Consider the following 115,343-nt stretch of genomic DNA (forward strand, 5'->3'; position numbering starts at 1 on the left):
CGGAATCGAATGGTGGTTTGTGACAGATTCTAAAGAAGAAAAAAAATAAATTAGCGTGTGAAAGTTGCTCCTAGCGTATTGATATGTCATACGTAGGAGTTTTTTATTTATATTTTTCATCCTTGGTTTTTAGCATAAAAGTCTAAAATATTGGAAAAATCTTGCTTCTCCTGAAAGAAAGCTATATGCTTTGGGCATGGAACGAAAGAGTATCCTTCGAAAGAAAGGGAGAGGAACATGTATCCAGAAACAAAACAATTGATTTTAAAAAAATTAGAAGAAGGCTATTATCCTGGTGTCGTTGGCGCATTCATCCGAAAAAATGAAGTTGAACGTTTCTTTGCTGGAAACGCTCAGGTTGTCCCGGAGATCCAGCCTATGGAAGAAGACTTGCTTTTTGATGCAGCATCTTTGACAAAAGTGATTGCGACAACTAGTTTGGTCTTGCGTTTGTGGGAAGATGGAAAAATTGAGTTGGATCGTCCGCTTGCAGATTATTTACCAGCTTTTGACAATCAAACGATCACGATCCGGCACTTATTGACCCATACGTCTGATATCCAAACGTGGATTCCTGATCGTGATCAACTTTCACAAGAAGAGTTGATTGCTGCTTACCTTAAACTTCAACCAGGAGATCAGTTAGGAAAGGCTGTGAAATACACTGATGCAGGCACGATCTTGTTAGGGTTCATGTTGGAAGAGATTTTTCAAGAACCAGCAACAGAATTGTTCCAAGAACAAGTGTTGGAACCATTAGGGATGATGAATAGCCTCTTTTTACCCTATCCATCCAAACGAATCGTACCAACGCAACAATTGGCATCAGGAGAAGTCTTGCGGGGGATCACACATGATCCAAAAGCAAGGGTCTTAGCAGAACATGCAGGCAATGCGGGTTTATTTATCGATTTAGAAGATAGCATCAAATTTGTCAAAATGTATCTGGATAAAGGGAAAACTGCGAATGGTCAGTTTTTAGAAGAAAGAACGATCCAAGAGCTTTTGCAAGATCAAACACCACTTCAAAATGGAAATCGATCATTGGGATGGGATTTGAAAAGAGATGTGACCGATTATCATCCAATTCTCTTTCATACTGGTTATACGGGTACATTTTTATTGATTGACTTGATCAATCAAACAGCGTTCATCTTTTTATCCAATCGTGTCCATCCAGAAGACCATCGTGAGGCGTATATTGAATGTCGCGATGAGATCGTTGAAAATTTTTTGAAAGAGAAAGCGTTATTAAACAAATAATGCTATAATAATCATGAAAATCGAGAGGAGTTATAATGATGCAAGAACCTATGTTTTTAAAACCAGTCTTTCAAGAAAAAATCTGGGGAGGTAGCCGGCTGAAATCCGTATTTGGTTTTGATATCCCTAATGACAAAATCGGGGAAGATTGGGCAATCAGCGCACATCCACATGGCGTTAGCGTTGTAGAAAATGGCGAATTCAAAGGTCAAAAATTAGATGATCTATGGAAAGAACATAAGGAGTTATTTGGTCATCCAACGGAACCAGTTTTCCCATTGTTAATCAAAATATTGGATGCTGAAGATGAACTTTCTGTACAAGTCCATCCAGATGATGCCTATGGAATGAAACATGAAGGAGAACTAGGAAAAACAGAATGCTGGTACATCATAGATGCTGAGCCAGGTGCTGAGATCATTTATGGGCATCATGCGAAGACCAGAGAAGAATTGGCTGAAATGATCAAAGAAGGCCGCTGGGACGATTTGTTGAAAAAAGTTCCCGTCAAAAAAGGTGACTTTTTCTATGTTCCTAGTGGAACGATCCATGCAATCGGCAAAGGAATCATGATTTTAGAAACACAACAAAGTTCAGACACGACTTATCGTGTGTATGACTATGATAGAAAAGATGCAAGCGGTCAGAAACGGGAGCTACACATCCAACAATCGATCGATGTGACTACTGTACCTGCAAAAACACCAGAATTACAAATCAAAGAAGTTCGAAAAGGACAATCTTCTATTGTTACTTACTTAGAAACTGAGTTTTTCAATGTGTATGAATGGGATATCAAAGGGATCACTTCCTTCAAAAAACAAGCACCTTATACATTGGCGACAGTAATCGATGGCGCTGGGGAATTGATCGTGGATAATCAGACATACCTGTTAGAAAAAGGAACAAGCTTCATTCTACCGAACGAGATCAACGAATGGACTGTTCAAGGAGAACTAACAATCATTGCCTCTGAACCAGGGAAATAATTCGTGCAAAAGTAACAGTGATAAAAATGTTCTTTTCTTTGAAAAAACCGTATAGAAGCAAGTAGTCGGACCAGAGATATTTCACTCCGAGAAATCAGTAGAGATTCACAGGCTTTCAACTTTTTGTGAATTTCAGTTTATTTCTCGTAAGTGTTGTTTCTGCGCCACTGTTTATTCTTGTTAGAGCGTGAAGCAAAAGTATTCCCTACTTTTGCCTCACGCTCTTTTCATCGTATGTTTATGTCAGAAAATTACGAAAAATCACACTTAGTAGCAGAGTTCTTGAAATCACTTTCAATCTGTGGTATATTCTTTTTGTAAAGTTAAAACGTTTTAATTGTTGTTAAAAGAGTGTTTGAACTAATTTATAATGTAAATGGAGTGGTGAAAATGAACACTGTAACAGTTATCGGTAGTATCAATCTAGACCGTACGATTCGAGTAAAACATATGCCTAAACCTGGAGAAACGATCCATACAAGAGAAACTTTTTCAGCAGGTGGAGGAAAAGGAGCAAATCAAGCTGTAGCCGCTAGACGTTCTGAAGCAGATACTTATTTTATTGGAGCAGTGGGAACGGATGAAGCTGGAAAAACAATGAGTGAGCTATTAAGCCAAGAAGAAATCGATTTAACTGGTGTGGCTACATTAGAAAACCAAGCGACTGGTCAAGCCTATATCATCGTTGACGATCAAGGTGAAAATAGTATCATGATTCATGCAGGCGCAAACAACGCGTTTACCCCAGAACAAGTTAGAAAAAGCCAAGCAATCATCGAAAAGAGCGATTTTATCATTGCTCAATTTGAAAGCGCTATAGAAAGTACGATTGAAGCTTTCAAGATTGCGAAGAAGGCAGGAGTCAAAACGATTTTGAATCCAGCACCGGCATTAGAAAATGTACCAGAAGAATTACTAAAAGTAACAGATATGATCATACCGAATGAAACAGAAACAGAGATTTTAACTGGTGTGACGATCAGCGACGAAGCAAGTCTACAAGAAGCAGCATCCAAACTTCATGCGTTAGGAATAGAAGTCGTGATCATCACGATTGGAAGCAAAGGAGCTTTTTACGCGCTAAAAGATGGAAAAAATGGTATCGTTAAAGCGTTTAAAGTAAACGCCGTAGATACAACGGCAGCTGGTGATACATTCATTGGTGCAATGAGTAGTCTATTGGCAAAAGATTTTAGTAATTTGGAAGAGGCAATTCGTTATGGAAATAAAGCTTCTTCACTTACTGTTCAACGTTTTGGCGCACAACCATCGATTCCTTATAAAAATGAATTGGATTAAAGAAAGGATGTTTTTAGTATGAAAAAGTCAAAAGTAATCAATTCAGATATTTCTCGAGTTGTCGCACAAATGGGTCATTTTGATAAGTTGAGTATTGGCGATGCAGGAATGCCTGTACCAATGACTACTGAAAAGATCGATCTAGCTGTGGATAATGGTATTCCAAGTTTTATGCAAGTACTGAATAATGTTTTAGAAGAATTAGAAGTTCAGCGCATTTACTTGGCAGAAGAAATCAAATCAGAAAACCCTCAAGTATTATCAGAAATCAAAGAACGATTACCAGAAACGCCGATTACGTTTATTCCGCATAGTGAAATGAAGGCAGATCTAAATAATTGCCATGCATTTATTCGCACAGGGGAAATGACACCGTATGCGAATATCATTCTTGAAAGCGGCGTTGTATTTTAAAACAAATAAGGAGGATATAGAATGAATGCGACAGCACTTTTAATTGGATTAGGACCTCTGTTAGGTTGGGGGTTATACCCGACGATTGCTTCTAAGCTTGGCGGTCGTCCAGTCAACCAAATTTTAGGCTCTACTATAGGAACACTGATTTTTGCAATCGTTTTTGCAGTAATAAAAGGAATCGGCTTACCTACAGGAATGGATTTAGTCTTTTCGATCTTATCAGGTGTCGGCTGGGCAACGGCACAAATCATCACCTTCCAGTCATTCACATTGATTGGTTCTTCTCGTGCAATGCCGATCACAACCGCCTTTCAATTGCTAGGTGCATCTTTATGGGGTGTGTTTGCGTTAGGTAACTGGCCAGGAACTACAGCAAAATTACTTGGTGCATTTGCTTTAGTATTGATCATTTTAGGTGCTTGGATGACAGTATGGTCAGAAAAGAAAGATAAAGAAAACAGCAATTTGTTGAAAAAAGCAGTTCTATTGTTAGCTGTAGGGGAAATTGGTTATTGGGCTTACTCAGCTGCGCCTCAAGCAACTTCGATTGACGGGATGCATGCCTTCTTACCACAAGCAATCGGAATGGTGCTAGTCGCAGTAGTCTATACAGCAGTTTTAAGTTTCAAAGGGAACGAAAAATCAGCGTTTACCGAAGTAGTTTCTTATAAACATATCTTTTCTGGTTTCTTCTTTGCCTTTGCTGCATTGACTTATCTTATCTCTGCACAACCTGATATGAATGGTTTAGCTACTGGCTTTATTCTATCCCAAACATCTGTTGTATTAGCTACTTTAACGGGTATTTGGTTCTTAGGACAAAAGAAAACGAAAAAAGAAATGACAATTACAGTTATTGGTCTCGTGTTGATTTTAGCAGCAGCTACTATTACTGTATTGATTTGATCGAAGAAAGAAATTCACATTAAAAAGAAGGAAAAGTGCACGTTGCTTGTTCAAAGCGATGTGTACTCTTTCTTTTTTTTTTGGAAGAATCTCAATTAATTCGTAACTATAGAGTGAGGAGGGATATATGTGTTAAGGATCTGTTCGAAAAAAGCCATTCGAAGTAAAGCGTTAACTGTCCGTTTATTTAATGGTTCTACTTGGGCCAATTTAGGTAATGGTTACTTTATTGATCGTGAAACAAAACAGGAGCTGCCTGATTATAAACTTTATCGGCACATCAAAACAGCCGTGTCTTCAGGAGGGATGATTTTTGCCAAAAGAATGAATCCGACACAAGCATTGCAGTACACAGAGAGACCGCTTAAAGTGAAATCTTGGTGATTCCTAGTCTGTTCTTTGAAAATTGCATAAAAAGAGCATCATTCGTATTGGATACGATGAGATGTGGATGATTGACTGTCAATCCATGTTGGTGCTCACTAAAAAGGCAGTACTGTCAGTGATGGTAAACTGGCAGATCATGTGTCCTTATAAATGTTTGGTGAAAATGGAGCAAATAATTGCTAGTGATAGCTATTTGTTTGAAGAAGGATTTCTTACGTTTGTTTTTCTCAAGGTTTATTCGTGTCACAGGTTGTCTATTCCCTAAAATAGTCAGGTTGGCATTTATCCAAAAAGTGTCTATGCCAAAATGCTGAAAAGGAAGTTGAATATGACTGAAATACAACAGTTGATAGCATTCATGCGTAGTGGTAAAAGAAAGACCATCAGTTTATCTGAGTATGAACGATCTGTTCATAAAGAAGGTTGGTCAACGGGTAGTAAAGCAAAGCTGATCAATCAAGTCCAAAAAAGTGGGATCTTACGCTATGAACGGTGTAAAAAAGGCTATGTGATCCGACTAGTTCGTTAAGTGAGAGTGCAATTTCACAAGTTAAAGGAACCTAATTTATAAAACAAACTTATCAATCAATGATAACGGGAGTGATTCAATGAAGAAAAATAGACAGTTTTGTTTCCGATTGCTTATTCTGATTAGTTTACTGATTCCTTCCATTCTCGGAAGTTCCTCAATTATAGCGTTAGAAAAAATGACAGATGAAAAAGAACAGCAAACAACTTTTTTGCTGGAAAACCAATTGATGCAACAAGAAAACGGTAAACTGTATACGACAGTTCCTTCCAACTATATCCACTCTTCGATTCACGATAAGTTCGGAAGAATAGACACTCGGGATAATCAAATCATACATGTAGATCCCAATGCACACATTGCAAATATCGATATTTACTTATCCAATGGCGGTCGCGAGTATGGCTGGTATGGGAAACGAGTAAATGGCGAGATTGCACTATGCATCGAGCAAGGAGCAGCACTTAGCATAGGAAATAATGGGGGATACACAGTATCCCCGCAAAATACTGAACAACTGAAGAAAATCTCCTTGATCACCTATTATGGGATCATCGTCACTGGACATACACTCCAAAAAGAATTGATGACTCAAATTTTAGCTTGGGAACAGCAAGGAATTTATCCGACCAGTATTTCGGGAGTATTTACGATGGCAGACTATCAAACATTTAAAGCAAGTGTGATGACAAACGTCAATAAATTTTTTGTCAAACCAAGTTTTGATCGCCAAATAGTTGAATTGAAAGTCGGCGAAAGCAAGACGATTTTAGATACGACGGGGTCTTTTAGTAATTATGAATCCTCTCCTTCTGCTATAGCCCCAGGACTTATGGTAAACAAGCAAGGAAATCAATTGACGGTCACAGCGACCAAGGAAGCAAACAAATCCGGAAATATCGATTTTCACTATGCCATTGCTAGTAGTTACCGTGGAATACCACTGATTTACCAGCATCCTTATACGCAAAATATGATGGTAGGAAGAATAAATGATTTAACGAAGACAAGTTTAACTGTAAATGTCATGAAAAACGGCAATGCCCGTGTTCGCAAAGTAGATGAAACTACGAAGCAACCACTGGCAGGTGCCGTTTTTCGTTTTGCGACTTCAACTGGTCAAGTACAAGAAATCATGACCAATGCCGATGGCTACGCTACTTGGAATGAGTTGTTAGTAGATACAAAAGTGACGATCCAAGAAATCAAAGCGCCAGATGGGTACATTTTGGATACGACACCACACACAATGACGATCAAAGCAAATGAAACAACGACTATCATCAAGGATAACCAAGAGCAACTAGCAAATCTACGAGTGATCAAAGAAGATGAAGAAACTGGCAATACCCCACAAGGAGCGGCACAGCTTATTGGCGCTGTTTATGAATTAACAAATGGCCAAGGAGAAACTGTGGGGCAAATAACAATGGAAGAAACGGAAGGAATCGTCCAAGGGCAAATAAAAGCGTTGAAACTAGGTATGTATACACTACAAGAAATCGAAGCTCCTAAAGGCTATACTCTTGATCCCACAAAGTATACCGTACACCTCACGTATGCTGGGCAAAATGAAACAGTCGCTATCCATAGCAAAACGGTGAAAAATCGTGTCATCAAAGGGCATATCGAAGGCTATAAATTTGGATCTCGTCCGTTGATACCACGTACGGTTCTGGAAAATTTACATCAATTGTTGACAGAAGATCGTGGGATCAAGCCACCACTGGCAGGTGTGGAATTAACCGCAACGTCCCAAACAACAGGAAAGAAGTATGTGGAAACGACGCAAGAAAATGGGTATTTTAAGTTTGAGGCTCTCCCTTACGATCGCTATATCGTCGAAGAAACAAAGGGGGTAGATGGTTATTTGTTGATTGAACCATTTGAGGTAGTTGTTACAGAAGATGGCTATACACATTTTTTCTTTTTAGAAGATAAAATCATTGAATCCCGGTTACATATCATCAAAGTAGATGAGGATACAGGAGAAGCGATTCCGTATGCAGGTGCGCAATTTAAAATCTTCGATACTTGGGCAGATGATGGTAAAGGGGCATTTGTCTCTATGCAAAAACCAAATGATACTGAAAGTACAACCATTTTTGAAACGAATATAAAAGGAGAAGTTCTGACAACTGACAGTTTACCATGGGGAAATGAACGTTACGAACTTCATGAAATCAAGGCACCAGAAGGATATCTACCATTAGAGAACCCCATCATTTTCAGTATCACTGAAAATGAGACGAATCCACTCATTCGATTAGAGGTACCGAATCGACTAGCACGTCAACCTATCATAGTGATCAAACGTGACCGATTAAATGACCGCCCCTTAAAAAATGTCCTATTTGAATTGTATAAAATCGAGCAGGATGAGGAAACGAAAGAAATATTGATGGGTGAGTATGCCACAGATAAAGATGGAAAAATAGAAGTAGAATCATTGCCTTATGGAAAGTATAAATTTATAGAATCAGAACCCCTTGAAGGGTATCTCCCCTTAGAAGCGGCATTAGATTTTTCGATCACTGTAGAAAAAGATGGCGAATGGATCGTTCTAGAAGCCTATAATGAGCGTGAAGAATTAGTGATTTCTTCCTTATTTACTGATGCGTATGGCAAAAAGGAAATCGATCCAACAGTAACCAATCGTTTGAAAGATATGGTCTGGATAAAAGGAGAAGGGCTTGAGATCGGTCATATGTATACAGTGGTCACACGATATAAAAATACTAAAAATGGTCAAGTCATCAGTGAAAATGTATCTACCTACACAGCGCAAAGTAAAGAAGATACCTTTAAAGTACTTCTTGAATTAAAAGCAAATGCATTGAAGGATGGGGAGCAGCTGACAGCGACCCACATCTTTTACTATGAAGAGGAAAAAAAGAATGAGGTGGCTCGTGAAGATGATTTGACAAACAAAGAGCAAACAATCCAAATGAAAAAAGTAAAAGAGCCTAAAAAAGAACAACCGATGTTACCTAAAACTGGTGATACTAGATCATTGATAGTCACATTCATAGGAGTTGGACTCGTTGCTTTGGTTAGTAGTCGAATCTATGGTCAACGAAAGAAAAGTAATTAATTGCTCAAGAGACCAAGAAAGGGTGTTAGACAATAAATGAAAAAGTTGCTCTTAGCTAGTCGATCTGAAAAAACAACAAGAAAGAACTATTATATTTTTATCAGTACACTGTGTGGATGGTTAATCGGATTAGGAAGCTGTCACATGATCAATGCAAAGCACCACCAAGAACAATCTGTTGAAAAGCAAATTACTGGTGTTTTAACAACGACAAAAAAAGAGACAACGGAAAACGAAACGATAGAAGAAAAACAGGATCCTGTTTCTTCAGTAATCGAACACTTTGCATCAATCGATCAAGTAACAGAGCAAAGTAAGCCTGATATTCGACAATTAGAGCATACAACTGAGCATTTGACCACGATGCTTGTAAAAGAAAAAAAGAAAGTTGTTCAATCAGAAAGTACTATTAATGAGCGATCAAATCCGCTATCTCAGCCACTCGAATCTAGAGTCAATAACAAAGATGACTCTGTCACCACAATGTGGCAAGCAGCTAAACTAAACCTCCATTCGCCCTACCTCGTTGTCGAACAGCATAGTTTCTTTGAGCCTTCTAACCATTTCACGATCATTCATGGGAGCGATCTGTTTCCTAACGTCAGTTACACCGATGTGGATACATCCATACCTGGAGAACAACAGGTGTGTATTCAAGTCACCGATTCTAAAGGACTTGTAACGACAAGTGAATTCACTATCATGATCAATAGCCTACCAAAAATAATGGTTGAACAGCCGCTTTTGTTTCAACGAATAGGTCAACCACTGGATTTAAGAAAAGGGGTCTTCGCATCTGATAACGAAGAAGGAGATCTAACTTCCGCTATTCACGTTGAAACAAATCTAGATACAACTGTTGAAGGCGAGTACGAAGTGATCTATACGGTGAAAGATCGACATGGTGCACAACATGTGGTCCATGCAGAAATACGGGTAGTCAATGATGCGCCAATCATTTCAGCACCTGTCGTAATCGAGCAGGTGATCAATGAGTCATTCAACATCTTCAATTATGTGGAAGTAACGGATGCGGAAGATGGAAACATCCCATTGAATGAAACCAATATTGTTGAAACTAATTTCATCCCAAATAAAGAAGGCATCTATTATTTTAAAATCGGCAACGTAAAGGATCAATATGGAAAGCTAGCAGTGGAAAAAATAGTTGAAGTCACCATAACAAATGAGGCACCTGAGATCATCCAAGCAGATATGAAAGTGAATGTTTTTTCACAACTATCGAAAGAAGCTTATTTGGCACAGGTGATTGTTTCAGATCGTGAAGACTCCGAAAAAAAACTAACTGTTGAGGTAGATGAAGATTCATGGAGTCAAGTCAAGACCAGTGAACTAGGTGAATACCGTGTTTTACTTCAGGTGACGGATACGAATGGAAAATCTTCGAAAGCATACGGAGTGATCACTGTAATTAATGAACCACCTGTTTTTTTAGGTGTAAAGGACCGAGAAATGGTTGTAGGTGAAGCATTTGATCCATTAGCAGGGATCACAGTTCATGACAAAGAAGAAAAGCTACTTCCAGAAATAGAAGTAAGCGGGACATTCAATAGTACTTTACCTGGCACGTATCTCGTGTATTTAAGTGTCAGAGACTCTTTTGAACGTGTAACGACCAGTTATCAATTAAAGGTTCTTGCAACAGAAGAAAATATGGAAACGGGGGAGTGAGATGGACTATTTTGAACAGGCAATGGCATTGTTTTCCAAAGGAATACTTGCTTCTGGAAGTTTACTTACTGTGTGGGGAATCATCCAACTAGGCATATCGATCAAAGAACATAACGGCCCAGCAATGCAACAAGCTATCTTTCAAATTGTTGGCGGTGCAGTGATTCTCGCAGCAGGTTCTTGGATAGCAACGATTTCGATATAAGGGGAGGAGCAACGCATTATTCATGGATAGAGCCATCGAGTTTGTTTTAAAGACGATTGCAGAACAGTTGAATTTTTCAAATGATCCCCAAAGTGTATTAGTACAAAATCTAGAGACCTACTTACCAGATATTTATCACTATAGTTTGCTGATCATGGATATTGTGGTGAAGCCTATTGCCTATTCGGTCTTAGGCTTTTTATTGCTTTTAGAATTCCATCAGATTGCTCAAAAAATTTATAGTAATTATTCGGCATTCGGAGGATTCGAATTATTCCTACCACTTTTTTTAAAATTAGGGCTCAGTTTATTGGTGATGCGGAATTTAACCGTGTTTATCCATGCGATTGTTGGTATTAGTACAATCATCAATGTTGGGATCGGTGAGCTAGGCATACAAGCTGAGATGGACCAAGTAGTTGATTTCTCCTTGATCATGGAGCAAGAACAAGCAATGAATTTTTTTGAGAAACTAATGCTTTTACTACTGTTATTCATTCCCTTAGTCTTATCTCTACTGACAAATATCATGACAAAAATCGTTGTATTTTTGCGTTTTTTTGAGCTGTATTTCTACTTTAGTCTTTCTCCTATAATTTTAGTGACGTTTATCCATGAAGAAATCAATCGGATCGGTAAAAATTTTTTTCGAATGATCTGTGCCGCTTCGTTACAAGGTGTCTTATTGTTCATGGTACTGAGTTTTTATCCACTGTTGGTACAAACCCTTTTTTCAATTCAGGAACGCCAAGGATTGATCACTGTCATCTGTATCATCTCGGGGAATTGTTTGACTTTATGCATCAGTTTATTCTATACGAACAAGTGGGCGAAGGCGATAATGGCTGTCGCTTGATAGACTGCAGTAGGAGGTGAGAATGATAGCAATTGAGGTCCCGGTTAGAAAAGAAATTTTGCTATACAAAGAAAAGCTGTTTTTTGGATTTTCATTAAGACAATTTATATCAATGATGATAACCTTGAGTATTACGCTAATCGTCGGCCTTTTGAATCATTTTACTTGGCAATTTTCTATTGATGATCTCGGTATCGTTTTGATGGCAATTAGTTCACCCATCTTATCTTTTGGTTGGATCAAACCTAATGATCTGCCTATGGAAAAATATCTACAGATTCGTTGGCGTTATGTTAAACTCGACAGCTATTATACTTATCCATCTATCATGGAGGTGAGATTGGATGAGACCTTGGCAAAAAAGGAAACAAAAAGAAGCAAGAAATATACAGAATACAGCAATTAAGAATTCTAAATTTTTACGCGTACTAAAAAAGCAAAAGCAACAGCGTGGAAAAAGACAGAAAAAGCAGGCACCTAAACGTAATGTCCAATCAATGCTACGTTACGAAAAGATGTTTGAGAGTGGGATTTGTGAACTGAGTACAAATTACTATTCCAAGAGTATCCAATTTTCTGATATCAATTATCAAATCGCCTCTAAGGAAGAACAACAAGGTATTTTTACTAAATACTGCGCATTGCTGAACAGTTGCGAAGAGACGATGCACTTGAATGTTACACTCGTAAAAAAGAAAATCAGAAAGGAAAAATTAAAGAAGGAGCTTTTCTATAAAAAAATAGGCAATGCGCATGATAAGTATCGCGAAGAATTGAATGATCTATTGAGTAAAAAAATCCATGGAGGCGAGAACAACTTCATCAAAGAAAATTATTTAACATTCACCATGCCTGCAAAGGAACTGGATCAAGCAAAACAGCTATTAGCTAGAGCCGAACAGACATTGAGCGATAGTTTAACAGAAATCGGTTCGAAATGTCAAAAAATGGACGGATTGAGTCGATTACGGCTGATACATCATTTATTACACTCAACTGCTTCTTTTGATTTCAACTATTCTGATCTCATCTATAACGGATTATCTACAAAAGCAAGCATTGCACCTATGAGTCTAAATGTTAAAAAGAAGAATTATTTTGAAATAGAAGAGTCGTATGGGCAAATACTATATTTAAAAGACTATCCTGCTAATTTAACAGATAAAGTTATTTCAGGATTGCTGGAGATTCCTGAAGAAATGACATTGTCTATTCATATTGATCCCATCGCCTCTGATCAAGCGAATCATCTTATACAAAGAAAACAAGCCTATATGGAAGGAGATAAAGTTGCTTCCCAAAGAAAAGCGCTGCAAAAAGGATATGATCCATATTCTAGTGTTCCCTATGAGCTGACAACCAGTATTGATGAAGCAAAATTATTACTCGATGATTTGAGAAAAGCAGGACAAAATTTATTTTTTGTTTCTATTTTCGTTTATTTTAAAACAGACAAAAAAGAGCTGCTAGTGGATATTGCAAAGCAGGTGCTACGCATAGGTAGAAAGTATGGTTGCGGCTTTAATCATTTAGATTATTTACAGATGGAAGGCTTGAATTCTGTTCTTCCTTTTGGCAAAAATTGGGTCATGACTCAGCGGACCCTCACAACTACAAGTACCGCAATCTTTCTTCCTTTTACAGCACAAGATCTTAGTCATGAAAATGGAAAATATTATGGAAGAAACGAATTAACAAAAAATGCTATTCAAATTGATCGTAAGCGATTGAATACACCTAGCGGGATGATTTTAGGAAGTTCAGGATCAGGAAAAGGTGTAGCAAAAAAATATGAAGAAATCACTACGCTATTAAAAAATCCAGAAGACGAAATCATTTCAATCGATCCAGAAGATGAAGATACGCGGATCGGAAAAGCTTTCGATGCACAAATCATCAAAATTGCACCAAATACAGATACTTTCATAAATCTATTAGATATTTCAGGTGATTTTCAAGGTGAAACAGATCCAATAAAATTGAAATCAGATTTCATTCTGACTGCTTTTGAAGCACTGATTGGGGGTACTGTGGGCTTGAATTCTGCACAACGTTCGATCATTGATCGAGTGACTCGGCTGACTTATGTCCAGTATTATCATTCAGCGAGAAAAAGCATGCCGACACTGGGAAATGAATGGTTTTCCTTATTAAAAGAACAGCCAGAAGAAGAGGCACAGGCGCTTGTCTTAGACTTAGAATTGTATATTGAAGGATCATTAGCTATTTTTTCTCGTCCAACCAATATCCAGTTGAATAAGCGATTTATTATCTACAATACCAAACAATTAGGTAGCCAATTAAAGACTTTTGGCATGATGGTTGTATTAGAACAAGTGTGGAATCGAGTGGTTCGTAATCGGGAAAAAGGGATTACAACTTGGATTTATATCGATGAGATGCAATTGATGCTGAGCGATCCTTATTGTGAAAACTATTTTTTTGAATTGTGGAGTCGTATTCGAAAATGGGGAGCTATTCCGACAGGGATTACGCAAAATGTAGAAACTTTACTACTTTCAGACAAAGCACGCCGAATGTTGAGCAATACTGAATTCATCATTATGCTAAAACAAGCAAAAAGTGATTTAGATGAACTTGCGTCACTTTTTCACTTATCTGCTGAACAGCAAAAGCAATTGATCCATCCTGCGAAGGGCGCTGGGCTGATACGAGCAGGTCAGGTGATACTACCATTTTCCAATATCGTAGAATCACCTTCCAAACTGTATGAATTGATGACGACAGATCCAGAGGAAAGGATAAAAGCAAAACAAGATGCAGCTCAAGAAAAGAGAAGTGAGGGACAAGATCAAGCAGATAGAGGAAGTACGGAATAGAATTTTTTTCAGGAAAATAAGTAAATCACGTGTAGAAAGAACAGTAAATTTTTTCTTTTTTCAGGGAAGACGAAGTAACAAAAAAAGAGAATGGAAGAAATCATCGACACAAAGTTTTTTATTAAAGTTTGCAGCAGTTCTTACACTTTCATCGATAGTTATGATGGTGGGGATCTTCAGCATGGTTTCTTCAATGGTGACCCAGGCGGATGAATTAGAGTTGACAAAGGTTTGGACATATTTAACAGAATTAGATGCAGACAAGACACTGATTCTCAAAAAACATTCAGGCACTAAAATCAATCACGAGCGTACCGAGCATGTAGCAAAGACAATCAAAAGTGATATTGATAGCATTCTTTCCTATTTAGATATACAAGCAGATGAATTCCAGCTAGCAAATCAAGCATTCAAAAGTAAATTGAACTTGTTACATGATCAATTGTGGGAACTTGATCCAGATACCAAGAACAGCCAACTAAGAACTCGGTATTTGAGCCAAATCATCGAGTGGTCAGAGGAATTGAAACAACGGCTGCATCTTAAAATGGAAGTTGGACCATACACCCATCTAGTTGAATTGCATTCGCCCTTCAAAGAAGGAAACATACAGATCAATCAGCGCTATGGCTATTACGTGAAAGATCAGGTAAAGGCGTGTTTCAACGGAATCAAGCTACAAGCAAAGGAGAATGAAGAAGTTTTTTCTCCTTTAGCTGGTAAAGTAATCATTGCCGATGGTGCGATTCACGTCGAATCACATGATCGGAAACTACGGTTGACAAATGTTTCACCACTGGTCAACAATACCTCGGAAATCAAAGCAGGTGAACTTATCGGGAATGTGATAAAAGAAAATGAGTTGACGATTGAATATTCAAAAAAAGCAAACATGGTAAATCCTAGCTTTTATTTTCCACAAGTAGAATATGTGGAAAAACCGGATGAAATGCTAGATTTTCAAAATCATTCATTTGATGAAGGACGCTTTCGTCAAACCATTGCCCTACATTGTCATGCTTTTAGTGACAAAGCAGACAAAATCATCACAGAAGCAAAGAAAAATGGTCTTTCACCTGTCATTTTTGCTGCGATCATGATCCATGAAAGTGCTTGGGGAACAAGTCAGGGAATTATTGAAAACAATAATCCAGCCGGTTTGATGTCTGAAAATGGGCTTGTTAGCTATCCAAGTTTAGATGAAGGGATTGAAGCAACGGGAAGAACGCTAAAAAATTTGATTGTGGAGCGACAGCTTACAACGGTGGAACGACTTGGCAGTGTGTATTGCCCAGTAGGTGCAGACAACGATCCAACAGGACTGAATCATTACTGGGTGCCAGCTATCAAGCAACTGCTAGTTCAGTTAGGAGGAAGTACAGATATGAGTTTGCTCTGGAACTCTGGCTCGTCTTTCGCTCAACAGCTTTTAGTGAAAGCAAAAAGTCTGCATCAAACAAATGTCCAATATTCACAAGGAAGCAATCGAGGAACATGGCCATATCATGACTGTTCTTCTTTCGTGATATGGGCAATGAATGAGCTAGGGAGCAACATACCTTTTGGAAATACAGAAACTCTATATGGTTTGGAAGGAACAGTTTTGAAAGCAATCACTCGCAATGAGATTAGAGTGGGTGATTTATTTATTTGGGGAGAAAAGGGAGGTTCAGCCGGTTATTATGGTCATACAGGCTTTTTTTTAGACAATGAAGGGCAAACAATCTTACATTGTACACCTGCAACGAAAAAAGGGTTTGGTCAGAAAGGAGATATTGTGATCACGCCATTTGAAGGCTACTATGGAGATGCACAGGCAGCCCCAGTTTATTTTTACCGGATCGTAGAAAGGAACGACTAATGATGCGTCATAAAAAAGCTTTTGTTTTGGCTGGGTTATTTTTTTGTTTAAGTACAAGCGTGATGATCAGTATAGGAAGATCACTTGAAAAGCGGGCATATTTGCAAGAAAAAGCACATGATCCATCGGTAGAAGCGCTGAAAGATACACAAGTAAATAAATTTTTACTCTCATTTTTTTCATTTAAAACAAGTGGAGAAAATTATTCAAACTATGAGATTTTTTTGACAGAAAAGGCAAAAGAAAATGAAAAATCAAAAATTGACCAAGGAAAATCAAATCCGCATTTTTTTAGTCACTCTGTATTTCTTGACAGTAAAAATTATATTCGAAAAGAAAATGATCGGCGTTTCGAAGTTATAAGTGAAATAAAGAGAAAAATTGATTTAGTCAATCAAGAAGGAAACGTAGTGACAAGAAATCTTGAAAAAATAGTAACGTTAAAGATTACTTATTTGTATGATGAAGTAAAAGCTGATTTTTTGGTAGACGACTATGAATATTTGGAATTCTCAAAGCCTTGATAGCAGACAATAAAGTGAAGCGTGGTCCAATGAAAAAGGGTGTTTTTAGTGGCAAAAGAAATCGTACTGATTGATCGGATACAAAGACTAGGGATAGAAGAAGACCGATTACCAATTTTTGAGGCACTAACGCTATTAGAAAACATAAATAAGCAAACAGTGAATCATTCAGGCAGTTGTCGAATACGGATCTATAATCGAAGAAATCGACTGCTGTATACGTTAGAATTGCAGTTTCCTTTCAAAGATCCCATCGAAGAGATCATCGCAGCACATGTCAATACAGTAGAAATGGATGAAACTACTGTAAAGAAAGGGAGATTTAAGGAGGGTAATAATCCGTTAAAAATGCGAAATGATACAAAGACTGGTAGATTCAATACATTTGCTAAACGATGCATTCTTTTGAGTATCGGTATAGCGACTTTCATTATTTTGGGAAAACTCACCTTAGACTATTTTTTTGTTCCTTCTGAAAAAACAGCAAGCAAAACGCTGGTAAAGCAAGATAGCTGGGAACAATTACTACAAAAAAAAGCCTACTTTGAAGCAGTAGAAGCTTATCCGCAACAGCATGATGAATTGGTCGACTATCTAGTTGAGGAAAAGGAATATGTCTGGTTAAAAAAAATAAATGATCGATTTCCATCGGAAAATGCTCAGTTTGATCTAGCATTTGTGGCGAAAGAATGGCAAAAGGTGATCGGACATTATCCTAAAACGTTGTCAGAAAGACGACAAGTAATGCTGGCATTGGCCTACCTTGAATTAGAGATGTTGGCAGAAGCAGAAGTATTGAATAAACGTTTGAAAAGCGATGAATTATCCAGAAAATTAGATGAAGGCTATCAACGGCAAGCACTAGCCTTTCTGAAAGAAAGAAAAATCTCAGAAGCCCAACAAGCGCTTGGATTGATTAATCAGGAAGAGGAAAAACAAATTTTACGTGCATATATCGATCAAGCAATGATCATCAATGATTTCATTGAGCTTTATGAGAAAAAAGAGGACCATAAAAACAGTTCTCTATGGCAAGAGAGATTAGAAAAAATAGGGGAGGGGGCTGTGGAGACAGAGTGAAGGCTTAGTGTTCAACTTAGGTGATAGCACAAAAAATGGACAAAAAAGAGACAAGGGAACCATTCATTCGAACGAGGCTGGGACAGAGGTGTTTAAATCCGAGAAATAAGAAGAAATTAACGAAATTGCTTTTCAAATTTTTGTGAATTTCGGCTTATTTCTTAGAGTTGATTCTGCTCCCACCGTTTATTCGTTTTTAAAGAATGGGACAAAAGTGCTTTTTACTTTTGTCCCATGCTCGTGTGTCAGAATCGATTCTCTGTCTCTTATTTATTATGCAAGTGCTTCTTGCAACGTTGGTAAATCTAAATCTTTTTCGTATCGTTGTTCCAAGGATAAGCGAATCAGACGTTCTGCCAGATGTTCGTTTCTAGCAAGGATCGGACCATGGAAATAAGAACCGTAGACATTCTTATAGATCACACCTTCGGATTTATCTTCTCCGTTATTCCCTTGGCCTTGAACGACTTTACCTAAGGGACGTTCACCCTCACCTAAAAAAGTTCGCCCATTGTGATTTTCGAAACCATAATACGTTTCATCGAATTCTTCATTATGGATCACGATGTCCCCGATAAAACGATTGTTCTCTTGACTTAGTGTGTAGTGATCCAGCGCACTGATTCCTTGGATCTTTTCGCCATTTGCGCCCATATAGTAATGGCCTAAAAGCTGATAGCCACCGCAAATAGCCAACATTACGCCATTATTCTCGATATAGTTTGTCAATGCTTCTTTCTTCTCTTGGATATCTTTTGAGATGATCAATTGCTCAAAATCTTGTCCTCCGCCAAAGAAGACTAAATCGTATTTGTCAGGATCAAAAGGTTCATGGATGCTGACGATTTCAGTATGGCAGGTAATCCCTAACTTCTTTGCTACATATTTGAGCATCAATAGATTTCCGTTATCACCATAAGTATTCATGAGATTTCCATAAAGATGAGCAATAGTCAATTCATAATTAGCCACGATTCATCCCTCCTTTAATAAATCCTTGGTTTGCTAGTTCTTTACGCAACTGTAAGACAGCTGTATAAGTAGCTAAAATATAAACATGGTCAGTCGGTAGTTTTTTGATTGCTTCAATCGTTTCCGCAATTTCTTTCGTTTCCGTGATTTTTTCCTCTGGTACACCCGCAACTTTTAGACGTAATGTCATATCCGTATGACGGTCACCACCTGAAACGACAGCAGGGATATCCATAGTTGCAAAATCTTCGAAGTTCCCATCCCAAATCCAACTAACGTCGATTCCGTCTGCATAATTAGCATTTAATAATGCAACAAGTGAGAACGGATAAGGTGCCAAACCGATCATGTCGATCACCTGATTGATCCCGACAGGATTTTTTACAAGGACCAAGGTGCATTTTTTCCCTGCGATATCGATGATTTCTTGTCGCCCAAAGACTTTTTCATCATAGCCAAGTCCTTGCTTGATCTTTTCAGGAGTAACGCCGTAATATTCTGCAACAGCGGTAGCTGCTAATGCATTGTAAACATTGTACATTCCGCCGACTTCGATGCTGTATTCATGGTCATCGATGACGAAATCAGCAGATACATTATCCATTCTTACCATGTCAGTCAAGCGATAATCTAATTCAGGTCGCTTAAAATCGCAGTTTGGACAGTAGTATTTCCCCAAATTAGCATAAGTGATCATTTTATAATGTAAGAGATGATGGCAATTCGGACACAAAACACCATCTGTATTGTAGTGAGCCAGTTGTTCACGGTCTTCTTCATGATCAAATCCGTAATACTTGCGTGGATTAACTGTGTCAACAGAATTGAAGATCGGTGAGTCACCATTGCTGATGATCGTAGCTTCTGGAGACTTTGCCGCACCATCAACGATCATTTTATAGGTCGTATAGATTTCCCCATAACGATCCATTTGATCACGGAAGATGTTTGTGAATAAGAATAATTCTGGTTTGATGTACTCTGTCACTTTACTTAAACTTGCTTCGTCGATTTCTAGTACAGCGAATTTCTTTTGACCCTTTTTTTGTTTTGCTTGTAAAAAGGTGGAGACGATTCCTTGGACCATGTTAGCTCCTGTCGGATTCGTTAAGACTTCGTCGTATTGCTGACGTAATATATTTACAGTTAAGGCTGTAGTGAGTGTTTTTCCGTTTGTACCGGTTACTACGACTACTTGATAATCCTTAGCTAAGGTATCTAAAAGATGTGGATCGATCTTAAGTGCAAGTTGACCAGGTAAACTTGAACCTCCTTTTAAGAAGGTTTTTAATGCCCATTGTGATGTCTTTCCGACAGCAATCGCAAATTGGCTGCGTATTCCCATTATGTAACCTCCAAAAACGTCTTAGCGACGAGTAAATTCAACTAATAATACCATATGTTCAAAAAAAGGTTAAATTGCTTTTCTTTTTTTTAAGAAATGATTACGATACCAAGGAAGAAAAACGAAAAAGAAACGCGATCGTGCCATGTTTCACTCCGAAAAATGAGAGATCACGGAATTTGTTTTCAAATTTTTGCAGATTTTGACTTACTTCTGAAGGAGTTGTTTTTGATCCACTGCTTTTTCGTATTTAGAAGAGGTCGAGACGAAAGTCGTTTAGGTTTGAGAAATTGGATGAAAAAAAGGCTGGGACAAAAGTGTTTCTTACTTTTGCCCCACGCTCGTTTTTTTGAAATTTCCGTAAAACCTGACTTTTGGACGTCGTTTATTTAAGAAGGAGTTGCTTCTGCTCCCGCCGTTTATTCGAGAGTCTGTAGCAAACCTGATTGTTAGATTTGTCCCACATTCCACGCTACTTATTCGAACAGAGTGAAGAGATCAACCGATAATGATTTTTTCAGTTGGGTATTCGTAACCTAAATCTCGTGTTTCTTTAGGGACAAAGAGCATCAGCGTATAAAGCATGCCGATGCGGCCGATGAACATCAGGGCCGCAATCGTAATTTTGCCAACAATCGATAAGTCTCCAGTGATCCCTAAAGAAAGACCAGTGGTTCCAAAAGCAGAAGTGACTTCAACGATGATTGAAATCAAGGTCTGATTTTCAGTTGCGGATAAGAAAACGATGCAAAAAAAGCACATTCCCAAAGATAACATGAAGACAACAACAGATTTTCGCACATCATCTTCGTCGATTTTTCGACCGAATATATTGATGTTATCTTCACTTTTAAGGAACGAATAAAGATAAAGGCCAATGATCGCAACAGTTGTTGTACGGATACCACCACCAACTGAACTAGGGCTACAACCGATAAACATGAGTAAGGAGAAAACAATCAATGTAGTGATTTGGAAATTTCCTAAATCATGGATCTGCAGACCAGCATTTCTTGTGGTCATAGAATAAAACATCGAATTGATCCACTGGACACTTAAACTAGCATCTTGAAATAGATGATCTTTCTCAAGAAGATAGATCAAGATGGTTCCTCCAATGAACAAGATGACAAAGGCTAGTACGGCTAACTTTGTAAAAAGGGAAAAACGAAATGGTAGCTTGGCTTTCGATCGTTTGTAAAGCAACCATTCACGAAATTCCATCAAGACAGGGAAGCCGATCCCTCCGATAAAAATCAAAAACATGATAAGGATCAAGAAAAGATAATCATGTGCAAAGGGTTTGATGGACTGGCCTGTCACATCAAAACCAGAGTTAGTCACAGCAGATATGGATTGATAAAATCCATAAAAAATGGCATCACGCCAATGGTCAAAATAGCCTCGATAATAAAAATAAATCGAGAAGAATGTACCAAAAATGATTTGGAACCACAGCAAGATCGTAAATGTGATCCGAATCAGACGAACGATTCCTGATAAACGTGGTTGGTTCATGTCTGTCATGATCAATTGTCTTTGTCTCAAAGTAATTCTCCGTTTAGAAAAGATGATGAACGCAGTAGAGATCATCATGATACCCAAACCACCGACTTGAAACAAAACTTCAAGTAAAATGACGCCATTATCATTAAATACGGAACTGATATCAAAAGTCGTCAGTCCAGTAACACTAACTGTACTGATAGCCATGAACAACATATCAACAAATGGAACATGACTATCTGGTTGACGAAAAATAGGAATATAGAAGAGCCCTAAAGAAACAATCGTCATCAATACATAATAAAAAACAATGATCTGGATGGATGAAAAATGGGTTGTAGCATAACGCTGACTTCGCCGTTTTAATTTTCGATAGAAAAGGTTCAATTGCAAGATGCGACCCTCCTTTATAGGTTATTTCTTCTAGTATACCGAGGTTGAAAAAAATACTCAAAGAAATTCTAAACAAATACGACGTTATCTTTCGATTTAAGAGTAAATAGCCTATAATAAGAGATATTTGAGTAGAGTGGGGATCTGGACTATGATTGATGCAGAGTTGATTGTTGAAAAAATGAAAAACCAAAAGATAAATTATGATATGGTTTTGAAAAAAATGATTCAGCAATGGGAGAAAGAAGGAACGAAACCTAAATTATTGATTCACACTTGTTGTGCGCCTTGTAGTACACATACATTAGAATTTATGTGTCAGCATGCGGAGGTCACTTTATTTTTCTCAAATTCAAATATCCAACCTAAAAGTGAGTATTTAAGACGACTCCATGAGCAAAAGCGTTTTGTCGATGCATTTAATGAACAAACGAATAATCATGTAGAGTTGATCGTTGATGAATATCGACCAAGTGTATTCAATAAAATGGTTTTAGAAAATAAGTTAGCAGATGAAAGAGAAGGCGGAGCAAGATGTAGCGCTTGTTTCAATATGCGCCTCGATCTAGTGGCGCAAAAAGCCCAAGAACTTGGTTACGATTATTTTGGGAGCGCACTAACGATTTCCCCTAAAAAGAATGCAGCATTGATCAATCAAATCGGCATGGATATCCAAAAAATCTACGGTACCCATTATCTTCCCAGCGATTTTAAGAAAAATAAGGGATATGAACGTTCCATCCAGATGTGCAAAGAGTATGATATCTATCGTCAATGCTATTGTGGCTGTGTGTTTGCCGCGAAACAACAACGATGTGACTTGAAACAAGTGAATCGTGAAGCAAAGGCATACCTAGCAGAGTCAACAGTCACTTTTGACTAAAGCTATAATAAAACTTTCAAACAAACGTAAGAAAAAAATAATAAATTTATGGTAAATATAAGATATAATAACTATTCTGTGGCACGTAAGATTTGGCACATAAACTGGATAGAAAAATGAAAAAGCTATAAATAAAAACAAAGGATGAGATATGATGCGAAAAGTAGCACCTATTTTGAAACCAATAGCGGTTTTGACTATTTCAACAATTGTGGCTACTGCAACCGGTGTGGTCAATAGTTCGAGTTATCGTGCCCCATCAAGTTCTACTACGACAGAGGAGACAACGCCCGCTTCGACTACAGGGGATACAACAACGCAAACAACTGAAACGAGTGATGAGTCTACGACTTTATCAAGTGTTTCGCAAGATACGACAGACACAACAAGTACAACCACATATTCTACTGTTCCTTCAAGTAGTACAGATGAGGATAACAACCAAGAAAATAGTAGCTCAGAAGATACGGCGACAGATGATTTTAACGGTGGAAGCAGTACGGATACAAGTACAACCACTACGCCAAGCAGCACAACACCAAGTTCGTCTATACAAAACAACGGAGATGCGACAGCAAAAAATGCTGCGCTGACTCAAAACTCAAAGACACAGACGAATAACCAGCAAGCAGGTGACTCACAATGACGTTTTTATTAGATATTATCAATAGTGTGCATAAATTTTTAGGCTACCTAGATATTAGTCCGAAATATTTGAATCGCGGTTACACGATTTTAAGTGTGATCCCAACGCTCTATCTTTTGCGTATCGTTTATGGACTATGGCAAAATCAAAATTATTTACAATTTTTCCTATATGGAATCGCCTTTTTGATTCTTGTTTATTTTATCATTTTAAATGTTTTCTACTATTTTCTTGATAAAAATGTGAAGGCAGATGTTACGCAATTATTTGTGAAGTATCTGCCAGATGAAGTATTTAATATCCAAGATGAAGAAAATACAATGGCAAATAATGGAACGATCGACAAAGTAAATACACAGGAAGCTGTAGTTTCTTACGATGAAGACTATCAATTGAAATTAGCCGAGAACATGCGCTATCTGATCGGTAACGGTGAGATCAAGGTCAACGATCTTGGAAGAATGGATGGCTTTTTAGTAGATCGCAATACGTTATATCCCTATTATTATGTAAAAAAAGTTTCTGACAAAGAATACATTTTAAATATTGGGCGTAGTTATTCTGAGATGGAGCCAGTTGGTCGAATGACTGTGGCATCTGCCGAAGATACGATCGAACCAGTGGGACTATTTATCGTCGGTGGTGATTTTGTCAAAGATGGTTTAAGATACCATGAACCTTATCGTTTGAAACTGATTGTCAAAAAAGAACAACCAGAGGAAGCAGAAGAACCAATGATTTACAGTAGGAGTCAACGAAGAAAACATTCCCGTAACTGATAAAAAACGGATAAAGGCTGGAACTAAAAAAGCTGTTCCAGTCTTTTGCTACACTTAAAAAAACATCTGATAGTATAAACTGAATGTGCACTTATTCTTTCCTTTAGTTTCTAAAAAAGGTAAAATAAAGTGGAACACGAATAAAAGGTTAAAAATAAAAATACGGGAGGTATTTTGTGAAAGAATTTTTGAAAAATTGGGGTATTCTGATCCTAGTACTAGCAGCCCTTCTATTAGCGCGTGTTTACGTATTCACACCAGTCACTGTCAATGGACATTCAATGGATCCAACTTTGAATGATGGACAGCGATTGATTTCATCAAAAATTTCAAAATATGAGCGTTTTGACATCATCACAACCAAAGAACCTGGAGATGAAGATCGGATGATCGTGAAGCGTATCATCGGCTTACCAGGAGATACAGTAAAAATGGAAAATGATCAGTTGACGATCAATGGAAAAAAATATGATGAGCCTTACTTAGATGAATTCAAAAAAGAATTTGCTGATGATAAGCTACAAGATGAATATTCCTATAGCCAAGCTTTTCAGGCACAAGCAGAAAATGCACAAAAATTTACAAGTGATTTTGACTATACGGTGCCTAAAGGAGAGTATCTGGTTCTGGGAGACAACCGTCTGATTTCTAAAGATAGTCGGATGTTTGGATTTGTCGATAAAGATATGATCCAAGGAAAAGTTGTTTTCCGTTACTGGCCACTTAATGAAATCAACGTCATCTGATAGAGAGTAAAAATGAGACAATCACTGGTAGAAGTGACTGTCTCTTTTTTTCTGTCTTTTCTGACCTCGGGGATAGTGATAGAAACTAGTGAAAATATCCCTTTTAATCAGTTATAAAACTCTATGCACTTGGTTTTTGGTAACGAACCAATCAGGACTGAAAATTCTCACTGTAAAAAATGATGAAAATCAAGTATAATACCATAGGAACAAACTGGAAGGTGAACGAGGGAATGGCACAACTATTTTTTAAGTATGGCGCAATGAATAGCGGCAAGACAATCGAGATTTTAAAAGTAGCACATAATTATGAAGAACAAAATAAACCAGTTGTGTTGATGACAAGTGGTATCGATACAAGAGACGGCGTAGGAGTTGTTTCTAGTCGAATCGGCTTAAAACGAGAAGCAATGCCGATTTTTGAAGAAACAGATGTCTATGATGTCATTTTAAAAATGGAAAACAAACCGTATTGTATATTGATTGACGAGGCGCAATTCTTAAAAAAAGAGCATGTTATTGCGTTCACGAAAATTGTTGATGAATTAAACATTCCGGTGATGGCGTTTGGCTTGAAAAATGATTTTCGAAATGAATTATTTGAAGGATCAAAATATTTATTGCTTTATGCAGACAAAATCGAAGAGATGAAGACCATTTGCTGGTTTTGTCATAAAAAAGCAATTATGAATTTACATTATATTGATGGGAAACCTGTATATGAGGGGGACCAAGTCCAAATTGGTGGCAATGAAGCCTATTACCCGGTTTGCCGGAAACATTATTTCCACCCATCGATTATTACAGAAGGAGAATAAGCATGTACGATCAATTACAATCAATTGAAGACCGTTATGAAGAGCTTGGTGAGTTACTAAGCGATCCAGAAGTGATCACGGATACAAAACGATTTATGCAATTGTCAAAAGAAGAAGCAAATACTCGTGAAACAGTTGAAGTCTATCGTCGCTACAAGGAAGTCGTTCAAGGAATCAAAGATACCGAAGAGTTGCTTGGTGAAAAATTAGACGATGATATGGCTGAAATGGCAAAAGAAGAACTTTCTGAATTGAAAAAGGAAAAGGAAGAATTAGAGGAAAAAATCAAGATTCTACTACTTCCTAAAGATCCTAATGACGATAAAAATATTATCATGGAAATTCGTGGAGCCGCAGGTGGGGATGAAGCAGCCTTATTTGCTGGAGACCTATTCAATATGTACCAAAAATATGCAGAATCACAAGGCTGGAAAACAGAAGTCATGGAAGCAAGCATCACGGGTATTGGCGGATACAAAGAAGTGATCATGATGATTACAGGGGATAATGTCTACTCTAAATTGAAATACGAAAGTGGTGCTCACCGTGTACAACGTGTACCATCAACAGAATCCCAAGGTCGGATCCATACATCAACAGCAACAGTCGTTGTGATGCCCGAAGCAGAAGAAGTCGAAATCGATATCGAAGACAAAGATATCCGTACAGATATTTATCATGCATCTGGAGCTGGTGGACAGCACGTCAATAAGACAGCTTCAGCGGTTCGTTTAACACACTTGCCTACAGGAATCGTCGTTGCGATGCAAGATGAACGTTCTCAATTGAAAAACCGAGAAAAAGCAATGAAGATCTTACGTGCACGCGTGTACGATAAAATCCAACAAGAAGCACAAAGCGAATACGATGCAAATCGTAAATCTGCTGTAGGTACAGGAGACCGTTCCGAACGAATCCGTACGTACAATTTCCCACAGAATCGTGTGACAGACCACCGTATTGGATTAACCATCCAAAAACTCGATCAAATACTTGCCGGAAAACTTGATGAAATCGTTGATGCACTTATCATGTACGATCAAACATCGAAATTGGAAGCAATGCAAAATGGGTAAGACCACATATCGAGAAGTCCTCTCACGGGCTTCTTCTTTTTTAGAATCCAAAACGATCGAAGGATACAGTATCCAATTTCTGTTTCTTGAAAGAAAAAAATGGAGTAAAACAGATTGGTTGATCCATATGAATGACCCAATATCAACAAAAGATCAAGAAATGATCGATCAAGATATGGCACTGCTTTTGAAACACTTGCCCCCGCAATACATCTTAGGATATGCGGATTTTTATGGTCATCGTTTAAAAGTAACAAAAGACACATTGATCCCTCGACCAGAGACCGAAGAATTAGTCCAACTGTGTTTAGACGAGACTTCTGATGAACGATTAGACGTTGTTGATGTCGGTACGGGTACTGGTGCGATAGCAATCAGTTTAAAAGCGAAAAGATCTTCTTGGAATGTCTCGGCTGTTGATCTATCAGAGCAAGCATTAGCAGTAGCAAAGGAAAATGCGAACCAGGAGTCTGTCGATATTTGTTTTTATCATGGGGATACCTTGGCTCCCGTGAGTGCGCAAAAATTTGATATCATCATTTCAAATCCGCCATACATCAGTATCGCTGAATGGAATCTGATGGATGAAAGTGTTCGGACATATGAACCGAAAATGGCATTATTTGCAGAAGACCAAGGATTAGCAATCTATAAAAAAATTGCTAAAGAAGCAAAAGATTTATTGAAATCAAAAGGCAAGATTTTTTTGGAGATAGGGTTTACGCAAGGCGCTGCTGTAAAAAGAATTTTTGAAGATGTTTTTCCTGATAAAAAAGTGCGTATCAGAAAAGATCTATTCGGAAATGAACGGATGATCATCGTAACAGATTAGTTGTGGATGAAAATATTTTTTTCTGTTTTTTTATTATAAAAAAACATTGATTTAACAAGGATGTAACCGACTTTTTAACTTATCAACAGACTTATCCACTATTGACAAAATAGTTATCAACAATCTGTTGATAAGAAGTGGATAAAGTGGAATAAATCAAGTATTCAATAAAAATGGGGTGTGGATAGACTGTGGAAACAAAATATTATAACGAAGAACAATTAAAAGAAGCTGCTCAAGCATTGAAGTCGGGTGATCTGGTGGCATTTCCAACAGAAACTGTGTACGGGTTAGGTGCGAATGCTCTTTTGCCAGATGCTGTCAAGCAAGTGTTTTCAGTAAAAGGACGTCCACAAGACAATCCATTGATCGTCCATGTGTCATCATTTGAACAGGTGAAAACGTATGTGGATAACTTTCATCCAGCGACGGCAAAAATTGTTGAGAACTTTTGGCCTGGGCCACTTACTTTGATTTTTGAGATTAAAAAAGGCAGTCTTCCTTCAATAGTGACTGGTGGTTTATCCACAGCAGCTTTTCGCATGCCAGATAACAAAAAAACTTTGACTACGATTGAGCTAGCTGGAGTTCCTCTGGTCGGTCCGAGTGCCAATACATCTGGAAAACCTAGCCCTACGACTGCAGCTCACGTTTTTCATGATCTACAAGGAAAGATTACAGGGATCATCGACGATGGGGCTACTAGAATCGGTGTAGAATCCACTGTGATTGATCTCAGTGATCCAGCAGCTGATCCTATGATATTACGTCCTGGCGCTGTGACTAAAGAACAATTGGAAGCAGTAATTGGCGGTAACGTAACGATCGATCGCCATTTAGTGCAAAGTTCTGAAACACCGAAATCTCCTGGAATGAAGTATAAACATTATGCACCAGATACCCAAGTGATGATGGTTCGTCCAGAGGATTGGCAGGAGGCAGTCCATTGGGCAAAAGAAAAGGCATTACGTGTTGGTGTGATTGCAGGCCCAACGATTGCGGAAGCTGTTCGCTTTGATGTAGCGGCTGTATATATGTATTTCAATGATTCTGTTGAAGCGGCAACTAAAGGATTATTTGCTGGATTAAGAGGGCTGGATGAGGAAAACTTGGCGCTTGATCTGATTTTGGTAGAAACTTTTCCTGAAGATGGTCTAGGCAATGCGTATATGAATCGCCTCAAAAAATCGGCGAACCAAAAATATTTTGAAAAATGATCTTACGTATCTTGTTCCCAGCTTTTATTATGATACAATGCAATAAAGTAAACTCAATTGAAAAAAAGATGAGAGTTTACAGGTTGAACTGATTTTTGTTTGCTAGAAAATCTGTTTGATACACAATATAGAGGAGCTGTTGTTTGTGGTAGACTACAAAACGTTTGACCCTGATTTATGGGCTGCAATCGCAAAAGAAGAACAAAGACAAGAAAATAATCTGGAGCTTATTGCTTCCGAAAATTTTGTTTCTGAAGCAGTGATGGCAGCTCAAGGAAGTATATTGACGAATAAATACGCAGAAGGTTATCCTGGACATCGATATTATGGTGGCTGTGAATTTGTTGATATCGTTGAAAATTTGGCAATTGACCGTGCAAAAGAATTATTTGGCGCAAAATTTGTAAATGTTCAACCTCATTCCGGATCCCAAGCAAATACGGCGGCATATCTTGCCTTAGTAGAACCTGGCGACACGATTTTAGGAATGGATCTTTCAGCAGGAGGCCATTTGACACATGGGTCCCCAGTTAATTTTAGTGGTAAAACGTATCATTTTGTTGCCTATGGAGTAGACCCAACAACAGAAGTCATCGACTATAATGTGGTTCGGATCTTAGCAAGAAAACATCAGCCAAAGTTGATCGTTGCTGGCGCGAGTGCATATGGTAGAACGATCGATTTTGCCAAATTTAGAGAAATCGCGGATGAAGTCGGTGCAAAATTAATGGTCGACATGGCGCACATCGCTGGATTAGTAGCAACTGGCATGCATCCAAGCCCAATTCCTTATGCAGATATCACAACAACAACGACACATAAGACGTTACGTGGACCTCGTGGTGGAATGATTTTGACCAATGATGAAGCATTAGCTAAAAAAATCAATAGTGCTGTCTTCCCAGGGATTCAAGGTGGACCATTAGAACATGTGATCGCGGGTAAAGCAGCGGCATTCAAAGAAGCATTGATGCCTGAGTTCAAAGAATATAGTGAACAGATCATTGCTAATGCAAAAGCCATGACAAAAGTGTTCAATCAAGCAATCGGTACCCGAGTAGTATCTGGCGCAACAGACAATCACTTAGTCTTGATCGATGTGCGTGGGTTGGAATTAAATGGAAAAGAAGCAGAAAGTATCTTAGATAGTGTCAATATCACTGTCAATAAAAATTCAATTCCATTTGAAACGCTAAGTCCGTTCAAAACCAGTGGTATCCGTATCGGCACACCAGCAATCACTACACGTGGATTTAAAGAAGCAGATGCCACTAGAGTAGCAGAACTTGTCGTGAAGGCTCTACAAGTAAAAGATAATGAAGCACAACTAGATGAAGTGCGAACAGGCGTACGTGAATTAACGGAAAAGTATCCTTTATATAATAAATAAAACATATGGTTGAAGATGAGCAGTGTTGTACCGCAAGAAATAAGCAGAAACGTACGGAATTTATTTTTCAAATTTTACGAATTTCGCTTTATTTTGCGAAAAGCTGCTTTTGGAACAATGTTTACTCAAAAAAGAGGGGTGTGGACAAGCATTTTGTCACGTCCTTCTTTTTTTCGAAGCCAATTCGAAGTACAGACTGATTTTTTGACTTTTTCCCCTTAGCTATCTAGTATATGAGGTGTAATTTGGCTCTTTATCAAAACAAGGGGGAATCACGATGACCGAACGAATTTCATTAGAAAAAGAAGCAGTTGAATTTAGCGATGCCAATGCACCTCACCCCAGAATTTATGAATTACCGCCAGAAGAAGGGCGTGCGCTTTTAGAAAAAGTACAAGATTCATCAGTTGATAAATTACCAGTAGATGTTGAAGATCTGATCGTAGATACAAAGGATTGGGGAAAAATCAATGTTCGGTTCGTGCGACCAGAAGGAAATGTCGATAAGCTACCAGTCATCTTCTATATCCATGGTGCAGGTTGGGTATTTGGTAGCGCTCAGACCCACGATAAATTAATTCGGGAGTTAGCTGTCCGAACAAATTCAGTGGTAGTATTTCCTGAATACAGCCGTTCACCTGAAGCAAAATATCCAGTAGCTATCGAACAAAATTATTTTGTTTTACAAAAATTAAGAGAATTAGCAGAATCAAAAGGATTAGATCTTACGAAATTGAGTGTAGCAGGTGATTCAGTTGGCGGTAATATGGCCACTGTTATGACTCTTTTGACGAAACAGCGTCAAGGTCTGCCTATCCATAAACAATTGTTGTATTATCCAGTGACAGATGCCAATTTCGATACAGATTCTTATCAAGAATTTGAAGAAAATTACTTTTTGACTAAAGAAGGTATGAAATGGTTTTGGGATCAGTATACAATAGATGAAAAAGAGCGTGCAGAAATCACAGCCTCCCCATTGCGTGCTTCTTTAGACGAATTGAGGGATCTGCCACCAGCAATGATTTTAACTGGGGAAGCAGATGTGTTACGCGATGAAGGAGAAGCATACGCTCGAAAACTTAGAGCAGCAGGGGTTCCCATTACACAAGCTCGTTTCCAAGGAATCATCCATGACTTCGTGATGGTCAATGCGATGGATCAAACCAAAGCGGCCCGAGCAGCAATGGCTCTATCCACACAATGGCTAAAGGAAGACTAGAATGATACTTTCTGTGTATCGTATCTTGTAATATTTTATAGTAACCAGAAACAGTAAAAATAACAAATAATAAGTGATTAGTTAACTTTTTTGTTATTTTTTACTGTTTTTTTTAGTGTGATCGATTTGTTTTTTTATTTGGGCTATTTTCTTTAGAAAATTCATGAGTTATACTAGTCAATTGACGTAATTTGTTTTACAATTAAAAAGAAACGACAGAACAAAGGAGACCAGAAAAATGGGCAAATTTCAAGTGATCGACCATCCATTGATCCAACACAAACTAACTATTATTCGAGACAAAGATTGCGGGACAAAAGTCTTTCGTGAGGTTGTTGACGAGATTGCTATGTTGATGGCATATGAAGTATCACGTGATATGCCGTTGGAAGATGTTGTCATTGAAACACCAATCACAAAATCAACACAAAAAACGTTATCTGGTAAAAAAGTAGCAATCATCCCAATCCTTCGAGCAGGTATCGGAATGGTTGATGGTATCTTAGAATTGATCCCAGCTGCAAAAGTAGGTCATATCGGATTGTACCGTGATGAAGAAACACTTGAACCACATGAATATTTCGTTAAATTACCGGAAGATATCGATGCACGTCAATTATTTGTTGTTGACCCAATGTTGGCAACAGGTGGTTCAGCGATCATGGCGATCGATGCATTAAAAGAACGTGGAGCATCAAACATCAAATTTGTATGTTTAGTTGCTGCTCCAGAAGGTGTGAAAGCTTTACAAGAAGCACATCCAGATATTGATATCTATACTGCTGCATTAGATGAAAAACTAAATGAACATGGATATATCGTACCAGGATTAGGCGATGCTGGTGACCGTTTATTCGGTACGAAATAAGGTTTTTCCACGGATCAACCTAAAAAAATCAAAATAAAATACGCAAGACGAGGTTCAGAACTCATTTCGTCTTGCGTAATTTTTTATATAATAAAAAACCATCCCAAAGCATAGAGATGGTCAGTGTCAAATCTTCTTCAATTCCTTGTAGTTGATAATTACTACACCCTTGCTTTGCGTCATCAAATTGGCATTTTCGTCAGTTTCATCAATCTCAACAACAGCGGAATTTTTAAGTTGTTTTGAAATCGTTCCAGTTTGCGGTTTTCCATGAATCGTGAAGGTCACATGTGTATCAATCGTAAATTTTTCCCCAAATTCTGATGGTACGATGGTTGTATCAAATTTTCCAAAAGTTGCCATTTTCATAAAACCTGCCTTTCATATCAATTATACCACGTTTTATGAAAAAAATCATGAAATAAGTAAAAGTTTACAGTTTTGGCTTTACATTCAATCCAATTCCGTTTATAATTTCATATGGAAACGCCAGCTTAGCTCAGTTGGTAGAGCAACGCACTCGTAACGCGTAGGTCGTAGGTTCGACTCCTATAGCTGGCATCATATATAGAAGCTGTCATATCAAGGTTTTACCTTGAGTATGATGGCTTTTTTTGTTTGCATTTTTTAGCTCCGTGGGCAGAGATATGGGCAAGAATATGAAAATTGAACAAGAGAAAAATACATTATTGAGAAGAAAAAAATGACAAACAAATAGAAAACTGGAAGTTACTGTGAAACCTTGTGATTTCTTTATAGATATATCAGAACAAATAAATATACTAAGTAGTATTTATAAAAGAAATACTCCAGACCATGCGTATTATATTTGTGAAAATAGACCAAGGATTGGAGAAATTATTGGATAAGAAAAGTTGGAAAGTGAATGAAGAGTATCTTCTGAAAATACTAGTGATTCATCTAGTTTTTATAGGAGAAACGAGGAATAAAATTATTTATACTTTTGTACGATTTAATGTAGATTTTACATAATAGTTAGAGTAATATTTAGAAAATGAAAAATCGATCAAAAACAAGAAAAGAGGCGATTGAATGAACAAAGTATATAAACGAATCCAATATAAAATTCCAAAATTGAATCAAGTTGAAAAGAACGTTCTTGATTATTGTTTGTGTACGTCTGAAAACATTTTTTCAATGACGGCCGCCGAATTAGCAAGCAAAACATTTACCAGTCAACCGACAATTACTCGAATGGCGAAAAAATTAGGCTTTCAAGGTTATCAAGAATTTAAATTTGCCATCAAAAATAATCTTCATTTTGAACAAGAAGATGTCCATGAAAATGAGCAAACCTCCTTGAGTCCATTGATCAATGAACTTTTCCAACAAATACTCACTACTTTTGAAGAACTTGACTTGGTACAAATCGATCGCGCGGTAGAAATGCTCAAAGAAGCGAATCGAATTGAGATTTTTGCTTTAGGGCAAAGTATCCCTGTGGCAGTTTCAGTGAATCGTAAGTTGCATTTTTTAGGGAAAAACGTAGGACATTCGACTGATTGGGATGAACTGACTGCAATCAGTAAACAATTGACCGAGCAAGATCTAGCGATTTTTATTAGTCATAGCGGCGAAACGATGGGAATGATTAACTATGCGGAATTATTAAACAAACGAAATGTACCCATTCTTTCTTTTCTAGGACAAAAAAGAAGTACTTTAGAAGCTGCCTCGACAGCTGCATTTATTGCAGAAATAATGACGATCTACCACCACGATATTGACTTAAGCCCAAGAGCTTCATTAGATATCCTTCTTGATATTGTGATGATCCAATATGCGAAACAAATGAAAACAGAATAGCCATTCCGATTTATGAATATTCATTCTTCTTTCTTATATAGACTTGTAACAATCTTAGGAATCGCTTACATTTATTTTAGAAAAAAGAAGAGGAGGATGAATGATGCAAAAGGGGAAAAAAGCTAGTTACATGGAGATTTTTCAAGGATTAGGAAAAACATTTATGTTGCCAGTAGCCCTATTAGCTTTTATGGGGTTGTTTCTGGGAATAGGAAGTGCATTTTCAGCAGAATCTGCGATCGATGCTTTTCCTTTTTTAGGGGCAGAATGGTTACAAGTTATTTTTCGGTTTATGTCGACGATTGGAGGTTTCGCATTTAGTTATTTGCCAGTCATGTTTGCGATGGCTATTCCTCTAGGTTTGGCACGAAAAGAAAAAGGAGTAGCGGCTTTTTCTGGATTTGTTGGGTATGTCGTGATGCAATTATCGATTAATTTTTATTTACAACAGACGAACCAATTAGCGGAGAGTGCCCAATTACGAGAATCAGGACAAGAAATGGTGTTTGGTATCCAGACACTATCGATGGGGGTCCTTGGCGGGATCATTGCAGGTTTGATCGTTTATCAGCTACACACAAGATTCTATCAGTTTCAATTACCAGATAGTTTTGCCTTTTTCTCAGGAACGCGTTTTGTACCGATCATTACTTCGGTCACGCTAGCAATCGTAGGGGTGATGATCCCTATCATTTGGCCAATATTTGCGATGGTCATCACTGGGATCGGTCATCTGATTCAACGATCAGGTCCATTTGGTCCGTTCTTGTTCGGTGCAGGGGAACGTTTATTACTTCCTTTCGGGTTGCATCATATCTTGGTTTCGATGATTCGCTTTACAGAAGCGGGTGGAAGCCAACTGATCGATGGGCAACAAGTATTTGGCGCATTGAACATCTTTTATAGCGAATTGCAACATGGACTATCTATCTCACCAAATGCTACAGCCTTTTTATCTCAAGGAAAAATGCCTACATTCATGTTTGGCTTACCTGCGGCTGCTTTGGCGATGTATCGAACGGCAAAGCCTTCGAATCGACCTATGATCAAAGGATTATTGATTTCAGGTGTGATTGCGACTTTTGTAACGGGTATCACTGAACCCATTGAGTTTTTATTCCTATTTTTGAGTCCGTTACTATGGATTTTCCACGTGATCATGACAGGTGCTGGTTTTATGCTCATGAGCTTGTTAGGTGTGACGATTGGAAATACAGATGGTGGGATACTGGACTTTATCATTTTCGGTGTGATGCAAGGTTCTTACACAAAATGGTGGATGGTGCTGCTTGTTGGTGTTGTGTGGTTTGCAGTGTATTACTTTGTCTTCAAAACAGTGATTTTACGTAAAAATTTGAAAACACCTGGTCGCGAGGATCTAACGGCTGAGGCAGAATACACAGAAACGGAAATGGCGCACAGAGTCAAAGGTGGATTTGACGCAGAGGAAATATTGCGTGCACTAGGAGGAACAGCAAATATTACTTCACTTGACAATTGCATCACACGTCTACGGTTAGTTGTGAATGATGGTTCCCTTGTGGATGACGATCGGTTGAAAAAACTGGGGGCTTTAGGTGTCATTCATTTGGATAAAACCAATGTCCAGGTGATCATTGGTACGAAAGTCACCACGGTCAGAAACCAATTAGATGCAATTTTATAAGAAGGCAGGAGTGAAAAAAATGTTTTTCGATGAACAAATCAATCGTAGAGGTACCCATTGCACACAGTGGGATTATATCGAAGATCGTTTTGGAAAGAGCGACTTGTTGCCCTTCACTATCTCAGATACCGATTTTAAAGTTCCGCCGGCAGTCGAACATGCTTTGAAAGAACGGATGGAACACCCGATTTTTGGTTATACAAGATGGAATCATGACGATTTCAAGGAAGCTATAACAAATTGGTATGTTCATCGTTTTGATACTGTTATAGAAAAAGAGTGGCTTGGGTATAGTCCGTCTGTGATTTATAGTGTCAAGCAGCTTATTACGTTGTTGAGTGATCAAGGGGATGGGGTAATCATCCAGACTCCAGCGTATGATGCATTTTATAAGACGATCATCGGAAACAAACGAAGAGTTGTTGCCAACGATTTGATTTATGATAAAGGAAAATACCATCTTGATCTAGAGGATCTAGCTTTGCAAATGGCTAAAAAAGAAAACAAGATCTTATTGCTTTGTAGTCCACATAACCCAACGGGAAGGGTGTGGGAAAAACAGGAATTAATAGCGATAATCGAACTGGCCAAAGCATATGACGTCTTCATTATTTCAGATGAGATACACATGGATATTTTGAGAAAAGGGCATAAGCATACTCCTTTAATTGATTTAGTTCAGGAAAGGGTGGCTGTTGTTACCTCTGGGAGTAAGACGTTTAATTTTCCGGGTTTGATTTTCTCCTATGTACTGATTCCAGATGAAGGATTACGCCAACGATTTTTTGATCAACTAAAAGGGGCAGATGGATTAAGTTCTACAAGTATTTTTGGTTTAGTGGCAACGATCGCTGCTTATAAAAAAGAAGCGCAATGGGTAGATGAGCTGAATCATTATATTGATGAGAATATCGCGTTTGTGACGAGTTATTTAAAAGAGCAGCATCCTGAGGTCATCGTTACGCCAAGTGAAGCGACTTATTTGATGTGGTTGGATTGTGGTGCGTTACCTTACAGTATGGACGAGTTGCAAACAAGACTAGTCGATGAAGGGAAAGTCGCTATTATGTCAGGAGCTACTTATGGTCCATCTGGTAAACAATTTTTACGTTTGAATGTTGGGTGTCCTAGACAAAAATTGGAAGAAGGCTTACGTCGATTGACTAAAAGCCTTCAAAAGGACTTCATGTATGATGTATCGTCATTTAGCGAAAGAAGTGATGATCAAATCATTCAGCGGATGGACTAAAGATCAGCAAAAAAACTGTCTCGAATAATTCGAGACAGTTTTTTTAGTTTTCTTTTTCAATTCGAGGTGTTTTTTTCTTTTCTGTTTCTCGAATGATATAAACTGGCCGTTGTTTGGTTTCTAAGAAAATTTTACCAATATATTTTCCGATGATCCCTAGACAGAGCAATTGGATTCCGCCGATAAATAAGAGGATGGATACCATAGAAGGCCAACCAGCAGTTGGATCTCCAAATAATAGCGCACGAAAAATAATAAATATTATTGCGATTCCTGAACCAACGCAAGATAAGGCTCCTACAAAGGAGGCGATTGTTAGTGGAGCATCAGAGAAATTGATGATCCCATCGATCGAATAATTGAATAGTTTCCAAAATGACCATGATGTTTCACCAGCAACACGTTCACGATTTTCAAAGGAGATGTATTCTGTTTTGAAACCCACCCAGCTAAAGAGGCCTTTTGAGAAGCGATTGTATTCAGTCAATTCTAATACGGCGTCGACCATTTGGCGAGTCATCAAGCGAAAGTCTCTTGCGCCATCCACCATTTCTGTATCACTGATTTTGTTGATCAATCGATAAAATGTTCGGGCAAAGAAACTGCGAAGTACTGGTTCGCCTTCGCGTGTCGAGCGTCGAGTTCCTACACAGTCGATATCTGTAGTAGTTATTTTTTCAATCATGACTGGCAGTAGTTCGGGTGGATCTTGTAAGTCCACATCCATCACTGTGATCAGTTCGCCAGTTGAAGCTTGTAAGCCGGCATAAAGAGCAGCTTCTTTACCAAAATTTCGGGAAAAAGAAATGAATCTGACGTAGGGATATTTTCCCGCTAGCTGTTTGATAGCTTGTAACGTACCATCTTTCGAACCATCATCAATAAACAAGTATTCAAATTCATGAGCCCCTTTAAATTTTTCTACTTCATCGAAAAAAAGCGGTATCGTTTTTTCTTCATTAAAGCAAGGGACAACAATTGATATTTTCATCGTTTTGATCCTTTCACGTAGAGATTACTTTTGTACTATTATGATTAGTAAACTTACCCTTAAATAACATACACAGATAAGAATAGTTATTTTGAGAAGACATCAGTTTTAGTTTACCATCTGTAGGAAATTTAATAAACTTTTAAATTGCAAATTTCATAAAAATAAAGGAAGATAAATGAAAATATGTAAAAGTGGGGGAAGTCTAGGTCGATGAAGATCATTAGACGATGAGATGAAAATAAAAACAACAATCGGCGATGTATGGTTGGCTGCGGACAATAGCGGGTTGACAGCTGTTTCGTTTCAACCAATTGCTGAAGGACAACAAGCCAATCAAGAAATTTTGCTGCTGGGAAAAAATCAAATCCAAGAGTATTTTGGAGGGCAACGACAATCATTTGATGTGCCACTATCAATAAATAAAGGAACAATTTTTCAAAAGAAAGTCTGGCAAGCACTACAAGCTATTCCGTATGGTGAAATACGGACTTATAAGGAGATTGCGATAGCTGTAGGTAGCCCTAAGGCAGTACGAGCCATTGGACAAGCCGATCGTACGAATCCTTTGCCAATCGTGATTCCTTGCCATCGAGTTATTGGTCAAAATGGTCAATTAACAGGATATATGGGAAATACAGAAGAAGGGATTGCGATCAAACATCAATTGTTAGTATTAGAAGGATATTTTTCGGAGAATGAAGAAGGTGTTTCTAAATAGAAAATAGCTGTAGGCAAGAATGAGGTGCGCTCCAAAAGTTGTATGTGTAAAGGACAATTTTGGAGGCGCACTTTAAAAGTAGTTGCCTCACGCTTAAAAAATGAATAAACGAGCAGAAATAGTTCCTTCGAATATTCCAAAATTCTTTTTATAAATTTTATTTTTAGTATCCCCTTTCATTTCCGTAAAAATCGTTATGTATGTTAAATGGATAGATTATTCAGAAGCTTTAAGCGATTGAATCATTAGTTCAGTACTTGTTTATATCCTAAAACTTATTTGAGGTTGGGACAGAAGTGTTTATTTCCGAAGGAGTTGCTTCTGCTCCCACCGTTTATTCGTTTTTAAAGAATGAAACAAAAGTGTTTTTTACTTTTGTCCCACGCTCAAATGAAGAACAGCATTCTTATTTTTACCTTAATAAAAGTAAAAGAACAACTATGGGAAAAATGATGGTGTAAATATTCTCTTTCTCTTTTACATACGAACAATAAATATAAAAATAATTTATTATTCCAAATAAACTGAATACAAGTAGAGTGATCCAAGTGATGATTCCGTGTGTTAGGATTGAGATGAGAATAGGACAAAAATCAGGTTTTTTCTGATTTTTGTCCTATTCTCGTCCCAATTATTCTAAGATTTTTATCAACATCATTTGACAATGAGCCAATTTTTTATATTGCTTTAATACTAGAAAAATGCAAGAGCAACTAATAAAGCTGTGTGGTGATGGTTATTTGTTCGATGATCTGTTCTCCAGTTTTTGAGCAAAATCCCTCTTTTCAGAACTTTCTCATCACAATTTCGTTAACCAGATGAAGAGCAATGCCATCGTTGTCTGCAATAAACCAACAGATAGACCATAGGATAGGAAACGAGGGCCTTCTTTCATGAATTTAGCAAAATCCAAACGTAAGCCGATGGCAGCTAAGGCAGTGATCTCAAACCAGTTACTAACAAAATGGGCGGTATGATCGATAAATGCTGGTAGAGTAAACAAGCTATTGATCAAACAAAAAATGACAAACCCTAAAACATACCAAGGTAAGGGCAACTTTCTTTTCGTTTGTTTGGTATGAGACACATCAGTAGTAGCAACTGTTTTTTTCTGCATAAATTTTTCAAATAGATAGACGACAACGACCAACATCATGATGCGTAGTATTTTAAAGAGCATCGCAAATTGGACGACTGAAGCATCAAGCAAGCTGGCACCTGCCACGACTTGACCAACGGATTGCAGTGTTCCGCCTAACAATGCGCTTTTTTCGATCAGATTGTCGCCGAAGAGATGCAAACCTAAAAAGGGTAAGGTCAACATCATAACGGTTCCTAGTAAGTTGACCAGGGTGATGATCTGGCCTTTTTCTTCTTCATCTGCGTGGATGACGGGTGCAATAGAAGCAATCGCTGAAGAACCACAAACGGCATTTCCCCCTGCCATCATCAAAGAAGAAGTGTCACTGAAGCGTAGTTTTTTTCCGATCCAATAAACGCCTACAATCGTTACGCTCATCTGTAACAAAACGAATAGGATTCCTTTGATGCCGATTTGAGCAATCGTCTGTGCTGTGACGGTGGCACCTAGCAAAAAGACGGAGCATTCCAGCAACTTGCTTTCAGCAAATTTTGTACCGGTAGCAAGGGAAGCTTGTTTGAAAAAAGTATTTCCTAATAGGATACCTAGCAAGATAGCAATGGTGGCAGCGCCTAGTTGAGGGACTAGCAGTGCCAATAATTTGCTGGCGATAGCCACCAAGAAGGCGAGTAATAACCCCGGCAAGATTTTCCGTATGTTCAATTGTTTGAAGCGATTAATGGGTGAGTGTACATTCATTTCATAAATTCCTTTCATGATCGTTACGCAAAAAAAAAAGAGAAGCGTAAATGATATCTTGATAATAGTAGCATTGTTCCGATTTTTTGACAAAATGTTGAAAACGCAAAAATTCTTCTGCCCTTTCCATTTTTTGAAAAAGACAGAAGTTGTGTAGATGTATTAAATTTTTTTAGGGAACAAGTGGCGATTTCCCCCATGTTCCTTTAATAGGAAGAGTAGGTAATGACCTAGCACATAAAGGACCATCACTGTAGCGATCCCACATTCGATCACTTTCAAAATGTTTAAAACACTTATGTTCATTCCCAATGAATCAAAGTAATGGACGGCTGTGAATAGAGCAGTTGCCGAGATTACCAATGGGAAAGTAAAGGCTGCGTAACTTGGGTAGAAATGTAATTTCAATAGGTGCGGTAACATTGAAAGAACGATAAAATACAAAATTTGAGACAGGATAAACAGTCCAAGAACTAAGTAAAGGTTTGGCTGTGCAAAGTTTTTCAAGTATCCTGTTAAACACAGTGATCCTGGTGCCGCAACGATCGTGATCAGTGGCAAGGTTGGCTGTGCCATATTTTTAACAAAAAAGACACGCTTGATAATGATCGGTAGTAAAAATGCGTAACAGGCAAGGGAAATCCAAAAGAAGATTTTACCGATAAGTGGGAAGAAATTTCCAGCTGTTACAGTAATTACACCAAAGCCCACATAAATGATGAACCAACTTGGGTAAATGGCTTCAATCGATATATCTGCTTTTACGACATGATGATACGTAAAGTAAAGGACCAACACGATTTGGAAGACCACTGCACTCAACCAAATCGCCTTCACGAGAGGCGCAATACTCGTAAATGAAACGAAGTAAGTACAGATGACCATCAATGACATAGTGAATGTTGGTGAAACAGAACCGATAATTGGGTCGTGTAACATTTGTCTTGTATGTTCAAATAGAATGAATAATTTAATAAACATCAAAACCATCAATACCATACTTATACCACCGACAAGATTACCTAATGAAACCAAATGATATTCTTTGAATAGATTTCCTAAAGAAGCTAAACCAAGAATTAGTCCGCAAATAGGAATTGGAATAATCTTCAAAAAATTCTTCATTTACATTCTCCTTCTATAAATTTTTTGTGTCAGAAACTGAATCAAGAAACTCAAGGTGTAGCGATAAGTAATTTGGAAAGGGTTGATAGTAATTCGAACAAATTTATACTGTTCAGTGGGAAATAAACAAATATGTTAAGAGTTTTTTACTTATCGCTACGAGCGTGGGACAAAAGTAAGAAACACTTTTGTCTCATTCGTTAAAAACGAATAGATGGTGGGAGTAGAAGTAACTCCTTCTTAAATAAGCTGAAATTCACAAAAATTTGAAAAGCAATTTTCATTAATTTCTTCTTGTTTCTCGGAGTTGAACACTTCTGTCCCAGCCTCCTTCCTTGAGCAACTATTGGAAAAAGAAATTATTCTCTTTCCAATTTCAAGCGATGTGCTTTACACTTACTATTATAGTCATATTCTGTTATATTTAAATCAAATAGTTATTATAGTAATTATAATAAAAAGTTATGGAAGTGAGCTTATGTTGAAATTATTGACAACTTTTCGTGTGGTTTACGAAACGAGAAACTTTTCACGTACTGCAGAACTATTGTTTTTATCCCAACCAGCTGTTTCCAACCAAGTGAAACAGTTAGAAAGAGAGCTAGGCGTCATTCTTTTTGAAAGGAATGGCAGAAAAGAAATGAGACCGACAAAACAAGCGGATCTTCTCTATGAACGAGCGTTGATCCTGTTGGAAGAATGGCAAGTAACACAACAGCAACTATTAGATGAACAAAATGAAGAAGAAGTATGCCGGATCGTTGCTTCGCATACATTTGCAGTATATTTGTTGCCGAAACTTTTGCGTTATCTGATCCCAAAATTCCCAAAAGTAAATTTTGTTGTAGCTTTTGCCAATTCCCATGACTCGTTGGATCAAATTGCGAAGCATGACGCTGATTTTGGTTTTATTGAAAAGCCCTTGGAAACGTCAGGAGTACAGCGGTTTTCTTTGATGGAAGATGAATTGGTGATTGCTGGTGATCCAGAAAGTAAACTTTGGCTAGTCAGAGAATCGACTTCTGGTGTTTTTCACTACACCCAACGCTATTTTGAAGAAAAAAATATTCATGGAAAGAAGATGCTCGTTAAAAGTAATGAGGTGATTGCTGCCTTACTAAAAGAAGGAGTCGGACGATCGATTTTATCGAAACGTGCGGTACCAGAAGGCGTGAAGTTTGAATCTTTGGAGTATAAACGGAAATTTTACCTCGTTCAACGAACCAATCTAGTTTCAGAAGTTCTCCAGTCGATTGCCAAAGAAATACTTGTTTACAATGAAATCTATCAAAGAAAAGAAAAAGACCATCGAGAATAAAGTCGCTTTTCTTTGGGATTTCTGCAAAGAAACAGCTTGAAAGTGAGACAGATATGCTTAAATGAGGGAGAGTTTAAAATTTCTCAAATGTCCTTGCTTTAACTTTCTTTTATTTAGGGAGACCGCTATAATAAAGAACAGTATGGTTTTTAAGAAAAGGGATGAAACATGGAAAAAAAAGTAAAAGCTTCTAACGATAACCGGATCGATTATGGCGTGATTTTACCGGTCTTTTTATTATGTTTGATTGGTTTACTGTCTTTATACGTTGCGCTTAGTCATGATCCCAACAATCCGTCAGTAATAAAGGGCGTAGGCATGCAACTTCTTTGGTACTTAGTCGGATCGGTTGCTATTATAGTGATTATGCATTTGAATTCAAAATGGATCTGGAAACTGACTCCCTATCTATACGGACTAGGATTAGTAGTCATGGCGCTCTTATTGAAATTTTATGATCGTAATTTAGAAGCGTCTACAGGTTCGAAAAACTGGTTTAGTTTTGGTTCCTTCACTTTTCAGCCCGCTGAATTGATGAAAATCGCGTATATATTGATGATGGCACTGATCGTCACGAAACATAACACGCAACTAAAAGAACGGACAGCAAAATCAGATTTTTGGCTGATAGGGAAAATGTTGATCGTGACACTCCCTGTTTTAGCACTGATCATGGCCCAAGATGATTTTGGGACGATGCTTGTCTTTTTAGCTATTTTTGGAGGAATATTCCTCATGTCAGGAATTTCTTGGCGAATCATTGTGCCTGTGATTGCTTTAGCTGTTCTTGTTGGCGCAGGAACGATTTTTTTAGTTACTACAGACGGCGGAAGAGAATTGCTCTATAAAGTGGGCTTTAAATCATATCAGTTTGCCCGCATCGATTCCTGGCTCGATCCGTTTCACGATACCTCGGGCATGAGCTATCAGCCTGCTCAAGGGTTATTAGCCATCGGAACTGGTGGTTTGTTTGGAAAAGGATTCAACGTAAGTAATATCTATGTGCCCGTGCGTGAGTCAGATATGATCTTTACAGTCATTGGTGAGAATTTTGGCTTTATTGGCGGCGCCTTTGTCATTTTCTTGTATTTTATCTTGATTTATCGTATGATACGGGTCTGCTTTGATACGAATAATGAATTTTATGCGTATATCGCAAGTGGCTTGATCATGATGCTCTTGTTCCATGTCTTCGAAAACATTGGTGCAAACATTGGCTTATTACCATTGACCGGGATTCCTCTTCCTTTTATCAGCCAAGGGGGATCATCCATTTTAGGAAATATGATCGGTATCGGTTTGATCTTATCAATGAGATACCAAAATGAGGCACCTGCAAAAACTTCTAGGAGGTAACAACAGTTGTATCGTTTTTATTGGTACCCTAAATGTTCAACTTGCAAAAAAGCAAAAGCTTGGTTAGATGCACATCACATTGACTATCAAGTCGTTGATATGATTGCAGATACACCATCAGCAGAAACTATCGAAGAATGGCTCACCCATAATGAAATACCGATGCGCCGTTTGTTCAACACAAGCGGAATGAAGTATCGGGAGTTAGGGCTGAAAGACCAAATCGCTGATTTTTCAGTAAAAAAAGCTAGTGCTGTTCTTTCTACTGATGGAATGCTCATCAAACGTCCGTTGATCGTCAAAGACAAACAACTCGTCGCAATTGGCTTTAATGAAAAAACATACGAAGGAGTATTGATATAAAATGGCTGGGAAACACTTGAAGAAAAAGAATAATCTTTGGATATTGTTCAATGGCAAAGAATATTGTGTTGGCTTAACGAATGAAGCGCAAGAAGAACTTGGGGATATCACTTTTGCGAATTTACCAAAAGAAGGACAAACATTTAAAAGCGGTGAACCGTTGATCGAAGTGGAAGCAGAAAAAGCAGTCAATGAATTTGCTAGTCCATTGTCAGGAACCATTTCTTCTGTGAATGAAAAAATCAATGAAGACATCAACATCTTGAATGATGAAGATGAAATGAATGCATGGATCTTGAGTTTCAAAGAGGTCGATCCAAAAGAATTTGAAGAAATATAAAACAAGAACTTTCAGAAAATAGTAAAAAGCTTTGGGTAAAATATTGACACGTAATTTTACAACTGCTATAATCAGAACAATCATAGATAAAGCTTTGAAAAGAAGAGTACATGTCATAGACGTTTGAAGAGAGCCCTGTCTGCTGAAAATGGGTAACGAACATGAGATGGAAGATGGTCTTAGAGCAGAGTAAGTGAGCCATGGCAAACTTACTACGGGAGTGCCCGTTAAAGCACAGCGGTATGCGGAACTGTTTTTGAAGAATTCTATCCAAGTACTGTTTAAGGTTGTTATTGTGAAATAGCAGCGAATCAAGGTGGTAACACGGAAGTTTAAGCTTTCGTCCTTTTGCTCAAAGCAAGGGGACGAAGGCTTTTTTGTTTCTAAGTAAAAAATAAAAGGAAGATGTGAGCGATATGTCATTGATCCAATTAACGAATGTCAAAAAAACATTCGGCGGAAAAAATGGAACGATCCAAGCAGTAGATGATGTTTCATTAAACGTTGAAAAAGGTGATATTTATGGAATCGTCGGTTATTCCGGAGCAGGTAAAAGTACGTTAGTTCGACTACTGAATGGATTAGAACTACCCACTAGCGGAGAAGTCATCGTCAACGGTCAAGAAATCACTAAATTGAAAAATAAAGACTTAAGAAGTTTTCGTAAAAAAATCGGGATGATTTTCCAACATTTCAACTTGTTATGGTCACGAACAGTGTTAGAAAATATTCAGCTTCCTTTAGAATTGGCTGGAGTCCCTAAAGCAAAGCGCAAAGCACGTGCGGAAGAATTACTCGGTCTGGTTGGTTTAGAAGGACGAGGAAACGCATATCCTTCTCAATTATCTGGTGGCCAAAAACAACGTGTCGGGATTGCCAGAGCGTTAGCCAATGACCCAGAAATCCTGCTTTGTGATGAAGCAACTAGTGCATTGGACCCACAGACGACAGAAGAAGTACTAGATCTCTTGTTAGCAATCAATAAAAAATTGAATTTGACGATCGTCTTAATCACACATGAAATGAACGTCATTCGTAAAATCTGTAATAAAGTAGCAGTCATGGAACGTGGGAAAGTCGTTGAAGAAGGCGATGTCTTGACGGTCTTTAGAAATCCAAGACAAGAAGTCACAAAACGGTTTGTACAACAAGATATCGAACCTGAGGCAGATTCGAGTGAATTGTTAGCGACATTGATCAAAGAAAACCCTAAAGGACGCTTAGTCACTTTGACATTTAATGAAAAGAATGCCAATGAACCAGTGATTTCACAGGCAATCCGTAAATACAATGTGGATATCAATGTGGTCTACGGAAAAATCAAACAAGCAAAAGAAGGCTCTTTTGGTTCTTTGACCACTCTGATGACAGGAGAGGAAAAAGAATTGGATCAAGCAGAATTATTTATTAAAGAACAAGGTGTTGGGGTGGAGGTGATCCACCGTGGATAAAAGTTTTGCAGAAACGTACCTAGATTTTAGTAAAATCAATCCAGAAACAATGCAACAGGCGATCATCGATACTCTCTACATGACTTTGATCTCCATGGTATTAGTCACGATTATCGGGCTGATCTTAGGCTTGATCTTGTACTCTATCGGGCGGAAAAATAAGCCATATGCACGAATCATTTATGGGATTGTTTCGATCATCAGTAATATTTTCCGTTCAACGCCGTTCATGATCTTGATGGTCTTGATCATTCCATTTACAAAAGCGATCGTGGGAACGATGTTGGGTGCTGAAGCAGCAATCCCAGCGCTGGTTCTATCAGCAGCTCCTTTTTACGCACGATTAGTTGAAATTGCTTTTCGTGAAGTCAGCCCAGGTGTAGTGGAAGCAGCTGATGCAATGGGTGCCAGTTATTGGGAAATCATCTGGAAAGTCTTGATTCCTGAAAGTGTACCTGCACTGATTTCTGGATTAACAGTTACAACGATTTCGATGATTGGGTTTACTGCCATGGCGGGTGCAATCGGTGCTGGTGGACTAGGTGGCCTTGCTTGGCAAGAAGGCTACCAACGTGGTAATCTGACCGTGACATTTGTTGCGACTTTAATTATATTAGTCATTGTTTTTATTGTTCAAGGAATCGGTGATTTCTTAACGAAGAAAACAGATAAAAGATAGTAAGATATAGGGGGATATAGGATATGAAAAAGAAAATTTTTGGATTTGCAGCAGCATTATTGCTGACTGTGGGATTAGCTGCTTGTGGCAACAGTGGCGACACGAAAGACTCAGCATCAAGTAGTAAAAAAGATGATACAACTTTGAAAATCGGTGCTTCACCAACACCTCACGCAGAGATTTTGGAACATGTCAAACCATTGTTAAAAGATGAAGGAATCAAACTGGACATCGTCAAATTCGACGATTATGTCTTACCGAACCAATCATTGGAAGAAGGAGATATCGATGCTAACTACTTCCAACATATTCCTTACTTAAACAAAGAAATCAAAGACAAAGGATATGATTTTGTCAATGCTGGTGCTGTCCACATCGAACCAATGGGCTTGTACTCAAAGAAAATCAAAGATATCTCTGAATTAAAAGATGGTGCAACAGTGATCACTTCAAATTCAGAATCTGACTGGGGAAGAATCATCACGATCCTCAAAGACGCTGGCTTAGTGAAAGTCAAAGACGGTGTTGATTTGGAAACAGCGACATTCGATGATATTTCTGAAAATCCTAAAAACTTGAAATTCAATCACACGATTGATCCATCATTATTGGCTTCAACGTATCAAAATGATGAAGGCGATCTAGTGGCAATCAATGCAAACTTTGCTTATGGTGCCGGTTTGAATCCTCTAAAAGATGCAGTGTTGCTTGAAAAAGACAATTCACCTTATGTGAATATCATCGCTACACGTAAAGGCGACGAAAATAGCGACAAAATCAAGAAATTGATCGAAGTCCTACACCGTGAAGATGTGCAAAAATGGATCGAAGACAAATGGGGCGGTTCTGTTAAACCTGTAGATGCAGACGCAAAATAAAAACGTTGAAAAATGATGAGGTCGAGAAAAAAACGAACAATACGCTTTTCGTATTGCTCGTTTTTTTTTTTGAAATTTCCGAAAAAACTGACTTTTAGACGCCATTTATTTGAGAGAGGCTGGGACAGAAGTGTTTAACTCCGAGAAATAAGAAGAAATGAACGAAAATTGCTTTTCAAATTTTTGTGAATTTCGACTTATTTCCGAAGGAGTTGCTTTTTGCTCCCGCCGTTTATTCGAGAGTCTGTAGCAAACCTAATTTTTAGTTTTATCCCACACTCATCCAAAGAGTGAGATAAAAGAGAGTTTTAACTTTTATCTTGCTCTTTTTTTCGTTTTACTTTATATATATTATTATTTAGAAATCATAATTTAATGATAATGCGTGAAAAAACATTTGATTTTAAGCACTTATAACGTTGCGATTCATTCTCAATTAGTCTAAAATGAGTGAGAACGAAACAGAATTTGGAGGTAATTTGGCATGTCTGTCTTAGAAATAAAAAATTTACATGTGTCGATTGAGGAAAAAGAAATCCTTAAAGGCGTCAATTTAACAATGAAAACAGGAGAAATCCACGCAATCATGGGACCTAACGGAACTGGGAAGTCTACGTTATCTGCTGCAATCATGGGTAACCCAAACTACGAGGTAACAGAAGGCGAAATCTTGTTTGATGGGAAAAATGTATTAGACTTGGAAGTCGATGAACGTGCACGACTAGGTCTGTTTTTAGCCATGCAATACCCAAGTGAGATACCAGGAATCACCAATGCCGAATTCATGCGAGCAGCAATCAATGCCAAACGTGAAGAAGACAACAAGATGTCTGTGATGACATTTTTGAAAAAATTAGATGAAAAAATGGCTCTTTTGAATATGCCAGAAGAAATGGCTGAACGTTATCTAAATGAAGGCTTTTCTGGTGGGGAAAAGAAACGAAATGAAATCCTACAACTATTGATGCTCGAACCAACTTTTGCCATCCTAGATGAAATCGATTCTGGACTAGATATCGATGCATTGAAAGTCGTTGCAAAAGGTGTCAATGAAATGCGTAACAATGAGTTTGGTGCATTGATCATCACCCATTATCAACGCTTATTGAACTACATCACACCAGATGTGGTGCATATCATGATGGAAGGCCGAGTAGTGATGACTGGTAATGCGGATCTTGCGAAACGTCTCGAAGCCGAAGGATATGCGGGAATCAGTAGAGAATTAGGAATCGACTACAAAGAAGAAGAAGCGTAAGGAGGAGCAGACATGAAAGAGAAGAAATGGCTCGAACAACTTAACGCTGTCACAAATTTTTCTTTAAGCAAAGGCGAACCTGAATGGATGACGACATTTCGCCAAGAGGCCTTAGCTAAAGCCGATGAACTACCACTTCCCCATATCGATCGTGTAAAATTCCATCGTTGGCCACTATTCGATATCGAAGACATGGCAGATCAATACAGTGAAGCAGGCAACGTCGCTGCATTTGATGAGATGAAAGATAATCCAGTGCTCGTCCAACAAGGTACATGGACAACATTTGAACAATTATCAACTGAATTAGCTGAAAAAGGCGTCATTTTTACCGATCTGTTCACTGCACTGCAAGAACATCCTGACTTGGTCAAAGAATACTACATGCAAAAAGCTGTAAAGATGGATGAAGACCAATTGACCGCTTTGCACGCGGCCTTCATGAATACCGGATTGTTTTTATATGTCCCTAAAAATGTGGTGATCGATGAACCAATCGAAGCACTATTTTTCCAAGCTGGCGACATTGCACAACATTACTTTAAGCATGTGCTGATCGTAGCCGATGAGCATAGTGAATTTTCTTACTTGGAACGATTCCAAACCACAGGGGAAGAATTGAAAAAAGTATCAGGAAATATCGTTGTTGAAGTCATCGCTAAAGCTGGTGCAAAAGTGAAATATTCAGCAGTCGATCAATTAGGTGAATCCATCACTTCTTATATGAATCGCCGAGGATACATCATGCGCGATGCCACAGTCGATTGGGCAATCGGTGTCATGAACGATGGCAATGTGATCGCAGATTTTGACTCTGATCTAGTAGGAGAAGGGGCACACTCAGAAGTGAAGATCGTGGCAATCAGTTCCGGAAAACAAACACAAGGGATCGATACACGGGTAACCAATAAAGCACCTCATACGATTGGCCATATCTTGCAACACGGCGTGATCAGAGAAAGAGGAGCCTTAACATTCAATGGGATCGGTCATATCTTAAAAGGTGCAAAAGGTGCAGATGCACAACAAGAAAGCCGAGTATTGATGCTTTCAGATAAAGCACGAGGAGATGCCAATCCGATCTTGTTGATCGATGAAAATGAAGTAACTGCAGGACATGCCGCAAGTGTCGGGCGCGTCGATCCAGAAGAAATGTACTATCTAATGAGTCGCGGACTACACAAAGAAGAAGCCGAACGTTTAGTCATTCGTGGTTTCTTAGGTTCAGTGTTAACAGCTATTCCAGTAGAAGCTGTGCGAAAAGAATTAGTGGAAGTTATCGAAGGGAAGTTGAAAGCATGATTTCAGCAGACAAGATCCGACAAGACTTTCCCATTCTTTTTCAAGAAGTCAATGATGAACCCCTTGTTTATTTAGACAATGCGGCAACCACCCAAAAACCAAAAGCTGTTTTAGACGCGTTGACCGATTATTATGAACATGAGAATGCCAATGTCCATCGTGGAGTGCATACTTTAGCCGAGCGTGCCACGCATTCATATGAAGCCGCAAGAGAAAAAGTGCGAAGCTTTATCAACGCCTCTGAAACTGCGGAAGTGCTATTTACTCGTGGAACAACGACAAGCCTAAATTGGGTCGCACGAAGTTTTGGTGAACAGTTTATCCATGAAGGTGATGAGATCTTGATTTCTTATATGGAACATCACTCAAATGTTATTCCTTGGCAGCAATTAGCAAAAAAAACGGGCGCAAGCTTAAAATATATCGAGTTGACGGAAGAAGGCTTTTTAGATATGGAAAAAGCCAGAGAACTGATCAACAGCAACACAAAGATCGTATCGATTGCTCATGTCTCAAATGTCCTTGGTGTCATCAATCCAGTTGAAGAACTGGCACAAATGATCCACGAACAAGGCGGCATCCTAGTAGTCGATGGCGCGCAATCTACACCACACATGGCAATTGACGTACAACAAATCGATTGTGACTTCTTTGCTTTCAGCGGACACAAGATGTGTGGGCCAACAGGTATCGGTGTATTGTATGGCAAAAGAAAATGGCTGGAACAAATGGAACCCGTTGAATTTGGCGGAGAAATGATCGACTTTGTCGAGTTGTATGACAGCACTTGGAAAGAACTCCCATGGAAATTTGAAGCAGGGACACCTAATATCGCAGGAGCAATTGCTCTAGGCCATGCAATCGATTATTTAGAAGCAATAGGCATGGAGAACATCCATCACTATGAAGAAGAGTTAGTCGCTTATGTGTTGCCAAAATTACAACAAATCGAAGGGCTAACGATCTATGGTCCACAAGATCCAGCAAAACGTACAGGTGTGATTGCCTTCAATCTTGACGGTCTCCATCCGCATGATGTGGCAACAGCCCTTGACATGGAAGGAGTAGCGGTCAGAGCAGGTCACCATTGTGCGCAACCGTTACTGAAATATCTACAAGTCGCGGCCACTGCACGAGCAAGCTTTTACTTTTACAATACAAAACAAGATGCGGATCGTTTAGTCGATGCAATTCTCGCAACAAAGGAGTTTTTCCAACATGGCACTATCTAAACTAGACAATCTTTACCGCCAAGTCATCCTTGATCATTCCTCCCACCCGCATCATCGAGGAACATTGAGCGCATCAACTAGCAAGATCGAATTGAACAATCCCACTTGTGGCGATGTCATCGAATTGCAGATCGAAGTTGATAAAGGAATCATCAAGAATATCGCATTTGATGGCAGCGGCTGTTCGATCAGCACAGCCAGTGCATCTATGATGACAGATGCAGTCATCGGGAAGTCAGTCGAAGAAGCCGAAAAGTTAGCCGTTGATTTTTTACAACTTGTCCAAGGTAAAGAAGTAGCAGACCTAGATAAGTTAGGAGATGCAGCAATGCTAAGCGGTGTCGCTAAATTTCCTGCCAGAATCAAATGTGCCACTTTAGGCTGGAAAGCTTTAGGAAAAGCAATGGAAGAAGACGGTACTGCAACCTTCCATCATTACCATAAGGAAGAGGAGTGAGAACATGGGCGTACCAGAATTAGAAGAATACAAATTTGGTTTTCACGATGATGTAGAACCAGTTTTTAGTACAGGAGAAGGACTAACAGAAGAAGTTGTTCGCGAAATGTCTAAAATCAAAGGCGAACCAGAATGGATGCTTGAATTTCGCTTGAAATCACTAGAAACATTCAACAAAATGCCAATGCAAAGTTGGGGACCCGATTTATCAGACATTGATTTCAATGGCATCAAATACTATCAAAAACCAAGTGACAAGCCAGCACGTGACTGGGAAGATGTTCCAGATAAAATCAAAGAAACCTTTGAAAAAATCGGTATACCAGAAGCCGAACGTGCATACTTAGCCGGTGCTTCTGCCCAATACGAATCAGAAGTCGTCTACCATAACATGAAAGATGAATTTGAAAAGTTAGGGATCATTTTTACAGATACAGATTCTGCCTTAAAAGAATATCCAGAACTCTTCAAAGAATATTTTTCAAAACTTGTTCCACCAACAGACAACAAATTAGCTGCTCTCAATTCAGCCGTTTGGTCTGGCGGTACATTCATCTATGTACCAAAAGGCGTGAAAGTCGATGTCCCATTGCAAACCTACTTCAGGATCAATGCAGAAAACACAGGACAATTCGAACGTACACTGATCATCGTAGACGAAGGCGCCAGCATCCACTATGTCGAAGGCTGTACTGCGCCAACCTATTCCAGCAATAGTCTACATGCCGCAATCGTCGAAATCTTTACCAGAAAAGATGCGTATTGCCGCTACACAACGATCCAAAACTGGTCTAGCAATGTCTACAATCTAGTCACTAAACGCGCAAAAGCTTATGAAGGTGCCACAGTCGAATGGATCGACGGCAACTTAGGCGCAAAAACAACAATGAAATACCCAAGCGTTTACTTAGACGGGAAAGGCGCACGCGGCACGATGCTTTCAATCGCATTCGCCGGAGCGAACCAAGTCCAAGACACAGGAGCAAAAATGATCCACAATGCACCCAACACTTCAAGCTCGATCGTCTCAAAATCAATCTCAAAAGACGGCGGCGAAGTAAACTACCGTGGACAAGTAACTTTTGCAAAAAACAGCCCAGGTTCTATTTCCCACATCGAATGTGATACGATCATCATGGATGAGTTATCCAAGTCCGATACGATCCCATTCAACGAGATCCACAACAGTCAAGTCTCTCTAGAGCACGAGGCCAAAGTCTCAAAAATCTCAGAAGAACAACTCTATTATCTAATGAGCCGCGGCTTGACCGAAGCCGAAGCCACTGAAATGATCGTCATGGGCTTCGTCGAACCATTCACCAAAGAACTACCAATGGAATACGCAGTCGAACTCAACCGATTGATCAGTTATGAGATGGAAGGGTCTGTTGGATAATAACTATTTCATTGCTCGAAACGTTGATATTAAAGCGTTTCGAGCGTTTTTTTATTTGCATTTTAATAGTTGGCTACGTTTTTGGCTACGTTTGGAATTATTCGCCCATAAATTTTGCAAATCGGTCACCTGTTTTCTTAACAGATTGTGGTGTGACATGAGCATAGATATTCATGGTAGTTTTAATATCTTTATGACCTAATCGTTCCTGTACTTCTTTTATCGACGCACCACTTTCAAACAATAAGCTACAGTGGGTATGCCTAAATCCATGTGGAGTAATTTGAGGCTCCATAGGTGTCTTTTTGTAAATCCAGTCTAACCAATCGTTTACTACTTGGGGGTAGTACAACTTGTTTGTGTTTGTAGTGAAAAGAAACTGTTTTGGTGAATTTGTGTTATAGCCATATAAGATCATTATTTTCATTTGTTCTTGTTGCCAAATACGCAGTTGTTTAAGTGTAAAATCATCAAGCTGAATCGTTCTTGATGAATTTTTAGTTTTAGGTACTTGTAGAACTACTTGATTAAACTCGTCTTGAGCGATAGTTTTACCAATTGTTATTGTTTTATTGAAATAGTCTATATCTTCCCATTGAAGCGCCAATGCTTCGCTTTTACGCATTCCTGTATAAGCTAATAAACGGAAAAAAGTGTACAGTTTAACTGAATTATTTTCTTTAGTATTCTGTAAAAACAGTTGTAATTGATCTTTCGTGTAAAACTTCAAGGGTTGTTCTTCTTCAATTTTTCTTGGAAGCAATGTTTTAGACATAGGATTATCCTTACAGACTTCCATTGCTACTCCAAATTTAAATATTTGAGCAGTTGTTTTTCTCAAGAAACCATATTGTTTTAATGTTTTGTGCCATTCATTCACCTGTTTTTGACAATAACTAACACTTATTTTATCCAATCGTAATTCCCCAAAAGCAGGTAATATATGGTTCTTGCAAAAACGTTGAGCAACGGCAACAGAAGACGGTTTTACTCTTGTTCTGTAGTTATCAATCCATAATTCATACAACTCTTGAAAAGTTGTAACATTTATTTTAAACTCTTGTTTTTCTTTAAAGTCTACAAGTAGTCTATTAAGTGCTGTTTGCGCCTCAGCTTTTGACTTGAATCTTCTACGCTTTGTACGTATATCTTTTCCAGTCTTGGGATCTTTTCCTAAATAAGTTTCAAATCCCCAATATTTTTCGCCATTTTGTAATTTATAACTAAAAAATGTGGCCATTTGATTCTCTCCTTACTTCATGATTGCAGGTAGAGAAGTTATTTGAAGAATCAATTGCTTTTAAATTTATCGTGATTATTAGTTAGAAATTTTGCGATTATACTATTTTTCTCATATGGGAAATTGTATTTTTTGCTAAGATCAGAAATAAATTTTTCTGTTTCAAATTGGTTTTTAGTAATTTTATAAAAGAAATCCTCGACAGATGAATACTTTGAAATATCTTTATAGGCTAAGTCCATTTCGTCTAATAGCTGTTTTAAAGAATCAATCATTCTTTCTTTTTCACCGTATTTGAAATCACCATTTCTTATCTTGTCTTGAAGTTTACTGTTGGCTCTTTTGAAAAATAGCTCTTTAGAGATAGAGTGTCTTTGGTTAGCGTACTCTTCAATCAGAGGATTGATATTATTAGCAAGTATCTCATTTAGATAAATTTCAAAATCTTTTGAGTAATATTTTGTAAATATATTTTTTATTATAGGATTCAATAACTCATAGTCTTTATCTAGCGAAAACGTATCACTATATCTTTCTTGAATGTCTTTAAAGACTTTGTGAGGTATTTCTGGAAAGTCCTTAATATATAGCTCATACCCTATATCGATAAGGTATGAAGTTATATATTCTTCTAAAGTTCCCCATTTAATCCAGTCAATTGTTGAATTAGTGATAGTTGATAATAATTTCAGCTTTTGTGGATTTGGTAAATTGGTCCCACGTTCCCAGTTGGATATGGTCGCACGTGGTGAATTATCTATTTTCCTTCCAAGTTCTTCCATAGTAAAACCACATGAAAGGCGTAATTGTTTGATTCGTTTTCCTGCTTCTGAAGGATTTGGCTTCATCTTTTTTCTCCTTTTTATTTTTAAAGATAGTATATCATATTTATAAAATAAAAGTATTTAAAAGTATTTACTTTTTATCTGGAGTATGATACTTTATTCTTATAAATACAAATAAATACATTTTTTATGCAATTTGTATTTATTTGTACTTATAAAGGTAGAGGAGTTATAGAATAATTAATTAAAAAGGAGAGGTTTTTGTGGAAGCAATAAAATTAATGATTTCAGAAGAACAGGAGGAAATGTTTCTAAAGCAGTTTTATCAAATTGCTACAAAAGCTATTGAAAAGGCTCAAGAAAATGCGGGTATGACAAGGGAATATCTCAATCAAAAAGAAATGGCAGAATACTTAAATGTGAGCGAAAACTTTTTAAAAAATGCGGTGAGAAATGAGGGATTACCTGTTGTTGAATTAGGTGCAAGAAAGTTTTATTCAAAAAAAGCAGTAAATGAGTTTATGTTTGCTCGAATGAAAAGAGGGGGAATTTTTGAAAGGAGATGAAATAACAAATTTAGTCTTGAGAAGAATTGAAATATATATAAAAGAGTGCTCCTTACAGTTAGCTGACCGGCAGAGCACTCAGTAATAAAGTTCTGAGAAAACTTTATTTGACTACATTTTAACATACTTTAAAGATAGGGAGAAAGTATATGAGTGATGAACAAAAGATTCAAAGAAATTACTATGCTATCATCCCCGCTAATGTTAGATATGACCGAGACTTAATTCCAGCTTCAAAGCTTTTGTATGGTGAAATCACTGCTTTATGCAATGAAAAAGGATTTTGCTGGGCGAAAACACAGTATTTTCAAGATCTGTACGGCGTTAGTAGGGTATCTATTCAAAAATGGCTTAAATCTTTAGAAGCAAATGGCTACATTTCGAGAGAAGTTATATATAAAGAAAATTCGAAGGAGGTAGATAAAAGAATTATAAGAATTGTTAACACCTCTGGCAAAGAAAAGTTGGCTACCCCGCTAACAAAAGTTAACACCTCTGACAAAGAAAAGTTAACAGAGAATAATACATCTAATATTAATGAAGAAGAGGATATTAATATAAAAGAAATTTACACTAAGATTAGTGTTCTTTATGAAAAAAATAATGAAAATGGTCGAAAATTATTGCAAGTCTATCAATATTTGAAAAACGCTAATGTAGATGTAAAAGATATCAGAAAAATTATTGAATTTTTATATGAAAATACCCAGTATCTTAACGCTCAATGCATTATAACACAACATAAAGCATGCGTTTTTCAAGCAAAAACAGATCAAGGACTATTCGATTACACAAAGTTTTTTCTAAAGGGACTTCAAATTAGATATAAAAATCAGCTTCTAGAAAATATAGAAACTACAGATCAATTCAACAAAGCCTTCGGAATTAAAGAGTTACCTAAAATCCCTATGCATAATTGGCTGAAGGGGGAATAATCATGATTAAAAATCGTCTAATAGATCAAATTTGGTGTCTTGATCAAAACACTGATACTCTCGAACTAATCGAGAGTATCTGCTTCAACACAGTAGTTCTCGATTTAAGATCTGAAAATGACAAATGTGTAACTCATATCATAATTGACAGAAAAACAGCTCTGAAGCTCTCTGAGAGCCTAAAAAAGTGGGCTGAGGGAGGTAACAATGAAAATAATAAAAAAGATTGCTAATAGAAAAATAAATTGGTTGTCTATTAGTTTTCTTATTCTCATAGCTATGATTATTTTTACGAGTAACGTTGCAGAAGGCAGTATTTTCAACTGGTTTGATGATACTGAGAGTCAAACTGAGTTTTTAACTAATCCACTTTATCAGAATTATCTTAAAAAATATAACGGAAATTTTTACAGCCAGTTCAGTATGTGGATAGGCTGGTCTGTTATAAAATCAATGTTCGCTGTTGTCGATGGCATTCAAAATATGATTCCCGAGGTTTTAGATTTGTTTAGCTTTGTAGAAAGTACCGGATTGAACAAAGTCTATCAGTCAGTTTTAAATACAGTTGTTGTTGGATTAATCGTACTTTCACTAGTGATTATTGGTTATAAAATGATTACAGGTAAGGGAACGGTTGATCTAAAATCTGTTGGAATGAATGTTGTAATCTCAATTTCATTGATTCTTTTAATGCCAACGTTGATTCACAGCGGAATAGAGTTTACTAAAACCTTTTATAATGACTCAGCTACGATTACAGATTCGGATGAAGGCGTGGCGTGGTCGTTGATTGAACAAGGGGTCACTGATTTAGCTTATATCAATAAAACAGATCAGTATTCAATGATTAACAAAACGAATGATCGGAACAATTTAACAAAAGAAAATTTCTGGAAAACGGATCTTACGCAAGTATTGACAGATAATGTAATTGATAAAATGGAAAAAGAGAACCCAACAGCTGATAATCTGCGTTATGAATTAGTTGAAAATTCTGATAATGAATTTGTTGCTACTAAATTTTCAGATAATTTTTTGTCAACCTTTGTTGATGGTATCAAATCAGGATATTATCGCTATCAAGCGAACTTGTGGGGAATTTCATTTGGGTTGATTGCTTTAGCAGTAGCGTATATTTTTAGTGCTTTCATTATAACTACAGCAATACTCGAGTTAGCATTTAAACGCGTACTTGGAGTTTTGGTATTTGCTACTGACTTAGAGACAGGTCAACGATCAAAACAAGTTTTGTCAGATATTTTACAGTGTTATTTGACAGTCGGATTTCAAGGGTTCGGATTGTCTATGTTTGCAATGTTTGTTAATTATCTAAACGCTGGTGAAGGTATCTCAACAAATATTTTTATTAAAACAATTGCTTATATCTGTGCTGTATTTGTGCTGATAAAGGGTAGTGGAACAGTCATGCGTTACTTTGGCGTGGATATTGGTTTAAAAGAAGGCTATGGCCAGCTTGCTTCAGCATTTGGCATGGGAGCTATGCTGTTTCGTAAAGGAACAGGTGGTATGAACCGATCTAAAGGTGGAAAAAATAGTGGTGGAAACGATCAAGCGGAAGGGGAAGAACGAAAACCTGAACGCAACTTTGGTCAATCACTTTCTCAAAAAGCTAATAAAACGGGGAAAACGCTTGGGTATGCTCGTGAACGTGGATTATCAGGCTTAGCTTCGGATGGAGCTACAATGGCTAGTGAAAGAGCAACAAAACCATTTAAGAGTATGCGTGATATGGCTAATGATACCAAGAATAAATTCAAAGAAGGTTTAGATGATGGTACCGTGTCCGCTATTAATAAAAATAGCAAACCTATAGTAGCTAAAAATAAAGAAGCTGAAACTGGAAAATATACGGATAGTATGCCAACACGTTTATCGAACCGTCAAGATGGTGCGAAAACGCCTGAAACAGATAGAGTTATTGCAAGCTCTGAACGTATGAAACAAAATTATGCAAATATGCAACAAGCACAATCTCAAATGCAACAAGATTTAAAACAACGAATTATTAAAGCAAGTGAGAATGAAACAAATAAAGCAAGAGAAGAATTTGTTCAGCAAAAGCGTCAGGAAGCGAAGTACACACCTGAAGCAATGAATCGTGAGGAAATGTTAAGGAAACGTGCAGAAGGGCGTACAGGCGCTAATATGGACGAAAAAGAAGCGTTGACCAAAGAAAGAATCCAAAAAGCTAAAAATTCAAATACCGGATTAGAAAAATCGGTCAAAGAAAATCTACAAAATTTTACAAGTAGTCAAGCTAGGCGCTCAGTAGATGTTCGAGAAAACTTGCAGAATACTACAAGTAGTCAAAGTGGAAACCGAACAGTAAATGTACGAGAAAATGTACAAAGTAGTGGGACAAGTCAACCGAGAACAGTAGATGTTCGAGAAAACTTGCAAAATACTACAAGTAGTCAAAGTGGAAATCGAACAGTAGATGTACGAGAAAATGTACAAAGTAGTGGGACAAGTCAACCGAGAACGGTAGATGTTCGAGAAAACTTGCAAAATACTACAAGTAGTCAAAGTGGAAATCGAACAGTAGATGTACGAGAAAATGTACAAAGTAGTGCGCCAAATCAACCAAAAACGGTAGAAGTACGTGAAACAAGAGCTGAAGCAAGTCAGGGAGATAAGACGCAAAAAATAAATATTGTCGAGGAACGAAAAGAAAGACCTAACGAAAAAGTGATTGTAGAACAAGAAGTGAAGGAGAAGAAACGTCAACGATTTACTTATGAAAATAATCCACTGTTTCAGGATATTTCTGATAAACCAAATCCGCTGTTTGATAGTCTATTTAAAAAATAAAGAGGTGATTTTCATGCAATTAATTCTACAGATTAGTACACATGATTTCTTAGAACTTGACGAATTATGTGAATCAGTAAAGAAAGCAACAAATGAAAAAATCACGGTCACAAATTATATTGAACTGATGATTCAAGAAGAATTAAAGATGAAAAATGAAATAGAGAGCAATTTCAAATGTTGCTCTCTAGAAAAAATGTGAGGGGATAATCAATGGATGATAAACAAAAAATGTACGAAAAAAATCGCAAACATAGTGAGGCCTTAAATTTTCGTGTCGATAAAAAGACTTATCTTGAACTGACATTGATTGCAAAACAAAGAGGAATTTCTAGAGCAGATGTTTGTCGTGAGCGGTTAAAGGGACTCAAATATGAACCGCCTTTATTGGCTGAAGATGATAGGGTAGCTCTAATCAAACAGTTAAATCAAATTGGTAACAATTTGAATCAAGCGGTAAAAGTATTAAATATCATTGCTAAATATTTTAGAGAACAATCTGAAAATAAGAAAGAAAAGAGCCTGCATTTTAGTTTTGACGTTAGCCGTTACAACATTTTTAAAGATGAACTTGCGAATAGCATAGCAAAAAAATTGATGATTAGTTATCCAGATGACATTTTTTTGGAGTCCAATCGGAGTACATCTTCTTTTCTCAAACTGTCAGAAGTAGAAAAAGATTATTTTCAATATTGGTTAGAAAAGCAAACTAGACCCGATACGAAAGAAGAGTATTCCCAAAAAGTTGACCGGAACTTAATTCACTCGATTCAAATTATTGCAAGTTTAAAAGATGAGGTGAAACAACTTTGGGAGCTACTATAACATCGAAAGGACGCAAGAAAAATTTATCCTCGCTATTACAATATGCAGCTAATCCTTCAAAAAAAGAAAAATGCGTTGCAGTCTCAGGAATAAATTGTAGTGATAATAGTGAGGAAGCATTGCAAGAAATGAACTTAGTAAGAACCAGGATGAATAAATCTGAAGATATAGCACAAGCATTTCATGTTATCCATTCGTTTGATAAGAATATTTCTAAAGAGTTAAGTATTGAGAAAATGCACGAAATAGCTGTCGAATTTGCAGAAAAAGCTTTTCCAAATTCGCAAATTATTGTTGCAAGTCACAATGATAAAGATCATTTTCATAGTCATCTTGTTGTTAATAATATTGATATGGAGACCTGTAAGAGGTTGCGTATTGACCCTAAAGATTTAGAACGAATGCGAAAAATTAACGATGAGGTGCTTGTTGAAAATGGACTCGAACCTGTAGACAATGAGTACTATGAAAATTTAGAAAAGAGAACGAATCTCTATTCAAACGATCCAAGTAAACTGAAAAATGGAAAAATTAATTATCAAGAGTTTGTACAAAATGCGATTGAAGCTACGTTGGAGAATTGTGAAGTAAATTCATTTGTGCGTTTTTCGGATCATTTAGCAAAAGAATACAACATCGAAGTTTATCAATTTTCAAAAACAAATAACAAACTTGGCTATGTTCTTTACAAACAAGATGTAAATTTCTATGAGCGTAGAGATGAGCTAATTGCTTTAGGAAGAGAAAAACAATCTAGAAAAGAAAAAAGTCAGTATGTCGAACGTACTTTTAGTGCAAGAAAGTTAGGGAAAAAATATTCATTTGAATCTGTTTTTGAACGACTTGAAAAGAATTTAGAAGAAACACATATAAATAATTTTGTTGATCTAGATACGGAACAAATTATAGCGTTAGCTAGTGGGGTTGATTATAAAACTGGGGAGTTAAATGTACCGTTTGTGGAATTAGATTCCATTGCACAAAAGCAGTTTAGTGATCATGAGGGTGCTAAAAAAATCATTAAATATGATGATTTCTTGCGAGAAGTAGACAAGCATTATGCAAACACAATATCTTTAGAAGATGATCAAGAATACACGATTAAACTTCATACTGATGTGAATCCTAGAACTTTACGTAGTACTAAAAGTAAAACAATTTTGGTTAAAAAGACAGATCAGAAAGAATTATTTCTACCGGCTGAGGGCTTTAAAAATTGTTCTCATACACCTTCTGCTAAACAGATTCACTATCAAATCAGTCGCATAATGAATGACGATGTGAAAATGTATCGTGCTAAAAAGGATTACGAGTTCACACAACAAATGATTGAAAATCAGCAAAGGAGACAACGAGATTTTGAGATGGATTTCTAAAGGAATTAGCCAGTAGACTTTCCAGTTTCCCATCGATACGGAGGGAGTTGGAAAGAGGCGGTTTTGAGGGCATACGCCAGCTACCCATCTACTTTCCAGTCAATCCGCCCTTGCTTACGCAGGGCTACTTTCTGGCAAGTTAGATGGGGAAAACCTCTGAGGGAGCAAGCTCCCTACAGACTCCCTAAATAAAAAAGAAAAGGAGTAAAAACGCATGTCTGATCCATATATTAAAGTGTATTGTTCAAAGGAAACAAAAGAATTGTTTGACAGCTTTTATGAGAAGAATAAAGGAACTCTTGGAACGAAAGCAAATATGTTCCGTGTGATGGTTTCAAATTTACCAATGTTGGCTAGTCAATCAAATAAAAAAGTTAGTGATCCTGAAAGCATTAAACTTGAACAAACAATTTCAGAACTAGAATCAAGTATAATGAAAAAGTTGGATGGTATTGATCAAAAGTTATCGTGTTCTCTAAAAAATAAATACAAAAATGAGGAGGGGAAAGATGTTTAAAGTGTATTTCCCGTTTCAGTGGCTCGTTAAAGGGATTCTTTTATTGCTACTAGGATTGATTCTTTTTGGAAGCTATCTAACAATTAAAGCCAGATATTTTCCAGAAGAAAAGCCGATAAAAATTGTAACAAAAGATTTAAAAATAGGTGAAACTTATCAGGCAGATGGGGTTGAGTTAATTTTTAAAAAGGTTGAATTGACCGAAAAAAGAAATGAATTTGCACAGCATGATCGTGTATTACAAGTGACCTATACAATGAAAAATGATACAGAAAATCCGATACGTCCGCAACAATGGTCGATTGAAAATAAGAATGGTGAAGAACTTTATGAGTATGCTATGATATTGGATAATCCAGAGTATATTGAAAGTGGTAAATCAGAAACAGTAAATTACTATTATGAATTACCGATTGAAAGGCAGGAATACCAAATCGTAGTACGTAGAGCGAATGGTTATTTTGTTGGATTACCCTTTAATTTGTAAGTCTTATTTTGTTAGTGGTTTTTAAGTTAATGTCATTTTTGTGATTATTGAAAATGAAAGTGAGGAAATTGGAAGAATGGCTGATGAAAATAAAGTTGTTCCGCTTGAAACACTAGTGATAAATAAGGAAGAGTTTGAGCAACTTTTTCTTGATTTTTTTGTTCAATATGACAGGATTTATGATTTTAGTTCGTCACTAGATTTATTTGAATTAGAAGCAGAAATAATAAAAAACAGTCAAGAGGAAGATGGTAACATTATCATTTCAGTAGAAAAATTCAATGAATTATTCTCAGAAACATTTGAAATAGATACAGATTATTATCAACCACAAGAAGTTTTTCGATCGTTTAGAGATCAGATTATTGGTATTAGTTAAACTACAAAATGAAAGCTTAATAAAGCAAGCGTTGAAAGAATTATTCCTCAACGCTTGCTTTATTTGATGGGCGCTTCATAATAGAGGTATAGAGAAGAGAGGTGTTCATTTTGGATACTATTACTCCAACAAACTTCAAAAAAAATATAGGTAAAGTGTTGCAAGAAGTAGTTCATTCAAATTCTGAAATAGAAATTACTAGGGATTCTAAAAATGGATTGAACGATGGCGTCATTATGATTTCTAAGAGAAAGTGGGAGCTGCTACAAGAAGAACTTTATTTACAACGAACGGGTACATGGGCTTATGTATCTGATTTAATGAAAAACGAGAAGGAAGATGACTTTAAAGTAGTTTAGTATGAAGGTCGATTGATAAAACGATGTGGATTAATGCTAAATAATGAGTAATTTTTCAATAATACAAAAACTGTGTATAGTATTAGAAGTAGAGAAACGCTAGCGTCGAAAAAAAGATATTTTTCGTGAAAAGTAATAGGGGCTAAAAAGAAAGTATACAATTTATTTATGTTTCTAAGCATATAAAAAAGAGCGTTGAAAGGAATATTTCTCCTTCAACGCTTCTTTTTTAGAAGATTTTAATGACCATCTCAGCTTCATTTTCAGGTTTAGGTAATTCATGGAAGCTTGTGTTTATCGTGCTTAATTGATCAACTAACCATGTTTTACTTTTTGACTCGTAGACAAATCTAAAATTAATATCATTGTTCTCGTGTTGAAGAGGTTTCTCCAAATAATCTGGGGAATATTCATAGTCAACGTAACCTGCTAATACAAAAGAAAGCAATCCATTATTTAGTGTCAGATTTAACGGATGGTCGTAAGCTTTTATTTTTTTTAATGTCATATTGTACATATCTTCAGCCATAAAAGTTGAGTTCATGATTTCATCTTGGGTTTCATTAAAAAAGTTATCCGAATAATCGCTTATTTTTGAAAAGTCTTTATTGGCACCAGCCTCAAAAAATTGTTCAACTTTTTCAGTATAAAGTTGTGCTAATGCTCCTTTTTCAATATTAACTTTAATATTTTCATGTCTATCAATTTGTGTGCTGTTCAGTAAGGGAAGATCAGCTTTTAGTTTTATATCGTCTTAATTTCTTTCAATTTCAATTGGCAAAATCTTTTCAGTAGATTCAGTTTCTGATAAAGGAACATCTATTTTTTTATCATGATAATAAGCTTCAAAACCATCTGGAACTGGAAAAAAATGTATTGGGTAATTCTTTTCTGAGGTTGTTGTACTAGTTTCCGTACTTGTAGAGCTTGTGTCAGAAGTGGTACACCCGCTTACAGTTCCGATGAGTAAAGCGCTGGTTAGAATGGTTGCAAATTTCTTCAAAAAAAATTCCTCCTTAAAATTGAATATGGACTAATACTAGTCCCATTGTAGCACACCAAATCTTTAAGATTAATAAGAAAGAGGACTAATTCTAGTCCAAAAGGTGTGCTATTCTTGAAAGAGGAAAAAATTATTGATAAAGAAAATGTAATCGGTAGCAATATTAGACGAATCCGATTAGAAAAAGGAATTGGTCAAACCGAGCTGATTAGAGATCTACAGCTTCGTAAAATCGCTATAACTAGGGAAACATTGGTTAAGATTGAAGGCGGCCGGCAACACATTAAGTTGGATCAATTGAGAGCTATTAGGGATGTTCTACAAGTGTCTTATGAAGATTTGCTTCAATGACTACTTGTAGTCATTTCGTTTGAAATTATTATGTTACACCCTTATGTGTCACGAAGAAATACTGGTATAATAATGAATGGGATATGTAACGATAGGGTATACTCTTGTGAATTTATTATTTTTTATAATGGTTTAGTTGAACATGAATTTTCGGAGGGAAGGATTTAATTGGTAGATAGTATTAATTTAACTAATTATGGTCAAGTTTTTAAGGATAATGAATTGTCTGGATTAAAAGAGAAAAATTTTTTTTATGGAAAGAATGGTACCGGAAAATCAACCTTATGCCAAGTGATAAATGAGCAGTTAGGGCGAGAATTCGATGTAAGGGTTTTCCAAGGTTTTGAAAGTGTAATTGGTGAAGATGAAAAATTGAATTCTATTGTACTTGGTGAATCTAATAAATTAGTACAGAAAGAAATTGATTCAAAGTTAGAAATAATTAGTGAAAATGAAGTACAAGCTATTAAAAAAAATGAATTGCTAAAGAGCTTGAAAGGTTTCGATGAAGTAGAAAAAAGTCCGTTTTTAAGTCAATATGAAAAATCTCAAGATGATGTCAGAAAAAAAGAAGATGAAATAGGATTATTGTATCAAAAATGTGCTGGAGAAATAACAAGTGAATTTAATCTTGCTAGAAATTATAGTAGAAAAAATTTTAGAAACGATATCCCAATTTCTAGAAAATTGACAGAAGATGAATATAAAAAATCACTTGCAATTTATGAGACAACTGAAAAGAGGAAAATTATCGAAAGAGAATTTCCAAGTATAAGTTTTGAATCATATTGTAAATCTGTGAATGAAATAATAGAAAGTAAAGTCAATGCAATTGTGATAAAAGAGTTAAAGGAGAATTCCTTAAAAAGGAGTTTTGCGGAAGAAGGTCTAAAAATACATAATGAAGGAGATAAATGTGCTTTTTGTGGTGGAGAAGTAACTGCCGAGCGTATTGTAGAATTGGAGTCTGTTTTCAATACAAAGGAAGTTTTTAGATTACAAGATAGAATAAAACAAGGTATTGCTAAAATAGAGGAGTGTATAGATATTTTAAGTAATATAGATATCTTGAATGCCTCAGACTTTTATTCTCATCTTGATACTGAGAAGGTAAATTCTAGATTGATTGATATTAAAAAAGAGCAAATGAATTTTTTAAAAGAGTGTAAAATGCAACTTGAGAAAAAAGAAAAAGAGTTATTTATTAGCATGGATAGTTTTGAAATGAAAATTCCATTATCGTTTACTACTATTCAAAAAGATTTAAATGAATTGATCAAAAGTCATAATGAATTTTCAAATGATATAGAGAAAAGTAAGAGTGAGGCCAAAAGAAAATTAATACTGCATCGTGTTGCAGAAAAATGTGAACAGATGGGAACGGAAAGATTACAGGGGGAACTTGCGACTTTAAAGAAAACAAGCACTGATTTAAAGAAAATATTAAGCGATGAAATTGAAAAAATTGAATCTGATAAGAGAAAGATTGAGTCAGAAATAATTGAACAAAGAAAAGAACTTAAACAATTGCAAGAAAAAATTAAAAACCCAGAAATAATTATAAAAAACATTAATGAAAAAATATCGAAATCTGGAAAGAAAAATCTTGAATTGAAATATATAGAATCAGGTAAGCATTATAAAATTATTAACAAAGATGGTTCTACAAGAAATATACAAGAAATTTCTACGGGTGAAAAAAACATAATTGCATTTTTATATTTTATAGGAAGTCTGGATAGCCCTGAATTAGAAACAGGTAAGCCTAAAATAATAGTTTTGGACGATCCTATGAACTCAAATGATGATACCATGCAATATTTAATCATTTCAGAAATTGAAAAGTTATATAGCCGAAAAAATTTATTTAAGCATTTTATCTTATTAACTCATAATTCACATTTTTATCTTAAAGTGACTTTTGGGAGAAGAGTGAGAAGAGATGGTAAAAATCCTTATGAAATGGACAATTTTGTTCGTATGATAAATGATGGTAATCTGACATCATTTAAATACTTGAAACATAAAAACGAAGATTTTACAACCCAATATGGTAGCTTGTGGAAAGAGTTGAAATTTCTTTACGATAACGATAAAAAGGACTTTATGTGTAATACTATTAGACGTATAATCGAGACATATGTTGTGTTTAATGGCGTCTCTGGAAATAAAGATGCCGAAAGTAAGATGCTATTTAATACTAATTCACACTATACAGAGATAGGGGATCTTGAAACGGATATCAATGGGTATTCTAAAGAAGATATAATAGGATTAATGAGAAAGTTTTTCAAACAAAATAATGCTGAAGTACATTTCAATAATTATTGGAATAAGTTATAAAAAATTCAGTATATAATTGTTTATATATTTTGTTTTCTCATCAAAAGCACGCCTCTTGAATACGATTAGAAAACCAATCAAGATGAATTATCATCGATAAAGTGATTAGCTCGATTCAAAAATCGTTGAAATACCAACTATCTTCAATTATCTTTAATCAACTCAACTTCATGGTTGAAGCAGAATAAGTTGAATCCTCAAATAACTTCTCTACCTGCTATTTTGGATACGATATTGGCTACGTTACCAATGATAGTACCTGATAATATACACTGTCAGTCTATAGTAATTTATCAAATGAATTATTTATACAAAAGCCTATTCCTTTCCTCTGATTCCCAAAAGAGTCATTGGAAGGGTCTGTGGGGTAATATCTATTTCATTGCTCGAAACGTTGATATTAAAGCGTTTCGAGCATTTTTTTATTTGGATTTTAATGATTGGCTACGTTTAGAATTATTCGCTCATAAATTTTGCAAATCGGTCACCAGTTTTCTTAACAGATTGTGGTGTGACATGAGCATAGATATTCATGGTAGTTTTAATATCTTTGTGACTTAATCGTTCTTGTACTTCTTTTATCGAAGCACCACTTTCAAACAATAAGCTACAGTGGGTATGCCTAAATCCATATGGAGTAATTTGAGGCTCCATCGGTGTCTTTTTGTAAATCCAATTTAACCAATCGGTTACTACTTGAGTATAGTGGATCTTGTCTTAGTTTGCAGTGAATAAAAACTATTTTTGTTAATATATATTATATCAATGTCGAATCGTTATGCTCATTCTATTATCTGCCACAAGGAGTTTTACAACTGCTTAGAAATCAGATTACTCGTTCAAATAATAATGCAAATTGAATCAATAAAAGAAGCGTTGAATAAGAGCTCATTCTTTCAACGCTTCTTTTATTAGGAGATTTTAATGACCATATCAACTTCTCTTTCAGGATTAGGTAATTCATGAAAGCTAGTGTTTATAGTGCTTAATTGATCAACTAACCATGTTTTATTTTTTGACTCTTAGACGAATTTAAAATTAATATCATTGTTCTCGTGTTGAAGAGGTGTCTCCAAATAATCTGGTGAATATTCATAATCAACTTAACCTGCTAATACAAAAGAGGGTAATCCATAATTTAGTGTCAGATTTAATGGATGGTCGTAAGCTTTTATTTTTTTTAACGTCATATTGTACATATCTTCAGCCATAAAAGTTGAGTTTGTGATTTCATATTGTGTTTCATTAAAAAAAGTTATCCGAATAATCGCTTATTTTTGAAAAGTCTTTATTGACACCAGCCTCAAAAAATTGTTCAACTTTTTCAGTATAAAGTTGTGCTAACGCTCCTTTTTCAATATTAACTTTGATATTTTCATGTCTATCAATTTGAGTGCTGTTCAGTAAGGGAAGATCAGCTTTTAGTTTTATATCGTCTTGATTTCTTTCAATTTCAATCGGCAAAATCTTTTCAATAGATTCAGTTTCTGATAAAGGGACATCTAGTTTTTTATCATGATAATAAGCTTCAAGACCATCTGGAACCGGAAAAAAATGTATTGGGTAATTCTTTTCTAAGGTTGTTTTACTAGTTTCCGTACTTGTAGAACTAGTGTCAAAAGTGGTACATCCGCTTATAGTTCCGATGAGTAAAGCACAGGTTAGAATGCTTGCATATTTCTTCAAAAAAATCCCTCCTAAAAATTGAATATGGACTAATGCTAGTCCCGTTGTAGCACACCAAATCTTTAAGATTAATAAGAAAAAGGACTAATTTTAGTCCAAAAGGTGTGCTATTCTTGGAAGAGAAAAAAATTATTGATAAAGAAAATGTAATCGGTAGCAATATTAGACGATTCCGAGTAGAAAAAGGAATCGGTCAAACCGAGCTAGTTAGAGACCTACAGCTTAGAAAAATCGCTATAACTAGGGAAACATTGGTTAAGATTGAAAGCGGCCGCCAACACATTAAGTTGGATCAATTGAGAGCTATTAGGGATGTTCTACAGGTGTCTTATGAAGACTTGCTTCAATAACTACTTGTAGTCTTTAGTATAAGAAGCTATTTTTACACCCTTATGTATCACAAAGAAATACTGGTATAATAATGAATGGGATATGTAACGATAGGGTATACTATATTCTCAATAGGTTATACTGAGAATCCAATTAAACGAAATCATTTGAAAGTATACAAAATGTTGTTGGATAAAGCATATGAATTTGTATTTTCAGAACACTTTAGATTCTTAGAAAACTATGATTTACCTAGTTCACTGGATGTTGGTATTGAACTATATGATGGAGTAGAAAAGAAAAATATAAAGTTAAATTTATCAAAAGATTATAGCAAAAATAGTCCAGTGTTAAGAGAGCTAGAAATGCAATGAATCCAATGATAATTTATCTTAATGTAAATTGCTTAACTCTAATTGTTTCTCGTGATTATGATTTTGCTACTGATGTATATGTTGAAGAAAAGAAAGGCTTGAAGTTAGAGCTTACTGGATATAATTTGTCGCAGCAATTGATACTATTAGTGGGGCGGTAAACTCTTTAGCAACCACATACTTCTGAATATAACTTTCAATCAATATCTGTAGGTGAAGATAATGTTGGACAATTGTAAGAGTCTTGTTATCGTTTAAGAAATTGAAGGAGGAATCTTGCTAATTGATGAAGTAGACGCAGGTCTTTTTCCAGCTGCACAAATTGAATTTTTTTATGTCTTAACCCAATTTTTTTAAGACTAGGGTATTCAGGTGATAATGACCCAATACTCTCCAACGATGATTAAAAAAGTTTTTATCCAAAGAGATATTAAAAACTATAAATAAACTATTTAACGAATACTTTTGGTAAAATTCAAGTGATGACAGATTAAAGCTGGATATATATGCAGATATGTATGTAAGGACAAAAAGTTGATGAAGATTTAATACTGCAAAAAATAAATATTTCAGGAGGTGTATTTTTTGCCAACAACCAACTCCCTTTTGAGGTATCTGGCAGGAAAAAGTCAATTGTATAAATTTGAAAAAAACAATAGACAAGAGTATTGGAGAATATGAAATTTATATCGAGATATCGAGCATTTTGCAGAGGGAGCCGGGGTGGCCCATTCAGCTATTAATTCAAAAGAATGTGAAAATGACTGCAATTAATGATTTAGATAAATCTATGCGTTCTTTATGGTATTCAATATTAAATTATCCCAACAAATTTATCAATCTAATTAACAAAACCATTGTAAACATTGAAGAATGGCCAAGACAGAAAGAAATTTGTAAAAAAGAGTTTAATCATCCTTTTTCTCTAGAGGAAGGGTTTGCGACCTTCTTCCTAAATATAACGAACGTAAGTGGTATTACTAGCGGTGGACAGATAGAGGGGACAAAACAAGAAAGTAAGTACAAGGTAGGTTGTTGCTTTAATAAGCAATCTTTAATAAAAAAATAAGGGATATTTCTTTACTAAAAGATTCAATTAACTAATATGGATGTTGAATCTTATACAGATGGTATTTCATTTAATTATCCAAAAGAGAAAATGTTCATTTTTTTGAGACTCCATATTTTAATCAATGTAAAAAAATCTTTATTTGAATTTATTGATAAAGATAAGCATAGCATTAGGGATTATTACTTATGACAATCCAGATGAAATTTATTGAGATTTACAAAGAATTTCGCTAAAAATATAAGTATATGCTTAGATAATCTGTTAATAATAAGCGTAAAGAAAAAGCTTGGGAATATCGTTTTACTAGTTAAATTACAAAAATTGATAATTTTGCTAATGTAGAACCTTTGAAACTAATTGATAAGTAGCTTTTTACCAAAAGCACACCACGTAACTTGAATACGATTGAAAACTAATCATTAAAATTTATTATTAGCAAAGTGATTAATCCTATTCAAAAAGCACCTAGCTTCAATTATCGTCAATGAACTTAACTTCATAGCTGAAGAAAAATCTGAATAAAGAAACGATGGCTGAACCCTTGATAGATAAGGGTTCAGCTCTTTTTAGGAACTTATGTCATAGCCACTTTTTTACATAAATCAGCTAATTAGAGAACAAATTTTGTAATTTGAGATGATGAACTTCTAAAAGACGTTGATACAGATCAGTTTCAAAATCGCTGTAATGACAAAAATCAAGGACTGTATACTTAGAAGAATCAAGACCAGCAGGAATCAGTAGAGGTGAACCAAAGATGAAAAAGTCATATTCTTCAGTGATGGGAAGTGTGAGTAGCTCGATATCTACAAAGGGGATTTTCTTTCCTAAATTCAAGATTTCTTCGGAAATCAGATGTTCAGAGACGTTAACAAACCCAACTTTCAATTTATAGTTTTCATCGATTTCTGAATAATACGGATAAAGTAAACTGGTTTGTAGAAAGGCTAATTCACTTACGCATGATTTCAGCCATGTATAGTTTTTTCGTTGTGCGATTTTTTTCCAAAAACCTTCGATTTTGATTGTCAAGATACGTAAAAGTGGGTATTTATCTTTAATATAAGAAGAGATAAATAGTGTGGTCAAAGGAATTTTTTGCTTGAACATGCTAAAATTACCAATTGATAGATAGAGATTCAAAAGCAAAGCTGGCTCTTTTTCAAACTGGAGTGTACCAATAAATGTCTGACAATGCTTCTGAAATTCCTCTAAGATATCTTTGACCTCATTGCTCGGTTGTTCATACGAATGATGAACGATCGGCACACGAATGTCTTGATTAGAGGTAAGAAGCGGCCAGTAATAGAATAAGTAAAACAAAGAGTTTACCTCTAAGATATCTAAACGAAGATTCGCAATTTTGAAGAAGTCGTAAAAAAAGTCAATGTTTGTTTCGCTTGGAATAAAGGAATCTCTTGATAATCTATAGATATCCGTAAAATGATTATTTTCGATCCTCAGCAAACAAATCAGGCAATGGAGGCTGGCTTGTTTTTTTCCTAAATCAAACTTATTCTTGTGTTGCGATCCTTCGTGCTTATAAATCAATGCACGAACTTCTTGGCTGTAAGGAATGCTATCCAGGCTTTCCCCTAATGAAACAAACCAAAAGAAATTGAAAAAGATGATGCGAATCAGCATTTCAGAACCAGATAAGGTAAGATTCGATAAATTCAAGTTGATATTGTATTCCTTCAAATATTCAGCCAATTTTTTTGTTTGCCGAAAACACGTTGAGCGGCTGATAAATTGGCGATTGCAAAAAGCTGCAAGATTTTCATCTTGTTCGGTCAGAAGACTGATCAATAATTTATAAGGAACACTTTCTGTTGATAGGTAATGTTGGTATTGGATATATTGAACAAGTTGTTCAGGAATGGATAACTTATTTTTATTATGTAACAGTTTAATATCAGTAAATTGTCCTAAATCATCTTGTATATCACATAGGATTTTTTTGAAACGAGTCGCACTGAAATAGAAACCTAAGTTTTCTCGTACATGATCTAAACTATATTCCCCCGGCCGTAAGGTCATCACCTTTCCATACACGCTTAATTTCATTCTCGCATGGTCATCTAATAAAATTTTTTCAATCAATTCTTCACCTTCTTTTTATGTTTTTATTATTAATACCGTATTTATTTTTTCTTGTAAATACTTGTCTCGATTTTCTAAAAAAACTATACAGGATTTAGAAATATTTTTTTTTAATTTATCTCAAAATTACCACTTAATGAGTATATTTTGTGAGAGAAAAGAATAAATAACCTATTTTCAATAACTAATTATTAGATATATTTATTAATCTATCTCAAGTTTAATTTCCTTTAAAATAACTCTGATTGAATAGTTAGAGCCAAAAGAGAAGAGAATTAGAAAAATTAGTGAATTTTTTCTTTTTTTTATATTATCTAATTGAATATTAAATTTTTTCTAAGGAGGTATCCATAAATGAAGAAGCGAAATTATTTTATCGTTTTCTGTCTATTTTCTCTATTTTTCGTCACCTATTTCCATATCCAAAAAGGGGAGACTGTGGCAGCCAATGAAGAATCAACCATAGAAGTATTAAACAATGAATACGGCAAAGTAAGTATTAGGAAAATAGATCATCAGCTAACGATCTTGTATCGATTAAATGCGCAAACGCAAGAAACCCGATTTTTATTCCAGCTACATTCAAAAGATGCACCTGAAACGAATCTGCTTTCCTCTTATGTTTCTCAGGAATATCAAGAATACACAGATGAACAACAACGAAAATGGCTAGCAGGTTATTTTTCTCAAACTATTGAAGAAAAAGAATGGACCATTGAGTTGCCGAGTACGAGCAAAGAATTTCAACTCAATATTCAGATAGAAGAAAAAACGGGTCAGTTACTTTTATCCGAACCTGTTTCCTTTTCATTTTCTATAGATAATAAGAATCAGGAAACTGCACAAACAAATGAAAAAACGTCTGAAACATCAACTTCTTATGAAAATCATGAGATATCGGATGATTCATCGTTAGATAAAGACGAATATCGTCCGTTTGAACAACCACAATTATTTAATGCACAGTTGAAACCTAAGGGGTTAGCTACGATTGAACCAGAATATACCACAGATGAGCAAGGAACATACCCTAAGGCAATGTGGCAACCGGATAATAGTCAATATGTGCGTAATCATCAGGGCAATCGCCAAGGACAACAGCAATGGGACGGGCTGAATGGGTGGGATGGCAATCCAACCAATCGCAACAATTCTTATATTGAATATGGTGGGGAAAAAGAGGATGCCGATTATGCCATCCGAAAATTTGCCAAAGAAACAGCGACTCCTGGATTGTTTGACTTGTATCTGAATGTTCGAGGAAATACTCAAAAAAATATCACTCCTCTTGATCTCGTATTGGTCGTAGACTGGTCTGGAAGTATGAACGACAATAATCGGATCGGTGAAGTAAAGATTGGTGTCGATCGTTTTGTCGATACTTTAGCAGATAGCGGTATCACAGACAAAATCAATATGGGATATGTCGGCTACTCAATCGAAGGATATAGCTACAGTAACGGTGCAGTACAGATGGGTTCATTTGATTCAGTGAAAAATCAAGTAAAATCCATTACACCTTCATGGACAAATGGTGGTACTTTTACACAAAAAGCACTAAGAGATGCAGGAAACATGCTATCCGTTCCAAATGGACATAAAAAAGTGATCGTTTTGCTGACGGATGGTGTACCAACATTTTCCTATAAAGTACAGCGGGTACACGCACAATCAAGCAGCAATTATTACGGAACTCAGTTTTCTAATACGCAAGATCAGCCGGGAAATACTTCTCGAATCTCAAGAATCTATGATGCACCTGACCAAAACAATCTATTCAGAAGAATCGACAGTACGTTTATCGCAACCATCGGAGAAGCGATGGCACTCAAAGAACGAGGAATCGAAATACATGGTCTTGGCATCCAACTTCAAAGCGATCCGGCAGCTGGTCTCTCAAAAGCAGAAGTAGAGTCTCGTATGCGACAAATGGTTTCATCAGATGAAAAAGGCGATCTTTACTATGAATCAGCTGATCATGCAACAGATATCTCTGAATACCTAGCCAAAAAAGCTGTACAGATCTCAGCAACTGTAAGCAATGGACAAATAAATGATCCAATCGCAGAACCATTCATTTATCAGCCTGGTACACTTTCAGTCAAGAGTGTGGGGACAAGTCCTACAACGGTCACTCCATCTATTTCCATAGAAGGAAATACCATCAAGAGCAATCAGATCTATTTAGGAAAAGACCAAGAAATCCAAATCCATTACCAAGTGAGAATCCAAACAGAAAATGAGGACTTCCATCCAAATTTCTGGTATCAAATGAACGGCAGGACAACTTTCCAGCCAAACATTGATACCAATGAATTAGCTGAATTCGGTATACCATCTGCTAAAGCTCCCGGAGTCAGTCTTCACATCAAAAAGTTATGGGAAGAATTTGACAACAATCTAGCTGATCGTCCAGATCAAGTTACTTTTGAGATTCAACGGGAACATACGACAAATGCTGCAGCTTGGAAAAACGGATATATCCGCATCACTAAACCAGCTGAAGATACTGCAAATACGTGGGAACGTGCAGACGTCGACAAACTCTCTGCAAATAGTGGAGAAAGTTATCAAGAGATACTATCACTGCCTCAATATAATAATCAAGGTCAAGCATTCAGTTACCAAACAAGCAAAGAACTACCTGTACCAGGATATGATTCTCAACAAATAGACGCACTGACATGGAAGAATACTAAACAATTCACACCGTTAGACTTAAAAATAACGAAAAATTCCTCTACAGGAGAAAAGGATCTTATTGGCGCTGTTTTCAAATTAACAGGAGATTCTATTGATACTTTACTAACTGATAATGGTGATGGGACCTATTCTCTTCCGGGAAATGTCAAATTGCAAAAAGAAATGACTTATACACTGATAGAAACAAAAGCTCCAGAAGGTCATGAATTAAGCAAAAAGACTACTTGGGAAATCAAGATTGCTTCTGATGGTACGGTAACCATTGATGGAAAAACAGTCACTACTTCCGATGATACGATCCAGTTGACCATTGAAAATCCTTTTGTTGAAATTCCTATAGCAGTACGTAAGTATACGATGCAAGGGACGGACAAAGAGATAAATCTTAAAGGAGCAGCATTTTCCCTACAGAAAAAAGAAGCAAATGGTACTTATCAGCCAATTGACAGCCAAACAACGAATGAAAAAGGTCTTGCCAGTTTTGATTCACTCACACCTGGTAAATACCGAGTCGTTGAAACAGCTGGTCCTGCCGGATATGATACTTCGCCGGGAAATTATGAATTCCAAATCGATAAATATGGAAAAATCATTTACACGGGAAAAAATACCGAGATGACAAATAATGTATGGACGCTCACTCATCAAAATCGACTAAAAGCGTTTGATCTAACGGTACACAAAAAAGAAGACAACGGACAGACATTAAAAGGAGCAAAATTCAGACTGCAGGGACCAGAAATGGACTTAGAATTGCCAAAAGATGGACAAGAAACAGATACCTTTCTATTCGAAAATTTAAAACCTGGAACTTATACGCTGACCGAAACTTTTACACCAGAAGGATACCAAGGTCTAAAAGAGCCAGTTACTATAGTTATACACGAAGATGGGTCAATTCAAGTGGATGGACAAGATCATGAATCTGTTCTGTCACCAGGAGCCAAAAACAACCAGATTTCTTTAGACATCACGAATCAGGCAAAAGTACCATTACCTGAAACGGGAGGAATTGGCCGTTTAGGAATCTATCTAGTAGGGATGATTGGTTGTGCGTTTTCTATTTGGTATCTTTTTTTGAAAAAAGAAAGAGGGGGCAGCTAAATATGAAAAAACTTGGTTGGCTTAGTATGTGTCTCTTCTTGTTACTATTTAAACCAGCTTTTACTCAGGCAGCAACAGAAACAGAAACAGAAATGGTTCAGATTACTTTACACAAATTGCTTTTCCCAAACGGGCAACTGCCGAAAAATCATCCAAATGACGGACAAGAAAAAGCGTTATTACAAACGTATCGAGGATTAAATGGTGTCACATTCCAAGTTTATGATGTCACAGATTCTTTTTACCATCTACGAGAAAAGGGCAAAACGGTAGAAGAAGCACAAACAGAGATCGCAAAAAACGGTGCGTCTTCCGGTACGTTTACCGCAGAAGCAACAACTACAACTCTTAACAACGAAGATGGTATCGCTTCTTTTTCTCTGGCCGCTAAAGATCAAGAAAAAAGAGATAAAGCGTATCTTTTCATTGAATCCAAAGCACCAGAAGTCGTCAAAGAAAAGGCAGAGAATATGGTAGTTGTTCTTCCTGTACATGGACAAAACAATCAAAAACTTTCAACTATCCATTTGTATCCTAAAAATGAAGAAAACGACTACCCTGATCCACCTTTTGAGAAGGTATTAGAAGAGCCTAGAAATGATTTTACGATTGGTGAAAAAATCACTTATTCCTTGCATACGACAATTCCTGTAAATATCCTTGACTATCAAAAGTTCGAATTGTCAGATAGTGCGGATGAAGCATTAACGTTTTTACCTAATAGTTTAACGATTTCATCGAATGGAGAAAAGCTGACAGAAGGCTTTGTCATACACAAGAAACCTCACGGATTTGATGTTTTATTTTCGATCCCTTCGTTGGAAAAATATGCTGGAAAAGAACTGACCATTTCTTATCAGATGCAACTAAGCAGTACAGCACAGGCGAACAAGGAAATCAACAACAACGGAACACTGGATTTTGGTTTTGGTATCAGTACAAAGAAAGTCTCTGTATATACAGGGAGTAAGCAATTTGTCAAAATCGAGACAAATAAACCAGATAAACGATTAGCTGGCGCAGTATTCCTTATTAAAAACAAAGCAGGAAATTACCTCCAGCAAATAGCCAACGGATACAAGTGGACAAAGAACGAATCAGATGCGCTTCACCTGATTTCCGATAAAAATGGCGCTTTTTCAATTTCCGGTTTGAAAACAGGAAGTTATCGATTAAAAGAGATCGAAGCACCTTCTGGTTATATTTTAAGTGAAACAGAAATTCCGTTTACCATTTCAACTTTTCTTTCTGAGGATAAAGAGGCGGACAGTATATTGAAAGTAGTCAATAAAAAAGAAAATAGCCGTCCATTTCTTCCAAAAACAAACGAAACGAAAAATACACTTTTAGGCGTTGTTGGTATGGTATTCGCAAGCTTTGCAATCTGGTTGTTTATCAAAAAAAGAACAGGAGTGAAAAAATGAAAAATCATAAAAAAATAAACGTTATGTTAGGAGTACTTTTCCTTATTTTACCATTACTCACAAACAGCTTCGGCGCAAAAAAAGTGTTTGCAGAGGAGACAGCAGCTCAAGTCATCCTTCATAAAAAGAAAATGACTGATTTACCCGATCCTTTAATCCAAAACAGCGGGAAAGAAATGAGCGAATTCGATCAATACCAAGGATTAGCCGATATTTCATTTTCAGTTTATAACGTCACTCAAGAATTTTATGCGCAACGAGATAAAGGAGCGTCCGTGGATGCAGCAAAACAAGCAGTCCAGTCTTTGACTCCTGGTACACCAGTTGCTTCAGGAACGACAGATGCTGATGGAAATGTCACTTTATCTTTACCTAAAAAACAAAATGGGAAAGATGCAGTCTACACGATCAAAGAAGAACCAAAAGACGGAGTGTCAGCTGCCGCAAACATGGTTTTAGCTTTCCCTGTATATGAGATGATCAAACAAGCAGATGGCTCTTATAAATACGGGACAGAAGAACTAGATACTATCCATCTCTACCCTAAAAATACAGTCGGTAATGATGGAACGTTGAAAGTTACAAAAATCGGTACTGCCGAAAACGAAGCACTAAATGGAGCAGAATTTATTATTTCTAAAGAAGAAGGAACACCAAGCGTCAAAAAATACATCCAAAGTGTCACAGATGGATTGTACACTTGGACAACTGATCAAACCAAAGCCAAACATTTCATTACTGGTCATTCTTATGACATCGGCAACAATGACTTTGCCGAGGCATCTATTGAAAAAGGCCAGTTGATCGTTAATCATTTAGAAGTTGGAAAATATAATTTAGAAGAAGTAAAAGCTCCTGATAATGCGGAAATGATTGAAAAGCAAACAATCACGCCTTTTGAGATCCTGGCAAATAGCCAAACACCAGTAGAAAAGACCATCAAAAATGATACGTCTAAAGTTGATAAAACAACACCTCAATTGAATGGAAAAGATGTCGCAATCGGTGAAAAAATTCAATATGAGATTTCTGTCAATATCCCATTAGGTATCGCTGATAAAGAAGGAACGCAAAACAAGTACACAACATTCAAACTTATCGATACTCATGACGCTGCTTTAACATTTGATAATGATTCTTCAGGAACGTATGCTTATGCCTTATATGATGGAAATAAAGAAATCGACCCAGTAAATTATTCTGTCACTGAGCAAACAAACGGATTCACGGTTTCAGTTGAACCAAATTATATTCCTTCATTAACTCCTGGCAATACATTGACATTCGTTTACTATATGCATTTGAACGAAAAAGCAGATCCAACCAAAGGATTTTCTAACCAAGCAAATGTCGATAACGGGCATACAAATGATCAAACACCACCGTCAGTCGATGTCGTTACTGGGGGCAAACGATTTGTTAAAGTAGATGGTGACGTTACATCAGATCAAACACTTGCTGGAGCAGAATTCGTCGTTCGTGATCAAGATAGTGACACAGCGAAATATTTATCGATCGACCCATCCACAAAAGCCGTCAGCTGGGTATCGGCGAAAGAATCAGCAACGGTTTTTACAACCACAAGTAACGGTTTAATCGATGTGACAGGTCTAAAATATGGCACGTACTATCTGGAAGAAACGAAAGCGCCAGAAAAATATGTTCCATTAACAAACCGTGTAGCATTTACTATCGATGAACAATCTTATGTAACAGCAGGACAGTTGATTTCTCCTGAAAAAATACCAAATAAACACAAAGGTACACTTCCTTCAACAGGCGGTAAGGGAATCTATGTGTATATCGGTGCAGGAGTAGTCCTTCTATTGATTGCTGGACTGTACTTTGCTAGACGCAAGCACAGTCAGATTTAGTCTTTTTGCAAGAATTGGAAAAAGGAGCAGCGGATTACGCAAATGCTCCTTTTTCTTTTATTATCAAACAGTCATCACAAGGAGAACACAAATGAAACCAAAGAAAAGGAAACTTCTAGATCTGCTGATGCTTTTCTTGCTTCTCTCAGGAATAGGGATACTAGCTTATCCATTTGTTAGCGACGCGCTGAATAATTATCTGGATCAGCAGATCATCTCTCATTATCAGCAACAAGCGGTCAAAGAAAATGAAGCAGTCATGGCCAAAATCCAAAAAGACATGACAAAGAAAAACCAGCAATTAGCAAAAAAAGGAGGAAATCTAGGTGCAGATCCCTTTACTAAGAAAAAAGAACCTGTGAAAAAGGATAGAACCTATTTTGAGAAACATACGATCGGTATTTTGACGATCCCCAAAATCAATGTCAACTTACCGATTTTTGATCAAACAACGATGAAACTATTGGAAAAAGGAGCTTGTCTGCTCGAGGGAACCTCATACCCTATTGGAGGCAAATCGACACATGCGGTACTTTCTAGCCATAGAGGCTTGTCGCAAGCAAAATTGTTTACAAATTTACCTCAATTAAAAATAAAAGATCACTTTTATATTGAAATTAACGGACAGTATCTTGCGTATCAAGTTGATCAAATCAAAACCGTAGAACCCACAGAAACAGAAGCGCTGCAAATCCAAGAAGATCAAGATCTAGTCACACTGGTTACTTGTACTCCGTATATGATCAACAGTCACCGTTTACTGGTGCGTGGACACAGAATCGTTGTTGAACCAGAAGAAATAAAGGAATCCTTAGAAAAAGTGAAACAGGCAAAGTGTACTGCATTTTTACTTGTAAGCGGTTTGATCGGTGTGCTCTTGTTGCTATTTTTAGTGATCCTAATAAAATTTTTAAAAAAGTAAGTATATAGTTTACGTAAACAGAATATCTTTTGTGTATAGTGGAATCTCGCGAATGAAACGGAGTGTAATAAGATGGAGATAGAATTTAGACGAAAGCACGAATTCATCAATTAAGTATTAAATACAGTTACACATGGAATCGCAGCGTTATTAAATTTGCTTTTCTTCTACATTATTTCATAGTCTAATTTTTATAAAGGTAAAGAAAGTTTTCCAAGTATTCGATCATTGTTCGATCTATCTATCTCTTGATCACTGGTACGTATACACATTTTTGTCTCTTAATAGTACATGGAAAACGACTGATTTGATCTTGCTTAGTGTCATTTGAATACTATCAATAATTGGGAGTGTTTACAAATCTTTGACGTTAACAAAAAATAAATAAGGTGTCGAAAGTTTCAATGATCATTTACAATGTGATGTTCAATCATCGTTGTCTTATCTAATCTCTATCAAAATATTAATTTAACTGAATCACTAATCTTAGTTGTTGGAAGTAGCGCTGATGTTTTTAACTATCTATGTAAGTAATTTGGAATGGCAACAGTTTTTTTGACAAATTTTATAAGGTGCAGAACTTCTTTCCGTATGCTATTCCGATTGTCCTTGACAATGAGCCTCCTCGGATGTGACGATCTTCGGCAGGAGCTAACAGTTAAAGTTAGACTGCCTCGCTAGCGTTAGCACATCCGAGCTCATTATCAAGGATTCGCTGCGCCAATCTCTGGTTACGGTAACCAACCGGTGTCTCGTAGCCAAGTGTACCGTGCAACCGAAGGTGGTTCCACAAATTGACATAGTCAAATAACTCCAAATCCAATTGTTGTAAGGTTTCAAATGTGTATTGATAGACAAATTCTACTTTCAACGACTTATAAGTTGATTCAGCTACGGCATTATCAAAAGGACAGCCTTTATGACTCAATGATCGATTGATGTCAAAAGTTGTTAATAATTCATCAATAGCTTGGTTATCAAACTCTTTTCCACGATCAGTATGAAAAATCTCAACCTCTGTCAGAGGTTGTTTGATACGGCTAAATGCTTTTTTTACTAGAACGGCATCTTTATGTTCTCCACAAGAATAGCCGAGAATTTCTCGATTGAACAGATCCAAAATGAAATAGACATAATTCCATTTTTTCCCGACTCGTACATAAGTCAAGTCTGTTACGATCGCTTCTAATGGGTTGTCTCTTAAGAATTTACGATTCAATACGTTTGTCGTTTTGGCTTCATTGCAAGTAGAATGATGTACTTTAAAATAAGCAACAGTATAGCTCGATTTTAATCCTCTATTTTTCATGATTCTACTAATTTTTCGTCGGCTGATCTGAATGCCTCGTTTTGATAAGGCTTTTTTTATTTTTCTTGAGCCGTAGGCCTTTCGGCTGCGGATAAATTCTTCAGCGACTACTTCTTCAAGTTCTGATTCGTCTTTCTTTGGTTTTGATTGATAATAATAGGACTGACGTGATAGACCTAATATTCTGCACATCGCTGATATAGGGTAAAGATGCTTATTCGCATCGATTACTTGTCTCTTCGTCCGAATATCAGCGCTGCTTGCTTTAAAATATCATTTTCCATTTCTAATTGCTGGTTTCTTTTACGTAGTTCTAACAATTCTTTTTGTTCAGGCGTAAGATTATCTTTTTCTTTGAATGAACCACTCATTTTAGATTGCTTTACCCATTTGTCAAATGCTGAAGCCGTTAGTTCATATTCTCGAATGATTTCTACACGTGGCTTTCCAGCTAAGTAAAGATTGACGATTTGTTGCTTGAATTCTTGTGAAAAAGTTCTTCGTGTTCTCTTAGACATAAAAATTCCTCCTGGTATGTTTTCTTCTAGTCTACACACCTTAATTTTTCTGTCTAGTTAATTGTAGCCTATCCAAGTCAATAAGTTCAAGCAAGGCAAGACTGCTCTTGATTATTGGCACCAGTATAAAGAAAATAAGAAAAAATGTGGTAGAAAAGTCATTCAATTACCTGCTCATGAAGTAGATTACATTAAAGAGAAAGTCACTCTTGGTTGGATGCCTGACGTCATTATCGGGCGAAAAGAAAGGCCTGTTTCATGCGGTATGAGAACACTTTATCGTTTATTTTCTAAAGGAATATTTGAGATTGACACACTACCGATGAAAGGTAAAAGAAAACCCAATGGCCATCAGGAAAAACGGGGAAAACAACAGTATCAGCGCTCAATCCATGATCGACCTGATAATTATCCTGATTTCAATTCTGAGTTTGGTCACCTTGAAGGTGATACGATCGTTGGCATTCATCATAAAAGTGCCGTCATTACTTTAGTTGAAAGGTTATCTAAAGTCATTATCACGATTAAACCCAACGGCCGTAAGGCATTAGATATTGAAACTGCCCTTAATCAATGGTTTTCTCGCTTCCCTAAAAACTTCTTTAAATCTATTACGTTTGACTGTGGAAAAGAATTTTCTAACTGGAAAGCCATTAGTAACCAACATGATATTGATATATATTTTGCGGACCCTGGAACACCTTCTCAACGCCCATTAAACGAGAATTCTAACGGGATTCTGCGTCGTAATGGACTGCCGAAATCAATGGATTTTAGAGAAGTGAATCAGACATTTATTTCCAGTGTCAGCAATCAACGTAATCATATTCCAAGAAAATCATTGAATTACAGAACACCAATCGAAATATTTTTGAGCTATGTACAAGAAGCATTTTATTCTAGCTTAATTTGACAAATCATATGATATAATTACGTATTACAAGAATGAACAGAAAAAATTATTTAAGTATAAAGGAACAAAAAGATGGGACAATAGGCATTGGTACGATTTAGACCAAGAAAAGAAAACAAGCATACTGAAGTTGATGAAAAGACTTAATATCGACAAATCTCTATATTTTTCTATATATGGAATTGGATCAATGGATGTTCATGGAACTGGCACTATTAATCATATTGCATCAAATATTGGAATAGAATCAGCGTTACAAATACATGTATTGGAAAAACTATCATTTGTGATAACTTTAGATACTTTGAAAGTAATAAAAGAATTCTATAGATGTAACATCGAGAGAGTGTAAAATATTTTGTGTAAATAGAAAAAAGGAAGTCCCTTCTGTAGAATAGAGTTACCACAACACATTCACAGAAAAGAGGACTTCCATATGAACGATTTTACTACAGAAATTCTAAAGACTCTAGCGAACAAAGGCGATTTGAATGAATTATTCCGTGTCCATTTGGAAAAAGCAGTCAATACGCTTCTCAAAACGGAGTTAACGGCTTTCCTAGATTACGAAAAGTATGATCGCATTGGTTTTAACACGGGTAATTCTCGTAACGGCTCCTATGACCGTACGGTCAAGACCGAGTATGGGGAACTTCATCTCCAGATTCCGCGCGACCGCAATGGCGAGTTCAAGCAACAGACTGTTCCTGCTTATAGACGGACGAATGACACGTTAGAGGAGACCGTCATTCACCTCTTCCGAAAAGGTATTACCATGTCGGAAATCGCAGACTTGATTGAGAAAATGTATGGGCATCACTACACGCTCCAAACCATGTCCAACATGACTAAAGTGCTGACTGAGACTGAAGAAGTAAATGCATTTAAAGTTAGAACTCTAAATGATAAGTATGTCGCTATTTTCATGGATGCTACTTATATTCCTTTAAAACGGCAAACCGTCTCCAAAGAAGCAATCTATATTGCCATTGGTATACGAGAAGACGGCACTAAAGAAGTACTAAGTTATGCGATTGCTCCGACTGAATCGACCTACGTTTGGAATGAGTTGTTACAGGACATTTACTCCAGAGGGGTTCATGATGTCTTACTGTTTATTACCGATGGCTTAAAAGGCATGAAAGATACGATTCACCAGATTTATCCTAAAGCTAAATACCAACATTGCTGTGTTCACGTTTCCCGTAATATTGCTCATAAAGTACGTGTCAAAGATCGAAAAGAAATCTGTGATGATTTTAAGGCTGTTTATCAAGCTAGCTCAAAGGAAGAGGCAAATACCTTTTTAGGGAGTATGATTGAGAAGTGGCAGAAAACTTATCCTAAAGTGACGCAGTCACTGATAAAAAATCAAGATTTATTGACTTTTTATGAGTTTCCGCCTGGTATCCGCCGAAGCATTTACTCAACTAATTTAATCGAATCTTTCAATAAACAAATCAAGAAATACAGCCGCAGAAAAGATCAGTTTCAAAATGAAGAATCACTAGAGCGTTTCCTAGTATCCATCTTTGATACATACAATCAAAAATTCTTAAATAGAAGCCATAAAGGCTTCCAACAAGTGACGGATACATTAGCTTCAATGTTTACTGAGTAACCCATTATTTTGCAGAAGGACGAGTTATTTACACAAAATTATTGACGCTCCCAACATCGACGATTTGGATGATAATATTATATTAATGGAGGAAGCTTTTAAAAAGATAATTGAGTAATTATATTTACATTTTACAAATTTTATATAGGAGGAAAATAATTATGGATTCGGGATTTTTATGGAATATAACAAGTACAGTGTTGGCATTATTTATACCAATTGCTACATTTTTATTTGAAAATGAGAATGCTGTTGATTGGGATAAAATGGTAGTATTTGATCAAGTTATAAAAATAAAAAAACTGTCTTTTGGACTAATATTGTTAACATTGCCTTTACTTTTCTATCAAACAAATTCAGCAAGTAATGAGTTTTATAGAAAACTTAACTGTATAGTACTTCTTTTATATGTAATCGGCATAAGCTTATCTATTCTATCGTTAGTTAGGTGCTATTTTTGGATTATTAACAAGCGTACTTATTCAAAAAACAATTCTAGTGAAACCGTTAAATATAGAACAGAATGTAGGAAAAGATATATTAGTAACTTATCCAAGAATGAAGCTGTTCAGAAAGAAATATGGTCTCTCATATGGAATTCAGTGGATCAACATGGAGAGATAGAAGAAATCGATCTGATGGATATGTATATAGATCAATGTGAAGAAAATAAAGACTATGAAAAAAAATTAAAATTTATGTCTATCTTTTTCACTAGTATAGACATGAATAAATTTGATGAAATAAATACGTACAATACTATCGATTATGATGTTTATGAGCGTTTATCCAAATTTATTTATTCCGAAATAAAATGTGTGTATCTTGAAGGAAAGAATATAGATATAAAAAAAGTAAATGATTTTTTCGATATCTATACAAAAAACTCTATTTTTAATTGGAATTCTAGTAACAGATATAATCAATTCCTATCACAATTTTTAGAAGAATTATCTGGAGAAGAATATAGATTATTCCTAAATAATAATATTTTAAAATTAATATCTTATGCCAAGAAAGCTAATAGCCTATCTTTAGTAGATAACTTAGATAATCTTTTACCCGATAAACTTATATATGATGAGAATGAAGATAATTCACAAAAACAAATAATTATATTTGAATTGTATTTAAAGTGGCTTAGCAGCCTGTCAGTGTCACCAGAAAGCAATGATGATGATAAATATTTTGCGAACAAACTGTTTCAATTTATATTTCCAGACTATTCTTCAATGCCATTTTTTACATTAATAAATTTTATGCTGTATGTTAAAGAACACTTAGGATATGATGATTTAGTAGAAATGATAAAGGCATATGATAAAGAACCTTATCCATTCAAAGGAATCAATACTGGTTCAGATATGGCTATGATTTCAGGCGAAACTGTAGAAGAAATTCTAGCTAATTACAAAGAACAAAATATAAAAACTCTGGAATTAATTAAAAAGAATATAAAATACTATGATCCTTTACTAGCGAATAAAGAAAATATTGATGAGTTATTAAATGCAATTGCTGATTCTGATGTTAGATCTCCTAGAATTGATGAGTTAAAAGAAGAAATTTTAATGTATAAAGAACTTTTTTAATTCATTTGATTACTGTTATACTCAATATCATTCTTAATTCTGTAAATAGTTTGTCTAGTAATATTGTAGTTTTTAGCAATTTTTGAAATAGCTATGCCCTCATTTAAATCCTTAACGATGTTTTCATAAACTAAACGTCGTTGAGGATTTTTTGTATCTGCACTATAGAGTTTTGGACGACCTTTATAGACGCCATTTGCTTTTGCAATTTTAATGCCTTGCGCCTGGCGTCGTTTAGATTCGGTACGCTCTTGCTCTGCAATCATGGCCAAAATTTGGATGATTAAATCTTTAATGAATTTATCCAAAAGAGGATTGCCAATTGCTTCAGCCATGATCGGTAGACTGGTGATGATCAGCTGCACGTTTTTCTTCTTTAGGTAATTGACTGAAGCAATGATTTCGTCGTAATTTCTTCCAAGTCGGTCGATTGCTTCGACAATAAAAATATCTTGGTCTCGGACAAACTCTAAAGCTTCCTGGAAAATCGGTCGATGAGTAATCGTTGCTCCAGATTGTTTCTCGATGAAAATTTTTTCTGCGCCGAACTTTTTCATTTCTTCAATTTGGCGTTGCTCATTTTGATCAATCGACGAAACTCGAATATAAGCAATTTTCAAAATTTTTACCTACTTCCTCAAACTATTTAAAATACACCCTAATCATACACTTTAAAACTAGATTTTTCAATGATATGTCAGTGTCTATTTAGGGTACGCTTTAAATATACAATTTGATTTAGAATGATAAAAGCTAAATACCTTTTTCATTTGTCAAATTAAGTTAGACAAATGAAAATAATAAAAGAAATGAGGTAATGAATTGAACGAAGTTTCAAAGGACGTTCTGGCAATCGAAGCCCACGAAAAAGCAAAGTATTAGTCTGATACGCTTAACACTTCTTTACTATAGATTGCTCTAAGTGTAAACCGTCAGGCTTTTTTACTGTCTAAATTTAACTAGCACCACGCGTATGAGTATTAGTCTCTTAAATTAAAATTGGTCTGGAAAGTAACTTGTTAATTCAAGTTCTTTATCAAGGGCTATTAAATAGGGAACCTTGTAGGGAAATCAATTCATTTTATGAAAGTGATTTCTCATTTGATTAAACAAAATTATCCTAATTATTTCTAATAGATTCTATAAGCACCTTACTTAGCGATACATAAAAATTGTGATACAATTCAGTTATAGTTTTAAAGGATATTATGGTCACTAAGTTACACATATAAATTTTTATGGAGGTGTTGTAATATGGCAAATTTTTACGGAAATGATCCTTTTTTCAACAATGATATGGATGATGTTTTCAATCAATTATTTCGGCGCATGAATAATCAAAATTCGGAGCGTGCACGGTATTTAGTTAATGGACAATCGTTGACACCGGATGAGTTTGCTCAATATCGAGCAACTGGTAAGCTACCCCAAAATAATAAAACAATAGAAGTATCTAAAGATGGTAAACAGGCTGTTAAAAAAGGAGGGATTTTAGAAAAGTTAGGGACTAATTTGACGGAACAGGCTCGTGATGGATTACTAGATCCAGTGATTGGACGTGAGAAAGAGATTCAAGAAACTGCAGAAATTTTGAGTCGTAGAACGAAAAATAATGCAATCTTAGTTGGTGATGCCGGTGTAGGTAAAACTGCAGTCGTCGAAGGTCTGGCACAGGCAATTGTGGCTGGTAAAGTTCCAGAAACGATTCAAGATAAAGAAATCTATTCGATTGATTTATCGTCTTTGGAAGCGGGAACTCAATATCGCGGTTCTTTTGAAGAAAATATTAAACAGCTGGTAGAGGAAGTTAAAGCAGCTGGTAATATTATTCTATTCTTCGATGAAATTCATCAGATTCTCGGCACGGGTGCCACTGGTGGTGAAGATGGTGGCAAAGGATTGGCTGATATCATTAAACCTGCTTTGTCACGTGGCGAGCTGAGTGTAATCGGGGCTACGACTCAAGATGAATATCGCAATACTATTTTGAAAAATGCGGCTTTGGCACGGCGATTCAATGATGTTGTGATTAATGAACCGACTGCCGCTGACACTTTACGTATATTACAAGGTGTTAAAGAGCTGTACGAAAAACATCATCATGTTGTATTACCAGATGATGTTTTGAAGGCGGCTGTGGATTATTCAATCCAATATATACCACAACGCACTTTGCCAGATAAAGCTATCGATTTGATCGACATGACTGCGGCTCATTTAGCGGCTAAAAATTCGCAAACTGATGTTGAGACATTGGATCAACGCCTTAAAAAATTAGAGGCAGCTAAGGAGGCCGCCATTAAAGCGGAGGACTTTACAAAAGCCGCTGATATCAAGAAGTCGATCGAGGAAACCAAGCAAAAAATTAAAGAAACGGATCAAAAAGAAAAAATCACTGCCACGATTAATGATGTGGCACAATCGGTTGAACGTTTAACTGGTATACCAGTTTCTGATATGGGCGCTAATGATATTGAGCGCTTGAAAAATCTTGATAAGCGTCTGAAAAGTAAGGTAATCGGTCAAGATGAAGCGGTTGAAATGGTAGCAAAAGCAATTCGGCGTAACCGTGCGGGCTTTTCAGAGGGTGATCAGCCGATTGGAAGTTTTCTGTTTGTGGGCCCAACTGGCGTAGGAAAGACTGAATTAGCTAAGCAATTAGCCTTAGATATGTTTGGAAATGAAAATGCGATTATTCGGCTAGATATGAGTGAATATGCTGATCGTACAGCTGTGTCGAAATTAATTGGTACCTCGGCTGGATACGTAGGCTATGAAGATAATGCTAATACTCTAACTGAACGGGTTCGGCGTAATCCATATTCCATTGTATTATTAGATGAAATTGAAAAGGCTCATCCACAAGTATTAACGTTACTGTTACAAGTGATGGATGATGGGCGCTTAACGGATGGACAAGGCAATGTCATTAATTTCAAAAATACGATTATTATTGCTACTTCTAATGCTGGCTTTGGTAATGAATCATTAAGTGGTGACGAGCAACGAGATCAGTCATTAATGGATAAGTTAGCACCATTTTTCCGCCCAGAATTTCTGAACCGTTTTAATGGAATCGTGGAATTTTCACATCTGACTAAGCAAGACTTAAGTCAAATTGTCGATTTGATGTTGGCGGATGTACAAAAAACTTTAGCCAAAAAATCCATCAAACTTGAGGTAACTAAAGCGGCTAAAGATTGGCTGATGGAACAAGGCTATGATGAAGCAATGGGTGCGCGGCCATTACGGCGAGTAATTGAACAACAAATTCGTGATAAGGTAACGGATTTCTACCTTGACCACTTAGATGTCAAAAACTTGAAGGCTGATTTAGTGGATGATGAGATTGTGATATCGGCAGCTTAGCTTAAATCAGTGTTCATAAATAACTTTATATAAGAGGAGATTTATTGGGAAGGAGATTGCTTGATAAATCTCCTTTTTTCGTTGATTTTCACCATTTGATATTAATCTATTGAGTAATATGGGTAGCGTCAAGAATCTTGTGTAAATGAAATACCTCCGTACATATAATATGTAGTTAATTTAAATAAAGGATGATTCTAGGGTGTCCTGAAGTCCTTTGAATCCGCGATGGATTCGCTTCATGGACTTCTCGTTGTAGACGTTAAACTGAGAAACCAGGAATCGATCCAGTGAATCTTCCGTTGGAAATTGTTCTTTGTGGTTGGTGTTGCGTTTGAGATGCTTGTTAAAGTTCTCAATCAAGTTGGTTGAATACAATGAACCGCGAATAGCTGGTGGGAAATCCATGAAAGTGAGCAGATTCGGCAATTTAAGCAGATTTTTGATTAACTTGGGATAGGTCTGATACCAGTTGTTGGCGAAGTCATTCAATTTTCGTACCTGGCATGACATTTAGTGGGACTTCTGAACGAAATGAAGTTGATTACTGATGAATATAACTAGGAAATGACGCAATTGATTGGGGATATGGACCTTGAAGATGCCAAAATTAGCATAGAAGATCTAAGTATTTATACGAACGATGATCAAACCTATTTCGTCGTTTTTGATCTCAAATATGAAGGATTGGATTCAAATCAAGTCCTTGTTTATGTAGCATCCGATCACGTCAGTTATTCCAATATAATCGATCATTATGAGCTAATCGCAACAAATACCAAATTAAAAAAGTGGAATAGATGATGGCTATTTTCGAAAAAGTCTCTTACTTTATTTCTATCGATCATCGGTAAAGTATCGTCGGTCGGTCACAAATCAAGTCAAACACCTGGAACGGGTGACGAGCAATGAATTTGATCAATTCAAAAATAAAGTAGCTTTTGAAAAGCTGCAGCGTGAAATCGAACAAGCAAAAATGAGTCAAGAGTCAGACCTATTCAATTAGGAGAAAGAGGAAAGTCATGGAAAATTATTACTTTATCAATAGCGTGGATCCAGAGAACCAAATGATGCGTATTCAAGAAGTGGGTGCTGGCGAAATGAGTGCGCAACAGGTACGTATCACGAAAGAGGATGCCGATGTTTATTCTTTAATGTTGGATGAAGCAACGCAAGAAGGGGAGCCGCTGATCGTTCAGCTGGATCTAAAATAAAGTCAAAATCAGCCGTAGAAAAAATTTTTTCGACCAGTACAAATAAAAACCGATTTTCTTTTTTTAGAAAGTCGGCTTTTAATAACGAAGCTAATTTAGTTGAAGTAGTTGCTCAATAATTGAAGAGCTGCCTGGTAAAAATAAAAGTAGACTACCTATGACTAACAAGATCCCTAAAACAAAACAGGCTATTACGAATTTGGTTGATCTAGATACTTCTTTATTTGAAACACTTATGATCAACAAAGTTATACCGACAGCTAACGTTAAAAAATACCAAAATCCCATTGTTATTGCCCACTTTCTTTGAATAGTTTTTACTTTCAAACTGTTTAATAAATTTTATCATAGACAAGAAGAACTAATCCTTGTACAAGAAAAATATATGTAAAGTTTAAACTTTCTTATACTATATAGGTTGAATTAAATACTTTACATCCGCACGCACAGTCGGTCAATCACTACCAAGCCAGGTAAAAGCAAAGGGGCTATTTTTGCGTATCGCTCAAAATCAAGCATGATTGGCGGACGTGGCGTCGTTCTGACTTCCGAAGAAGCGATTCACGAAAACAAAGATACATTTACGCATTGGACACCCAACGTTTATCGTTATGGAACATATGCAGACGAAAATCGCTCATATACTAAAGGGCATTCTGAAAATAATTTAAGACAAATCAATACATTCTTTATTGATTTTGATATTCACACGGCAAAAGAAACTATTTCAGCAAGTGATATTTTAACAACAGCTATTGATTTAGGTTTTATGCCTACAATGATTATCAAATCTGATAAAGGTTATCAAGCATATTTTGTTTTAGAAACTCCAGTCTATGTGACTTCAAAATCAGAATTTAAATCTGTCAAAGCAGCCAAAATAATCTCGCAAAATATCCGAGAATATTTTGGAAAGTCTTTGCCAGTTGATCTAACGTGCAATCATTTTGGACTGCTCGCATACCAAGAACGGACAATGTAGAATTTTTTGATCCCAATTACCGTTATTCTTTCAAAGAATGGCAAGATTGGTCTTTCAAACAAACAGATAATAAGGGCTTTACTCGTAAGTCTAACGGTTTTAAGCGGTACAAAAGGCAAAAAACAAGTAGATGAACCCTGGTTTAATCTCTTATTGCACGAAACGAAATTTTTAGGAGAAAAGGGTTTAGTAGGGCGCAATAGCGTTATGTTTGCTCTCTCTTTAGCCGAAACGTGCGAATATAATATGTTTGAGTTTAATAATCGATTAGATCAACCCTTAGAAGAAAAAGAAGTAATCAAAATTGTTAGAAGTGCCTATTCAGAAAACTATCAAGGGGCTAATAGGGAATACATTACCATTCTTTGCAAAGCTTGGGTATCAAGTGATTTAACCAGTAAAGATTTATTTGTCCGTCAAGGGTGGTTTAAATTCAAGAAAAAAAGAAGCGAACGTCAACGTGTTCATTTGTCAGAATGGAAAAAAGATTTAATGGCTTATATTAGCGAAAAAAGCGATGTATACAAGCCTTATTTGGTGACGACTAAAAAAGAGATTAGAGAAACGCTAGGCATTCCTGAGCGGACATTAGATAAATTGCTGAAGGTACTGAAAGCGAACCAGGAAATTTTCTTTAAGATTAAATCAGGAAGAAATGGTGGTATTCAACTTGCTAGTGTTAAATCATTGTTGCTATCGATCATTAAAGTAAAAAAAGAAGAAAAAGAAAGCTATATAAAGGCGCTGACAAATTCTTTTGACTTAGAGCATACATTCATTCAAGAGACTTTAAACAAGCTAGCAGAACGCCCCAAAACGGACACACAACTCGATTTGTTTAGCTACGATACAGGCTGAAAATAAAACCCACACTATGCCATTACATTTATATCTATGATACGTGTTTGAAAGAGAAGACGAAAACGGAGATAAAAAATATTTTATCGGTACATTTCAAAGCGATAAGTTGAAACGACTCACTCCATATAAAGATGATAAAGAGGAATTGGCTCAACAGCTTAAAAAACAGCAAGACCAACATAGAGAACAAAAGCAAGAACAAACAATAGCTTTACAAAGAGAAGAAGAAAAATAAAGGAGAATGAGCTATGAATTTTCTACAAAATAATTTCCAAACTTTATATTTAGGTGCAGCTGCAGGAGATATTCAAGGAAGAATTTCCGGAGCATTAACAACAGTTCAATCCGTATTGACAGGTATACAAGATCGTCAAAAAGCATTTAGATGAAGCGGAAACAATCGTGATTGCGATCGACAGCGACCGAGAAGGTGAAGCAATCGCCCGCTTGATTATCAACCTTTCGGGAAATAGCCGGAAAACCATTAAACGTTTATGGATCAACTCGCTTGAAACTAGCGAAATCAAAAAAGGATTTCAAAATCTGAAGGACGGACAGGCGTTTTATTCCACTTACAAAGAAGCAGAAACCCGACAAATCGCTGATTGGCTGGTAGGAATCAATCTCACCCGTCTTTACACGCTTTATATGCAGAAAAACGGCATGAGAGGCGTGTTTAGCGTTGGACGCGTCCAAACCCCGACTTTGTTCTTGATTTACCAACGCAACGAAGAAATCAAACATTTCGTCAGCAAGCTATTTTATGAGTTGTATGCCACTTTCACACACTCGAATGGTAAGTACAAAGGGAAATACAAAGAGCGGTTTGATACACTCGAAAACCTTGACGGGTTCAAAGAAACCAATCAGCTAGAGCAAGCGGAGAATGCCGAAGTAACAAATGTCAAAGTGGAAGAAAAACGGCAGTATGCGCCGAAACTATTTAGCTTGTCTGATTTACAATCTTTCGCGAACAAACGCTTTAAGTACAGTGCCGACAAAACGCTTTCGATCGCTCAAAAACTCTATGAAAAAAAGGTGCTTTCTTATCCAAGAAGCGATACCAATTATATTGGTAGCCCCGAATTTGACTACCTGAAAAGCAACCTCAGTCGGTATCTCGAACTAGCAGGAGTGGGCATTTCCGAACCGCAGCTAAACGAAAATAAACGGTATGTAGATGGAAGCAAAGTACAAGAACACTATGCGATTATTCCAACGAAGACATTGCCGAAGCTCAGTGATGTAACGAAAGACGAAAAAAACATTTATCTTCTGGTCTTGTATCGTACCCTCGCAATTTTTGAAAAGCCGTATATCTATGACGAAACCACCATTGATACAGCGATCAATCAGGTTCTGTTCCAATCAAAAGGGAAGACAGAAAAAGAGCGTGGATGGAAACGACTATATAAACAGGAAGAAAAAGACAAGGACGACCCACTTTTACCAGAAGTAACCGTCAATGATTCAGTGGCTTTCGCCCTTGAAACAAAGGAAGGGAAAACCCAACCACCCAATTACTATACAGAGGGCACACTGCTAACCGTCATGAAACATGTCGGACGGGCAATGGACGATAAAGACAGCAAAGACATTCTTAAAGAAACCGAAGGGATTGGAACCGAGGCCACTAGAGCCAGTATCATTGAAACCTTGAAGAAACAAGACTACATCACGATCAGTAAGAGTAAAATCTATGTGACAGAAAAAGGCGAATTGTTGTGCCGCATAATTGCAGAGGACGAAATTGCCAATGCCGGCATGACTGCCCAATGGGAACGCTATTTGAAAAAGATCCGAAGCCAACAAGGCACACAAGAAGCTTTTTTAGGCAGTACCGAGCGGTTTGTGCAGCACCTCATTGAAAAAGTGCCACAAAACTTCCAAGACAAAAAAGAAAACATTGCAGATGTAGCCGGTCATATGGAACAAGAAAATGTGATGGGTACGTGTCCGAAATGTCAAAACAGCGTAGTAGACAAAGGAAAATTTTATGGCTGTTCGGGCTACAAAGACGGTTGCAAATTTACGCTTCCTAAAAGATGGAGCCAAAAAGCACTCACAAAGAAAAATGTCCAAGATTTATTAAGCAAAAGAGAAACGAGTTTAATCAAAGGGTTCAAAAGTAAAAAAGGAAGCAATTTCTCGGCAAAGTTAACACTGAATGACGAAATGAAATTAGATTTTGAATTTCCAAAAAAATAAAAACACAAGATCTAGACCTTGCCCCTTTTGGAAAAAAGGGGCAAGCCCCCAAAATCGTCTCAGTCACCCAGTTGTAATAGCCTAAAACTGAATAACACTTAAATAAGTCAAGGAACGGGTAAGTATTTTTTGGCAGACCACCAAAAAATCTCCACCCTCACAGTCCTTGACTTCTTTATTTTTGGCTGTGGGCTGTCGTCGCCGACAGTCAAACCAGTTGTAAAAAATATTTGCTATCTTGCCTGTCGCTAAAATAGTGTACCGCCAAAAAACGCTTGAAAGGAATTTTTCTTTTGCTCGCTTGTTGCTTTGTAAGAATAAGTAGCTATTCTGCAAATAACCCTAATATTTCGTATTTCTCTAAAAAACCAGTGTTTGAGAGGGAAGTTCTACGCTCATTTCAGATTGATCTATGGGTAACTATCCATGAAAATGCCTGTAAACCGCTCTTTTTTCAGTTTTTTTAAAGAGAGAGAAAATAAAAATAAAATACCAACTTTTTACGTATATTAATAACGAAGGACTTAAATATAGGATGATCAAAGGAGGCGTTCTTATGTATGAAGACGAATGGAGAGAATACTATGCAACCAAAAATGAGAGCATACATATTACGAGAAACAAACTCATTTTCCAATGCAATGAAGGAATCGCACTGTCTACTCATAAAACGGAAATTGAAAGAACCATGCATGCATTGGCACTTAAACTCTTATTACTGGAGTTAAATTCATATGATTTTTAATCTGCAAAAAAGTTTATAGCACCGTCGCTTATACCAGAAAATATAACAAACGCCGCATTGTTTTTTTGTGCACTTTAATAATCTATTCAACTAAGGAATTAAGCTGGCTGTCAAGAGAGTAATATCGTATTGAATCTCAGGTGGAAATTTTCTGCGGTATCTTTTTTGACTGAAATGACATTAGTGTCTTTTGGGGATTGTGTATGTAAGTATTTTTTAAAATCATTTTAACAAGTTTTGGACAAAAATTCTCATGAAAAAACAGAATTTAAATAGCATGATAAATTAGAGAAGATAGTTTAATGTGCTTATAGGAACACCCCACTTTTACAGTCACAATCAATAACCTTGCTACTTTCTTTCGAAATTGATAAGAGTCTAAAGGATTGACAACGCTTGATAGTGAGCATAAACTTAATGTACGCTAGTTAGTTTACAAGTGCAAACTAAAAAAGTATGATGTGTCGTCTCTGAAATTCTCCCTGATTCAAGTCATAACCAGAGTACATATCGGTTATTTTTTGATTCCATATTTTTTCCTTTATGTGCTGAGGATTAAGGGGTACCAATTGTAATTGCGCGTTATATGGTCTTTGTTTAGAATCGCTCTCCAAAAAGCCAATTTTTTGCATAGAATTTTAGATGTGGTACCATTAATTAGAATTATTATAAATAAGAAGTAGGTATCATTGTTTTAGTAAAAAGACTAGGAGGAATGGAAGATGGAAATAGACTACAAGGATCATGGGAAGAAGCCGTATATCATTAATATTGAAGACGCCACCACAGGAAATGATAATTACCGGACGACCATTTGGACAGGCAGTAAACTGCAAGTCACCGTAATGTCCATTCAACCGGGCGATGACATCGGTTTGGAAGTGCACGAAGGCATTGACCAATTTATCCGTATTGAAGAAGGAGAAGGCGTGTGTAAAATGGGGCCTTCTAAAGATAACTTACATGTTCAACAAAAAGTGATGGATGATGACGCCGTATTTGTTCCGGCGGACATTTGGCACAACATCGAAAACACCGGTGATAAGCCGCTCAGACTGTATACCATTTATGCTGGTCCAGATCACCTTGAAGGAACGGTTCACCCTACTCATGAAGACGCCAAAAACGATCCAAACGAACACTGAGGTACACTAGGATGAAACAAAAGCCCTGCACCCGTATGGATGGTCCACTGGTGCAGGGCTTTTTATAAAGGAGAGAAGTGGTATGAGTGATTCATTGTTTCAATTAGAGAAGGTTGGTTTTCAGGCAAACGGAAACCAAATCCTTCAAGATATCTCTTTTACAGTAAACAAAGGGGAAGTGATTGTTTTTTCTGGTCCTTCTGGAAGTGGAAAAAGTACCCTTTTGAAATTAATTGGTACGCTGCTTTCCCCAACTTCCGGAAAAATTTATTATCGAGGTACGGATCTGCAAAAAATCGATCCTGTGGAGTATAGAAAAGAAGTCTCTTATTTCTTTCAAAACGCTTCTCTATTCGATGAGACAGTTCAAGAGAACTTGTCTTTTCCTGCCCGCATAAGAGAAGAAGGATTTGATCGGGAACGTGCAAAAAAATTGTTAGAACGAGTTCAAATACCTGAAACTTACTTATCGAAAGAGGTCAAGGAACTATCAGGAGGGGAAAAACAACGGGTTGCATTGGTCCGAAATTTGATGTATCAACCGAAAGTGTTGCTCCTGGATGAAGTTACCAGTTCATTGGACCAAGAAAACAGAGCGATTGTCCTTGATTTAGTCCGAGACATGATGAAAGACCAACAAACTACGGTGTTGGCCGTCACTCACAACCAGGAAGAAATCGACCAAGCTTCTCGTCTGATTACTATCAAAGGTGGAAAAATGGAGGAATCGAAATGACAAACAATTTGGAAATCAGTAATCTTTCTTTGCTTTTATCCTCTATCCTCTTGATAGTTGCCTTGTTGATTGATTACAAAGAGAAATTGGGATTAGGAAACGACATTTTTATTGCGGGAATTCGCGCTGTCGTTCAATTATTCCTTATTGGATATGTATTGAGCTACGTATTACGAGTGGATAACAACTTTCTCACTTTAGCGATGGTTTTGTTCATTGTGTTCAACGCTTCTTATAACGCCCATACACGCAGTGAGGGGATCAACCGCTCTTTTAAAATTTCAACGACGGCTATTGGAGTAGGAACAGCCTTGTCCTTACTCATTCTTGTTTTTTCAGGAGTCATTGACTGGTCCCCTTCCCAAATCGTTCCAATTACAGGCATGATTGCCAGCAACGCCATGACTGCGATTGGAGTGACCTATCGGTCTTTGAATTCAAAATTTACGGACCAACGCCAACAGGTATTGGAAAAATTGGCATTGGGAGCCAATAAAAAACAAGCGTCCATGAGTATTGTAAGAGAAAGCGTCAAAACGGGCATGGCTCCTTCTATTGACCGAACAAAAACGGTTGGACTTGTCAGCCTACCAGGTATGATGTCAGGGTTGATTTTTGCGGGAATTGATCCTGTTCAAGCGATTCGTTACCAAATTGTTGTGATGTTTATGTTGATTTCAGTTACTGCGATTTCTTCGTTTATTGCTAGTTATATGGCTTACCGTGAGTTTTATAACAATCGCAGTCAATTAATTATATGATTTGGGATGATACACTACTCTTAAAACCAGTGGTTACAATTTTATGTAGTTAAAAGAAGACCTCACGAGAATAATTACAAAAAGAACTTCATTTTTTAAGGAAGAAGGATATTTTTGTCATCGAATCTTTGGAACGACTAGGGCGAAACTATGATGAAATTTTTTATATAGTGCAGCAACTGGATTGATTGAATCCTTTAATAAGCAAATCAAGAAATACAGCCACCGCAAGGAACAGTTCCAAAATGAAGAGTCGATGGAACGTTTCTTAGTCTCGTATTTTGATACTCACAACCAAAAATTCCTAGGTCGCAGTCATAAAGGTTTCCAACAGGCCGAAGGCGAGCTCGAACAAATGCTGAGTCAACCGATGGAGAATTAGAAACAATCTACAGTAGGAAAGAACCATTTACACAAAATTATTGACGCTCCCAAGCTAAAACTCCTATTAATCGATCTACTAAAAATAAATAAAAAATTCTTTTCAATTTTTATTTATGGTATGACATAAATAAAGTAAAGTTATTCTTCTAGGTTAATCTTATTAATACTCTTTCTCACTAGTGTTGCATGCAACACTAGTGAGAAAGAGCATTAAATATACTGCAAGGCAAGACATTTGGTAATTGAAGAATAACAAGCAAAAAAATAGCAGTCAGGTCTCTTGACAAAGTATAGTTGCTATTCTTTTTTTAGGCCCTACTTTAATGAAATTTTTGTTTGGAGGGAACGACTTCTTTCCTTTGATTATTTCAGTTGAATTTAATAGAGAAGCCTGGCGTCTATTAAGAAATACTTTTCTTGATGAGCGTCAATTTTTTTAACGGAAATCTATCCTATACTAAATTCAGTAAAGAAAAAGGAGGAATCAAAGAAAGCTATTTTAAACAAACCAAAATTATAGGAGGAATAAATCATGACTGAAAATAAAGCTACTCAAGAAAGAACACCCCAAGAAAGATTGCAAGAAGAACAAGAACACAAGGAACATGTTCATCATACGAAAATTAATGCAGCGGCCATTGCGGATCATCTTTTAGGCAACATGCATACATTACATGTGAAACTGCACCAATATCACTGGTATGTAAAAGGAGCCAATTTCTTTACGTTGCATGAAAAATTTGAAGAGTTGTATAACGAAAATGAAAAATGGTTCGACAAACTTGCGGAGCGTCTAATTACTTCTGGGCATAAACCTGCTTCGACAACGGTTGAATTTGAAAAATATTCGATGCTTTCGGAAGATGCAGTTAATAAATACGCTAAAGCAGAAGACATGGTTGAAAATATTATCGAGGACTTCAGAAGCACTCGTGACCTAACTATTCGCGCGATTCGTTTAGCTCAAGACGAGGGTGACGATGCTTTAGAAGATACATTGATTGCTTTTAAAAATGACTTAGACAAGAACATTTGGATGCTGCAAGCGTTCATTGGTAAAGAAGCATTAGAAGATGATGACGCTCTTGATGAGGATGAAGATTAAGGTAAAAGTAGAAGCTGATTTAGGGATTGGAATTCTTTCCAGTCCTTTTTCCATTTTCTTGATGTGCATCAATTTTTTTGTAGTAAGAGACTTATATAATAAAAGCAGCGAATATAAACAAAATAAATAAAGGGGGAGAATGAATTGACTAAACATACCCATCATGAAATTGGCGACCACGCAGCCTGTATCCGCTTGGTTCCAATATTCAATCACTTAGAGGATAGCGCGATGAATTACATTGCTGAAAAAGCCCACACGAAACAGTATCAAAAAGGAGAGTTTCTGTTTCGTTCACAAGAAAAAGAGGATACTTTATATATTATCAATCGTGGGAAAATCCGTATTTATCGATTGGCAGACTCTGGCAAAGAGCAGCTAGTGCGGATCTTGAACCCTGGTGATTTCACCGGAGAATGGACCTTGTTCAACCCGGATGCAGTACACGAGGAATATGCCGAAGCAACCCGAGATACCGTTGTCTGTATGATTCAGCAAAAAGATGTCCAAGATTTTCTGGAACAATACCCAGCTATTTCTTTAAAACTATTGGCGGAAATGTCTAAACGGTTAGAAAGTTCAGAACGTCAAACGACACAAGTAGCCTTGGAGAGTGTCATTACCCGTTTAGTTTTGTTTTTGGCAGAAAATGTGGAACCTGAAATGGGCAACTCTCCCACCATCACCCTGCCGATGGAAAAAAAGGACATTGCTTCCTATTTAGGAACGACACCTGAGACCATCAGTCGCAAATTTGGAGAATTGGAGGACGAGGGATTGATTCAACAGCTGTCTGGGAAAAGGATCAAGATTCAGGATTTAGATGATTTATTGCTTTACAGCGAATAATCGGACACACTTTTTTCTACACGTTGGTGTTCTGTCGCTCTTCATTAACAACGGGACAGAACTCAGTGCTTTTGCTTCCATCTGTCCGTTTTTGGCTTTTTTAAGACAGAACGACCTTCATTCATTGGAAAAATAAAAGCACAAACATGATAACCCTCAAGTTTTTTTGTTTTATTTTTCTTTAAGATAGGGTTGTCGAACAAAACGTAAAAATAAGTAGGGGTGAATGTGCATTATTTTTGGGTGATAGTTGCCATCACGTTGTCAGCAGCGGGTGCATTCTTTGTCGTCCCTTTCACCAAGAACACGATTGGCGGCGAAGCAAAAACGTCTAACGTTGTTGAGGCAGATAGGTTAGCTATGGAAAAAGAAGAGGAAGTTGTAAAAGGAGCCGGCGTAATCGGACACGGAAAAGTGGCGTATTACGAAGCGAGTGACCAGGGAGATAAAAGTGTATTCACTGTTTGGTTTCCATGGAGCTTAGCCGGAATCTTGTTCAGCATCACCATGACTAGAATGACGCGAAAAATTGAAGAAATGGAGCAAATAGAATGGAATTCGTATTAGGCGTTTTGAATCCCCATGCGGCGGAGATTGGTTCTGTTGTGATTCATTGGTATGGAGTCATTATTGCAGAGGGCATATTAGCGGCTCTCCAGTTGAGCACCAAGGAAGCAAAGAAAAAAGGACTGGAAGAGGATACCATTATCGATATGGCCTTATGGGCAATTCCGATTGGACTCCTCGGCGCTCGGCTTTATTATGTGTTATTTGAACTGGTTATTATCTGCAAAATCCAGGACAAATCCTTGCGATTTGGAATGGCGGCATTGCGATTTATGGGGGATTGATTGCAGGAGGGGGTACGCTATATTGGTATGCAAAGAAAAAAGGTACTTCTTTGGCACTCGTTCTTGATATTTTAGCGCCCAATGTATTGTTAGCCCAGTCCATTGGTCGTTGGGGCAATTTTATGAATCAGGAAGCTCATGGTGGACCGGTTACTCGTCAATTCTTGGAAAATCTTTATTTACCTGAATTTATCATTGAACAAATGAATATCAATGGTACCTACTACCATCCGACTTTTTTATACGAGTCATTGTGGAGTTTGTTGGGCTTTGTCCTCATCGTCACTATACGGAACCGAAAACAGCTTTTGCGTCAAGGAGAAGTCGCTTTGAGTTACGTTTTGTGGTACTCAGTGGGTCGGTTCTTCATTGAAGGTATGCGAACGGACAGTTTATGGATTGGCGAGTGGATCCGCGTTTCGCAAGCCTTGTCTCTGGCCCTGTTTATTGGCGCGATTGTAGTATGGTTTATACGCAGACAAGACTATCCACCAATTTCTTATTATTCTGATGGCAATAAGGGGCAGAAAAAGACTATTAAGATGGTGAATTTAGCAAAAAGATAAAAAGAAGTGCAAAACTTGATATGCGTCAATTTTCGTTTGCTAAAAGTGAGCTATACTACAGTTGTAAAGAGGAAAAGGCAGTGTTCATTAATCTGCTGCCGATAAAATAAAAACACATAAAGGAGATAGGAATTATGGAAAAAGCTATATTGCAATTAGAAACGTTGTCTTGTCCAAGTTGTATGCAAAAAATTGAAGGTGCCGTGAAATCAGTTAACGGTATTGATAAAGACAGCATTAAAGTATTATTCAACTCCAGCAAAGTCAAAACCAATTTTGATTCAGCTGTCACTTCGATTGAAGAGATTCAAAAAGCTATCGAAAACGTAGGCTATCCGGTCCTTAAAGCAAAAGTCAAGGCCGCTTAACAGATTAAATGAACTAGGCAATTCTGGAAGAAAAGCTATTTTTCCAGGATTGCTTTTTTTGTTGCAATCCGATTCGAGGTGCTTAGAAACGATAAAAGAGAACTTTCTAAACTTGATGTCAGTCAATTAATTACTTAGGCAATTATCTTATACTGTGTTTATCAATAAAAGAGAAATTAAATTTGGAGGGAAAAAGCATGCAACAATATATATTAAGCAAGAAAAATGTTATCACCGTCATCAGTGGATTGTTAATCGTACTCGGTTTCTTCAGTCACTTTGTTTTAGAAAACGTAGGAATTTCAGAGTGGTCTTTGATCATCGCCTCTGTCTTTGGGATTACGCCAATTGCCATTCAAGCGTTTCAAGCAATGAAAGTCAAAGTCATCAGTATTGATGTCTTAGTCAGTATTGCAGCGATTGGTGCGCTTTTTATTCAAAATTATGAAGAATCGGCTATTGTCACGTTCTTATTCTTATTCGGACACTACTTGGAACAACGAACATTGAACCAAACGCGATCTGCTATCAAAGAATTGACTGAAATGGCACCCGAAAGCGCCTTGAAACAAATGGATAATGGCGAATTTGAAGAAGTAGAAGTGGATGATATAGATGAAGGGGATATCTTGCTCGTTAAAACGGGTGCGAAAGTTCCAGTAGATGGCATAGTCCTTACGGGTGAAGGGCATATCAATGAAGCTAGCATTACAGGGGAAGCTGTTCCGGTCAACAAGCTAGCTGATGCAGAAGTTTTTGCAGGAACCATTTTAGAAAACGGAACGATTCAAATCAGAGCTGACCGAGTTGGTGAGGACACCACATTTGGAAAAATTATTGAACTCGTGGAAGAAGCACAAGATTCTAAATCCGAAGCGGAACGGTTCATTGATCGCTTTTCTAAATACTACACACCAGCTGTCTTGGTTCTGGCAATTGTTGTATGGGCGTTCAGTCAAAATATTGAGTTAGCAATCACCATCTTGGTTCTAGGTTGCCCAGGCGCATTAGTTATCGGAGTGCCTGTCTCAAACGTTGCCGGTATCGGGAATGGTGCTCGTAATGGTGTTCTTTTAAAAGGGAGTGAAGTCATTCAAGACTTCAGCAATGTGGATACAATTGTATTTGATAAGACAGGTACTTTAACTGTCGGAAACCCAACCGTTGCAGCGACTGAACTGTATGAAAAAGATCCTGCTGAAACGCTTGGCTATCTGGCCAGTGTGGAACGGGAATCAGATCATCCATTAGCAAAAGCGGTCTTAAATCAAATTGGAGAAACAAACTTTTATCCTGTTGAAGGAACTGAAGTCGTGAAAGGCGGCGGAATCGTTTCAAGTGTAGCTGGACATAGAGTGGCTGTTGGGAATGTGGCCTTGATGGAAAAAGAAAATGTCACTCTCAGCAAAAAAGTGCAAAAAGATGTCAAACGGTTTGAACAACAAGGGAACTCTCTCGTTTTGACAGCGGTCGACGGTGAATTAAAAGTACTGATGGGCATTCGCGATCAAGTCCGTCCGGGTGTGAAAGCTAATTTGCAGGAATTAAAAGACTTGGGCGTGAAAAATCTAGTCGTTCTTTCAGGAGATAACCAAGGAACCGTTGATGTGGTCGCCGGCGAACTTGGTTTGACCGAAGCTCACGGCCACATGTTGCCGGAAGACAAATCGGCTTATATCGGAAAACTTCAACAACGTGGTCAAATTGTAGCCTTTGTTGGAGATGGCGTTAACGATAGTCCGTCCTTAGCTTTAGCAGACATTGGAATCGCAATGGGAAGCGGAACGGACGTAGCGATTGAAACATCCGATGTCGTTTTAATGAACTCGAACTTCAGCAACTTGCCTCACGCATTAGGATTAGTAAAAGCCACCGCAAATAATATGAAACAAAATATCGTGATTTCAATTGGAGTAGTGTTGGTCTTGTTGACCAGCGTCTTCTTCAGCGAATGGATGAATATGTCTATCGGAATGTTGGTTCATGAAGGTAGTATCTTGTTGGTAATTTTCAATGGCATGAGATTAATGAAGTATAAGTTGAAAGGTCGAAAAGAACAAAAAGAAGTATCAGCACCTGCAGAGAAAGTAAAAATATCTTAAGAATAAATTAGAAGAGGCTGAGACAATAGTCCATCCTTGAAATGACAAAAGCGGAAACTCAGATTTTTAAATCTGGGATTTTCCGCTTTTTTGAGTTCTTGAAAAAAAAAGAAGAGTATATTATTGGTTAGTTTAATATTTAGTGAATGGATGTCTATGTCGATAGGTATGTTGAGAGTGTAAAATATTTTGTGTAAATAGAAAAAAGGAAGTCCCTTCTGTAGAATAGAGTTACCACAACACATTCACAGAAGAGAGGACTTCCCTATGAACGATTTTACTACAGAAATTCTAAAGACTCTAGCGAACAAAGGCGATTTGAATGAATTATTCCGTGTCCATTTGGAGAAAGCAGTCAATACGCTTCTCAAAACGGAGTTAACGGCTTTCCTAGATTACGAAAAGTATGATCGCATTGGTTTTAACACGGGTAATTCTCGTAACGGCTCCTATGACCGTACGGTCAAGACCGAGTATGGGGAACTTCATCTCCAGATTCCGCGCGACCGCAATGGTGAGTTCAAGCAACAGACTGTTCCTGCTTATAGACGGACGAATGACACGTTAGAGGAGACCGTCATTCACCTCTCCCGAAAAGGTATTACCATGTCGGAAATCGCAGACTTGATTGAGAAAATGTATGGGCATCACTACACGCCCCAAACCATGTCCAATATAACAAAATCATTTACAGAAGAGGTAACGGCGTTTAAAGGGCGGGAGCTTCATGACCGTTATGCTGCTATTTATATGGACGCAACGTATATTCCGTTAAAGCGGAAAACCGTCGCCAAGGAAGCTATTCATATCGCAGTTGGCATTCGCCCGGACGGATCAAAGGAAGTATTGAGCTATGCGATTGCACCGACTGAATCCATCACGATTTGGGAGGAAATTTTATTGGACCTTCAAGAGCGCGGTTTGAAAAATGTCCTCCTGTTCATCACGGATGGCTTAAAGGGGATGGTAGGAGCGATTAGTCGGTTCTATCCCAAAGCTCGTTTTCAACATTGTTGTGTACACGTTTCCCGTAATATCAGTCACAAAGTGCGTGTCGATGATCGTAAGGAAGTCTGTGATGATTTTAAAATGGTGTATCAAGCCTCATCTAAAGAGGTGGCGTTGGAAGCACGTGGTGCTTTTGCGGAAAAATGGAAAACCAGCTATCCAAAAGTGGTTGAATCGATTCTTTCGAACGATCACTTGCTCACTTTCTATGATTTCCCCTTGGCCATACGCAAGAGTATTTATTCTACGAACTTGATTGAATCCTTTAATAAGCAAATCAAGAAATACAGCCACCGCAAGGAACAGTTCCAAAACGAAGAGTCGATGGAACGTTTCTTAGTCTCGTCTTTTGATACTTACAACCAAAAATTCCTAGGTCGCAGTCATAAAGGCTTTCAACAGGCCGAAGGCGAACTTGAACAAATGCTAAGCCAACTGATTGAGAATTAGAAACAATCTGCAGTAGGGAAGAATCATTTACACAAAATTATTGACGCTCCCACACTTTTAATTAAAAAATTGATGTGCGTTCCCAAATTTGTCGTTTGCACGGAACATTTTTGAAAACGCACATCATGTGTTTATTGTTCAGCCTTTATTTCAAGCGATGGAATGTATCAAAAGAAGACTTGCTTCAACTTTTAAAATGGAGCAACTTCTCCGTTGAATGTACCGCTAAGAACAACTTTACCTAACATGTGTCCGGATTCGACTTCTTTTGTAGCTGCCCGCAAATTTTTTGCGTTGATGCCATCCGAGTAGACTTTTGTCAAGGTTGTTTTTAGGAGGCCTCTTTCTGCTAGCGAAGCGATCATTGCCAATGCTTCACCTTGTGTTTCGATTTGGTAGTCATGATCAGTTTTCGCAAACATATACTCCCAATCCAAGCTGACTGATAGATTTTTCCAAGTACTTAAGTTCAACGGTTCATTGACTCCAACGATCGTGCCTACATGTCCAAACGGTTTGATCAGATGAGTGATTTGTTCTAAATAATGGGTGATATCGAATAAGACGGCGATATAATCAATAGCCTCTACACCTAGTTCCTGCAAGCTTTGTTTTAAATCGTGATGATAATCTAGTGGATGATCTACACCAACTGAAGTGAGCCATTCAAAGTTTTTAGGACTAGAAGTAGCATAGATTTCTAATCCTGCCCATTTAGCTAACTGGTTCAAGATAGAGCCCACACCACCTGCACCATTGATCACTAAGATTTTCTTTCCTTGATTGGCATTTTCCTCTGGAATCAATCCAAATTTATCAAACAGTAGTTCATAGGCCGTCAAGGAGGTAAGGGGAAGGGCTACGGCTTCTTCATCTGATAGATGCTTTGGTGATAAAGCTGCAATCCGTTCATCAACGAGTTGATATTCTTGATTACTGCCAGAACGTGTTGTAGTACCTGCATAAAAAATTCGATCCCCGATTTTGAACTTAGAAACTTTTTCGCCTATTTTGACGACTTCACCTACGCCATCAAATCCTAGTACTTTTAGAGTATCGCTTTTAGGTGCGGTCTGTCTTAACTTAGTGTCAACAGGGTTGACGGATACCGCTTTGACCTTTACCAGTATATCCCTTGCTTCAGGAACAGGGATTTCTTTTTTTTGATCAATGAAACTTTTAGGGTCATCGATCGGCAAGCCTTCAAAAAAGCCAACAGCCTGCATCAATTGATCATTTGACATAAAACTTCCTCCTCTGCTAGTGGACAAAACGTCTTCCTTTAATTTGACGTAAAGGAAGCGATATAGAATCAGCTTAGAAGGTCGAAAGATAGGAAAACGAGCATCACTTGGTGGTTGTCTCCTGAATCCATCCGAAAACTAAGCATTATTTCAACAGCACTAGCTTAAATCTTTTCATTTCTATTGTAAAACAAAGCATCTTTGATACGCTATATTTCTTCTATAAAAGTCGCGTGCTGTACCAAAAGCGTGAGCAATGCAAGAAAACGCAAGTCTGTATTTTGTCGGACATAAGTTCTATATAAAGATATAGCGAGAGCAATAACGATTTAATCGACTAGTTCCTATTGTTTTAACTAAAATAGACAAAAATATCAGCTGATTTCTTATTGAAAAGGGCTGATATTTTTGCCTATAAACACAAGAAACTATCCAATTTTTTCATGTGACAGAAACTAGAAAATCTATTTTTGACTAAAACTATATTCCACTTTATTCGAATCCATTAGGCGGGTTCCTTGATCATTTACCCAAGTAAATTCTTTTTTATAGTGCTCACCATAGAGATACGTTTTTTTGTTTTCTTTATCGATCTGAGCATAGGCTTTTTTTATTTTCCGATCGTATGTTTGAAATAGCCCAGTTTGTTCAGGGTGTTGATCTTCTTCAGTAAAATCATTCGCAAGTAATTTTTCTATTTCTTCTTTTTCACTATCTGAAGTGGTTAAGCTAGAGGGATCTTGGTTGATATTTTTAGATAGTTGGATTTCTTTAAAAATAGCAAGAGTTCCATTTTCTATGGTATAACCTCCACGATTTTGCAAAGTACCACCATTTGTGACTTGAACGATGACGACATTTTCTATCTTGTCTTTATCCGCAGATGCGCAAGCGCTTAACGAGAAAGTAGATAAAATCAAAAAAGATATAAAAATAACAACGTTTTTTTACTCATAATTAGATCACTCCTTTTCCATATCTTATCATTTTGATAAATAAACTAAAAGTAATTTTTTTATAATTCGCGATTTAACCTTTTAAAATCAAGAAATTAAAGTAGATGGAACTATGCTATATTTAGAAATCGTTCTTTCGAATCCTATCCAACAACTCGCCGGTTTTGAATTGCGTTCTTCTTTTTTATAACATGATTTTCTACGTGGTGAACAGATGGTCACGAAAGAATCGAGGAGTGATTTTTCTTGGGAAAGCAAGTGAGCAAGGTAAAGAAGAAAGCACATGAAGCCTAGATTTTACCTCGAAAACCAAGGGAAATATGTTATCGATTAGGGGCTAAAATAAGTAATTGTATTGTTATAAAAACAAGCTTATAATAAGTTATAAAAAATTGAGGTTTGGGGAATAAGGAGAAAACAGATGAAAAAAACGGTGATGTTTTGTTTAGTATTGTCAACAGTGTTATTGGCTGCATGTCAACAAACAAAAAAAGCGACGGCTCAGTCTTCAAAGGCTGCTGAAAGTAGTATAGCAGTAACAAAAGAATCAAGTAGCAAAGCAAGTTCAGAAAGCAGTACAACAAACAGTACAACAAGCAGCTCGACAAGCAGCACAACGACCAATTCAACAAGTAGCACAGATACCAGCTCTAGTACAGCAACAGAAACAACTACGGTTTCAAATCTGTTGTGGAGTGCAGATAAAAGCAATCAATTGGCTAGCTTTATGGCTAGTTGGGGTCAAACCATGGGACAAAGTTATCAAGCCTATGGACCGGGTAATAATGTAAATCTCTATGGATTACAGTTACCTGATGGAGTTTTGAACCATATGAATGGTTGGCAAGCAACGGTTGCCAATACACCAATTTCGTTAACTTGGTCAGAAAATGGAGAAGTACCATCTGGCTACGGATTAGTAGCAGTTTATTCAGATGCGCAAACACAATCTGGACAAAAAACAAGGCACGTTTACTTTTTCACCATTGAGGGAGGAACTCCTAAAGTTTTGGTCACCAGTCAAAATCAAGGGAATCCGAACAATTATCTTGAGTTAAGAGAAACAGATAATCAAGAATTGAAAAATGGATTTTCACAAATCGTTACTGGACAATAAGCGTAAGAAAGGCACTCGTTCTAGGATCAATAGGCCTTTGTTCTTAAAAATAAGTGGGAATTATGGTTATTTATAAAAAATAGAAAATCAAGTAGACGTCGAGACAAAGTCGTTTAGGTTTGAGAAATTGGAGAGAAAAACGAGCAATATAAAAAACGTATTGTTCGTTTTTTTTTTTGGGAATTTATGAAAAACCTGACTTTGGGACACCGTTTATTCGAGAGTCTGTGGCAAAACTTATTTTTAGATTTGTTCCATATTTTTGATAATGAAAATCGGACATCCAACGAGGTGAAGGGAACGAGCCGTAAAGTTAATTTGTTGGGGCGCAACGTTTGTTTGTGACAAATAACTTTTAGCATAAAACACAAACTGAAAGGGTGGGAAGCGAATTACTTTTTCTATTTTTTAGAAAAAAGGGTAGATAGTCAAAGAGGCTTATTGAAGGAAAATATGGACAAATGGTGTGTGAAGTTCAAAAAACAACATGTCCTTTGTCTAATCAAATACGGGACATGTTGTTTTGAGAAATTGCTTCGATTTCTTTTTGGATCATGAGTAGGTCATTGAGAGTAACTTGGGCATTGATCAATAAGACGGGGTGCTCGATAAGTGTTTCGGTCAAAGAAGCAGTACTTAAATAAAGATCATACTCGTCATCGTTAAAATTAGATCGAATGTCAATGTTGTAAAAATTTTTGAATGGTGCTTCGATCCGTTCTTTGATGTTTTGCTCGAGAACAGGTGGTAGGTCTGTTTCCAATTTTATTTTGATTGGTTTCATAAATTTAGAAGGTGGAAAGATGAGCGTCCAAGCTGTAGCAACATGTAATGCCAAACCTTTTCTTTTTCTTTCTTCTTCATAAATATTCAGCGTTGTTAGTATTTTTTCTGATTGGATAAAAAGATTAGGGAAATTTTGTGAAACAAAATCATACATATCATATCCTGTCAAAGTATGATCAGTGTCACCAAACAGTTCAACTGAAAGAAAGCCTGTAAGGATCGTACGTAGAATCAACTGTTTCTTTTCAGCTGAGAGTTTTTTTAAATCGCTATCTTTAGAAATTGCGATTATCAGCTTTTTTAAATCAGTAGTTGTTTTTGATTGACTAAAACTGTGAGGGAAATAATCATTCAGCTGCTCATCAGAAAATGAAGAACCGAGACTTGACTGTAACCAATAATAAATAAAATCGATTTCTGTTGAGTCAAATACATAGTGTTGATCTAGTTCGTTTTGCAACTGTTTAAAAATGAGCGTATCTTTGCCAATCAATTGTGAGAAAAGAAGTTGGTCTCCTTCAGTTAGCGGAGGTTCCAGTCGTAAAGTATCTGGGTCTATCCGATAGCCTTTCCTATATCGGACAACATTCGTTGCTAAAAGATAAGTGGTTATTCTTATTTCGATTTCATTGACTTCTATCTGGGCTGCTTGGTAAATATTTCTAGAGATTTGGGTGCACTTTTCTTCTGAGATATTTGGAAAAGGCCAATGTAATCCGGAGAAAGTTCGCCAAAAAAAAGTTACCATGAAGTAACGGATTCGCGCTTCGTTGCCTTTCAGATAGACATAGCCTTTGTTTTTCTTCAAAGTAAAACCAATGGGATCAAGTAATTTTTCTAGCTCATAGAGTCTCTTTCGTACAGTGGATTCAGATACATAATTCTCATAAGCAAATTTTACTAGATTGATTTCATTTTCTAAGAAAAGTGTTTCAAATAACTCAAAAAAAGGATTTGATTGTAGCACTTGTTTTGTCAAAGCTTTATAATCTTTCTTTGTTCCAACGAATTTATAACCGAGGCCATATTTACTAATTAAAATATTTTCTCTATCTTCATATGTAAGTAAAGGACTATGCACCAGAAAATCGTAGTATTTCTGAATGGAACGACGATCCATTTTGAGAACATGGCTGATTTCTTCAATACTTACAAAACGATTTTGCTTATACAAAAAGCGCAATAACTCAATTTCTCTTTTTATATCGCTACCAAAGAAGGAGTTGAAGATTTCCATAAATGATTCTCCTATCTATACATAATTTCGCCCATGTTTGATTCTTTTTGCCATCATATCATAAAAAAAATATTTTTTTGTATCTGAACTATACATTTTTTTGACTCTTTCTTTTCGTTGATTGGCCTATACTAACTTTTGTAAAAATTTATATATCTGATGGCTCCAGGTATCAGTTTATAAAAAAGTTGGGAGATAAGGAGAGAAAGATGATTTCTAATAGAATGAGAAGTACCAATTTAGTACTAGTAGGAATAATTGGCTTATTCATGATTTTGATCAGTACACCCGTTTTTGCTGAGACATATTCATTTAATTATCAAAAGGATACAACTGGGGAGTACTTGAAAAATGGTAAAACTGAAGGAAATACGTATAACTATAATTATGGAAATGCGCCAGATGGTAAGTTTGATGAGGAAGGGTATGTCAATTATTCCGATATAGCATATATGAAGAAAAGCGTACAAGAAGTGGCTGATGAGCAGGGATTATTTGATGTAACTCTGGCAGTGAAAGGGAATCAAGTAAATACACCAATCGACTTAGTGCTTGTTATCGATTACTCGTCTTCAATGAATGGCGAAAAATTGACGAATGCGCTAAAAGGGCTCCAAGTATTTGGAAATGAACTAGCTGATTCACTAGCTGATGGTATGATCCGAATCGGGATCGTTGCTTATAATCGTGATGTTTATTCAACAAATGGATTTTCAACGGATATCAATTATTTAGAAGATTTCTTAAAAAATAAGGTCGTATCACATTCTGGAACTTTCATGCAAAAAGGTCTGATCGAAGGCCAACGGATGCTGTTAGAAGAGAGTAGACCGGAAGCTGAAAAGCTATTTATTCATATAGGCGACAATAGCGCCAACCGAAGTTATCTCCCAGTAGAAGGTGCAGCACAATACCAAAACAACGGAGAAATCGTTGATTATAACGGGTATCATACGGAGAATTATATCAAAGATTATCAAACTGATTCTGAGAAGTACTATACGACAAGCAACAGCTCTACTGATACAAATGGCATTCCTGTCAATAGTAGTGTAGTGACAGATACCACATTGGGCACGATCGTATCAGTAAAGGAATCTGGTTTTAACTGCTACTCTGTAGCAACAGCCCCTTCAGCCAGAGGGGAGTATATTGGACGGAATATTACTTCAAAACCAGAGAACTATCTGACAACGGATGAGAATCTTAGTGGTTTAGGCTCTGCGCTAACGGAGATTGCCAATCGAATCGATAAAACAATTTCTAATGGAACAATCACAGATCCTATGGGAGAAAATATTTTACTTCAAGGAGCTGGTAATTTTGATTCTAGTCAGTATAAGTTAAGCGGCTGGCGCAAAAATAGACAAGGTGAGTGGGAAAAGGCGGATGATATTTTAGATAACGTGACAGTTACTGAAAAAAACCAAATCATAACAGTTGAAAATATAGCATTAGGTGAAAATGAACGAATAACTTTAACTTATCAAGTACGTTTAAATACTGAGTCAGCTGATTTTAAAGGTGAAACATGGTATTTATGCAATGGACGAACAACTTTGACGCCTGATAATGAAAGCGAACTGCTGGATTTTCCGATTCCTTCAATCAAGGCACCCGTAGTTGAATTGGATATAACAAAGAAGTGGTTAAATGTAGAAGTTGCGGATATACCTGGATCAATTACGTTTCTGTTGGGCAGAGATACTGTTTCCCAGTCATCAAGTTGGCAAATTTCTGATGAGCTAACCTTAAGTAAAGAAGAAGGTTATCATGCTGTGATCAAAGAAGTTCCTATAAATGGTCAGAAAGTAGTTTTGCCAAAGTATAATAATAACGGTGAAGATTTTAGTTACAGTATACAAGAAACCAATGTCCCAACTGACTTTGACAGTACAGTAACGAGTAATGAAAATTCCTTTGTGATTACCAATACGAAAAAAGACCCAGAACCAAGCACCACAGAACCAAGCACCACAGAACCAAGCACCACAGAACCAAGCACCACAGAACCAAGCACCACAGAACCAAGCACCACAGAACCAAGCACCACAGAACCAAGCACCACAGAACCAAGCACCACAGAACCAAGCACCACAGAACCAAGCACCACAGAACCAAGCACCACAGAACCAAGCACCACAGAACCAAGCACTACAGAACCAAGCACCACAGAACCAAGCACCACAGACTCTAGCACTACAGACTCCAGTACCACAGAACCAAGTACAACAAGCTCAAGTATCACAGACTCAAATACCACAGGATCGAGCAAGAGGAACACGAAAGATACAATCCAGATCGGCATAGAAAGTTCAGATGATTCTGAGAAGGGATCATTACCTAAAACAAATGAACGAAAATCTTCCTTTATTGCTTTTTGTGGAACGATCCTTGTAGGAATCATTGGGTATGCTTTTGTTAGAAAAATAAGATAACTATTACTCGAAACTCGAAATGTCTATAAGTAGATGTTTCGAGTTTTTCTATGCTATAGTTGAAAAAAAGCCATAGAAAGGAAAGAATACTATGCAAAAAGCGTTGTTAGTGGTGAACCCAAGTTCCGGAGGAGAGCAAGCAAAAGAATATGAACAACTTGCCCATGAAAAATTAAAAACGATGTTTGATGAAGTGGTTGTTTTGCACACAAAAAAAGCAGGTGATGCGAAAAA

105 protein-coding genes, 1 tRNA gene, 6 pseudogenes and 1 other annotated feature (2 of these 113 cut by a window edge) are annotated in these 115,343 nt (G+C 36.8%); of the genes and pseudogenes, 93 read left to right on the forward strand and 19 right to left on the reverse strand.

Going from position 1 to position 115,343, the window contains the following annotated elements; all coding sequences use genetic code 11:
- The 18 genes from CJZ72_RS07495 to CJZ72_RS07580 form a co-directional block, all read left to right on the forward strand.
- On the forward strand, positions 1 to 49 hold the end of the coding sequence (locus CJZ72_RS07495; protein ID WP_095444038.1) for a VOC family protein. Its footprint begins 800 nt before the window's first position; 49 of the gene's 849 nt are visible here — the last part of the coding sequence; its start codon lies off the left edge, out of view; its stop codon occupies positions 47 to 49.
- Positions 50 to 237: 188 nt separating this feature from the next.
- Positions 238 to 1,263: a serine hydrolase domain-containing protein gene (locus tag CJZ72_RS07500; protein ID WP_081134577.1), complete on the forward strand. Its 1,026-nt coding sequence runs from the start codon at positions 238 to 240 to the stop codon at positions 1,261 to 1,263.
- Positions 1,264 to 1,301: 38 nt separating this feature from the next.
- Positions 1,302 to 2,252 carry a mannose-6-phosphate isomerase, class I gene (manA, locus tag CJZ72_RS07505; RefSeq protein WP_081134576.1) on the forward strand — a complete coding sequence of 317 codons (951 nt, stop codon included), beginning with the start codon at positions 1,302 to 1,304 and terminating at the stop codon, positions 2,250 to 2,252.
- Between the two features lie 390 nt (positions 2,253 to 2,642).
- Complete coding sequence (gene rbsK, locus CJZ72_RS07510; RefSeq protein WP_081134575.1) at positions 2,643 to 3,551, forward strand: ribokinase; 909 nt, start codon at positions 2,643 to 2,645, stop codon at positions 3,549 to 3,551.
- Positions 3,552 to 3,569: 18 nt separating this feature from the next.
- Complete coding sequence (gene rbsD, locus CJZ72_RS07515) at positions 3,570 to 3,965, forward strand: D-ribose pyranase (protein ID WP_095443730.1); 396 nt, start codon at positions 3,570 to 3,572, stop codon at positions 3,963 to 3,965.
- A gap of 21 nt (positions 3,966 to 3,986) precedes the next feature.
- Positions 3,987 to 4,874: a ribose/proton symporter RbsU gene (gene rbsU, locus CJZ72_RS07520; protein WP_081134574.1), complete on the forward strand. Its 888-nt coding sequence runs from the start codon at positions 3,987 to 3,989 to the stop codon at positions 4,872 to 4,874.
- A 129-nt stretch (positions 4,875 to 5,003) separates the two neighbouring features.
- Positions 5,004 to 5,258 (forward strand): hypothetical protein, encoded by a 255-nt coding sequence (locus CJZ72_RS07525; RefSeq protein WP_005879293.1) that lies wholly within the window; start codon positions 5,004 to 5,006, stop codon positions 5,256 to 5,258.
- A 331-nt stretch (positions 5,259 to 5,589) separates the two neighbouring features.
- Positions 5,590 to 5,790 carry a hypothetical protein gene (locus tag CJZ72_RS07530; protein ID WP_005879291.1) on the forward strand — a complete coding sequence of 67 codons (201 nt, stop codon included), beginning with the start codon at positions 5,590 to 5,592 and terminating at the stop codon, positions 5,788 to 5,790.
- A 79-nt stretch (positions 5,791 to 5,869) separates the two neighbouring features.
- A complete protein-coding gene (locus CJZ72_RS14500) occupies positions 5,870 to 8,884 on the forward strand; it encodes an LPXTG cell wall anchor domain-containing protein (protein WP_198324532.1) in 3,015 nt (1,004 codons plus the stop codon).
- A gap of 144 nt (positions 8,885 to 9,028) precedes the next feature.
- Entirely contained in the window at positions 9,029 to 10,576 is a 1,548-nt protein-coding gene (locus CJZ72_RS07545; protein WP_081134572.1) for an immunoglobulin-like domain-containing protein, read from the forward strand.
- A 1-nt stretch (position 10,577) separates the two neighbouring features.
- Entirely contained in the window at positions 10,578 to 10,781 is a 204-nt protein-coding gene (locus CJZ72_RS07550; protein WP_081134571.1) for a hypothetical protein, read from the forward strand.
- A 22-nt stretch (positions 10,782 to 10,803) separates the two neighbouring features.
- Entirely contained in the window at positions 10,804 to 11,637 is an 834-nt protein-coding gene (locus CJZ72_RS07555; protein WP_095443731.1) for a hypothetical protein, read from the forward strand.
- Positions 11,638 to 11,659: 22 nt separating this feature from the next.
- Complete coding sequence (locus CJZ72_RS07560; RefSeq protein WP_081134569.1) at positions 11,660 to 12,043, forward strand: PrgI family protein; 384 nt, start codon at positions 11,660 to 11,662, stop codon at positions 12,041 to 12,043.
- Positions 11,982 to 14,477: a VirB4-like conjugal transfer ATPase, CD1110 family gene (locus tag CJZ72_RS07565; protein WP_095443732.1), complete on the forward strand. Its 2,496-nt coding sequence runs from the start codon at positions 11,982 to 11,984 to the stop codon at positions 14,475 to 14,477. The genes CJZ72_RS07560 and CJZ72_RS07565 overlap by 62 nt, the downstream gene beginning before the upstream one ends.
- Before the next feature lie 90 nt (positions 14,478 to 14,567).
- The gene (locus CJZ72_RS14930; RefSeq protein ID WP_264475195.1) at positions 14,568 to 14,690 is read left to right on the forward strand and encodes a hypothetical protein; all 123 of its coding nucleotides are present in this window, start codon (positions 14,568 to 14,570) and stop codon (positions 14,688 to 14,690) included.
- On the forward strand, positions 14,659 to 16,338 hold the full coding sequence (locus CJZ72_RS07570) for a peptidoglycan amidohydrolase family protein (RefSeq protein WP_227260073.1): 1,680 nt from the start codon (positions 14,659 to 14,661) through the stop codon (positions 16,336 to 16,338). The genes CJZ72_RS14930 and CJZ72_RS07570 overlap by 32 nt, the downstream gene beginning before the upstream one ends.
- Before the next feature lie 101 nt (positions 16,339 to 16,439).
- Positions 16,440 to 16,862: a hypothetical protein gene (locus CJZ72_RS07575; RefSeq protein ID WP_232509708.1), complete on the forward strand. Its 423-nt coding sequence runs from the start codon at positions 16,440 to 16,442 to the stop codon at positions 16,860 to 16,862.
- Positions 16,863 to 16,910: 48 nt separating this feature from the next.
- Positions 16,911 to 17,942, forward strand: a complete 1,032-nt coding sequence (locus CJZ72_RS07580) for a hypothetical protein (RefSeq protein ID WP_081134565.1) — start codon at positions 16,911 to 16,913, stop codon at positions 17,940 to 17,942.
- Between the two features lie 273 nt (positions 17,943 to 18,215).
- Here the strand turns inward: CJZ72_RS07580 and CJZ72_RS07585 are convergent, their stop codons facing one another.
- The 3 genes from CJZ72_RS07585 to CJZ72_RS07595 form a co-directional block, all read right to left on the reverse strand.
- Entirely contained in the window at positions 18,216 to 18,914 is a 699-nt protein-coding gene (locus CJZ72_RS07585; RefSeq protein WP_081134564.1) for a type 1 glutamine amidotransferase, read from the reverse strand.
- Positions 18,907 to 20,259: a Mur ligase family protein gene (locus tag CJZ72_RS07590; protein ID WP_005879268.1), complete on the reverse strand. Its 1,353-nt coding sequence runs from the start codon at positions 20,257 to 20,259 to the stop codon at positions 18,907 to 18,909. Before CJZ72_RS07590 ends, CJZ72_RS07585 begins: the two co-directional genes overlap by 8 nt.
- 498 nt (positions 20,260 to 20,757) lie before the next feature.
- Positions 20,758 to 22,152, reverse strand: coding sequence for a TrkH family potassium uptake protein (locus CJZ72_RS07595; RefSeq protein WP_373134086.1), 1,395 nt, complete (start codon positions 22,150 to 22,152; stop codon positions 20,758 to 20,760).
- 157 nt (positions 22,153 to 22,309) lie between these two features.
- Here CJZ72_RS07595 and CJZ72_RS07600 point away from each other — a divergent pair, with 157 nt between their 5' ends.
- The 11 genes from CJZ72_RS07600 to upp all read left to right on the forward strand — a co-directional run bounded on the left by CJZ72_RS07600 (position 22,310) and on the right by upp (position 32,635).
- Positions 22,310 to 23,041 carry an epoxyqueuosine reductase QueH gene (locus CJZ72_RS07600; RefSeq protein WP_081134562.1) on the forward strand — a complete coding sequence of 244 codons (732 nt, stop codon included), beginning with the start codon at positions 22,310 to 22,312 and terminating at the stop codon, positions 23,039 to 23,041.
- 154 nt (positions 23,042 to 23,195) lie between these two features.
- On the forward strand, positions 23,196 to 23,687 hold the full coding sequence (locus tag CJZ72_RS07605) for a hypothetical protein (protein ID WP_179135147.1): 492 nt from the start codon (positions 23,196 to 23,198) through the stop codon (positions 23,685 to 23,687).
- Complete coding sequence (locus CJZ72_RS07610) at positions 23,684 to 24,466, forward strand: DUF6681 family protein (protein ID WP_005879261.1); 783 nt, start codon at positions 23,684 to 23,686, stop codon at positions 24,464 to 24,466. Before CJZ72_RS07605 ends, CJZ72_RS07610 begins: the two co-directional genes overlap by 4 nt.
- A gap of 176 nt (positions 24,467 to 24,642) precedes the next feature.
- Complete coding sequence (gene lepB, locus CJZ72_RS07615) at positions 24,643 to 25,212, forward strand: signal peptidase I (RefSeq protein WP_081134560.1); 570 nt, start codon at positions 24,643 to 24,645, stop codon at positions 25,210 to 25,212.
- A 233-nt stretch (positions 25,213 to 25,445) separates the two neighbouring features.
- Positions 25,446 to 26,030 (forward strand): thymidine kinase, encoded by a 585-nt coding sequence (locus CJZ72_RS07620; protein ID WP_081134559.1) that lies wholly within the window; start codon positions 25,446 to 25,448, stop codon positions 26,028 to 26,030.
- Positions 26,031 to 26,032: 2 nt separating this feature from the next.
- Positions 26,033 to 27,106 (forward strand): peptide chain release factor 1, encoded by a 1,074-nt coding sequence (prfA, locus tag CJZ72_RS07625; RefSeq protein ID WP_005879255.1) that lies wholly within the window; start codon positions 26,033 to 26,035, stop codon positions 27,104 to 27,106.
- Positions 27,099 to 27,938, forward strand: coding sequence for a peptide chain release factor N(5)-glutamine methyltransferase (gene prmC / locus CJZ72_RS07630; RefSeq protein ID WP_081134557.1), 840 nt, complete (start codon positions 27,099 to 27,101; stop codon positions 27,936 to 27,938). Before prfA ends, prmC begins: the two co-directional genes overlap by 8 nt.
- A 191-nt stretch (positions 27,939 to 28,129) precedes the next feature.
- A complete protein-coding gene (locus tag CJZ72_RS07635; RefSeq protein WP_095443733.1) occupies positions 28,130 to 29,155 on the forward strand; it encodes an L-threonylcarbamoyladenylate synthase in 1,026 nt (341 codons plus the stop codon).
- Positions 29,156 to 29,300: 145 nt separating this feature from the next.
- On the forward strand, positions 29,301 to 30,545 hold the full coding sequence (gene glyA, locus CJZ72_RS07640) for a serine hydroxymethyltransferase (RefSeq protein ID WP_081134555.1): 1,245 nt from the start codon (positions 29,301 to 29,303) through the stop codon (positions 30,543 to 30,545).
- A gap of 277 nt (positions 30,546 to 30,822) precedes the next feature.
- Positions 30,823 to 31,767 carry an alpha/beta hydrolase gene (locus CJZ72_RS07645; RefSeq protein WP_081134554.1) on the forward strand — a complete coding sequence of 315 codons (945 nt, stop codon included), beginning with the start codon at positions 30,823 to 30,825 and terminating at the stop codon, positions 31,765 to 31,767.
- Positions 31,768 to 32,005: 238 nt separating this feature from the next.
- Entirely contained in the window at positions 32,006 to 32,635 is a 630-nt protein-coding gene (gene upp, locus CJZ72_RS07650; RefSeq protein ID WP_005879244.1) for a uracil phosphoribosyltransferase, read from the forward strand.
- 126 nt (positions 32,636 to 32,761) lie between these two features.
- Here upp and CJZ72_RS07655 read toward each other — a convergent pair whose 3' ends face one another.
- Positions 32,762 to 33,004 carry a hypothetical protein gene (locus CJZ72_RS07655; protein ID WP_005879241.1) on the reverse strand — a complete coding sequence of 81 codons (243 nt, stop codon included), beginning with the start codon at positions 33,002 to 33,004 and terminating at the stop codon, positions 32,762 to 32,764.
- A 119-nt stretch (positions 33,005 to 33,123) separates the two neighbouring features.
- Between CJZ72_RS07655 and CJZ72_RS07660 the strand changes: the two genes are divergently transcribed.
- From CJZ72_RS07660 to CJZ72_RS07675, 4 genes are all read left to right on the forward strand, one after another.
- Positions 33,124 to 33,196 (forward strand) — tRNA-Thr (locus CJZ72_RS07660).
- A gap of 492 nt (positions 33,197 to 33,688) precedes the next feature.
- On the forward strand, positions 33,689 to 34,462 hold the full coding sequence (locus CJZ72_RS07665) for a MurR/RpiR family transcriptional regulator (protein ID WP_081134553.1): 774 nt from the start codon (positions 33,689 to 33,691) through the stop codon (positions 34,460 to 34,462).
- Between the two features lie 100 nt (positions 34,463 to 34,562).
- The gene (malX, locus tag CJZ72_RS07670; RefSeq protein WP_198324533.1) at positions 34,563 to 36,128 is read left to right on the forward strand and encodes a maltose/glucose-specific PTS transporter subunit IIBC; all 1,566 of its coding nucleotides are present in this window, start codon (positions 34,563 to 34,565) and stop codon (positions 36,126 to 36,128) included.
- A 19-nt stretch (positions 36,129 to 36,147) separates the two neighbouring features.
- Positions 36,148 to 37,377: a MalY/PatB family protein gene (locus CJZ72_RS07675; RefSeq protein WP_081134551.1), complete on the forward strand. Its 1,230-nt coding sequence runs from the start codon at positions 36,148 to 36,150 to the stop codon at positions 37,375 to 37,377.
- Between the two features lie 43 nt (positions 37,378 to 37,420).
- On the opposite strand, the gene CJZ72_RS07680 is transcribed toward CJZ72_RS07675, so the two are convergent.
- A complete protein-coding gene (locus CJZ72_RS07680) occupies positions 37,421 to 38,368 on the reverse strand; it encodes a glycosyltransferase family 2 protein (RefSeq protein WP_081134550.1) in 948 nt (315 codons plus the stop codon).
- A gap of 235 nt (positions 38,369 to 38,603) precedes the next feature.
- Between CJZ72_RS07680 and CJZ72_RS07685 the strand changes: the two genes are divergently transcribed.
- The gene (locus CJZ72_RS07685) at positions 38,604 to 39,089 is read left to right on the forward strand and encodes a methylated-DNA--[protein]-cysteine S-methyltransferase (RefSeq protein ID WP_095443735.1); all 486 of its coding nucleotides are present in this window, start codon (positions 38,604 to 38,606) and stop codon (positions 39,087 to 39,089) included.
- Between the two features lie 799 nt (positions 39,090 to 39,888).
- On the opposite strand, the gene CJZ72_RS07690 is transcribed toward CJZ72_RS07685, so the two are convergent.
- Both CJZ72_RS07690 and CJZ72_RS07695 read right to left on the reverse strand, forming a co-directional pair.
- A complete protein-coding gene (locus CJZ72_RS07690; RefSeq protein WP_081134548.1) occupies positions 39,889 to 40,929 on the reverse strand; it encodes a YeiH family protein in 1,041 nt (346 codons plus the stop codon).
- Positions 40,930 to 41,091: 162 nt separating this feature from the next.
- Positions 41,092 to 42,054, reverse strand: coding sequence for a TDT family transporter (locus tag CJZ72_RS07695; protein ID WP_081134547.1), 963 nt, complete (start codon positions 42,052 to 42,054; stop codon positions 41,092 to 41,094).
- A 478-nt stretch (positions 42,055 to 42,532) separates the two neighbouring features.
- Between CJZ72_RS07695 and CJZ72_RS07700 the strand changes: the two genes are divergently transcribed.
- The 12 genes from CJZ72_RS07700 to sufB all read left to right on the forward strand — a co-directional run bounded on the left by CJZ72_RS07700 (position 42,533) and on the right by sufB (position 54,084).
- Positions 42,533 to 43,372, forward strand: a complete 840-nt coding sequence (locus CJZ72_RS07700) for a LysR family transcriptional regulator (protein WP_005879224.1) — start codon at positions 42,533 to 42,535, stop codon at positions 43,370 to 43,372.
- Positions 43,373 to 43,540: 168 nt separating this feature from the next.
- Positions 43,541 to 44,728, forward strand: a complete 1,188-nt coding sequence (locus CJZ72_RS07705; RefSeq protein WP_081134546.1) for an FtsW/RodA/SpoVE family cell cycle protein — start codon at positions 43,541 to 43,543, stop codon at positions 44,726 to 44,728.
- Positions 44,729 to 44,734: 6 nt separating this feature from the next.
- The gene (locus CJZ72_RS07710) at positions 44,735 to 45,091 is read left to right on the forward strand and encodes an arsenate reductase family protein (protein WP_005879220.1); all 357 of its coding nucleotides are present in this window, start codon (positions 44,735 to 44,737) and stop codon (positions 45,089 to 45,091) included.
- A gap of 1 nt (position 45,092) precedes the next feature.
- Entirely contained in the window at positions 45,093 to 45,431 is a 339-nt protein-coding gene (locus CJZ72_RS07715) for a glycine cleavage system protein H (protein ID WP_005879218.1), read from the forward strand.
- Between the two features lie 85 nt (positions 45,432 to 45,516).
- Positions 45,517 to 45,782 (forward strand) — a binding site (T-box leader).
- Between the two features lie 65 nt (positions 45,783 to 45,847).
- Entirely contained in the window at positions 45,848 to 46,882 is a 1,035-nt protein-coding gene (locus CJZ72_RS07720; protein WP_016176964.1) for a methionine ABC transporter ATP-binding protein, read from the forward strand.
- The gene (locus CJZ72_RS07725; protein ID WP_081134545.1) at positions 46,875 to 47,561 is read left to right on the forward strand and encodes a methionine ABC transporter permease; all 687 of its coding nucleotides are present in this window, start codon (positions 46,875 to 46,877) and stop codon (positions 47,559 to 47,561) included. The genes CJZ72_RS07720 and CJZ72_RS07725 overlap by 8 nt, the downstream gene beginning before the upstream one ends.
- Before the next feature lie 23 nt (positions 47,562 to 47,584).
- A complete protein-coding gene (locus CJZ72_RS07730; RefSeq protein ID WP_005879211.1) occupies positions 47,585 to 48,439 on the forward strand; it encodes a MetQ/NlpA family ABC transporter substrate-binding protein in 855 nt (284 codons plus the stop codon).
- 484 nt (positions 48,440 to 48,923) lie between these two features.
- Positions 48,924 to 49,697, forward strand: coding sequence for a Fe-S cluster assembly ATPase SufC (gene sufC, locus CJZ72_RS07735; protein WP_005879209.1), 774 nt, complete (start codon positions 48,924 to 48,926; stop codon positions 49,695 to 49,697).
- A 12-nt stretch (positions 49,698 to 49,709) separates the two neighbouring features.
- Positions 49,710 to 50,999, forward strand: a complete 1,290-nt coding sequence (gene sufD, locus CJZ72_RS07740; protein WP_081134544.1) for a Fe-S cluster assembly protein SufD — start codon at positions 49,710 to 49,712, stop codon at positions 50,997 to 50,999.
- Positions 50,996 to 52,231 (forward strand): cysteine desulfurase, encoded by a 1,236-nt coding sequence (locus CJZ72_RS07745; protein WP_081134543.1) that lies wholly within the window; start codon positions 50,996 to 50,998, stop codon positions 52,229 to 52,231. The genes sufD and CJZ72_RS07745 overlap by 4 nt, the downstream gene beginning before the upstream one ends.
- Positions 52,218 to 52,688 (forward strand): Fe-S cluster assembly sulfur transfer protein SufU, encoded by a 471-nt coding sequence (gene sufU, locus CJZ72_RS07750; protein ID WP_005879202.1) that lies wholly within the window; start codon positions 52,218 to 52,220, stop codon positions 52,686 to 52,688. The genes CJZ72_RS07745 and sufU overlap by 14 nt, the downstream gene beginning before the upstream one ends.
- A 4-nt stretch (positions 52,689 to 52,692) precedes the next feature.
- The gene (gene sufB, locus CJZ72_RS07755; RefSeq protein ID WP_081134542.1) at positions 52,693 to 54,084 is read left to right on the forward strand and encodes a Fe-S cluster assembly protein SufB; all 1,392 of its coding nucleotides are present in this window, start codon (positions 52,693 to 52,695) and stop codon (positions 54,082 to 54,084) included.
- Positions 54,085 to 54,181: 97 nt separating this feature from the next.
- Here sufB and CJZ72_RS07760 read toward each other — a convergent pair whose 3' ends face one another.
- Complete coding sequence (locus tag CJZ72_RS07760) at positions 54,182 to 55,324, reverse strand: tyrosine-type recombinase/integrase (RefSeq protein ID WP_002287688.1); 1,143 nt, start codon at positions 55,322 to 55,324, stop codon at positions 54,182 to 54,184.
- 50 nt (positions 55,325 to 55,374) lie between these two features.
- Positions 55,375 to 56,172, reverse strand: a complete 798-nt coding sequence (locus CJZ72_RS07765) for a helix-turn-helix domain-containing protein (RefSeq protein ID WP_048945400.1) — start codon at positions 56,170 to 56,172, stop codon at positions 55,375 to 55,377.
- 200 nt (positions 56,173 to 56,372) lie between these two features.
- On the opposite strand from CJZ72_RS07765, the gene CJZ72_RS07770 reads away from it, so the two are divergent.
- The 11 genes from CJZ72_RS07770 to CJZ72_RS07820 all read left to right on the forward strand — a co-directional run bounded on the left by CJZ72_RS07770 (position 56,373) and on the right by CJZ72_RS07820 (position 64,385).
- Complete coding sequence (locus CJZ72_RS07770; RefSeq protein WP_048945402.1) at positions 56,373 to 56,675, forward strand: helix-turn-helix domain-containing protein; 303 nt, start codon at positions 56,373 to 56,375, stop codon at positions 56,673 to 56,675.
- 149 nt (positions 56,676 to 56,824) lie between these two features.
- On the forward strand, positions 56,825 to 57,610 hold the full coding sequence (locus CJZ72_RS07775; protein WP_095443736.1) for a helix-turn-helix domain-containing protein: 786 nt from the start codon (positions 56,825 to 56,827) through the stop codon (positions 57,608 to 57,610).
- 2 nt (positions 57,611 to 57,612) lie between these two features.
- Complete coding sequence (locus tag CJZ72_RS07780) at positions 57,613 to 57,843, forward strand: hypothetical protein (protein ID WP_095443737.1); 231 nt, start codon at positions 57,613 to 57,615, stop codon at positions 57,841 to 57,843.
- A complete protein-coding gene (locus CJZ72_RS07785; protein ID WP_095443738.1) occupies positions 57,818 to 60,442 on the forward strand; it encodes a pLS20_p028 family conjugation system transmembrane protein in 2,625 nt (874 codons plus the stop codon). The genes CJZ72_RS07780 and CJZ72_RS07785 overlap by 26 nt, the downstream gene beginning before the upstream one ends.
- A 13-nt stretch (positions 60,443 to 60,455) precedes the next feature.
- Positions 60,456 to 60,644, forward strand: coding sequence for a hypothetical protein (locus CJZ72_RS07790; protein ID WP_002341651.1), 189 nt, complete (start codon positions 60,456 to 60,458; stop codon positions 60,642 to 60,644).
- Between the two features lie 11 nt (positions 60,645 to 60,655).
- A complete protein-coding gene (locus CJZ72_RS07795) occupies positions 60,656 to 61,267 on the forward strand; it encodes a plasmid mobilization protein (RefSeq protein ID WP_049059359.1) in 612 nt (203 codons plus the stop codon).
- The gene (locus CJZ72_RS07800; RefSeq protein ID WP_095443739.1) at positions 61,252 to 62,643 is read left to right on the forward strand and encodes a relaxase/mobilization nuclease domain-containing protein; all 1,392 of its coding nucleotides are present in this window, start codon (positions 61,252 to 61,254) and stop codon (positions 62,641 to 62,643) included. Before CJZ72_RS07795 ends, CJZ72_RS07800 begins: the two co-directional genes overlap by 16 nt.
- Positions 62,644 to 62,857: 214 nt before the next feature.
- Positions 62,858 to 63,160 (forward strand): hypothetical protein, encoded by a 303-nt coding sequence (locus CJZ72_RS07805; protein ID WP_002341648.1) that lies wholly within the window; start codon positions 62,858 to 62,860, stop codon positions 63,158 to 63,160.
- On the forward strand, positions 63,153 to 63,647 hold the full coding sequence (locus CJZ72_RS07810; RefSeq protein WP_048945433.1) for a hypothetical protein: 495 nt from the start codon (positions 63,153 to 63,155) through the stop codon (positions 63,645 to 63,647). Before CJZ72_RS07805 ends, CJZ72_RS07810 begins: the two co-directional genes overlap by 8 nt.
- A 76-nt stretch (positions 63,648 to 63,723) precedes the next feature.
- A complete protein-coding gene (locus CJZ72_RS07815) occupies positions 63,724 to 64,026 on the forward strand; it encodes a hypothetical protein (RefSeq protein ID WP_048945431.1) in 303 nt (100 codons plus the stop codon).
- 110 nt (positions 64,027 to 64,136) lie between these two features.
- Positions 64,137 to 64,385, forward strand: a complete 249-nt coding sequence (locus CJZ72_RS07820; RefSeq protein ID WP_002322861.1) for a type II toxin-antitoxin system Phd/YefM family antitoxin — start codon at positions 64,137 to 64,139, stop codon at positions 64,383 to 64,385.
- A gap of 229 nt (positions 64,386 to 64,614) precedes the next feature.
- On the opposite strand, the pseudogene CJZ72_RS15070 reads toward CJZ72_RS07820, so the two are convergent.
- A pseudogene (locus tag CJZ72_RS15070) lies at positions 64,615 to 65,388 on the reverse strand (hypothetical protein).
- Positions 65,389 to 65,493: 105 nt separating this feature from the next.
- Between CJZ72_RS15070 and CJZ72_RS07835 the strand changes: the two are divergent.
- The gene (locus tag CJZ72_RS07835; protein WP_002317972.1) at positions 65,494 to 65,739 is read left to right on the forward strand and encodes a helix-turn-helix domain-containing protein; all 246 of its coding nucleotides are present in this window, start codon (positions 65,494 to 65,496) and stop codon (positions 65,737 to 65,739) included.
- Between the two features lie 168 nt (positions 65,740 to 65,907).
- The gene (locus CJZ72_RS07840; RefSeq protein ID WP_095443742.1) at positions 65,908 to 68,082 is read left to right on the forward strand and encodes an AAA family ATPase; all 2,175 of its coding nucleotides are present in this window, start codon (positions 65,908 to 65,910) and stop codon (positions 68,080 to 68,082) included.
- Positions 68,083 to 68,538: 456 nt separating this feature from the next.
- Here CJZ72_RS07840 and CJZ72_RS07845 read toward each other — a convergent pair.
- Positions 68,539 to 68,820, reverse strand: a pseudogene (locus CJZ72_RS07845) (tyrosine-type recombinase/integrase); the annotation flags it as partial.
- A 507-nt stretch (positions 68,821 to 69,327) separates the two neighbouring features.
- Positions 69,328 to 69,768, reverse strand: coding sequence for a hypothetical protein (locus CJZ72_RS07855; RefSeq protein WP_002343652.1), 441 nt, complete (start codon positions 69,766 to 69,768; stop codon positions 69,328 to 69,330).
- A 104-nt stretch (positions 69,769 to 69,872) separates the two neighbouring features.
- Between CJZ72_RS07855 and CJZ72_RS07860 the strand changes: the two genes are divergently transcribed.
- The 3 genes from CJZ72_RS07860 to CJZ72_RS07870 all read left to right on the forward strand — a co-directional run bounded on the left by CJZ72_RS07860 (position 69,873) and on the right by CJZ72_RS07870 (position 71,541).
- The gene (locus tag CJZ72_RS07860) at positions 69,873 to 70,118 is read left to right on the forward strand and encodes a helix-turn-helix domain-containing protein (protein WP_002375566.1); all 246 of its coding nucleotides are present in this window, start codon (positions 69,873 to 69,875) and stop codon (positions 70,116 to 70,118) included.
- 75 nt (positions 70,119 to 70,193) lie between these two features.
- On the forward strand, positions 70,194 to 70,472 hold the full coding sequence (locus CJZ72_RS07865; RefSeq protein ID WP_081134536.1) for a hypothetical protein: 279 nt from the start codon (positions 70,194 to 70,196) through the stop codon (positions 70,470 to 70,472).
- Positions 70,473 to 71,232: 760 nt separating this feature from the next.
- Positions 71,233 to 71,541, forward strand: a complete 309-nt coding sequence (locus CJZ72_RS07870; RefSeq protein WP_227326543.1) for a DNA methyltransferase — start codon at positions 71,233 to 71,235, stop codon at positions 71,539 to 71,541.
- Positions 71,542 to 72,150: 609 nt separating this feature from the next.
- Here the strand turns inward: CJZ72_RS07870 and CJZ72_RS07875 are convergent.
- Positions 72,151 to 73,647 (reverse strand): helix-turn-helix domain-containing protein, encoded by a 1,497-nt coding sequence (locus tag CJZ72_RS07875; protein ID WP_081134534.1) that lies wholly within the window; start codon positions 73,645 to 73,647, stop codon positions 72,151 to 72,153.
- A gap of 354 nt (positions 73,648 to 74,001) precedes the next feature.
- Here CJZ72_RS07875 and CJZ72_RS07880 point away from each other — a divergent pair, with 354 nt between their 5' ends.
- The 4 genes from CJZ72_RS07880 to CJZ72_RS07895 all read left to right on the forward strand — a co-directional run bounded on the left by CJZ72_RS07880 (position 74,002) and on the right by CJZ72_RS07895 (position 81,674).
- Positions 74,002 to 77,454, forward strand: a complete 3,453-nt coding sequence (locus tag CJZ72_RS07880) for a SpaA isopeptide-forming pilin-related protein (protein WP_095443743.1) — start codon at positions 74,002 to 74,004, stop codon at positions 77,452 to 77,454.
- 2 nt (positions 77,455 to 77,456) lie between these two features.
- Positions 77,457 to 78,878: a SpaH/EbpB family LPXTG-anchored major pilin gene (locus CJZ72_RS07885; RefSeq protein ID WP_081134532.1), complete on the forward strand. Its 1,422-nt coding sequence runs from the start codon at positions 77,457 to 77,459 to the stop codon at positions 78,876 to 78,878.
- Positions 78,875 to 80,752 (forward strand): SpaH/EbpB family LPXTG-anchored major pilin, encoded by a 1,878-nt coding sequence (locus CJZ72_RS07890; RefSeq protein ID WP_081134531.1) that lies wholly within the window; start codon positions 78,875 to 78,877, stop codon positions 80,750 to 80,752. Before CJZ72_RS07885 ends, CJZ72_RS07890 begins: the two co-directional genes overlap by 4 nt.
- A gap of 91 nt (positions 80,753 to 80,843) precedes the next feature.
- The gene (locus CJZ72_RS07895; RefSeq protein WP_081134530.1) at positions 80,844 to 81,674 is read left to right on the forward strand and encodes a class C sortase; all 831 of its coding nucleotides are present in this window, start codon (positions 80,844 to 80,846) and stop codon (positions 81,672 to 81,674) included.
- 664 nt (positions 81,675 to 82,338) lie between these two features.
- On the opposite strand, the gene CJZ72_RS07905 is transcribed toward CJZ72_RS07895, so the two are convergent.
- A protein-coding gene (locus CJZ72_RS07905; RefSeq protein ID WP_095443744.1) for an IS3 family transposase occupies positions 82,339 to 83,501 on the reverse strand; the annotation gives its coding sequence in 2 pieces (ribosomal slippage) (positions 82,339 to 83,225 and positions 83,225 to 83,501; 1,164 coding nt in all).
- Positions 83,502 to 83,577: 76 nt separating this feature from the next.
- Between CJZ72_RS07905 and CJZ72_RS07910 the strand changes: the two are divergent.
- The 3 genes and pseudogenes from CJZ72_RS07910 to CJZ72_RS07925 form a co-directional block, all read left to right on the forward strand.
- A pseudogene (locus CJZ72_RS07910) lies at positions 83,578 to 84,414 on the forward strand (IS30-like element IS6770 family transposase); the annotation flags it as partial.
- Positions 84,415 to 84,850: 436 nt separating this feature from the next.
- Positions 84,851 to 86,035, forward strand: coding sequence for an IS256-like element ISEfm2 family transposase (locus tag CJZ72_RS07920; RefSeq protein WP_002329891.1), 1,185 nt, complete (start codon positions 84,851 to 84,853; stop codon positions 86,033 to 86,035).
- Between the two features lie 161 nt (positions 86,036 to 86,196).
- Entirely contained in the window at positions 86,197 to 87,627 is a 1,431-nt protein-coding gene (locus CJZ72_RS07925) for a hypothetical protein (protein WP_002362390.1), read from the forward strand.
- Here the strand turns inward: CJZ72_RS07925 and CJZ72_RS07930 are convergent.
- The gene (locus CJZ72_RS07930) at positions 87,624 to 88,247 is read right to left on the reverse strand and encodes a recombinase family protein (protein WP_002318498.1); all 624 of its coding nucleotides are present in this window, start codon (positions 88,245 to 88,247) and stop codon (positions 87,624 to 87,626) included. The two genes, CJZ72_RS07925 and CJZ72_RS07930, sit on opposite strands and share 4 nt — an antisense overlap.
- Positions 88,248 to 88,881: 634 nt before the next feature.
- Between CJZ72_RS07930 and clpL the strand changes: the two genes are divergently transcribed.
- Complete coding sequence (gene clpL / locus CJZ72_RS07935; RefSeq protein ID WP_095443746.1) at positions 88,882 to 90,996, forward strand: ATP-dependent protease ClpL; 2,115 nt, start codon at positions 88,882 to 88,884, stop codon at positions 90,994 to 90,996.
- 180 nt (positions 90,997 to 91,176) lie between these two features.
- On the opposite strand, the pseudogene CJZ72_RS07940 reads toward clpL, so the two are convergent.
- Positions 91,177 to 91,491: pseudogene (locus CJZ72_RS07940) on the reverse strand (transposase); the annotation flags it as partial.
- Between the two features lie 81 nt (positions 91,492 to 91,572).
- On the opposite strand from CJZ72_RS07940, the gene CJZ72_RS07945 reads away from it, so the two are divergent.
- The 20 genes and pseudogenes from CJZ72_RS07945 (at position 91,573) to CJZ72_RS08030 (ending at position 107,331) form a co-directional block, all read left to right on the forward strand.
- A complete protein-coding gene (locus CJZ72_RS07945) occupies positions 91,573 to 91,800 on the forward strand; it encodes a hypothetical protein (RefSeq protein ID WP_081134012.1) in 228 nt (75 codons plus the stop codon).
- 218 nt (positions 91,801 to 92,018) lie between these two features.
- Entirely contained in the window at positions 92,019 to 92,210 is a 192-nt protein-coding gene (locus tag CJZ72_RS07950) for a hypothetical protein (protein WP_002314345.1), read from the forward strand.
- Positions 92,211 to 92,367: 157 nt separating this feature from the next.
- Complete coding sequence (locus tag CJZ72_RS14505) at positions 92,368 to 92,520, forward strand: hypothetical protein (protein ID WP_002318496.1); 153 nt, start codon at positions 92,368 to 92,370, stop codon at positions 92,518 to 92,520.
- Between the two features lie 207 nt (positions 92,521 to 92,727).
- Positions 92,728 to 93,192 carry a replication protein E gene (locus CJZ72_RS15250; protein ID WP_232509712.1) on the forward strand — a complete coding sequence of 155 codons (465 nt, stop codon included), beginning with the start codon at positions 92,728 to 92,730 and terminating at the stop codon, positions 93,190 to 93,192.
- A 6-nt stretch (positions 93,193 to 93,198) separates the two neighbouring features.
- Complete coding sequence (locus CJZ72_RS15255) at positions 93,199 to 94,050, forward strand: primase C-terminal domain-containing protein (protein WP_232509716.1); 852 nt, start codon at positions 93,199 to 93,201, stop codon at positions 94,048 to 94,050.
- A gap of 43 nt (positions 94,051 to 94,093) precedes the next feature.
- Positions 94,094 to 94,288: a hypothetical protein gene (locus tag CJZ72_RS07960; RefSeq protein ID WP_002311030.1), complete on the forward strand. Its 195-nt coding sequence runs from the start codon at positions 94,094 to 94,096 to the stop codon at positions 94,286 to 94,288.
- Positions 94,289 to 94,301: 13 nt separating this feature from the next.
- Complete coding sequence (locus CJZ72_RS14510; protein WP_002316998.1) at positions 94,302 to 94,442, forward strand: hypothetical protein; 141 nt, start codon at positions 94,302 to 94,304, stop codon at positions 94,440 to 94,442.
- A 13-nt stretch (positions 94,443 to 94,455) separates the two neighbouring features.
- On the forward strand, positions 94,456 to 96,261 hold the full coding sequence (locus CJZ72_RS07965; RefSeq protein WP_232509717.1) for a type IA DNA topoisomerase: 1,806 nt from the start codon (positions 94,456 to 94,458) through the stop codon (positions 96,259 to 96,261).
- A gap of 556 nt (positions 96,262 to 96,817) precedes the next feature.
- Positions 96,818 to 97,006 carry a hypothetical protein gene (locus CJZ72_RS07970; protein WP_038809792.1) on the forward strand — a complete coding sequence of 63 codons (189 nt, stop codon included), beginning with the start codon at positions 96,818 to 96,820 and terminating at the stop codon, positions 97,004 to 97,006.
- Between the two features lie 722 nt (positions 97,007 to 97,728).
- Positions 97,729 to 98,151 (forward strand): cupin domain-containing protein, encoded by a 423-nt coding sequence (locus CJZ72_RS07980; protein WP_081134010.1) that lies wholly within the window; start codon positions 97,729 to 97,731, stop codon positions 98,149 to 98,151.
- An 82-nt stretch (positions 98,152 to 98,233) separates the two neighbouring features.
- Positions 98,234 to 98,887, forward strand: a complete 654-nt coding sequence (locus CJZ72_RS07985; RefSeq protein ID WP_002307505.1) for an ABC transporter ATP-binding protein — start codon at positions 98,234 to 98,236, stop codon at positions 98,885 to 98,887.
- Positions 98,884 to 99,648 carry an ABC transporter permease gene (locus CJZ72_RS07990; RefSeq protein WP_081134009.1) on the forward strand — a complete coding sequence of 255 codons (765 nt, stop codon included), beginning with the start codon at positions 98,884 to 98,886 and terminating at the stop codon, positions 99,646 to 99,648. The genes CJZ72_RS07985 and CJZ72_RS07990 overlap by 4 nt, the downstream gene beginning before the upstream one ends.
- 175 nt (positions 99,649 to 99,823) lie before the next feature.
- Positions 99,824 to 100,030, forward strand: a pseudogene (locus CJZ72_RS07995) (IS256 family transposase); the annotation flags it as partial.
- A gap of 534 nt (positions 100,031 to 100,564) precedes the next feature.
- Positions 100,565 to 101,137, forward strand: coding sequence for a Dps family protein (locus CJZ72_RS08000; RefSeq protein ID WP_002292150.1), 573 nt, complete (start codon positions 100,565 to 100,567; stop codon positions 101,135 to 101,137).
- A 144-nt stretch (positions 101,138 to 101,281) separates the two neighbouring features.
- Entirely contained in the window at positions 101,282 to 101,986 is a 705-nt protein-coding gene (locus CJZ72_RS08005; RefSeq protein WP_003125436.1) for a Crp/Fnr family transcriptional regulator, read from the forward strand.
- Positions 101,987 to 102,214: 228 nt separating this feature from the next.
- Complete coding sequence (locus CJZ72_RS08010; RefSeq protein WP_003102891.1) at positions 102,215 to 102,553, forward strand: hypothetical protein; 339 nt, start codon at positions 102,215 to 102,217, stop codon at positions 102,551 to 102,553.
- Positions 102,538 to 103,403: pseudogene (gene lgt, locus CJZ72_RS08015) on the forward strand (prolipoprotein diacylglyceryl transferase). Before CJZ72_RS08010 ends, lgt begins: the two are co-directional and overlap by 16 nt.
- Before the next feature lie 134 nt (positions 103,404 to 103,537).
- Positions 103,538 to 103,771 (forward strand): heavy-metal-associated domain-containing protein, encoded by a 234-nt coding sequence (locus CJZ72_RS08020; RefSeq protein ID WP_003103602.1) that lies wholly within the window; start codon positions 103,538 to 103,540, stop codon positions 103,769 to 103,771.
- Between the two features lie 197 nt (positions 103,772 to 103,968).
- Positions 103,969 to 105,873, forward strand: a complete 1,905-nt coding sequence (locus tag CJZ72_RS08025; protein ID WP_095443748.1) for a heavy metal translocating P-type ATPase — start codon at positions 103,969 to 103,971, stop codon at positions 105,871 to 105,873.
- A 267-nt stretch (positions 105,874 to 106,140) separates the two neighbouring features.
- Positions 106,141 to 107,331 carry an IS256-like element ISLgar5 family transposase gene (locus CJZ72_RS08030; RefSeq protein WP_081134005.1) on the forward strand — a complete coding sequence of 397 codons (1,191 nt, stop codon included), beginning with the start codon at positions 106,141 to 106,143 and terminating at the stop codon, positions 107,329 to 107,331.
- 191 nt (positions 107,332 to 107,522) lie between these two features.
- Here the strand turns inward: CJZ72_RS08030 and CJZ72_RS08035 are convergent, their stop codons facing one another.
- The gene (locus CJZ72_RS08035; protein ID WP_095443749.1) at positions 107,523 to 108,575 is read right to left on the reverse strand and encodes a zinc-binding alcohol dehydrogenase family protein; all 1,053 of its coding nucleotides are present in this window, start codon (positions 108,573 to 108,575) and stop codon (positions 107,523 to 107,525) included.
- 464 nt (positions 108,576 to 109,039) lie between these two features.
- Positions 109,040 to 109,495 (reverse strand): hypothetical protein, encoded by a 456-nt coding sequence (locus CJZ72_RS08040; protein WP_227260430.1) that lies wholly within the window; start codon positions 109,493 to 109,495, stop codon positions 109,040 to 109,042.
- Positions 109,496 to 109,952: 457 nt separating this feature from the next.
- On the opposite strand from CJZ72_RS08040, the gene CJZ72_RS08045 reads away from it, so the two are divergent.
- Positions 109,953 to 110,648 carry a DUF4767 domain-containing protein gene (locus CJZ72_RS08045; RefSeq protein ID WP_081134002.1) on the forward strand — a complete coding sequence of 232 codons (696 nt, stop codon included), beginning with the start codon at positions 109,953 to 109,955 and terminating at the stop codon, positions 110,646 to 110,648.
- Positions 110,649 to 111,150: 502 nt separating this feature from the next.
- Here CJZ72_RS08045 and CJZ72_RS08050 read toward each other — a convergent pair.
- Positions 111,151 to 112,671, reverse strand: a complete 1,521-nt coding sequence (locus CJZ72_RS08050) for a helix-turn-helix domain-containing protein (protein WP_081134001.1) — start codon at positions 112,669 to 112,671, stop codon at positions 111,151 to 111,153.
- Between the two features lie 209 nt (positions 112,672 to 112,880).
- Between CJZ72_RS08050 and CJZ72_RS08055 the strand changes: the two genes are divergently transcribed.
- Together CJZ72_RS08055 and CJZ72_RS08060 are read left to right on the forward strand one after the other, a co-directional pair.
- Positions 112,881 to 115,109 (forward strand): VWA domain-containing protein, encoded by a 2,229-nt coding sequence (locus CJZ72_RS08055; RefSeq protein WP_095443750.1) that lies wholly within the window; start codon positions 112,881 to 112,883, stop codon positions 115,107 to 115,109.
- A 91-nt stretch (positions 115,110 to 115,200) separates the two neighbouring features.
- On the forward strand, positions 115,201 to 115,343 hold the 5' portion of the coding sequence (locus CJZ72_RS08060) for a diacylglycerol/lipid kinase family protein (RefSeq protein WP_081133999.1). The gene runs 742 nt beyond the window's last position; the window shows 143 of its 885 coding nt (coding positions 1-143); it begins with the start codon at positions 115,201 to 115,203; the stop codon falls past the right edge of the window.

It is taken from the genome of Enterococcus durans, from assembly GCF_002277935.1.
GTDB lineage: Bacteria > Bacillota > Bacilli > Lactobacillales > Enterococcaceae > Enterococcus_B > Enterococcus_B durans.

What these genes read in the sequence shown, in the direction of transcription:
- CJZ72_RS07500 (WP_081134577.1), top strand. Translation starts at nt 238, where the DNA reads ATGTATCCAGAAACAAAACAATTGATTTTAAAAAAATTAGAAGAAGGC.
- manA (WP_081134576.1), top strand. Translation starts at nt 1,302, where the DNA reads ATGCAAGAACCTATGTTTTTAAAACCAGTCTTTCAAGAAAAAATCTGG.
- rbsK (WP_081134575.1), top strand. Translation starts at nt 2,643, where the DNA reads ATGAACACTGTAACAGTTATCGGTAGTATCAATCTAGACCGTACGATT.
- rbsD (WP_095443730.1), top strand. Translation starts at nt 3,570, where the DNA reads ATGAAAAAGTCAAAAGTAATCAATTCAGATATTTCTCGAGTTGTCGCA.
- rbsU (WP_081134574.1), top strand. Translation starts at nt 3,987, where the DNA reads ATGAATGCGACAGCACTTTTAATTGGATTAGGACCTCTGTTAGGTTGG.
- CJZ72_RS07530 (WP_005879291.1), top strand. Translation starts at nt 5,590, where the DNA reads ATGACTGAAATACAACAGTTGATAGCATTCATGCGTAGTGGTAAAAGA.
- CJZ72_RS14500 (WP_198324532.1), top strand. Translation starts at nt 5,870, where the DNA reads ATGAAGAAAAATAGACAGTTTTGTTTCCGATTGCTTATTCTGATTAGT.
- CJZ72_RS07545 (WP_081134572.1), top strand. Translation starts at nt 9,029, where the DNA reads ATGATCAATGCAAAGCACCACCAAGAACAATCTGTTGAAAAGCAAATT.
- CJZ72_RS07550 (WP_081134571.1), top strand. Translation starts at nt 10,578, where the DNA reads ATGGACTATTTTGAACAGGCAATGGCATTGTTTTCCAAAGGAATACTT.
- CJZ72_RS07555 (WP_095443731.1), top strand. Translation starts at nt 10,804, where the DNA reads ATGGATAGAGCCATCGAGTTTGTTTTAAAGACGATTGCAGAACAGTTG.
- CJZ72_RS07560 (WP_081134569.1), top strand. Translation starts at nt 11,660, where the DNA reads ATGATAGCAATTGAGGTCCCGGTTAGAAAAGAAATTTTGCTATACAAA.
- CJZ72_RS07565 (WP_095443732.1), top strand. Translation starts at nt 11,982, where the DNA reads ATGAGACCTTGGCAAAAAAGGAAACAAAAAGAAGCAAGAAATATACAG.
- CJZ72_RS14930 (WP_264475195.1), top strand. Translation starts at nt 14,568, where the DNA reads ATGGAAGAAATCATCGACACAAAGTTTTTTATTAAAGTTTGCAGCAGT.
- CJZ72_RS07570 (WP_227260073.1), top strand. Translation starts at nt 14,659, where the DNA reads ATGGTTTCTTCAATGGTGACCCAGGCGGATGAATTAGAGTTGACAAAG.
- CJZ72_RS07590 (WP_005879268.1), bottom strand. Translation starts at nt 20,259, where the DNA reads ATGGGAATACGCAGCCAATTTGCGATTGCTGTCGGAAAGACATCACAA.
- CJZ72_RS07600 (WP_081134562.1), top strand. Translation starts at nt 22,310, where the DNA reads ATGATTGATGCAGAGTTGATTGTTGAAAAAATGAAAAACCAAAAGATA.
- CJZ72_RS07605 (WP_179135147.1), top strand. Translation starts at nt 23,196, where the DNA reads ATGCGAAAAGTAGCACCTATTTTGAAACCAATAGCGGTTTTGACTATT.
- CJZ72_RS07610 (WP_005879261.1), top strand. Translation starts at nt 23,684, where the DNA reads ATGACGTTTTTATTAGATATTATCAATAGTGTGCATAAATTTTTAGGC.
- CJZ72_RS07620 (WP_081134559.1), top strand. Translation starts at nt 25,446, where the DNA reads ATGGCACAACTATTTTTTAAGTATGGCGCAATGAATAGCGGCAAGACA.
- prfA (WP_005879255.1), top strand. Translation starts at nt 26,033, where the DNA reads ATGTACGATCAATTACAATCAATTGAAGACCGTTATGAAGAGCTTGGT.
- prmC (WP_081134557.1), top strand. Translation starts at nt 27,099, where the DNA reads ATGGGTAAGACCACATATCGAGAAGTCCTCTCACGGGCTTCTTCTTTT.
- CJZ72_RS07645 (WP_081134554.1), top strand. Translation starts at nt 30,823, where the DNA reads ATGACCGAACGAATTTCATTAGAAAAAGAAGCAGTTGAATTTAGCGAT.
- upp (WP_005879244.1), top strand. Translation starts at nt 32,006, where the DNA reads ATGGGCAAATTTCAAGTGATCGACCATCCATTGATCCAACACAAACTA.
- CJZ72_RS07655 (WP_005879241.1), bottom strand. Translation starts at nt 33,004, where the DNA reads ATGAAAATGGCAACTTTTGGAAAATTTGATACAACCATCGTACCATCA.
- CJZ72_RS07665 (WP_081134553.1), top strand. Translation starts at nt 33,689, where the DNA reads ATGAACAAAGTATATAAACGAATCCAATATAAAATTCCAAAATTGAAT.
- malX (WP_198324533.1), top strand. Translation starts at nt 34,563, where the DNA reads ATGATGCAAAAGGGGAAAAAAGCTAGTTACATGGAGATTTTTCAAGGA.
- CJZ72_RS07675 (WP_081134551.1), top strand. Translation starts at nt 36,148, where the DNA reads ATGTTTTTCGATGAACAAATCAATCGTAGAGGTACCCATTGCACACAG.
- CJZ72_RS07680 (WP_081134550.1), bottom strand. Translation starts at nt 38,368, where the DNA reads ATGAAAATATCAATTGTTGTCCCTTGCTTTAATGAAGAAAAAACGATA.
- CJZ72_RS07685 (WP_095443735.1), top strand. Translation starts at nt 38,604, where the DNA reads ATGAAAATAAAAACAACAATCGGCGATGTATGGTTGGCTGCGGACAAT.
- CJZ72_RS07690 (WP_081134548.1), bottom strand. Translation starts at nt 40,929, where the DNA reads ATGAATGTACACTCACCCATTAATCGCTTCAAACAATTGAACATACGG.
- CJZ72_RS07695 (WP_081134547.1), bottom strand. Translation starts at nt 42,054, where the DNA reads ATGAAGAATTTTTTGAAGATTATTCCAATTCCTATTTGCGGACTAATT.
- CJZ72_RS07700 (WP_005879224.1), top strand. Translation starts at nt 42,533, where the DNA reads ATGTTGAAATTATTGACAACTTTTCGTGTGGTTTACGAAACGAGAAAC.
- CJZ72_RS07705 (WP_081134546.1), top strand. Translation starts at nt 43,541, where the DNA reads ATGGAAAAAAAAGTAAAAGCTTCTAACGATAACCGGATCGATTATGGC.
- CJZ72_RS07715 (WP_005879218.1), top strand. Translation starts at nt 45,093, where the DNA reads ATGGCTGGGAAACACTTGAAGAAAAAGAATAATCTTTGGATATTGTTC.
- CJZ72_RS07720 (WP_016176964.1), top strand. Translation starts at nt 45,848, where the DNA reads ATGTCATTGATCCAATTAACGAATGTCAAAAAAACATTCGGCGGAAAA.
- CJZ72_RS07730 (WP_005879211.1), top strand. Translation starts at nt 47,585, where the DNA reads ATGAAAAAGAAAATTTTTGGATTTGCAGCAGCATTATTGCTGACTGTG.
- sufC (WP_005879209.1), top strand. Translation starts at nt 48,924, where the DNA reads ATGTCTGTCTTAGAAATAAAAAATTTACATGTGTCGATTGAGGAAAAA.
- sufD (WP_081134544.1), top strand. Translation starts at nt 49,710, where the DNA reads ATGAAAGAGAAGAAATGGCTCGAACAACTTAACGCTGTCACAAATTTT.
- CJZ72_RS07745 (WP_081134543.1), top strand. Translation starts at nt 50,996, where the DNA reads ATGATTTCAGCAGACAAGATCCGACAAGACTTTCCCATTCTTTTTCAA.
- sufU (WP_005879202.1), top strand. Translation starts at nt 52,218, where the DNA reads ATGGCACTATCTAAACTAGACAATCTTTACCGCCAAGTCATCCTTGAT.
- sufB (WP_081134542.1), top strand. Translation starts at nt 52,693, where the DNA reads ATGGGCGTACCAGAATTAGAAGAATACAAATTTGGTTTTCACGATGAT.
- CJZ72_RS07760 (WP_002287688.1), bottom strand. Translation starts at nt 55,324, where the DNA reads ATGGCCACATTTTTTAGTTATAAATTACAAAATGGCGAAAAATATTGG.
- CJZ72_RS07765 (WP_048945400.1), bottom strand. Translation starts at nt 56,172, where the DNA reads ATGAAGCCAAATCCTTCAGAAGCAGGAAAACGAATCAAACAATTACGC.
- CJZ72_RS07775 (WP_095443736.1), top strand. Translation starts at nt 56,825, where the DNA reads ATGAGTGATGAACAAAAGATTCAAAGAAATTACTATGCTATCATCCCC.
- CJZ72_RS07780 (WP_095443737.1), top strand. Translation starts at nt 57,613, where the DNA reads ATGATTAAAAATCGTCTAATAGATCAAATTTGGTGTCTTGATCAAAAC.
- CJZ72_RS07785 (WP_095443738.1), top strand. Translation starts at nt 57,818, where the DNA reads ATGAAAATAATAAAAAAGATTGCTAATAGAAAAATAAATTGGTTGTCT.
- CJZ72_RS07790 (WP_002341651.1), top strand. Translation starts at nt 60,456, where the DNA reads ATGCAATTAATTCTACAGATTAGTACACATGATTTCTTAGAACTTGAC.
- CJZ72_RS07795 (WP_049059359.1), top strand. Translation starts at nt 60,656, where the DNA reads ATGGATGATAAACAAAAAATGTACGAAAAAAATCGCAAACATAGTGAG.
- CJZ72_RS07805 (WP_002341648.1), top strand. Translation starts at nt 62,858, where the DNA reads ATGTCTGATCCATATATTAAAGTGTATTGTTCAAAGGAAACAAAAGAA.
- CJZ72_RS07810 (WP_048945433.1), top strand. Translation starts at nt 63,153, where the DNA reads ATGTTTAAAGTGTATTTCCCGTTTCAGTGGCTCGTTAAAGGGATTCTT.
- CJZ72_RS07815 (WP_048945431.1), top strand. Translation starts at nt 63,724, where the DNA reads ATGGCTGATGAAAATAAAGTTGTTCCGCTTGAAACACTAGTGATAAAT.
- CJZ72_RS07865 (WP_081134536.1), top strand. Translation starts at nt 70,194, where the DNA reads ATGGGATATGTAACGATAGGGTATACTATATTCTCAATAGGTTATACT.
- CJZ72_RS07870 (WP_227326543.1), top strand. Translation starts at nt 71,233, where the DNA reads ATGACTGCAATTAATGATTTAGATAAATCTATGCGTTCTTTATGGTAT.
- CJZ72_RS07880 (WP_095443743.1), top strand. Translation starts at nt 74,002, where the DNA reads ATGAAGAAGCGAAATTATTTTATCGTTTTCTGTCTATTTTCTCTATTT.
- CJZ72_RS07885 (WP_081134532.1), top strand. Translation starts at nt 77,457, where the DNA reads ATGAAAAAACTTGGTTGGCTTAGTATGTGTCTCTTCTTGTTACTATTT.
- CJZ72_RS07890 (WP_081134531.1), top strand. Translation starts at nt 78,875, where the DNA reads ATGAAAAATCATAAAAAAATAAACGTTATGTTAGGAGTACTTTTCCTT.
- CJZ72_RS07895 (WP_081134530.1), top strand. Translation starts at nt 80,844, where the DNA reads ATGAAACCAAAGAAAAGGAAACTTCTAGATCTGCTGATGCTTTTCTTG.
- CJZ72_RS07920 (WP_002329891.1), top strand. Translation starts at nt 84,851, where the DNA reads ATGAACGATTTTACTACAGAAATTCTAAAGACTCTAGCGAACAAAGGC.
- CJZ72_RS07925 (WP_002362390.1), top strand. Translation starts at nt 86,197, where the DNA reads ATGGATTCGGGATTTTTATGGAATATAACAAGTACAGTGTTGGCATTA.
- clpL (WP_095443746.1), top strand. Translation starts at nt 88,882, where the DNA reads ATGGCAAATTTTTACGGAAATGATCCTTTTTTCAACAATGATATGGAT.
- CJZ72_RS07950 (WP_002314345.1), top strand. Translation starts at nt 92,019, where the DNA reads ATGGAAAATTATTACTTTATCAATAGCGTGGATCCAGAGAACCAAATG.
- CJZ72_RS14505 (WP_002318496.1), top strand. Translation starts at nt 92,368, where the DNA reads ATGACTAACAAGATCCCTAAAACAAAACAGGCTATTACGAATTTGGTT.
- CJZ72_RS15250 (WP_232509712.1), top strand. Translation starts at nt 92,728, where the DNA reads ATGATTGGCGGACGTGGCGTCGTTCTGACTTCCGAAGAAGCGATTCAC.
- CJZ72_RS14510 (WP_002316998.1), top strand. Translation starts at nt 94,302, where the DNA reads ATGAATTTTCTACAAAATAATTTCCAAACTTTATATTTAGGTGCAGCT.
- CJZ72_RS07970 (WP_038809792.1), top strand. Translation starts at nt 96,818, where the DNA reads ATGTATGAAGACGAATGGAGAGAATACTATGCAACCAAAAATGAGAGC.
- CJZ72_RS07980 (WP_081134010.1), top strand. Translation starts at nt 97,729, where the DNA reads ATGGAAATAGACTACAAGGATCATGGGAAGAAGCCGTATATCATTAAT.
- CJZ72_RS07985 (WP_002307505.1), top strand. Translation starts at nt 98,234, where the DNA reads ATGAGTGATTCATTGTTTCAATTAGAGAAGGTTGGTTTTCAGGCAAAC.
- CJZ72_RS07990 (WP_081134009.1), top strand. Translation starts at nt 98,884, where the DNA reads ATGACAAACAATTTGGAAATCAGTAATCTTTCTTTGCTTTTATCCTCT.
- CJZ72_RS08000 (WP_002292150.1), top strand. Translation starts at nt 100,565, where the DNA reads ATGACTGAAAATAAAGCTACTCAAGAAAGAACACCCCAAGAAAGATTG.
- CJZ72_RS08020 (WP_003103602.1), top strand. Translation starts at nt 103,538, where the DNA reads ATGGAAAAAGCTATATTGCAATTAGAAACGTTGTCTTGTCCAAGTTGT.
- CJZ72_RS08025 (WP_095443748.1), top strand. Translation starts at nt 103,969, where the DNA reads ATGCAACAATATATATTAAGCAAGAAAAATGTTATCACCGTCATCAGT.
- CJZ72_RS08030 (WP_081134005.1), top strand. Translation starts at nt 106,141, where the DNA reads ATGAACGATTTTACTACAGAAATTCTAAAGACTCTAGCGAACAAAGGC.
- CJZ72_RS08035 (WP_095443749.1), bottom strand. Translation starts at nt 108,575, where the DNA reads ATGTCAAATGATCAATTGATGCAGGCTGTTGGCTTTTTTGAAGGCTTG.
- CJZ72_RS08045 (WP_081134002.1), top strand. Translation starts at nt 109,953, where the DNA reads ATGAAAAAAACGGTGATGTTTTGTTTAGTATTGTCAACAGTGTTATTG.
- CJZ72_RS08050 (WP_081134001.1), bottom strand. Translation starts at nt 112,671, where the DNA reads ATGGAAATCTTCAACTCCTTCTTTGGTAGCGATATAAAAAGAGAAATT.
- CJZ72_RS08055 (WP_095443750.1), top strand. Translation starts at nt 112,881, where the DNA reads ATGATTTCTAATAGAATGAGAAGTACCAATTTAGTACTAGTAGGAATA.